We start from the raw sequence: 115343 nt of genomic DNA on the forward strand, positions 1-115343 counted from the left end.
GCGGCACCGAGCGGCTGCGCATTACGCCGACGCCGTTCCATACCGATGCACTGATTGCGGGACTGCAAGACGCGCTGGTCGAGACATGGGATGCGCTCGGCATCCCCTACGGCTCCGCCGGACGGCCCACTGTCGCCAAGAGCGACCGGATTGTGCCCCTGCTGGTGCCGAAGTCCGGCGGCTGAAGCCGTTTGAAACTCGCTCTGACGGCCATCTGACGCAGGTTTCTCCGCTTCCGGTGCTCACGGACCCAAATGTCCGCTGCGCTCCGGTTCTCGAAACCCACGCCAGCTGACTCGTCGGAACGACTTTCAATCCGGCTTCAGACGGCTCAGAAGCTTTTCATCCACCTCGCCAGGCGATGCGCTGCTTCCTCGAGCTGATCGAGGCGGCGGTGGAAGCACAGCCGCAAAAACGCTTCGCCGCCCGGGCCGAAGGCGGTGCCGGGGGCCAGGCCGACATTGGCCTTGTCGACGATGTCGAAGGCGGCCCGGTGCGGATCGGTGATGCCGTCGACCGTGAAAAACAGGTAGAACGCGCCTTGCGGCACGGCGAAGCGCGCCTTGCCGGTGGCGCCGATTATGTCGCAGACCAGGTCGCGTGCCGCGTGTGCGCGCTCCACCTGCTCGACAATAAAGGAATCGCCGTGGTCGAGGGCAGCGATGGCGCCGCGCTGCATGAACTGGGCGACACCTGAGGTCGAATACTGGATCAGGTTCTCGAACACCTGCTGCAGGTCGGGATGGGTTTTGATCCAGCCGATGCGCCAGCCGGTCATCGCCCAGTTCTTGGAAAAGGAGTTGACGAACAGGATGCGGTCTTCCGCGGTCGAAATGTCGAGGAAGGACGGCGCGCGGCCATGGCCGTAGTGGAACAGCGAATAGATTTCGTCGGCGATGATCCACAGGCCTCTTTCACGGGCGAGACCGAGGATCGCCTGCAGCGTTTCCTTGTCGGCGGTCCAGCCGGTCGGGTTGGAGGGCGTGTTGACGAACAGCGCCTTGGTGCGGGGCGTGACCGCGGCTGCAATCTTGTCGACATCGCAGGACCAGCCATTGCCGGACTGGTCGAGCGTGACCGCCACAGGAGTAGCACCGGAGACACCGGCGGCGGCGGCAAAATTCGGCCAGGCCGGGGAGAGATAGACGACCTCGTCGCCACTGCCAGCGACGGCGGCAAGCGCCAGTTGGATGGCGTGCATGCCGGAACCGGTGGCGATGAATTCCTCCTCGGCGAAATTCTTGCCGAAATGCCTGAGATAGTAGCGGGAAAGCGCTTGCCGCAGCTCCGGAATGCCCTTCTGCCAGGTGTAGAAGGTCTCGCCATTGGCGAGCCCCTTGGCGGCAGCTTCGGAGATGAAGGCAGGCGTCGGCAAATCGCCTTCACCGGCCCAGAGCGGGATCATCCCCTCGCGCGTGCGCCCGTAATTGACCACGGCAACAATGCCGCTTTCAGGGGCGGCAACGGCTTCGGCGCGCAAGCTATCGATCAAAGTCATGGACAGGTCCGTTTTGATGTCAGGTGAGTGCTTTTAACAGAAGCAACAACAGAAAACCCCGGCCGCGAACGACCGGGGTTTTGGTCCAAGGATCTTGGCCGGAGAGCTATTTCCTGGCGAGGAGATCGCGGATCTCGGTGAGCAGTGCGACGTCAGCCGGCGGCGGAGCCGCTGGTGCAGCGGGCTTCTCGCGCTCAAGCCGCTTGCGCAGATTGTTCACGGCCTTGACCATCAGGAAGATGATGAATGCGAGGATGATGAAGTTCAACGCCACGGTAATGAAGCTGCCATAGGCAAAAACAGCGCCCTGTTTCTTGGCTTCGGCCAGCGAGGTAGCGTTGACGGCCGAGGAAAGGCCGAAGAAATAGTTGTTGAAGTCCAGTCCGCCTAAGATGGCCCCGACGATCGGCATGATGATGTCGTTGACAAGAGAATCGACGATCTTGCCGAAGGCGGCACCGATGATGACGCCGACGGCCAAGTCCATCACATTGCCCTTGGAAATGAATTCCTGGAACTCTTTCAGCATTCGACCCTCCTTGTCATGGCAGGCCGCGCTGCCGCCGTCCTTCGGCGCCGGCCCGCGCATACCATAACAAAAACCTGAGGTTGCAACAGAAGCAAAAGCGGGAAAACACCGCATTCTCTTTACCTTAGGTCACGGGCTCGACAGGCGGCGCGTCGTCGCCATGCGCCGAAAGCCGCGATGGACTCGCCCCCAAAGCTGTGATTGCGTCTGGCCAGGCCGCATGAATACTGGCTGGAGGAGGACTTTCGAGCCGTGCAGGGCTGGTTCATTGTCATCATTGCCGTCGCCTATGTGACGCTGCTGTTCGTCATTGCCAGCCTCGGCGACCGGCGCTCGGCGGCTTCCGGGCCCGGTCGTGCCCGACCCTTCATCTACGCGCTCAGCCTCGCCATCTACTGCACATCCTGGACCTTCTTCGGCTCGGTCGGCCTGTCGTCCGAACGCGGCCTCGAATTCCTCGGGATCTATACCGGCCCGGTGCTGGTGTTCGTATTCGGCTTTCCGCTGCTCAACCGCATCGTGCGGCTGGCCAAGAGCGAGAAGATCACGTCGATCGCCGACTTCCTCGGCGCCCGGTACGGCAAGAGTTTTGCCGTCTCGGCGATCGCCACGCTGATCGCCACCATTGGCGCGGTGCCCTATATCGCGCTGCAGCTGAAGGCGATTTCCGGTTCAGTCGGCCTGATGGTCGAGCACTATACGGGATCGCCGCCCTCCTTCGATCCGTTCGTCAGCGACATCTCGCTCGTCGTGGCCATGCTCTTGGCGCTGTTTGCAGTGCTGTTCGGCACCCGCCACGCGGACGCCACCGAGCACCAGGACGGACTGGTGCTGGCGGTGGCTGTCGAAACCGTGGTCAAGCTCGCCGCCTTCCTGGCGATCGGCCTGATGGTGACCTTCCTGATCTTCGGCGGACCGGGCAACATGATCGACAAACTGGCCGAGAACAACCAGGTGCGGCAGGCGATGGGCTACAACACCTCGCTCGCCACCTGGCTGGTGCTGACCTGTCTGAGCGGCTTTGCCATCATCATGCTGCCGCGCCAGTTCTACGTCACCATCGTCGAGAACCGCGGCGAGGCCGAACTGCGCACCGCGACCTGGGTGTTTCCGCTCTATCTCGTGGCGATCAACCTATTCGTGCTGCCGATTGCCTTCGCCGGCCTGTCGCTGGTCGGCAGCAGGACCAGCAGCGACCTCTACGTGCTGTCGCTACCGCTGTTCAGCGGCCATGACGTGCTTGCCATGGCGGCCTTCATCGGCGGCCTGTCGGCGGCGACCGCCATGGTCATCGTCGAAAGCGTGGCGCTGTCGATCATGATCTCCAACGATCTCGTCATCCCGCTGTTCGTGCGCCGGCTGCTCAAGACCACGACGTCGGAGAATGAAGACTGGTCGACGCTGATCCTCAATGTGCGGCGCGGCGCGATCTTCATCCTTTTGTTCATCGCCTTCCTCTACTATCGCGAGAGCACCAACTCTGCGCGGCTGTCCTCCATCGGCCTGATGTCGTTTGCGGCCATCGCCCAGTTTGCGCCGGCGCTGATCGGCGGGCTGATCTGGCGCGGGGCCAATGGCCGGGGCGCGGCCTTGGGTATGGTTGCCGGCATCCTCGTCTGGGGCTACACGCTGCTTTTGCCTTCGCTCTCGGCAGCCGACGCCGACATTGTCGTGCATGGCCTGTTCGGTTTCGAAGCGCTGCGGCCGCGGGCCTTGTTCGGGACCGTCGCCGAACCGCTGAATCACGGCGTGCTCTGGAGCCTGTCCGTCAACACGTTGTTTTTTGTGCTGGGCTCACTGTCACGCGCGTCGGTGCCGCTGGAACGCATCCAGGCGTCGATCTTCGTGCCGCGCGAGGCCAGTCCGATGCCAAGCCTGCGCCGCTTCCGCACCGCCATCACCGTCAACGTGCTGAAGGACACCATTTCGCGCTATCTCGGCGTCGAGCGCACCGAGCGCTCCTTTCAGTCCTTCGAGAAAAGCACCGGCGTCTCGCTCTACGGCAATGAGCAGGCCAGCATGGACATCATCCGCTTTTCCGAGCAGCTGCTGGCGAGCGCGGTCGGCTCGTCGTCGGCGCGGCTGATCCTGTCGCTTTTGTTTCGCCGCAACGACCGCGAATCCAAGGATGCGTTCCGCCTGCTCGACGACGCCACCGAGGCGTTGCAACACAATCGCGACTTGCTTCAGATCGCGCTCGACCAGATGGAACAGGGCATTACCGTCTTCGACCGGGATTTCCGTCTGATCTGCTGGAACAGACAATATCGCGCGCTGTTCGACCTGCCCGACGAGATGGGCCAGGTCGGCGTCTCGCTCGACCGCATCCTGCGCCATCTCGCCGAGCGCGGCGACATTCCGGCCGACCAGCGTGTGGCGATGCTCAACCGTCTGACCAGTTTCGTCAGTCCATGGCAGATGGAGTTGAAGACCAGCGGCCGCATCCTCGAACTGCGTTCCAACCCGATGCCGGACGGCGGCATCGTCGCCACCTATGCCGACATTTCGGGCCGCGTTGAACAAGATCTGGCGCTGAAGCGGGCTAATGAATCGCTGGAGCAGCGGGTCAAGACGCGCACCATCGAACTGACGCGCGTCAATGAGGAACTGGCGCAGGCGCAGATGCTGGCCGAGGAGGCGAATCTCGGCAAGACGCGCTTCCTCGCCGCCGCCGGCCACGACATCCTGCAGCCGTTGAACGCCGCCCGGCTCTACTGCTCGTCGTTGATCGAAAAGGCCGGCAAGGGCCCGGCTGGCAAGGCCGCCGTCAACATCGAATCCTCGCTGGAATCGGTCGAGACGATCCTGGGCGCCGTGCTCGACATTTCCCGCCTCGACGCCGGCGCGATGAAGCCGGATGACAGCGCCTTCCGGCTGGACGGGCTGCTGCGCCAGATCGGCAATGATTTTCAGCCACTCGCCGCCGAAAAGAAACTCGACCTGACGATCATGGCCTCGTCGCTCAGCGTCATGACGGACCGCAATCTCCTACGCCGGCTGATCCAGAACCTGGTCTCCAACGCCATCAAATACACCAGGCATGGCCGCATCCTCGTCGGCGTGCGGCGGCGCGGCGAGCTCGCCGAGATCCAGGTGATCGACACCGGCATCGGCATTGCCGGCGACAAGCTGAACACGGTGTTCCGCGAATTCACCCGGCTCGATGAAGGCGTGCGCGAGGCCGAAGGCCTCGGCCTCGGCCTCTCCATCGTCGACCGCATCGCCCGTGTGCTCAGGCTCGAGATCCAGATCTTTTCCCACCCCGGCAAGGGCACGCGCTTTTCCGTCATCCTGCCGATTGCTGCCGTTGAGGCGCCGCGGCGCGAGGTTGAGCCCAGGGCGCCTGCTCGCACCGCGAACTCGCTGGCTGGGCTGCGCGTCATGTGCATCGACAATGACGCCCGCATTCTCGACGGCATGCGGCTTTTGCTCGAAGGCTGGGGCTGCAGCGTCGGCACGTTCTCCGGATCGGAGGATTTCACCAGGGTCGACATCCATCGTCCCGACATCGTGATTGCCGACTATCATCTCGACGGCGGGAGCGGCCTCGACGTGATTGTGCGACTGCGTGACATCCACGGCCGGGACCTGCCGGCCGTGCTGGTCACCGCCGACCGCTCCACGGAGGTTCGTGCCGCTGCCGCCGCCCTCGATGTGCCGGTGATCAACAAGCCGCTGAAGCCGGCCGTGCTGCGCTCGATGCTATCAAGGGTCAGGCCGCTGGCTTCGGCGGCGGAATAGCCACGCCGGCCCGTTCAGCGGTGTCCAAGGCTTACGAGATAGGCGCAGAACATGTCGGCCATGGCATCGGCATAGGCTTCGATCTCGGCGTCGGTGCGGGGGCTTCCTGAAAAGTCCTTTCCCACGGAGCTCAGCGTCGCGCCGATCACGCCACCGGCCAGCGTACGGACGGCTTCCGGGGCCTCAGGCAAGGCTTCATCCAGAAAGTTCTGAACGGTGCGCTCGCCAGCGTCCCTTGCCTCGTGCGCCTCGGGGGCGTCGCGATAAAGCGGAGCGGCGTCATTGAGCGCCCCGCGCACGGCAGCCTCATCGCACTCCGAGCGGATGAAGGCATGGACAAGCCTGCGCAACCGCTCCAGCGGTGGCCGCTGGTTGTCCTCGAGTATGGTGCGCAGCAGGCCGCCCGTCTGCTGCCACTCATCGCTTTGCAACCGGAACAGCAGGGCGGCCTTGTTGGGGAAATACTGGTAGAGCGAGCCGACGCTGACGCCGGCCCTTTCGGCCACGCGTGTGGTGGTGAAACGCTGCGCGCCTTCGCTCGCCAGAACCTGAACAGCAGCTTCCAAAATCGCCGAAATTAGCTCGACCGCGCGAGCTTGCTTAGGCTGCTTTCGCGAGGAAATAGAATGGCTTGGACGTTCCGTCATGGTGCTGTCCGGCAGTGCGAATTGGAAACCTGAAGGATTATTCGTATTTTCAGCACGACACAAGAACGCAATGAATTTTCGATTGGAGACTTCGATGACCACCCTCACCCCGCTCGCACCCTTGCTCGCCCGCCTGTTCAAGGAGGCGGAAGCAGCGACGAGCCCCGCAGTGGCCAGCTTCTCGCCCGACGAGCGGGAACGCCTGCTGCGCAGCAAGACCGAATATGTCGATTTCTACGGACGGCTGAAGGACCTGTGGCTCGCGGTTTCGCCGGAGACCGGCACGCTGCTTTACATGCTGGCGCGCAGTTCAGGTGCGCGCGTCATCATCGAATTCGGCACCTCGTTCGGCATCTCGACGCTCTATCTTGCCGCGGCACTCAGGGACAATGGCGGCGGCCGTCTGATCACCACCGAGTTCGAACCATCCAAGGTGATGCGGGCCAAGGCCAATCTGACCGAGGGTGGCCTCATCGATCTGGTGGAAGTCCGCGAGGGCGACGCGCTGCAGACGCTGAGCGCCGATCTTCCCGAAACGATCGATCTCTTGCTGCTCGATGGCGCCAAAGCGATCTACCCTGAAATATTGAGCCTGGTCGAAAGCCGGCTCAGGCCCGGCGCGCTGGTGATCGCCGACAACGCCGATTTCAGCGCCGAATACCTCGAGCGCGTACGCGCTCCTGCATCAGGCTACATGTCGACGCCTTTCGGCGACGACGTCGAGCTGTCGGTGAAGTTGCGCTAAGGCCGCCGGCGGACTGCTTGCCGGGACAGAACAGAGCTGAGCGCGTTCGGCGCTCAGCCCACCGGCTGCAGCGGGTCGTTGCCGATCTTGGACAGCTGGATCACCGCCTGGGTGCGGCTGTCGACGCCGAGTTTTTGCAGGATGGCCGAGACATGCGCCTTGATCGTCGCTTCGGAGACGCTGAGCTCATAGGCGATCTGCTTGTTGAGCAGGCCTTCGGCCAGCATGCCGAGCACGCGCGTCTGCTGCGGCGTCAGCGTCTGCAGCCGCTTTATCAGGTCTGATATTTCGGGATCGCGCTCGACACCGAGATCGATGCCGACGGGCGCGGCGATATCGCCGGCCAGCACCGTCTGCACGGCCGTGCGGATCTCCTCCATGCTGGCCGATTTGGAGATGAAGCCAGACGCGCCGAGATCGAGCGCACGCCTTATCGTCACCGGGTCGTCGTGGGCCGACACCACCACCAGCGGCACCGCCGGATGGATGCCGCGCAGCGAGATCAGGCCAGACAGGCCGCTGGCGCCCGGCATCGACAAATCGAGCAGCACCAGGTCGACATCCTCATGCGCCACGACCAGCGCCTTGGCGCTCTCGAAATCGCCGGCCTCGTGGATGGCGGCAACATCGCCAACGCCGGCAAGCGCCTCTTTCAACGCGCCGCGGAACAGCGGATGGTCGTCGGCGATGACGAAGGTGTAGCCCGACGGCAAATATTCCTCCCAAATCCCGTTATCATTGTCGGCTTTTGCGGGACCGGACGATTATGCGGCGAAGTGTTGCGTTTTCAAGCGGCAATGGCCGGCCGCTGAATTTTCCCCAGCCCGGCCGACGCCAGCTCAGGTCTTTTGCCCGTCAAGCTTGGCGCCGTCGTCATTGTCCATTTCCTTGACGATGCCCATGAAGCCACGCATGAAGCGCTCCATGTAGTTCATTGTCTTGTCGAAATCCTCCTCGCTCGGCAGTTTCGATTCGAGGCGGGCGGACAGCGAATTCTCCAGCTTGGTGACGCGTTCGTCCATGGCCTTCATCGAGGCCTGCAAACGGTCGACCTCGTCTTGGAAGGCGGCGCGCTCGTCGGCCGCCATCTTGCAGACGAGCTGGCCAGAGCGTTCCTCGCAGATCGACATGGCGCCGGTCTGCGTGTCCATGCGGACATAGCCATTAGCCGATTTTTCGAGCCGGTAGCGATCGGTCTCCTCGGACCAAGCCGATGCCGCGACCAGCGAGACCAGTGCGGCGGGGATCAGTATGTGCTGAAGACGCATGTTCATCCTCCATGAGCCAGTGTGCGGGAGCCTATCACAGCTTTGCGCCGTAAATGCGGAAGGGTTGCCCTTCCCCGCATGATCGGTTCGGACTATAGCGCAGCTATGTCTCAGATTATCTACAAGATCGCGCCCGAGGCGCTTTGGCGCGAGGCCGAGAAAAGCGGCCGCTTCACCGGCGCTCCGATCGACATCGCCGATGGCTTCATCCATTTCTCCACCAGGCCCCAGGCCAGGGAAACGGCGGCAAAGCATTTCGCCGGCCAGACGAATCTGGTGCTGGTCGCCATCGATGGGGCCTGGCTGGGCGAAGCGCTGAAATACGAGGTTTCGCGGGGCGGCGCGCTGTTCCCGCATCTCTATGGTGTGCTCGAAATGGGCGCCGTGCTGTGGGTAAAACCATTGCCGCTTGGCGCCGATGGCGCGCACCAGTTTCCGGTGCTGGAGGGCGAATGAGCGTGCTCGACCGCATCAGCCAAAAACTGCTGTTCACCTTCGATCCCGAAACGGCGCACGGCATGTCGATCGCGGCGCTGCGATGCGGTCTGCCGGTCGGCGCGCGGCCGGTGCGCGACGACCGGCTGAAGGTCAGCCTCTGTGGCCTCGATCTTCCGAACCCGCTCGGCATGGCCGCCGGCTATGACAAGAACGCCGAAGTGCCGGATGCACTGCTTGGTCTCGGCTTCGGCTTTGCCGAGGCCGGCACGGTGACGCCGCTGCGGCAGTCGGGCAATCCGAAGCCGCGCATCTTCCGGCTGACCGAGGACGATGCGGTGATCAACCGGCTGGGCTTCAACAATGAGGGCCACGAGGCGGCCGAGAAGCGCCTTGCTGCGCGTAAGGGACGCGGCGGCATTGTCGGCGTCAACATCGGCGCCAACAAGGACAGCGCCGACCGTGTCGGTGACTATGAGTTGGGCGTTTCCCGCTTTGCGAAATACGCCAGCTATCTCACCGTCAACATCTCGTCGCCCAACACGCCCGGCCTGCGCACCATGCAGGCGCGCGAGCAGCTGGGCGAGCTTTTGGCCCGGGTCATTGCTGCGCGCGCTTCCGCCTCGGCACAGCCGCCCGTCTTCCTCAAGATCGCGCCGGACCTGGTCGAGGCCGAGCTTGAGGATATCGCCGCCGAAGTGAGCGAAAAGCAGATCGATGGCGTCATCGTTTCCAACACGACGCTGGCGCGGACCGGACTGCGCAGCACGACCGGCGCCGGCGAAGCTGGCGGGCTCTCCGGCAAGCCGCTGTTCGAACGCTCGACCATCGTGCTGGCCAAGATGCGCAAGCTGCTCGGGCCGAAGCGCGCCATCATCGGTGTCGGCGGCGTCGATTCCGCCGACACGGCGTTGGAGAAAATCCGCGCCGGCGCTGATCTCGTCCAGCTCTACACCGGCATGATCTATGCCGGGCCGGCGTTGCCGGGCCGCATTCTGACCGGGATGATGCGCTTCATCGACGAGGAGGGGCTGAAGTCGTTGCGCACGCTGCGCGATGTCAGCCTCGACCAGTGGGTTGCCAAGCCGCTCTAGAACGCCGTGCGCATTCTCAGCCGCAAAATCGTCAGCAGGCTGATGCCGCGCACCAGCAGGAAGACATGCAGCGCCGCCCACAGGCCGTGATTGCCCAGGGCCGGCGCCAGAGTGAGCAAGGCGGCGCTGAAGGCCAGGAACGACAACAGCATCATGTTGCGCATGTCGCGTGACCACGTTGCGCCGATGAAGACGCCGTCCATCTGGAAGGCCAGCACGCCGCTGAGCGGGGTCAGCGCGGCCCATGCCAGATAGACATCGGCAACATCGCGGACATCCTGCGATGTCGTGATCAGCGCGACCAGGCCGGGGCCGCCCAGCCAGAAGATCAGCGTAGCGACACCCGCCAGCCCGAAACCCCAGAACAGGGTGAGCCTTACCGCCTGCCGGAACGATGCTTCGGCGCGCGCGCCGACCGCACGGCCGGCAAGCTGTTCGGCGGCGGTGGCGAAGCCATCGAGGAAATAGCCGGCGACGAGGAAGAAGTTCATCAGCACGGCGTTGGCGGCCAGCGTCAGTGTGCCGAACTGCGCGCCCTGGCGGGTGAACAGCGCGAAGGCGGCCAGCAGCGAGAACGAGCGGATCATGATGTCGCGGTTGAGCGAGAGCATGCGCAGGAAGGCGGCTATGTCGAGCAGGCGATGGCGCGGCAGAACGGGCGCGGCCCTGAAGCGCCAGACGACGATGGCGAGGCCAAGCAGCATGGCCAGGAACTCGCCGGTGACGGTCGCCCAGGCGACTCCGGCGACGCCCCAGCCGAGCTTCAGGCCGAGCAGGATGCAGAGCAAGATGTTGATGCCGTTGAGCACCGCCTGCAGCATCAGCCCAAGCCCGCCCTCGCCGCGCCCCAGCACATAGCCGAGGATGGCGTAGTTGATCAGCGCGAAGGGGGCAGCGAGCATCCTGATCCTGATATAGACGCCCATCGCCTCGCTGACGCGCGGTTCGGCGCCGATGAATTTCTGGCCGGCGATGGCTATCAGCGGCGCAAGGGCGACAAGCGCGATGCCGGCGGCGACCGCGATCAGCACGGCGCGCCAGAACACCGCCTGCTCCTCCAACTGGTCGTCGCGGCCGAAAGCCTGGGCGACGAGGCCGGTGGTGCCGGAGCGCAGGAAATTGAAGGTGTTGAAGACGACGTCGAAGACCAGCGCGCCGGCCGCCAGGCCGCCGAGCAGGGCCGCGTCGCCAAACTGCCCGACCACCGCCGTATCGACGATGCCGAGCAGAGGCGTCGTCAGATAGGCGAGCGTCATCGGCACGGCGATGGCAAGCACCGAACGGTTGGTGACGGCGAAGGGCTTCGCGTCGGCTGGGATTGCGCCCTGGTCCAGGAGATTGCTGCCTTGCTGCTTGATCGAACAGCCGATGTGCCCCATTTTCCGGCGACCGCGCAATCACTCACGCCGCGATGGCCAACCGAATTACCGACCTTGGCGCGAGCCCTGATGCCCCTGCAGATCGTCCACCATCCCGACTACGATGCCGGCTTTGCCGTCAATCATCGTTTTCCGATGAGCAAATACCCACTCTTGATGCAGGCCTTGCATACGCGGGGCCTGATCGGGTCCAGCACGCTGTCGATGCCGGAGCCGGCGCCGGCCTCCTGGCTGAAACTTGCGCACGCGGCCGACTACGTCGACCAGGTCATCGCTTGTGCGGTGCCCGAAAGGATCGAGCGCGAGATCGGCTTTCCCGTTGGCCCGCGGGTTTCGCTCAGGGCACAACTCGCCGCCGGCGGCACGGTGCTGGCGGCGCGGCTGGCGCTCACCCACGGCATTGCCTGCAACAGCGCCGGCGGCAGCCACCATGCGCGGCGCGCGCAGGGCGCCGGCTTCTGCACTTTCAACGACGTCGCCGTCGCTTCGCTGGTGCTGCTCGGCGAAGGTGCCGTGCAGAACATCCTGGTCGTCGATCTTGACGTGCACCAGGGCGACGGCACTGCGGACATCCTGAAAGACGAACCACGCGCCGTCACCTTCTCCATGCATGGCGAGCGCAATTATCCCGTGCGCAAGATCGCCTCCGACGTCGACATCGCGCTGCCGGACGGCACCGGCGATGCGGCCTATCTCGAGCGGCTGGGCGTCCTCCTGCCGGAGCTCTCGGCCAAGGCGCCCTGGGACATCGTCTTCTACAATGCCGGTGTCGACGTCCATGCCGAGGACCGGCTTGGCCGGCTCTCGCTTAGCGATGATGGCTTGCGCACCCGCGACGAAATGGTGATCGGCCATTTCCGCGCGCTGGATATTCCGGTCTGCGGCGTCATCGGCGGCGGCTATTCGACCGATGTTGCGGCACTGGCGGCACGCCACGCCATCCTGTTCGAGGTAGCGTCAGCCTACGCCTGAGGAACCTCAGATTTGAGCATGATCTTTTCCGAAAACCGGCTTCCAAGTTTCGCTGACGCGGACCTGCGGTTCGGGATCATGCTCCGACTCACTTCCGGTAATTTGCAACCCTAAGCAGGATGAAGAGCGGCACCACGATCGCGGCGCCGAGCAGGATATAGCCGAAGAAGCGATAGACGGCGTTGAAGCCCAGGTTCCAGAGGTCAATGAAGAAATTCTGGATGCGGTAGAAGACGTCCATCGGCGTCCAGCCGAAGGCGTTCATCACCAGTCCGACGAGGAACGACACGACCAACAGCTTGACGATCACCCTGACGGGCGAGTCGCCGAGAAAGCGCGTCAATGCGGACAAGGGCCTGCCTCCAGATTCGGGTGCCCGGATTCGGGCACAGGCCCAGAAATACGCACTTGGCCGCCCGGCATCAAGCCGCGGCGGCTCAAGCATGGGTGTAGCAGGTGTCCGACATTCGCGGGGGGTTGCGAGCCTGGCCGCTGCCGTTCGATCTGCGCAATGGCGCTTAGTTCGCGCCGACCAATGGCAAGATGAAGTTGGACCGATAGGTGTCCATTGTCGCGCCATTGCGATCCTCGTCGAACAGCGTGCTGCTGCCAAAGCTGGCGCGCAGGCCAATCATATATTTGTTGCTTGTGCTGAACGTCTCGGATTCGACCGAGAGCGGTTCATATTGATGACGGCCGAACACGGACCATGGCGTGCCCTCGAACCTGTACGTGGCCTGGGCCGCAAGGCTGACCGTGTCGAAATCGGCAAAATCCGGGCCGACCCTGTTGAAGGCGATTTCGCCATCGAGCCGCAGGTTCGGCTGCACAAAATAGCGTGCAACACCGCGAACGCCCTACTCAGTCGGAATGTCGAAATCCAGATCGATCTTGCCGTAGTAGGCTTACCCATAGAGCGTCAGGTTGCCGAAATAGACCTGCGCCTCGGGCCCGACCGTATAGTCGTCCTGCAGCCGCAATCGCGCGGCGCCGGCCTCGGCCTCAACCTCGCCCGCCAGATCGCCGGGCTGCATGACGGGACGATCCGGATTCTGGATGGTTCATGGCGCCGCGCGCGCGTGCGCATGGAACTTCCCGTGCGAAAGTGATGCTCCCGCCGGCGGGGTTTCCAACAGCCGTTTCCGAACAGCTGTCCAAGGGCGATTGCCCGATACGGGCCCATCATGATATCGAGAGGCCGACGCGGGTATGATGTAATGGTAGCTTGTCAGCTTCCCAAGCTGAACGCGAGGGTTCGATTCCCTCTACCCGCTCCAGCAGAATCAAACGATTGGGTGGACCCTTCCGGCGCCCTGCCGCAGGCCGGGCGCCGTCTGGTCAAGCGGCGCCGGCAACCTGTCCGGCGCCGCCGCGGCCCGTTCATGCAAGCACGCCGCACAAAGGAAGGTGCTTTGCCACCTCGTCGGCTTCCATGCGCACTATGGTATGCGTCAGGCCGCCATGCTCATCGATCCATTGCCGGACCCAGTCCGGGTATTGCGAGATCAGGTAGTTGGCGGCGATCGCGTTCTGCCGCGCGCCGACACCGAAAGGAAGGTGAAAGCCGAAGGAGGCGTGCGGGGTCACGCAAAGCTGCTCGACGGGCAGCGACAGGTAGAGCGTGCAGGCGCTGTCGCACGCGCCCTCGAAGCTCACCGGCTCGTCGGCGGCGCGCAGTTTGGCGATGTGCAGGGCGAAGTTCACGATCTGGCCACCGGGATTGTCGCCGACCGTTTCGGCATTCGCGGGCGGCGTCGTCAGAATGGCGGCGAAGAGTCCAATCGCCAAGGTCTTCAACGTCCATTCAAGCTTTGCAGGCAGCAGATCGATTTTCATTCCGGGGTCTCGCGTTTGTCTCGCGGGGCCTAGGCTAGCATCAAGATGGTTAACATTAGGCAACGCTCATCAATCTTCCGATCAGGCTGTTACACGAGCGCGAGCGCATCCTCCGAGCGGCCCTCGCGCGCAAGCACGGCGCCGCTCGGCCTTCGCTTCCGGCCGCAGCTCCGGCCCTACCCCACCTCGCGCAAAATGAAATCGTGCAGCATCTTGGCTGCCGGCGACAGCGCGCGGTTCTTGACTGTGATCAGGCTGTAGGGCCGGACCTCGATGTCGAACTCGGTCTGGACGACGTCGATGGCGCCGGCGAGACCGTCGGGGTTCTGGATGAATTTTGCCACCTGGATCGACACCGGGGCTATGGCGTCGGACTGCGCCACCATGACCAGGGTGAGCAGTAGCGAGGAGGTGTTGAGGATGCGGTCCGGCAGCGCGATGTTGCGGTTCAAAAAATTGCTTTCCATCGCCTGGCGCAGCGGCGAGCCGCCCGACTGGAAGACCCAGTCATAGGCGGCCGTATCCTCCAGCCGCACCGCCTTGCCATTGCTCAGCGGATGGCCGCGGCGCACGATCAGGCAGGCCTTCTCGACACCGATGACGCGCGATTCGAACAGGCGCGGATTGAGGTCGTCGGGGATCCGCGCGATGATGAAATCATGGCGCGTGGCAATCAGTTCGCGGGCCAGCACATTGGAGGTTTCGACCTGCATGGTGATCTCGATGCGCGGATAGAGGCGGCGGATCTCGCGAATCGCCGGCACCGCCAGTTCGATCGCCGGCGCAGTCACCGCGCCGAGGAACACCGAACCACCCTTGCCGGCCTTGAGTTCGGATATTTCGCGGTCAGCCTCGCGCATTTCGAGCAGGATCGAACGCGCGCGCCTTGCCAGTGCCTTGCCGTAAGGGGTGAGCGTGATGCCGCGCGGCAGCCTTTCGCAGAGCTTCACCTCAAGCACTGCTTCCATCTCGGAAATCATGCGCGAGGCCGCCGGTTGCGAGATGTTCATCACCTGCGCCGCCGCGCTCACCCGACCGTGATCGTCGAGCGCCGCGATCATACGCATGTGGCGCAGGCTGAGCCCACTGCGCAGAAGTGTTTCGCCATCGCCTGGCAATTCATCGTAACTGTCTGCAATTCCACGATAATTTCCCAACGTCGCCATGCTCTTACCCGCTCCCGCCACTGTTCCGATCCGCGTCAGTCATATACCGGTTTCGGTATAGCAACCACCGAAGATCGCATTTGACAGTTATGGCAAAGGGACACACCCTTCGCGCGTCCTCAAGACTTGACGGTCGATGACGAGCAGAATCGTATCGGTTGAAATCAGGTACTGAGGGCCGATTGGGAGGATACCGGAGATCGATATGACGGCGGCGGCGCTTTGGCGCATCCGCCCGACTGCGCGGCCCGCGAAGCCCCGAGGTGTCGCGTCCATCAACCAGGGAGAGTTTTACGTGAAAATCATCAAGACACTGGCCGCCGTCGCGGCCCTTGGCATTGCTGCCATGAGCTATCAGGCGCACGCCGCCGACAAGGGTCTTGTCGGCGTGCTGATGCCGACCAAGACCTCGCAGCGCTGGATCAATGACGGCGATGCCGTCAAGTCCCAGCTCGAGGCTCTCGGCTACACGGTCGACCTGCAATACGCGCAGGACGACATCCCCAACCAGCTCAGCCAGCTGGAAAACGAAATCACCAAGGGTCCGAAGGCGCTGATCATCGCCTCGATCGACGGCACCACGCTGTCGGACGCGCTGCAGAAGGCCGCTGACGCCGGCGTCGTCGTCGTCGCCTATGACCGCCTGATCAAGAAGACCGCCAATGTCGACTACTACACCACCTTCGACAATTTCGGCGTCGGCGTGATCCAGGCGAATTCGCTGGTCAAGGGTCTCAAGGAGCGTTTCCCGAACACCAAGCCGTGGAACGTCGAACTGTTCGGCGGCTCGCCGGACGACAACAACGCCTTTTTCTTCTACAACGGCGCCATCTCCGTCCTGCAGCCGCTCATCGATGACGGTTCGATCAAGATCAAGTCCGGCCAGACCGGCATGGACAAGGTCGGCACGCTGCGTTGGCTCGCCGCTACCGCCCAGGCGCGCATGGACAACCTGCTCTCCGCCAACTACTCGGATGGCAGCCGCGTCGATGGCGTTCTGTCGCCCTATGACGGCCTGTCGCGCGGCATCACCGCCTCGCTGCGCGCCGTCGGCTACGGCACCGACGCTCAGCCTTGGCCGATCGTGACCGGCCAGGATGCCGAGACCGCCTCGGTCAAGCTGATCATCTCGGGCGAGCAGTACTCGACCGTGTTCAAGGACACCCGCGAACTGGCCAAGGCCACCGTCGAACTCGTCGACAAGGTGCTCTCGGGCGGCAAGCCGGACGGCCTCGACGAAAAGACCTACAACAACGACGTCAAGGTCGTTCCCTCGATCCTGCTGACGCCGCATGATGTCGACAAGTCGAACTACCAGGCCCTGGTCGTCGACTCCGGCTACATCAAGGCCGACGAACTGAAGTAATCCGGTTGTAAAATCAGGGGTCCTGCGCAACGCAGGGCCCCTTTTCGTTCACCAGCGAGCCCGGTATTGTTTTCTACCGGCCTCGGAGGAGCTTGCCCTGATGACCTCGACGATTTTGGAGATGCGCGACATCACCAAGACGTTCCCCGGCGTGAAGGCGCTGTCGAACGTCAACCTCAGAGTCGAGGAAGGCGAGATCCATGCGGTGGTCGGCGAGAACGGCGCCGGCAAATCGACGCTGATGAAGGTTCTGTCGGGCGTCTATCCCGCAGGCACCTATGACGGCCAGATTATCTTTCAGGGTCAGGAATGCCAGTTCAAAGGCATCCATGACAGCGAACGCAAGGGCATCGTCATCATCCACCAGGAGCTTGCGCTGGTGCCGATGCTGTCGATTGCCGAAAACATTTTCCTCGGCAACGAGCACGCGAATTACGGCGTCATCGACTGGGACGCCAACGAGCAGCGCACCAGCGCGCTGTTGAAGAAGGTGGGCCTCAAGGAGGACCCCAAGACGCTGATCACCAATATCGGCGTCGGCAAACAGCAGCTGGTCGAAATCGCCAAGGCGCTGAGCAAGGAGGTCAAGCTGCTGATCCTCGACGAGCCGACGGCGTCACTCAGCGAAAAGGACAGCCAGGCGCTGCTCGACCTGCTGCTCGAATTCAAGCGCCAGGGCATGACCTCGATCCTGATCTCGCACAAGCTCAACGAGGTCAACCGGGTCGCCGACAAGGTCACCGTCATCCGTGACGGGCGCACCATCGAGACGCTGGCCAAGAAGGACATCTCGGAAGACCGCATCATCACCTCGATGGTCGGCCGCTCCCTCGACGACCGCTATCCGCCGCGAGAGCCGAAGATCGGCGAAGTCGTGTTCGAGGTGAAGAACTGGTCGGTCTATCATCCGCTCCATGCCGAGCGGCAGATGATCAAGGGCATCGACATCAATGTGCGCAAGGGCGAGGTGGTCGGTATTGCCGGGCTGATGGGCGCCGGCCGCACCGAATTCGCCATGAGCCTGTTCGGCCGCTCCTATGGCCGCCGCATCACCGGCGAGGTGCTGCTCAAGGGCAAGCCGGTCGATGTCTCCACGGTGAGCAAGGCGGTCCAGCACGGCATTGCCTACGTGACCGAGGATCGCAAGACCTACGGTCTCAACCTCATCGACCACATCAAACACAACATTACGCTCGCCAATCTCGGCGGCGTGTCGCGCCACAGCGTGATCGACGATCTGCGCGAGCTCGCGGTTGCCAACGATTACCGCAAGAAGACCAACATCCGGGCCTCCAGCGTCTATCAGATGACCGGCAATCTTTCCGGCGGCAACCAGCAGAAGGTGGTGCTGTCGAAATGGCTGTTCGCCGACCCGGAGGTGCTGATCCTCGACGAGCCGACGCGCGGCATCGACGTCGGCGCCAAGTACGAAATCTACACGATCATCGCCCGCCTTGCCTCGGAGGGTAAGGCGATCGTGGTCATCTCGTCGGAAATGCCGGAGCTTCTAGGCATCACCGACCGCATCTACGTCATGAACGAAGGCCGCATCGTCGGCGAAATGCCCGCGGCGGACGCAAGCCAAGAAAAAATAATGCGCGCCATCGTTCGGGGAGAAGGAAAAGCAGCATGAGCACCGAAACCGCCCCCGCCCCGCAGGGCAACGTCGCTGAAGAACAGCGTCCGCGCATCGCCGTTTCGGCGCTGACGACGAATTTGCGCGAATACGGTCTGATCATCGCGCTGATCGTCATCATGCTGTTCTTCCAGTTCACCACGTCGGGAACGCTGTTCAAGCCGGTCAACCTCAGCAATCTGGTGCAGCAGAACTCCTTCATCATCGTGATGGCGCTTGGCATGCTGCTGGTGATCGTATCGGGCTATATCGACCTCAGCGTCGGATCGGTCGCCGGTTTCATCGGCGCGCTGGCGGCAAACATGATGGTCATCTGGCAGCTCGGCCCGCTCAGCAATCCGCTGGTGGTTTCAATCGTCTGCCTGATCGTGGGCGGCCTGATCGGCGCCGCGCAAGGCTACTGGATCGCCTATCACCGGATACCAAGCTTCATCGTGACGCTGGCCGGAATGCTGATCTTCCGCGGCATCTGCCAGGCGCTGCTCGGCGGCGGATCCTCGGTCGGTCCGCTTCCGGGCGACTTCAAGGCGCTCAGCTCCGGCTTCATCCCAGATGTGATCGGCCCGCTGACGCTGATCCCGCCAACGGTGAACGCCGCCGGCAAGACCATCCTGGGCAGCGGCCTGACGCTGCACATGACGACGGTCGTGCTCGGCCTGATCGCCGTGCTGGCCTATGCCTATTTCGGGGTTCGCACCCGGCGCAAGCGCGAACGCCATGGCTATGAGGCGGAGCCCTTCCCCCTTTTCATCGTCAAGACGCTGGTCGCCAGCGCGCTGGCGCTGTTCCTGGTCTATGAATTCGCCAGCTACAGGGGCCTGCCGGTCGTGCTGCTGGTCATGGGTGTGCTGATCACACTGTTCGTCTTCGTCACCAAGCGCATGACCATCGGCCGCCGCATCTATGCCATGGGCGGCAACGCCAAGGCGGCGCAGCTGTCGGGCATCAACACAGAGCGGCTGACCCTGATGGTGTTCATCAATATGGGCGTGCTGTCAGCGCTCGGCGGCCTGATCATCGCGGCTCGTCTTGGCCAGGCGGTGCCGGCAGCGGGTCTCGGTTCAGAGCTCGACGTCATTGCCGCCGTCTTCATCGGCGGCGCCTCGGCGATGGGCGGCGTCGGCCAGGTCATCGGTGCCGTCGTCGGCGGCTTCATCATGGGTGTCATGAACAACGGCATGTCGATCATGGGCGTCAATGTCGACTGGCAGCAGGTGGTCAAAGGCCTGGTGCTGCTCGGCGCCGTGATCTTCGACGTCTACAACAAGAACAAGGCTTGAACAGGCTTAGGCGAGGCAACGAAGAAGGCATACGGGTCAAGATCGCGATGTTGCCGGCAACCTGCCGACATCAGCAAGTCCCCTGAGGGACCGAGCCCGCGAGCGCAATCCGGACGAAGAGTTCAACCCGTGGCGCGGCGTGGTCCGAGCCGCGCAGGTCAAGGTTTGCCAAGAGGCAACCGGGCCAAGGCACATGAGAGAGGGTTTCATCATGCTGATCTCCCAGATCCTCGACGACGCCGAGACGATCCGCGTCGTCGCCCGCAATGGCGGCGGCAAGACCAGGATCATCAATGGCGCCCGCAGCGTCTATTCGCTGGCGATGGAAGCCGCGCGCACCGGCACCGGTCTCGCCGCGCTGATCGAGCGCAAGGGATACGGTGAGGCCGTGGACCTCGACGCCGCCTACAAGAAGGGCCGGCTGGTGTCGCCGATCAACCATCCCGATCCCGCGCATCTGCATCTGACCGGCACCGGGCTGACCCATCTCGGCTCGGCGGCTACGCGCGATTCCATGCACAAGAAGCTCAGCGATGGCGGTGAGGAACAACTCACCGATTCCATGAAGATGTTTCGCATGGGACTGGAAGGCGGCAAGCCGGCCAAGGGCCAGACCGGCGTGCAGCCGGAATGGTTCTACAAGGGCAACGGCACCATGGCGGTGGCGCCGGGTGCGGCGCTGATGTCGCCGGCCTTCGCGCAGGACGCCGGCGAGGAGCCGGAAATCGCCGGCATCTATGTCATCGGCGACGACGGTGCACCGTTCCGCGTCGGCTTCACGCTGTCGAACGAGTTTTCCGACCACGTCACCGAGCGGGTGAACTATCTGTTCCTGGCGCATTCCAAGCTGCGCAACGCCTCGTTCGGACCGGAGATCCTGATCGGCGACCTGCCGGCCGACATCAGAGGCGCCTCACGCATCCTGCGCGACGGCAATCTGCTGTGGGAAAAGCCGTTCCTGTCGGGCGAGGCGAACATGTCGCACACCATCGCGAATCTCGAGCATCACCACTTCAAATATTCAGCCTTCCGCCAGCCTGGCGACGTGCATGTCCACATGTTCGGCACGGCGACGCTGTCCTTCGCCGACGGCATCAGAACTGAAGCCGGCGACGTCTTCGAGATCGAAGCCGGGGATTTCGGCCTGCCGCTGCGCAACCCGCTGGAAATCGAGCAACCGGTGAAGGTGGCGGTGAAGGCGTTGTGACGTAGCGCCCTTCCCTTCTCCCCCTGTGGGAGAAGGAAGAAGGTGCCTCCCTCAATAAATATCAAAATCGAAATACTTGGCCTGGATCTTCTTGTAGGTGCCGTCGGCGACGATCGCGTCGATGGCCGCGTTGAGCTTGTCGCGGAGAGCGGTGTCTTCCAGGCGGACGGCGATGCCGGCTTGCGTCTCGGTGCCCTTGACGTCGCCGACCAGCTTGCAGCAGCCGTCGCTCGCCTTCTTCAGCCAGTCCATCAGCACGAACTTGTCCGAAATCACCGCATCGAGGCGGCCATTCTGCAGGTCGGTGATCGCCTCCTCCTGGGTCGGGTAAAGTTTTGCCTCCGCACCGGCCTTGCCGTAGGCGTTCTGGGCGTAGTCGGCTTGGGTGGTCGAGGCCTGCGCGCCCACCGTCTTGCCGGCTAGGGCGGCCGGTTCGGTGGAGGTGAGGTCGCTGTCCTTCGGCGCCACAAGCGCCAGCGGCGTGGTGTAGTATTTGTTGGTGAAGGCCACCTGCTTCTTGCGCTCCTCGGTGATGCTCATCGAGGCGATGATGGCGTCGAATTTTTTCGCCTGCAGCGCCGGAATGATGCCGTCCCAGTCCTGGGTGACAATCTCGCATTCAACCTTCATCTGCGCACAAAGCGCATTGGCGATGTCGATGTCGAAGCCTTCGACCTTGCCGTCCGCGGTGATGGTATTGAAGGGCGGATAGGCGCCCTCAGTGCCGATCTTCAATTTTTCCTGCGCCTGCGCCAGCGAGCCGGCCGCCATCACCAGCATGGCAGCGCCGGCTGCCGATATGATCCATCTTGATATCTGCATTTTTGGTTCCCCTTACGCGCCGGTCTCTTGCCGGCCACCGAAAGGCAGCCAAGCATGGCGGGGCAACGCAGGCAAGTATTTTGCCTGACGGTGATCGAGGTTCACCCGGCGGTGCGGAAATGCTTGGAGAGTTTCAGGCCTTGCGCCTGGTAGTTGGAACCGAGATCGGTGCCGTACAGCGCCTGCGGCCGCTTCAGCATGTGCTCGTAGACCAGCCGGCCAACGATCTGGCCATGGTCGAGGATGAACGGCACTTCGTGGCTGCGCACTTCGAGCACTGCCCGGCTGCCGGTGCCGCCGGACGCCGAATGGCCGAAGCCGGGATCGAAGAAGCCGGCATAGTGGACGCGGAATTCACCGACCAGCGGATCGAAGGGCGTCATCTCGGCGGCGTAAAGTGGCGGCACGTGCACCGCCTCACGGCTGACCAGGATGTAGAATTCGTCGGGATCGAGCACCAGTTCGCCGGCGCCGCTCTTGTAGAGCGGCTCCCAGAAATCGACGACGTCCTGCGCGGCGCGCTTGTCGACGTCGACCAGTCCGGTGTGATGCTTGCCGCGATAGCCAACCAGGCCGTTCTGATCGCCGTCGAGGTCAATGGACAGCGCAATCCCGCCGCCGGAAATGTTGGGCGGCTCGGTCGCCACCAGCATTTCCGCGTGGTGCAATTCCTTGAGTTCGCTCTCCGACAGGAGTGCATTGCCGGTGCGGAATCTGATCTGCGACAGCCGCGAGCCGGCACGCACGACGATCGGGAAGGTGCGCGGGCTGACCTCGAGATAGAGCGGCCCATGATAGCCGGCGGCGATCTTGTCGAACTCGTGGCCGCGATCGGTCATCACCCGGGTAAAGATGTCGAGCCGCCCAGTCGAACTCTTCGGATTGGCCGAGGCCGACACGTTTGCAGGCAGCGCCAGGCTTTCGAGCAGCGGCACGATGTAGACGCAGCCGGTTTCCAGCACCGCGCCCTCGGCGAGACTGAACTCATGCAGTTTCAGCCGATCGAGCTTGTCGGTCACCAGATGGTCGGGACCCGGCAGGAAGGAGGCGCGTACGCGAAAAGCCTTGTCGCCGAGCCTGAGATCAAGGCTGGCCGGCTGGACCTGGTCGGCGTCGAGCGCGCGCGGCGACTTCAGCGCGCCGGACTGAAACAGCGCGGAAATGTCCTGATCGGGAAGAATGCCTGTCTGCCGCAAAAGGCTGGCTCCGTTCCAACTGGTACAAACCTCTTAATGAAGCCGGCAATTGACGCAAGCATGACTGAGGTCTAAAGGGTCGTTATCCCGTGGTGATTTGGCCGGTCGGCTTGCAGCCACGTTAAACAAGTCGCTAAAGGACCGTCGGGCCGCAAGGCCGTATGGACCGGTTGCGACTTTCGCGGCCGGTTTTTTTGTGTCTGGAACAAAAACGATGAGCACCAAGAAGCGTAACTGGAAGCCTCAGACCGCACTCGTGCACGGGGGAACGCTGCGTTCCCAGTTCGGCGAAACGTCAGAAGCGATGTACCTGACCCAGGGCTATGTCTATGAGACGGCACAGGCCGCCGAAGCCCGTTTCAAGGGCGAGGAACCGGGCTTCATCTATTCGCGCTACGCCAATCCGACCGTCGACATGTTCGAAAAGCGCATGTGCGCGCTGGAAGGCGCCGAGGATGCGCGCGCCACGGCATCGGGCATGGCGGCGGTGACGGCGGCGCTTCTTTGCAGCGCCAGGGCCGGCGATCACATTGTCGCGGCGCGCGCGCTGTTCGGCTCCTGCCGCTGGGTGGTCGAGACGCTGGCACCGAAATACGGCATCGAGGCGACGCTTGTCGACGGCACCGACATCGCCAACTGGGAAAAGGCGGTGCGGCCGAACACCAAACTGTTCTTCCTGGAAAGCCCCACCAATCCGACCTTGGAAGTAGTCGACATTGCCGCCGTCGCGTCGCTGGCGACCTCGATCGGCGCCAGGCTGATCGTCGACAATGTCTTTGCCACGCCCTTGCAGCAGAAGCCCTTGCTGCTCGGCGCCCACATCGTCGTCTATTCCGCCACCAAGCACATTGACGGCCAGGGTCGCTGCCTGGGTGGCATCATCCTGTCGGACAAGAAGTGGATCGACGAGAATTTGCACGACTATTTCCGCCACACCGGTCCGAGCCTGTCGCCGTTCAACGCCTGGACGCTGCTGAAGGGCCTGGAAACATTGCCGGTGCGCGTGCGCCAGCAGACGGAAAGTGCGGCCAGGATCGCCGATTTCCTGGCCGGGCAGCCGCAGATCGCCCGCGTCATCTATCCCGGCCGCGCCGACCACCCGCAGGCCGATATCGTCAAGAAGCAGATGATCGGCGGCTCGACGCTGATCTGCCTCGACGTCAAGGGCGGCAAGCAGGCGGCTTTCGCCTTGCAGAACGCGCTCGACATCGTGCTGATCTCCAACAATCTCGGCGACGCCAAGAGCCTGATCACCCACCCGGCGACGACGACGCACAAGAACCTCAGCGACGAGGCGCGCGCCGAGCTCGGCATCGGGCCGGGAACGCTGAGGCTGTCGGTTGGTCTCGAGGATACGGATGATCTGCTCGATGACGTCGAGCAGGCGCTGAAGGCGGCCAAGTAGCGGCCTGGTCCGAAAAGCAAGGCAAAAGCCCGGCGTCGATCAGGCGCCCGACGAGGCCTCTTCCAGTTCCGTCATCGCCTTGGTGCGGATGGTCATGGCATTGCCGCGCCATTCGACCGCGCCGCCGAGCCAACCGCGCGCCCAGATGGCGGGAAGCATCACATCGCGCACGATCATGGCGGTGACGATGCGCGGCGACAAATACCAGCCTTTGGCCCAGGCGAGCAGGCATTCCGGCACGTAGGCAAAGGCCAGGACAGCCAAGGCCGTGGTGGGCAGGCTGACGCCGGCGCTTGCCGCTGCGACCAGCGCCAGCAGCAACGGCACCGCCGCGCCGGTCAGGATTTCGGGCGTGTAGAACAGCGGGAAGGTGACGCGGCGCAGCCGCGCCCAGCGCGTCTGGCGCGACCAGATCTCGGCAAAGGTGCGCTGGCCGAGCGGCTGTTCGAACGGCGAGGCAACGAGATTGACGTGCAGGCCGAGCCCATTGACCAGCTTGGTCGCGGCAGCATCTTCGGCGATCTCGGCGGCAAGCGCCTCGATGCCGCCATTGGCGTCAAGCATCGGCTTGTTCCACAGCATGCTCTTGCCCTGGGCAAAGCCGAGGCCAAGGGCTTCGCCGGCATATTGCCAGCGCGCCTGCAGCGTGTTGAGGAAGGCGCATTCGACCTCGGCCCAGAACCCATCCGGCCGCGAGCCGATCGGGGTCGAGCAGACAAGCCCGGTGTCCGGCCGCCAGGCCGCCAACAGATGCTGTACGTAGTCGACAGGCATCAGCACGTTGGAATCGGCCAGGATGACCCAATTGTGCTGCGCCGCCTGCCAGCCCTTGACGCAGTTGTTGAGTTTCGGATTGGCGCTGACCCGGTCATCGCCGACGAGGAGCTGTGCCGGAATCTCGGGATGGTGGGCGATTGCGGCGTTGATGAGCTCGACCACGGGGTCTTCGGCATGGGCGACGCAGAAGATCAGCTCGTAACGCGGCCAGTCGAGCGAGAAGGCGCGCTGAAGCGTCTCCCGCGTGAAAGCCTCCACGCCGCGCGACGGCACGACGATCGAGACCGGTGCCGCCTTTGCAGCGGGCGGCGTGATGAGGCGCGGCCGCTTCAGGCTAAGCGAGGCCAACACAATGCTGGCGAGGTTGGAGAGGAGCAGGAGTATCGAAAGCAGCGCTGCTATGACTGTCAGTTCCATCGAGATCTGGTCACTCCGGGAAAAAGCGGCCACGAGGGACCGTTTTCAACAGTTCGACAGAGCGCTGAGTCGCCCGACACGGTTCGTACACACCATCATTGTCATGTGTCACTCAAATGACATTGTTGTTCGGCACCTGCCCATGATGCCCCCACCAGGGGTCTGGCCAAGAATACGACGCGCACGGTTGACTGTGCGGGGGAGAGCGTCGACGATTTCGTCCGTATCGTTTGGAGCAGCCCATGTACCGCGCAGTCACGCGCAACATCGAAGTGCAGGTCAGACCGTTCTATCTGGAGGATCGCTCGGATCCGTCGGAGAATCGCTATGTCTGGGGCTACCAGGTGACGATCGACAACCAGTCGGACGAGTTCGTGCAGCTTATGTCGCGCTACTGGCACATCACCGACGGCAGCGGCCGGGTCGAAGAGGTGCGCGGCGCCGGCGTGGTCGGCGACCAGCCCGAACTCAATCCGGGCGACAGCTACCAATATACGTCAGGCTGCCCGCTCTCGACGCCGTCCGGCTTCATGGTCGGGCACTACACGATGCGCAACAAAAGGGGCGAGACGTTCGATATCGCTATCCCGGCTTTCTCGCTTGACCTGCCGGGGACCAGAAGGACGGTGAATTGAGCACTGGTTCCTCGCCCCCGCGCAGCGGGGGAGAGGTGGCCCGGCGAAGCCGGGACGGAGAGGGGGACCACCGTCGCGAAGCCAGAACCCGGTGATGATCCTGCGCAAGACCTGCAACGTCAGCGAATTTCCCATCTGCCGCAAAGGCCCCTCATCCGCCCTTCGGGCACCCTTCTCCCCGTGAAACGGGGAGAAGGAAGAAGCCTCACTGCGCAGCAAACTCCGCCGGGTCGAAGTCGTACTGGGTCGAGCAGAACTCGCAGGCGACATGGATGCCGCCATCCTGCGTGCTCTCCCTGATCTCTTCGGCCGAAAAGCCTTCGAGGATGCCTCGGATCTTGTCGCGCGAGCAGGAGCACTGGTCGGCGACAGGCACGCCGCCGAAGACGCGCACGCCATGTTCGTGGAACAGCCGGTAGAGCAGACGCTCGGCGCCGATGGTCGGGTCGATCAGTTCGGTCGGCTCGATGGTGCCGAGCAGGGCCAGCAACTCCTGCCAGGAATTGTCGGCCGGCTCGTTCGTCACGTCGCGCGGATCGCCGTCGCCGCCCGAAATGTCGGGCACGCGCATGCGCTCGGGCGACTGCGGCAGGAACTGCGCCAGGATGCCGCCGGCGCGCCACTGCTCGCGCGCCCCGCCAGGCCCCGGCGTCAGAAGCTTGGCGACCGAAAGTCTGATATCGGTCGGGATCTGCTCCGACTGGCGGAAGTACGTGCGCGCGGCGTCTTCCAGCGTCTCGCCGTCGAGCTGGACGATGCCCTGATAGCGCTGCGTGTGTGCGCCCTGGTCGATGGTCAACGCCAGCACGCCGCTGCCCAGCAGCGTCTGCTGCGAGGTTTCGCCGGCGGCGACCAGCGCCTCCAGCCGGTCGGCATCGAAGCGCGCATAGGCGCGCAATGCCGAGGGCGTGGAGAAATCCGCAACCAGCATGTCAACCGGCCCGTCGGTGCGGGTCTGCAGGATGAACTTGCCCTCGAATTTGAGCGAGGTGCCAAGCAGCACCGTCAGCACGCAGGCTTCCGCCAGAAGCCGGGCGACCGGCTCGGGATAGTCGTGGCGGCCAAGGATGGCGTCGAGCATCGGCCCGAGCTGCACGGTTCGGCCGCGCACGTCGAGCGGCCCGACCTCGAACGGCACGACGTGATCGTCGCCGGCGTAGCCGAACTCGCCGAGTTTGGGGTGGTGTTCAGTCACTTGATGCGTTTCCAACATGACAATACTCCAGGGCGCGGCCATGCGGCCCGGAGGGGTGCATGCGTCCAAACGCGCTTGATTTGCGTGATGCGGCGCAAATAGGCATCGCGCCCCCGCAGATCAAGCGCCCAGACACTTCACGCGCCCAAGCACCAGGCCAAAACCGCCTTCTGGGCGTGGAGCCGGTTCTCGGCTTCGTCGAAGACCACCGAATGCGGCCCGTCGATGACCTCGTCGGTAACTTCCTCGCCGCGATGCGCCGGCAGGCAGTGCATGAACAGGGCGTCGGGCTTGGCCCTCGCCATCAGTGCCGCATTGACCTGATAGGGCGAGAAGACATTGTGGCCGCGCGCGCGGTGTTCCTGGCCCATTGAGACCCAGCAATCGGTAACGATGCAATCGGCCTGGTCGACGGCTTCCTCCGGCGAGCGGGTGAAATGCAGCTTGCCGCCATTGGTCTTCGACCAGTCGATATGCTTCTGCGCCGGTTCGCTGCCTTCCGGCACGGCGACATTGAGGTTGAAGCGGAACCGCGCCGAGGCTTCGAGCAGCGAATGCAGCACATTGTTGCCGTCGCCGGTCCAGGCGATGGTCTTGCCGGCAACCGGACCGCGATGCTCCTCGAAGGTCATGATGTCGGCCATCAGCTGGCAGGGATGGGTGTCGTCGGTCAGCCCGTTGATGACGGGGATGGTGGCATTCTCGGTCAGCTCGAGCAGCCGCTCATGCGACGTCGTGCGGATCATGATGGCGTCGACATAGCGCGACAGCACCTTGGCGGTGTCGGCAATGGTCTCGGAGCGGCCGAGCTGCATTTCGGTGCCGGTCAGCATGATGGTCTCGCCGCCGAGCTGGCGCATTCCGACATCGAAGGAGACACGTGTACGCGTCGACGGCTTGTCGAAGATCATGGCCAGCACCTTGCCTTCGAGCGGCCTGGTGCGCTCGCCGGCCTTGAGGCGCGCCTTGCGCACCACCGCGTCGTCCAGCATGAACCGCAGATCGCCCTCGGAAACGGCGGAAAGATCGGTGAAATGGCGAAGTGACATCAGGAATGGTTCCGGGGTTACTTCGCGGCGGCCGCGGTGATGGCGTCGGCCAGGCCCTTGGCGCCGGCGCGGATGCGGTCGAGCGCCTCTTTGATCTCGGCATCGGTGACGGTGAGCGGCGGCAGCAGGCGAATGACGTTGTCGCCGGCCGGCACTGCCAGCAGATGCTGGTCGCGCAACGCCATGTTGACCTTGGTGTTGGGCATGGCACATTTCAGGCCGAGCATCAGGCCGGTGCCCCTGATGCCTTCGATGACATCGGGAAATTCGTCGGCGACTGCCGCCAGGCCCTGCTTCATCAGCAATGCCTTGCGCTGGACGTCTTCGAGGAAACCGTCTTCCAGCACCACGTCGAGCACGGCATTGCCGACCGCCATCGCCAGCGGATTGCCGCCGAAGGTGGTGCCATGCACGCCTGCCGTCATGCCGACGACAGCCTCGTCTGTGGCGAGGCACGCGCCCATCGGGAAGCCGCCGCCAATGCCCTTGGCGATCGCCATGATGTCGGGCGTCACGCCGGTCCATTCATGCGCGAACAGCTTGCCGGTACGGCCGATGCCGCACTGGACCTCGTCGAAGATCAACAGCAGGCCGTGCTGGTCGCAGAGCTGGCGCAGCCGCTTCAGCGATTGCGTCGGCACCGGGCGGATGCCGCCCTCGCCCTGCACCGGTTCGATCAGGATCGCCGCGGTCTCCGGCGTGATCGCCTTCTCGGCGGCATCGATGTCGTCGAATCCGACCTGGTCGAAACCTTCGACCTTGGGGCCGAAGCCTTCGAGATATTTGTACTGACCGCCCGCGGCGATGGTCGCCAGCGTACGGCCATGGAAGGCGCCTTCGAAGGTGATGACGCGGAAGCGCTCGGGATGGCCCTTGACGAACTGGTAGCGCCGCGCCGTCTTGATCGCGCATTCCAGCGCCTCGGCGCCGGAATTGGTGAAGAACACCTTGTCGGCGAAGGTGGCCTCAGCCAACCGCTCGCCGAGCCGGGTCTGCCCAGGGATCTCGTAGAGATTGGAGACGTGCCAGAGCTTGGCCGCCTGCTCGGTCAGCGCCGAGACCAGATGCGGATGGCCGTGGCCCAACGAATTGACCGCGATGCCGCCAGCAAAATCGAGATATCGCTCGCCCTTGTCGGTAACCAGCCAGGTGCCTTCGCCATGGTCGAATGCCAGGGGTGCGCGAGTAAAAGTCTCGTAAAGCGCCGAACCGCTCATTATATGCGTCTCCGGTACCGGAAAATCAAAAAAGCCGCCAAAGCGGCGGCCTTGTGCGGCTTATCGTGTTTTTCGGCCATGAAGTCAACGAAAACGTCGTGCAAAGGCGCGCGGCAAGCTCCCGACGGGACGCCGGCTCATAAGCGACCGGGCAAGTTGGGGAAAACCGAAAAAACCGATTCGTGTTGCACCTGGGACTCTTGTCACCGAGTCAACACATGAGGTAATTGTAGTCGGGAAATAACTAGATTTCGTGCGGCGGACCTAATCACCTAATATATGTGGTGTCTGCCCCGGCAAAGGTTGCCGGGTCGGGAATAGATTCCGGCTGCCGCACGCTTAGCAGGAGCGCGGTCTCATGAACTGGACTGACGAGCGGGTCGAACTTCTCAGAAAACTGTGGTCGGAGGGCTTGAGCGCAAGCCAGATCGCCGCACAACTTGGCGGGGTCAGCCGCAACGCCGTCATCGGCAAGGTGCATCGGCTGAAGCTGTCGGGCCGCGGACGCTCGACCGCAACGCCGGCGCGCCAGAAGAAGACGGCGCAGGGATCGTCCATCCAGAAGTCTGTGTCGCGCGCCGCAACCACGCAACGCCACGTCACCACCTCGATCGGTGCGACAGCGCTGCAGGCGCAGTTCGACGCCGAGCCGGTGGCTCGCCACTACATCCGCCCGGTCGAAAACGTCGTCGTGCCGATCTCGCGGCATCTGCAGCTTACCGACCTCACCGAGCGCACCTGCAAATGGCCGAATGGCGATCCGCTGTCGGAAGACTTCAACTTCTGCGGCAACGAGGCGGCCGAAACCGGTCCCTATTGCAAATATCACGCAAGGGTTGCGTTTCAGCCGGCTTCGGAGCGGCGGCGGGCGAGATAGTGATTAGGGAATAGGCAGTAGGCAATAGGGGCTTTCGGCTGGACTCATTAGCCTACTGCCTTGCCTTCACAGCCAGCCATTTTTGCGAAACCGCCAGTACAAGAACACGCAGATGCAGGCGATCGCAGTCAGCACTACCGGGTAGCCGTATTCCATCTTCAGTTCCGGCATGTCATCGAAATTCATGCCGTATATGCCGGCGAACGCCGTCGGCACCGCCAGTATGGCGGCCCATGACGCCAGCTTCTTGGTATTCGCCGTTTCCTGGCTCTGGCCGACCAGCAGACTGGCTTCGAAGGCGAAGGCCAGAACCTCGCGCAGACTGTCGATTTTTTCCTGGACGGTGCGGATGTGGTCGGTCACATCGCGAAACAGCGGGTGCATGGCGCTATGGATCTGCGGCAGTTCGGCGCTGGTCAGCCGGCGGCAGACCTCGACCAAGGGAAGTGCGGCATTGCGCAGGCGCAACAGATCGCGGCGCAGCATGTAGAGCCGCTCTATGTCGGGACCGGTCATCGGCTTCAGCAGGATCTTGTCTTCGATCGCCTCGACCTCGTCCTCGATCTGCTCCAGCACCGGCATGTAATTGTCGACAATGAAGTCGAGAATGGCATAGAGGACGAAGTCCTCGCCCTTGGCCAGCGAGTGCGGGCAGCTTTCCCAGTGCTGGCGCACGGCGGCATAGGAGGTCGACGGACCATGCCTGACGCTGACGATATAGCCTGAGCCGACAAACAGATGGGTTTCGCCGAAGGTGACGCGGCCGTCGATCAACTGGGCGGTGCGGGCGACGATGAACAGGGCATCGCCATATTGCTCGATCTTTGGCCGCTGATGCGGATGCTCGGCGTCTTCGATCGCCAGCTCATGCAAATGGAATTGCGCCTTGACGCGCAGCAACAGCTCGCGGTCGGGTTCGAGCAACCCGATCCAGACGACATGGCCGGATTTCTTCGCCCAGGCGCCGGCCTCTTCGATCGGGATGTCGGCGATGCGCTTGCCGGCGGTGTAGACGCTCGACGCGATGATGCCGGACGATGCCGGCGCCGGCTTGAACTCTCGGACATATTCCATCGCAGCCTCCGGAAGCAGAACCTGAGAAGCTTAACGCTACGATAGCTTAGCGCAATATGATTAAGCGTTCGAGAGGCGGCCGTTCACTTGACCGGCACCGTCTGCGGAAGCGCAACCTTGTCGGTCTTGTCGCCTTTCGGCCGCTCGGTCGGTAACTGGTCGCCAGTGACGATGTAATAGATGGTCTCGGCGATGTTGGTGGCGTGGTCGCCGATACGCTCGATGTTCTTGGCGCAGAACAGCAGATGTGTGCACGGCGTGATGTTGCGCGGATCTTCCATCATGTAGGTCAAAAGCTCGCGAAACAGCGAGGTGTACATGGCGTCGATCTGGTCGTCGCGATCGCGAACGAAGCCTATTCTGTCGACCGAGCGCGAGGCATAGACGTCGAGCACTTCCTTGAGCTGGGTCAATGCGAGCTCGGCAAGCGCCTCGAGACCGCGAAACAGGCTGGTCGGCTGGCGGCCGTCAATGACACTCACCACCCGCTTGGCGACATTCTTGCCGAGGTCGCCGACCCGTTCGAGGTCGGCGGAAATACGGATCGCGCCGACAATCTCACGCAGATCCGTCGCCATCGGCTGGCGCTTGGCGATGATGACGATGGCCTTATCGTCAATTTCGCGCTGGCCCTCGTCGAGGACAATGTCGTCGCGGATGACCTTCTGGGCGAGGCCGGGATCGGCATTGACCAGGGCCTGGATTGCTTGCTCAACCATACGCTCGGCGTGCCCGCCCATCGCAGCGATGCGTTTCGACAGGTATTTCAGCTCTTCGTCATAGGCGCTGACGATGTGTACGGACTGCATGGATCAAATGCCTTCCTGGAATCCTTGGCCTTTTGAGTCGTTTCCTCGAATCCTGTGCTGATACGCTTGCCTGATGACAGAAAGAAGAAACAGGCAGTTAGCAAATAGTACTGCCTCAGCGCGCCGGCAAATGGACCGTGAACGCCGCGCCCTTGCCGACTTCCGACTTGATCGAAAGTCTGGCGTTGTGACGCGTCAGTATGTGCTTGACGATGGACAGGCCAAGGCCGGTGCCTTTCTGAGTGCGGCTGCTCTCGACATCGATGCGGTAGAAGCGCTCGGTAATGCGCGGGATGTGCTCTTCGGGGATGCCTGGACCGTAGTCCCTGATGGTGACGTCGATGCCTGGTTCGGGACCGGCCTCACTGCTGCCGATCGACACCGTGACACGTCCGCCCGGCTGACCGTATTTGCAGGCGTTCTCCAACAGGTTCTCGAACACCTGGAACAGCTCGTCGCGGTCTCCAGGCACGTCGAGCGGCCCCTCGGCATAGTCGCGCTCGATGACGACGCTGTTTTCCCTGGCGAGCGGGCCGAGCGAGTCGATGACGCTGTCGATGGTCTGGCGCAGATCGACCTCGGTGCCCGGCTTCAGATAGGGCTTCATTTCCAGTCGCGACAGCGACAGCAGGTCGTCGATCAGGCGTGCCATGCGGCCGGTCTGGTTCTGCATGATCTGCAGGAACTGCTCGCGCGCCGCCGGGTCGTTGCGGGCCGGACCGCGCAACGTTTCGATGAAGCCTGAGATCGAGGCCAGCGGGGTGCGCAACTCATGGCTGGCATTAGCGATGAAGTCGGCGCGCATGCGGTCGATTCGGCGCGTCTCGCTCTGGTCCTTGAACACCAGCACAAAGAGATCGGTGGCGTGGCCAACCGAGGACGCGCTGACCCGGTAGGCCCGTTCGACCGGCAGTTTCTCGGTGTAGTCGACGGCATCCGAAGCGACCGTTCCCGACAGCACGCTGTCCAGCAGTGCCTGCATCTCGGGGGCGCGGAATTTCAACGACAGTGACAGGCCGGGCGCGATCCCGCCAAAGGCGGCGAAGGCTGCGGCGTTGGCATGGACGATGGTGGCGGTGCGGTCGAAGATGATCAACGGATCGGCAACGGCTGCCGCGAGATATTCGCCGGAAAGCCGCTGCAGCCCGCTCGACTCGATCGCGGCATCGCTCTGGATGGACTGGCTGGCGCCGCCGGTCGGCAGCATCGCGGCGGCGAGCAGCACCGCACAGGCGAGCAGAACGACATAGACGGACATGCCGGCGAAACCATAGACGGCCGCGACAGCAACGATGCCCGCGGCGAGCAGCCAGCGGCCGTTCCACACCCTGGCCCTTAGCGCCTGCGCCGTGGTTATCCGCTCTGCGCCGGTGTCAGCCATTCGCCCGTCCTGCACCTTGCGCCGGCCGAATGAAACATCCGCTGGACCGGCTTCCCGCATGACCCCGAAAATCGGAATCGATTTTCGGAAAGGATCATGCGCAAATCAAAAATGCTACAGCGTCCTTTGCGCGTCCGCGCGGCGCTGTAGTGGCCCCCATAGCATGAGTCCGCAAGCTGGAAAGGTTCGTCTCGATGAAAAAACCCAAGGAAAGTCCCGCGGCAGAGCCGGCAAAAGGTCCGCTGAAGATCAGCATCGACGGCAAGGAGCGGGAGTTCGATATCGAGAACCCCGAGCTTCCGAGCTGGATCGAGGACAACAAGCTGACCGCCGGCGACTATCCCTACGACAAGAAAATGAAGGGCGAGGAATATGACGAGACGTTGGAGCGGCTGCAGATCGAGCTGGTCAAGGCGCAGGCCTGGCTGCAGGCGACCGGCAAGCGGGTGATGGCGCTGTTCGAGGGGCGCGATGCCGCCGGCAAGGGCGGCACCATCTTCGTGTTGCGCCAGTATCTCAACCCTCGCACCGCGCGCAACGTGGCGCTGACCAAGCCGACACCGACGGAAGTCGGGCAGTGGTACTTCCAGCGCTATGTCGACCATTTCCCGGCATCGGGGGAATTCGTCACCTTCGACCGCTCCTGGTACAATCGCGGCGGCGTCGAGCCGGTGATGGGCTTCTGTACGCCGGAGCAGCATGAGAAATTTCTCGACGAGACGCCGCATTTCGAACGGATGATCTCCAATGAAGGCATTTATTTCTTCAAATTCTGGCTGAACATCGGCCGCGAAACCCAGCTCGAACGGTTCCACGACCGCCGCTGGTCTCCGCTGAAGAACTGGAAGTTCTCGCCGATCGACATTGCCGGCATCACCAAATGGGACGATTACACCAAGGCCCGCGACCAGATGGTCGAGCGCACGCACAAGCAGTTCGCGCCATGGATCATCCTGCGGGCCAACGACAAACGACGCTCGCGGCTGGCCGCCATGCGGCGCATCCTGTTGTCGTTGCCCTATGATGGGCGCGATCTCGACGCCATCGGCAAGGAAGACAAGAAGATCATCGGCGAAGGGCCGTCATTCCTGGAGAAGTAGAGGCTGAAGGCACAGAGCCCATCCCTGATACGGGATGGGCTCTGTTGTCTGGCTTTACTGCAAACGTGCTGGCGTCATGCAGCCAGACGGGCGATCCGCTGCAGCCGCTTCAGCGTGGTGTCGTCCTGTAGAGCCGCATTGGAACGGGATGGTGCCGCCGACGCCGACGGCATCGCCGTCAACACAGGCCAGCACCGGCTTGGGGAACGTCGCCAGGGTGCGGAACATGTCGGTGACGGCGGCTTCATGGAAGGTCCTGGCCAGGCTTGCATAGGCGCGCCTGTCCAGAACGGCCGGCCGTCATGCGACGACACGGTGACGACCAGCGTGTGGGGCCGCGCAGTTCGAGTTGGGGCGTCAAAGCTCATCTCGTCGTCTCCGATCTCACGACGCCTGCCGCATGCCGATCATGTCGGGCGTGCCTCTGGCCAACACGGGGGCGTGATGGTTGCGGCGTGAGCGCACGACATCGAGCGTGTGATCGTTGAAGGTCAGCAAGGTGGCGACGACCTGCTGGTTGCCATAGGTGCGCTGGTAGCCGAGCGGCGTCGCCAGGAAATGCAGTTGCAGTGTCCGCAGCACCCACACCGGCTCGACCTCGATAATGACCTGATTGATATTGCGACCAAGGCCCCATTCGACGAAGCCGGCGATCAGCTCGGTGCCGACCGTAGACACGCCGCGCTTGCCATCGCGAAAGCCTGGCGCCACCGCGTAGCGGGTGAGCTCCCAGACATTCGGTCCCGATGGGCGCCTTCCCTCGCAGAGTTCTGGCATCACGTCGCTCAGGAGATGCGGCCGCGTGGTCGGCAGCATGCGCTGATAGCCGGCAAGCTCGCCATTGCGGATGACAAGGTGGTGTTCGGCTGCATCATGGTCGAACTGATCGATCTCGAGGCCGTCCGGGCGATCGAGATCGGTCCACCGCATCTCATCGACGAAGACCTTGTAACGCAGGCGATGGACCGCCTCCCAAAGGTCGGGACGCTCCATCAATTGTTGAGTGTTGAGGGAAAATAGCATTGGCCGTCTCCTGGGCTTAAGAGGAAGATACGGTCGGGTTTCCCGAAAAAATTGCGCGAAGGTGTTGGCAAGAATTTCTGGGCTGCCACAGCCGCCATGGCTAATATAGCCGTGCCTAATCGCCTCCGCGACGGCTTGCCCGTTTGGCGGCGCCCAGTCTGCATTTGGCGTTAAGAAAGCATTAGCCGTCTCAAGAGGACGACAGGGTCGGTCTTTCCTGAAGATAATTAGGCCAACGGGGCGGCCAATAATTTCGGGGCCGCCAGAACCGGCCTAGCTGATATAGCCGTGTCTGATTGCCTCGGCGACTGCCTGCACGCGATTGGCGGCGCCCAGTTTGCTCTTGGCGTTGAGAAGGTGTTTCTCCGAGGTATGCTCCGAGATGCCGAGGATCTGCGAAATTTCCCACTCGGATTTGCCAACCGCCGCCCATTGCAGGCATTCGCGCTCGCGCGGCGTCAATTCAATGTGATCGATAACCTTGCCGGCCGTCGTTTGAAGCTGCATGGCGCGGCCGATGGCATAGGTGGAGGCCAGCGAGACCATTGCGAATTCGGCGTAGGACAGTTCGACCGCCTCACCGCCCAGCGAAACCAGCGCGATCTGGCCTTCGAGCGTGATCAGCGGGAAGGCGAGGCCGTCACGCAGCTTGAATTCGCGAGCGTCGCGCATCACCTCGTCGCTGCTCTTGTCGGCGGGCATCCTCTGAACGGCCTCGCGCCATTGGAATGGCGCCCGCAACTGTTTCAAGTGGCTGACGACCGGATCGTGGTCGACATAGTTGCGCGTCAGGTAACGCTCCAGCCATTCATTAGGCCAATCGCAGAGCAGCACATGGTCCTTCTGCTGGCTGCTTGACATGCCGGGCTGCGGCACTGTCGCGGCTATCAGGGCCGTCAATCCGAAATTCGAGGTGACACTGAGTAGCCGCTCGCACACCTCAGCCGCCGTGCCGGCACGCTGCACCTGGTCAATATATTCCAGTGTCCGGTCAAAATGACCCATCGCAACATCAACCCCATGTTGCCTACTGCTCTTGAGACTGATGTTACGTGCCTGATCCGCACTTCGCCATCAACCCCGGATTGCAAGTCGCATATTTGGTTTTTCTAGCGCAGCGACCGCTTGCCCTCGGACCGAATCTGCGCAGCTATTTGCAACCTCACTAAAGCATAACCCGAAAGTTGCCCCTTGAAATCAAAAACAATTGTGCCTGCACCGTTTTCGTATCAAAAGCCAATGGCAGAACGGTCGGAGTTTCTTTCGTGACATTTCGCTGGATAGCCGTTGCCTTGCTGTCGCTGCTGGCCGGAGCGCAGCCGTTTGCCGGCGTTGCGCGCGCGGCGGGACCGCAGGTGCCGGTGCTTTGGGACGCCAAGGAACGGCTGCCGAAACCGGATCTCTCGGCGCTACCCAGGCTCCGATTCCTGACCACAACCGATTTCCCGCCCTTCAACTTTCTCGACGGCGCTGGCCGGCTGTCCGGCTTCCACATCGACCTGGCGCGGGCGATTTGCGCTGAACTCGACATCGCCGACAAATGCCAGATCCAGGCGCTGCCCTGGGCCGAACTCGACGAGGCGCTGCAGAAGGGCGAAGGCGAAGCGATCATCGCCGGAATCGCCGCGACGCCGGAATCACGGGCGAAATACAGTTTTTCGCGCTCCTATCTGCAGTTTCCGGCGCGCTTCATCATGCCGAAGACCAAGGCCTTCGCCGAGCCTATCCTCGACAAATTGCGCAGCAAGCGGGTCGGCGTGCTGGCCGGCGCGGCGCATGAAAAGATGCTGCGCGATTATTTCGGCACGGTGCAGATCGTCCCCTTCAACAGCCCTGAAGACCTCTACAGCGATTTGAAAAGCGGCAAGATCGACGCCGCCTTCGGCGACGGCATGCGGTTTTCCTTCTGGCTTGGCGGCAAGGACGCGGCCGGCTGCTGCCGTTTCGCCGGCGGCCCCTATCTCGCGCCGGAATATCTGGGTTCCGGCATGACCATCGCCACAAGGGCCGGCGATCCGGCGCTGGCCGCGGCGATGGACTACGCGCTGCAGGAAATCTCGGTGAAGGGCACCTTTGCCGAATTCTATCTACGCTATTTCCCGGTCAGCTTTTTCTAGGGGCTGCCGATATTCAGAAGATGCCGGCCTGCGAACGGGCTGACACCTGCGCTTCAGGCGCTCACATACTTCAAGTACGCTCCGCTCCGGTTCTCGGCATCAGCCATTCTCGACCCGGCCTGACCTGAATTTCAACAGCCCCTACCAGCGAGACTTTCAAGTCAGCGTGCGCAGCCGCGCCTTGGCCCCGCGCGCGATGGCTGCGACGGTCAGCGTGTCGAGATCGAGTTGGCGCCGGATGAGTTGCAACACCCGCAATTCCTCCATGCGCATTTCGAGATCGACGGCGGCGACCTCGAAGGCGGCGGCATAGGCGGTGTCGTGCAGCCGCTCGGGCAAAGCTTTGCCAACACGCTCGAGAACGCCTTCCAACCCGTCCTTTTCATTCAGCATCTTCTGGCAGTCCTGCGCGATGGCAATCAGCCTGTCCTGATTGAAATCCTCGAACACCGGCCAGCTGCGGACGACGTCGCCAATGCGTGCCAGTTCGACATCGGTCATGTCGCGGTCGGAAGCCGAGGTGATGACCATCAGGTAGATCAGGGCTTCATGCGTGGACGGCAACGGCATTCAAAACTCCTTGATATTGGGTTTCGAAGGTAGGAACGCGGTCGTCGCGCCGCAAGGAAAAACCGCCGCGCGCGTTGACGCCCAAGGCGTGCACGCCTAGAGACCGGTTGAAACTCCGATCCGGCGAAGCCGGTGCATAATTTGGAAGACAGCGACATGACGGGATCAAACATCGCCGATCTCAACCCCGAAATGCTTGCGGCGGCAGCCGAAAGCAAGGCCTGGCCGTTCGAGGAAGCCAAAAAGATCATCGACCGCTACAAAGGCGCCGACTTTCCCGAGACCGTCCTGTTCGAGACCGGCTACGGTCCGTCAGGCCTACCGCATATCGGCACGTTCGGCGAGGTGGCGCGCACCTCGATGGTGCGCCATGCCTTCCACGTGCTGACTGGAAACAAGGTCAAGACCAAGCTCCTGTGCTTCTCAGACGACATGGATGGTATGCGCAAGATCCCGGACAATGTGCCGGATCGCGCTGCGCTCGAGCCATACCTGCACATGCCGCTGTCCTCGGTGCCCAATCCGTTCGGCGGCGACTATGCAAGCTTTGCCGACCACAACAATGTGATGCTGTGCCGCTTCCTCGATACGTTCGGCTTCGACTACGAGTTCGCCAGCGCGACGCAGTACTACAAGGCCGGCCGCTTCGACGCGATGCTGGTGCGCGCCGCCGAGCGCTATGACCAGATCATGGCGGTGATGCTGCCGACGCTCGGGCCGGAGCGCCAGGCGACCTACAGCCCATTCCTGCCGATTTCGCCGAAGAGCGGCCGGGTGCTCTACGTGCCGATGAAGCATGTCGACGCCAAGGCGGGCACCATCACCTTCGACGATGAGGGCACCGAGACCACGCTTCCGGTGACCGGCGGCAGGGTCAAGCTGCAGTGGAAGCCGGATTTCGGCATGCGCTGGGCCGCACTCGGCGTCGATTTCGAAATGTTCGGCAAGGACCACCAGACCAACGCGGTGGTCTACGACCGCATCTGCAACATCCTCGGCGGACGCGCGCCGGAGCATTTCGTCTACGAGCTGTTCCTCGACGAGAACGGCCAGAAGATCTCGAAGTCGAAGGGCAACGGGCTGACCATCGACGAATGGCTGCGCTATGCGCCGACCGAAAGCCTCGGCCTTTACATGTACCAGCGACCCAGGCAGGCGAAAAAACTCTATTTCGACGTCATCCCGCGCGCCGTCGATGAATACTACACCTTCCTCGGCGCCTATCCGCGCCAAGACTGGAAGGAGCGGCTGGGCAATCCGGTCTGGCACATGCATGGCGGCGAGCCGCCGGCGATAGACCTGCCGGTGCCGTTTTCGCTGCTGCTCAACCTGGTCAGCGCCTCCAATGCGCAGAACAAGGACGTGCTGTGGGGGTTCATCTTGCGCCACACATCCGGCGTGACGCCGTCAACGCATCCCGAGCTCGACCAGCTGGTCGGCTTCGCCATCCGCTACTTCGACGATTTCGTGCGGCCGGCCAAGGTCTATCGAGCCGCCGACGCGGTCGAGCGCGAGGCACTGACGAAGCTGTCGGAGGCGCTGGCCGCCCTGCCGGCCGGTGCTGACGGCGAGGCTATCCAGAACGCTTCGCTGAACGTCGCGCGCAAAATCGAGCGCTACCAGGACCATTCCAAGCAGAGCCCGGACGGCGGTCCCGGCGTTTCCGGCGCCTTCTTCCAGATGATCTACCAGGTGCTGATCGGCCAGGAACGCGGCCCGCGCTTCGGCTCGTTCGCAGCGCTTTACGGCATTGCCGAGACGCGCGCCCTCATTGAGCGGGCGCTGGCTGGTCAGCTGGCGGCATGATTTCCGTCCCGACCGGCGGCGTGTCTGTCGCCGGGGCATCGAGGATCGGTTGCGACGCCGTCGGTGCGGCAACCGGCGTTGGCGCCGGCGGCAGGCCGCCAAGATCGGGCGCGGCGCCGAAGATGCCCTTTTTGGCGTCGCGCGCCTTGTCGCCCGCTTCGACATAGGGGCCGCCCGCGACCGCACGCGCCCAGCCGTTTTCGACCAGCCACTGGCCGACATCCTGCTTGCCGATGCGGCATTCGGCGGCGATCAGCGCGCTGTCAGCCTCCGGTGGCACCTTGCACGCCACGGCCCGGCCGCGCAGGAAAGACCGGAATGCGGTGCGCGCGCGAACACCGCAAGCCCAGGACTTGCCGTCATCGGTGCAGGTCTCGTCCTCCTTGACGATGTCGAGGCCGGAGACGGCCACGGAATAACCATTGGCTTCGATCAGGCCGGCGGCGGATGCGACCGGCTGGAACAGTTTTGTCCCGCCCCAGTCGTCGACTGCTTTCGGCCGGCGCGGCCTGGGCGGTCCGGCCAGCGCGAGATCGCTCAGCGGTGCCCGCGGTTCGACCCGTTCGAGCTCCTCTGGCGGCAGCGGCGGCGGCGCGATTGCCTCGGGATCGATCGCCCTCGAATGCACCGGAGGCGAAGGCAACGCAGGCTTGGCGGGCCGGGTTTCGGGAAGGGCCGACGTTGCCGGCTCCTCGGGCACGGCGTCAATGCCCGGGTCGATCTGGTCGATGACGACGCTTCTCTGCTCGGGCTGCAGGACGCGGCCGCCAGCGACAACCAGGGCCACCATCGCCGGGATCGCCAGCACGGCCAGGGCCAGTTGCAGCAGCCGCACTACTGGCTTGCCCAGACGATCCGCGCCACCCATTCGACATCGCGCATCGCGATATCGCGGTCCGGGTGATCGGGATTGAGCGAGATCAGCACGATCGACTTCGTCGTCTGACGGTCAAGCACCTTGGCCATGACCTCGCCGGCATTGGTCTTGACGACGACGCGGTCGCCCTTGCGGGTGGCGGCGCCCGGCTCGACGATCAGCACATCGCCATTGCGGTAGAGCGGCAGCATGGAATCGCCCTGCACCTTCAGCGCATAGGAGGTTTCCGTCGCCCGCGCCGGAAGCTCGACCAGATCCCAGCCCTGGCCGGAGGGATAGCCGGCATCGTCGAAGAAGCCGCCAGCGCCGGCCTGGGCAAAGCCGAGCAGCGGCACCGCTGAACGCTGCGCGGCTGCCTGGCCTGAAGCGGTCTTGGCACGGCCTTCGACCAGCCCGGTGAATTCGTCGAGCGAGGCACCGGTCGCCTCGATGATCTTGGCCAGCGATTCGGTCGAGGGCCAGCGCGGCCGCCCATCCGAGGACAGCCGCTTCGACTTGTTGAACGCGGTCGAATCAAGCCCGGCACGCCGGGCCAGACCCGAGGCCGACAGCGAATAACGCTCGGCGAGAGCGTCGATGGCGGCCCAAACACGATCATGCGAGAGCAATTCGCTCTCCCTCGAAACAGGAAAAAATACCTTTTCCTTCTAGCGCTCGGCCAGGGCTTTGTCCACCGGCGGTCCCGATCACAAACGGTTCAGTCGCCCGACTTGGCCAGGCTGCGCAAATTTTGGTGAGAGGTCATGAAAATCCGCGCCACCTCCGTCGGCGGGCGCGGTGCTGTCGAAAGGCCAAGTGCCGCCACGACTTCGTCGATGTCGACAAAGCGACGGCCGCCACGGTCATAGACGCCGCCGGTGGTCATGATCAGCGCGGCCGTCTCGTCATTGTCGAGGACAAACCGGTGCTTGCCGATGACCTGTGTGCCCTCCCAGGCCTCGATCGAGGACACCACCTCAAAGCGACGCCACAGCCTGATCTCGCGCACATAGACCGACTGCAACCCGCCGATCATCGGCGCCCAGCCTTTCTTGCGCGCCAGCGCGATGAGGCCAATGCGCAGGAAGATGTCGATGCGGCCAAGATCGGCCAGCATCATGTAGCGGGCGTTGTTGAGATGGCTGTTGAAGTCGATGTCGGTTGGCAGGCAGCGGAAAGCCAGCCGGCTTTCGCTACCGACCACATAGGGGCCACGGCGCCTTGCCGTGGCCATCGTGCGCGCCAGACGCCCCCAGACGTACATGGGGCGCTAGATCAAGCGGCCTTCTTCACCTCACCCTTCGCATAGGGGTCGAAGCGCTGGTAGAAGGTCTCGCCTTTCTCGGCCAGGTCGAGCAGCAGCTTGGGCGCCTTGAACTCGGCGCCGTATTTCTTCTGCAGTGCCTTGGCGATCCTGACGAACTCCTTGGCGCCGATGCCGTCGATATAGGACAGCGCGCCACCGGTGAACGGCGCGAAGCCGAAGGCCAAGATCGAGCCGACATCGGCCTCGCGCGGGTCGGTGACGATGCCTTCTTCCATCACCCTTGCTGCTTCCAGCGCGATGGTGACCAGCAGGCGCTGCTGCAGCTCCTTATAGTCGATCTTCTCGGCCTTCAGCTGCGGATAAAGGTCTTTCAGGCCCGGCCACAGCTTCTTCTTGGCGGGCTTCGCCGGATAGTCATAGAAGCCCTTGCCGTTCTTGCGGCCGAAGCGGCCATGGGTATCGACCATCGTGTTGATCAGCGCCATCTGCATCGGATCGACGGCCTTGTCGCCGAGGTCCCTGATGGTCTGTTTCATGATCTTCTGAGCCAGGTCGATCGCCGTCTCATCGGTCAGCGCCAGCGGACCGACCGGCATGCCTGCGGCCTTGGCGGCATTCTCGATCATCGGCGCCGGAACGCCCTCGATCAGCATCTTGTAGGCTTCCGACATGTAACGCAGCACGCAGCGGTTGACGTAGAAGCCGCGCGTGTCGTTGACGACGATCGGCGTCTTCTTGATGGCGCGCACGAAGTCGATGGCGGTGGCAAGCGCCTTGTCGCCGGTCTTCTTGCCCAGAATGATCTCGACCAGCATCATCTTGTCGACCGGCGAGAAGAAGTGGATGCCGACAAAATTCTTCGGCCGCGCCGAATTCTTGGCCAGCGCTGTGATCGGGATTGTCGAGGTGTTGGAGGCAAAGATCGCCGACGATTTGAGCACCGCTTCGGCCTGTTCGGTGGCTGCCTTCTTGACGGCTGAATCCTCGAACACCGCCTCGACCACCAGATCGCAGCCGGCGAGGTCAGCATAGTCCGCCGTCGGCGTGATCAGCGACAGGAGCTTGTCCTTATCCTCGGGCTTGGCGCGGCCCTTCTTGACCTGATCCGAGATCAGGCTGTCGGAATGCGCCTTGCCCTTTTCGGCCGACGCCATGTCTCGGTCGAGCAGCACGACCGGGATACCGGCCTTGGCGGTGACAAAGGCAATGCCGGCGCCCATGAAGCCGGCGCCGAGAATGCCTATCTTCTTGAACTTCGTCTCGGGCACTCCGGCCGGACGGCGGGCGCCCTTGTTCAGCTCCTGCAGCGAGACGAACAGCGAGCGGATCATCGCCGCCGCTTCCTTCGACTGCATGATTTCGGTGAAATAGCGCTGTTCGATCCTCAAGCCGGTGTCGAACGGCACCAACAGGCCTTCATAGACGCATTTCAGGATGGCAGCGGCGGCCGGATAATTGCCATAGGTTTCGCGGCGCAGGATGGCGATGGCCGGTGGCCACAGGTTGAAGCCGGCGGGGGAATAGATCTGGCCGCCGGGCAGCTTGAAGCCCTTCTCGTCCCAGGGCTGGACGGCTTTCAGGCCGTTCTTGATCAATGCCTTGGCGGTCTCGATCAGCTTCGCCGGTTCGGCGATTTCGTGGATCAGGCCCATCGCCTTGGCTTTCTGCGGCGACAGGTTCTGGCCGGTGGTCAGCATCTGCAAGGCCTGCTGCTGGTCGGTCAGGCGCGGCACGCGCTGGGTGCCGCCGGCGCCCGGGAAAATGCCGACCTTGACTTCCGGCAGGGCCATCTTGACCTTTTCGGAGTCGGCGGCCACGCGGCCATGGCAGGCCAGCGACAGCTCAAAAGCGCCGCCCATGCAAGTGCCATTGATCGCCGAAACCCAAGGCTTGCCCGAGGTTTCGAGCTTGCGCCAAAGGGCACCCATGCGGCCGGCGTTGTCGAACAGCAACTTTGCCGCTTTCTCCGGATCCTTGGTCTTCTCCTTCGCAAAGACCGTCAGCATCCTCTGCAGCATGGTGAGATCCGCGCCGCCGGAGAAGCTGTCCTTGCCCGAGGTGATCACTGCACCCTTGATGCCGGCATCGGCCACCACCTGATCGATGATCTTGTCGAGTTCGTTCATCACCTCTTCGGTGAAGACGTTCATCGAGCGGTCCGGCATGTTCCAGGTGACCAGCGCAATGCCGTCGGCGTCGGTCTCGACCGTGAAGTTTGTGTAGGTCATGTCTTTCTCCTTCGGGCCGAAAATCAGACGCGTTCGATGATCGTTGCGGTGCCCATGCCGGCGCCGATGCAGAGCGTCACCAAGGCGGTGTTGAGGTCGCGCCGCTCCAACTCGTCCAGCACCGTGCCCAGGATCATCGCGCCGGTGGCGCCGAGCGGATGGCCCATGGCAATGGCGCCGCCATTGACGTTGATCTTGTCGTGCGGGATGTCGAAGGCCTGCATGTAGCGCAGCACCACCGAGGCGAAGGCTTCGTTGAGTTCGAACAGATCGATATCCGACAGCTTCATCTTGGCGCGCTTCAACAGCTTTTCGGTGACGTCGACCGGACCGGTCAGCATCAGCACCGGCTCGGAGCCGATATTGGCGAAGGCGCGGATGCGGGCGCGTGGCTTCAGGCCCATGGTCTTGCCGGCCTTCTTCGAGCCGAGCAGCACGGCGGCAGCGCCATCGACGATGCCGGACGAATTGCCGGCATGGTGGACGTGGTTCACTTCTTCCACTTCCGGATGCTTCTGCACGGCAACCGCGTCGAAGCCGCCCATTTCGCCCGGCATGACGAATGACGGGTTGAGCGAAGCCAGCGACTGCATGTCGGTCGTGGGCCGCATATGCTCGTCATGGTCGAGAATGGTGAGGCCGTTCTGGTCCTTGATCGGGATCACCGAATTCTTGAAACGGCCGTCGGCCCAGGCCTTGCCGGCGCGCTTCTGGCTCTCGACCGCATAGGCGTCGACGTCGTCGCGCGAAAAACCGTATTTGGTGGCGATCAGGTCGGCCGAAATGCCCTGCGGCACGAACCAACCGGGCAGACCGACCGACGGGTCCATGAACCAAGCGCCGCCGGAGGCGCCCATGCCGACGCGAGACATCGATTCGACGCCGCCGGCAATGACGATCTCGTCGGCGCCCTGCGCGATCTTGGCGGCGCCGAAGTTGATGGCGTCGAGACCCGATGCGCAGAAGCGCGAGATCTGCATGCCCGGCGCCTTGTTGTCGTAGCCGGCCTCGAAGGCGGCGGCGCGCGGAATGACGGAGCCGGCCTCGCCGACCGGATCGACGCAGCCGAAGATGATGTCGTCGACATTGCCGGTGTCGAGCCCGTTGCGGTCGCGCAGTGCCTCGAGCGTCCTGGCGGCGAGCCGCACCGCCGGCACTTCGTGCAGCGAGCCATCCTTCTTGCCCTTGCCGCGCGGCGTGCGCACGGCGTCGTAGACATAAGCTTCGGCCATTTTCTTGCTCCTTGGGTTTGCCGGTCGTGGCTCTCAGAGAGAGCGGCCGATCAGCAATTTCATGATCTCGTTGGTGCCGCCGTAGATGCGCTGAACGCGGGCGTCGCGGAACATGCGGGCGATCGGATATTCATTCATGTAGCCATAGCCGCCATGCAATTGAAGGCATTCGTCGACGACTTTTCCCTGCAGGTCCGAGAGCCAGTACTTGGCCATCGAGGCGGTGACCGGGTCGAGACCGCCATTGATATGGCGGGTGACGCAGTCATTGTAGAAGACGCGGCCTATGGTGGCCTCGGTCTTCAATTCGGCGAGCTTGAACTGGGTGTTCTGGAACTCGATGATCGCCTTGCCGAAGGCCTTGCGATCCTTGACGTAGTCGATGGTCAGCGCAAGCGCGCGTTCGATCATCGCGATGGCGCCGGTGCCGATCTGCAGCCGCTCCTGCGGCAATTGCTGCATCAGTTGGATAAAGCCCTGCCCCTCTTCATGACCGAGCAGGTTGGAGGTCGGCACCCGCACATCGTTGAAGAACAATTCCGACGTGTCGTTGGCCTTCAGCCCGATCTTGTCGAGGTTGCGGCCGCGCTCAAAGCCATCGACCGCGTCGGTCTCGATGACGATCAGCGAGGTGCCCTTGGCGCCCTTGGCCGGATCGGTCTTGGTGACGACGATGATGAAATTAGCCAGCTGGCCGTTGGTTATGAAGGTCTTGGAGCCGTTGATCTTGTACTGGTTGCCGTCCTTCTCGGCCCGCGTCTTGACGCCTTGCAGGTCGGAGCCGGCGCCCGGCTCGGTCATGGCGATGGCGCCGATCAGCTCGCCGGTCGCCAGTTTCGGCAGCCATTTCTTCTTCTGCTCTTCGGAGCCGTAGTGAAGGATGTAAGGGGCGACGATGGCATTGTGCAGGCCGATGCCGAACCCGTCGACGCCGACATGGCCGATCGCCTCGATGATGGCGCTCTCATGCGCGAACGTGCCGCCGGAGCCGCCATATTCCTCCGGCATCGAGGCACAGAGCAGGCCGGCGGCACCGGCCTTGCGCCAGCTCTCGCGGTCGACCATTTCGTTCTTCTCAAACTCGTCGTAGCGCGGCGCGATCTCTTCCAACATGAAGCGATGCGCCATGTCGTAAAGCATGCCGACCTCTTCCGCCGCCCAGGCAGGCTTCGGCAAAGAGAGCACTTCGGCTGGATTTGTCGCCACGATTTCCTCCGCGTTCCGACAATGTGGGCCGGCGGCGCCGGCCCGACAAACCTAGAACGCTTCCGCAGGCAGCGCCATTAGCGTGTCCGCACCACTGGAAATGCGGGCGAGATGTGCCGACGTCTCGGGCATGATCCGCTCCATGAAGAAGCGCGCCGTCACCACCTTGTTGTCGTAGAAGGACTGGGTGCCATTGGCGCCGGTTTTGCCGAGAGCCGCCTTGGCCATCTGCGCCCACATGTAGCCCAGCGCCACAAGGCCGAAGAGATGCATGTAGTCGGTAGAGGCGGCGCCGGCATTGTCGGGCTTGGCCATGCCGTTCTGCAGCAGCCACATGGTGGCCGCCTGCAGATCGTTGAGGCCCTTCTTCAGGGCCTTGGTGAACGGCACCAGCCTCTCGTCGGCACGGTTCTCCTCGCAGAACTCGCCTACATCCTTGAAGAAGGCCTGGATGGCACGGCCGCCGTTGAGGCCGAGCTTGCGGCCGACGAGATCGAGCGCCTGGATACCGTTGGCGCCTTCATAGATCATGGCGATGCGGGCATCGCGCACGAACTGGCTCATGCCGTGCTCTTCAATATAGCCGTGGCCGCCGAACACCTGCTGCGCCATGACGGCGTGGTCGAAACCCTTGTCTGTCAGCACGCCCTTGACCACCGGCGTCAGCAGGCCGGTGTAATCGTCGGCGGCCTGGCGGTCCTTGTCGTCGGCGGAGCGGTGGGCGATGTCGGACTTGATCGCCGTCCACAGAGCCAGCGCGCGGCCGGCCTCGTTGAAGGCCTTCATGGTCATCAACGAGCGTCTGATATCGGGATGGACGATGATCGGGTCAGCCTTCTTGTCCGGCGCCTTGGCGCCCGACAGCGAACGGCCCTGCAGCCGGTCCTTGGCGTAGGAGACCGCGTTCTGGTAGGCGATTTCGGACAGCGACAGTCCCTGGAGACCTACGCCGAGGCGGGCTTCGTTCATCATCGTGAACATCGCCTTCAGGCCGCCATTGGCCTCGCCGAGCAGCGTGCCCTCGGCCTCGTCATAGTTCATGACACAGGTCGAATTGCCGTGGATGCCCATCTTCTCCTCGATCGAGCCGCAGGAGAGCGTGTTCTTGTCGGCTGGATTGCCCGAATCATCGAGCTTGAGCTTCGGCACGATGAACAGCGAAATGCCCTTGACGCCTTCCGGCGCACCTTCGATGCGGGCCAGCACGAGGTGGACGATGTTGTCCGACATGTCGTGCTCGCCGGCCGAGATGAAGATCTTCTGGCCCGAAATCTTGTAGGTGCCATCGCCGTTCGGCACCGCCTTGGTGCGCAGCAGACCGAGATCGGTGCCACAATGCGGCTCGGTCAGGTTCATGGTGCCGGTCCAGGAACCCGCGACCAGCTTCGGCAGCCAAGTCGCCTTCTGCTCGTCGGTGCCATGGGTGATGATCGCCGCGATCGCGCCTTGAGTCAGGCCAGGATACATCATCAGCGCCATGTTGGCCGACACCATGTATTCGGCAACCGCGGTGTGCACCGCATAGGGCAGGCCCTGGCCACCGAATTCCACGGGCGCCGCCAGTCCCATCCAGCCGCCTTCGCGATACTGGTCGTAGGCCTCCTTGAAACCTTTCGGTGTTGTCACCGAGCCGTCGTCGTGGCGCACGCAGCCTTCCATGTCACCGACACGGTTCAAGGGATGCATCACGTTTTCGGCGAGCTTGGCGCCCTCGGCGAGGATCGCCTCGACCACATCGGGCGTCGCGTCGGCAAATCCTGGAAGATTGGAATAGCGCTGGTAGCCCAGCACCTCATTGAGCACGAACAGCGTGTCCTGGACGGGAGCCCTGTAGATCGGCATGTGTTTCCTCCACCATGCGGGTCTTGGTCGCGGGATCAGGCCCCGAAAATGAGCTCTGGGCAGCATGCGGACCAATGTTGAAAGCGGGATAGCAAAAATTGACGTTTGCGTAAACGTCAATTTTATTGCCGCGACAAAATTTCCTTTGCCAGCCTATCGGCACGAGGTGACGGACACCAGCGACGCATGGGTTGCGCAAGCGAGTATGATGGCAAACGAAAAGAGCCGCGCGGCTGACCGCACGGCTCTTGTTCATCGAAGCTTGCGCCGTAAATGGCGCAGCGAGTTCAGCTCGCGGCGCTGGCTGGAGCTGAACGCTCGGACAGCATCTGGCGGACGGCCGACATCGAGCCGCTCAGCTCGTTGATCGCGTCGTCGATCAGCGCGCGCTGCTTCTGCAGGCGGGCAAGCTGCTTCTCCGACTTGTCGAGAGCCAGCCGCAGTTGCTTGGTGTTGGATCCGGTCGGATCGTAAAGATCCATCATCTGCTTGACGTCACGCAGCGAGAACCCGACCTTGCGGCCGAGCAGGATCAGCTTCAGCCGCGCCTTGTCGCGACGCGTGTAGAGGCGCGTTGCCCCGTCGCGCTTCGGATTGAGCAGGCCCTTGTCTTCATAGAAACGCAGCGTGCGCAGGGTCACGCCGTATTTCTTGGCCATCTCGCCGATGCGCACGAGTTCCTCACCGGCTTCGACAGAGATATTGTTGGTGTTGGCCGCGGCTTCGCCGGGCGAAACAAGTTTCATGGTCACTGGCTTTCCCCTGTAGTGGCGTCGCGGTCTCGGACCTTGCTACGCCTGAGTGGAAGCGGGGGCATGCTTCCAGTCGTGGGTTTCAACTAATTCATCGCAAAAGGCACGAAAAGCGCCCCTCTTACGTTTACGTCAATTCTATATCGATAGCCGCCTCATGACGCAAGGGCGTTCTGGAATTGCGAAACCTTATGCCGCACCCCCCGGTGCAGGTCCGAACGGGCGCTGCCTGTATTTCAGCAATGCGGTAACTTCTTAAGCTTGGTTAACGCCTTGTTTACCATGATGGGTGAAATGTGCGCATGTCGGTCATCCGTGTTTATCCTGTAGCGAATTTTTCACGGTTTTTCGGAGCGCGGGCCTGGCCCGGGAAGCTCGTCTTCCGCCGCAGCACAGCCGCGCGGCCGCCTTCGTTCCCGACAGGCACTTTGGGGAAAACTGGCAGCAAGCCGGCCATTCTGAAAAACGAGCGCATCGATGAACAGCAAGCGGTCCTATCTCGATACACTCAACACCGGCAGGCCACGCAGGCCGAACACCACGCTTGATGAATTGAACCGCTCGCTGGAAACGCTGGAACAGCGGCTGGAGCGCAAGCGCGAGGACACGGGAGAGCGCTTCGATCCGCGCCGGCCACCGGTCGAGCCGCGCTACGCCAGCGCGCAGCCCTACGCCCCGCCGCGCTGGTATGAGGATCCGCAACCCGCGCCACGGCCGAAAAGCCCGGCGCCGGCCGGCTTCGACCAGAACTATCAGGCGATCGCGCGCGACATCGACCGTGTGCGCGGCCAGGAGGACAGTGTCGCCGTGGTCGGCAAGATCGCCGGCGAATTGCGCGGCTTGCGCGAAGAACTGCGCCATCAGATGACTGCCGGCCTGCAGCGCGAATTTGCCGCTCTGCGCAAGGATATCGAGCGGGCATTCCAGGCGGGCAACCAGTCAGGCGGCTTGCCCGGCAAGGGCAGCGCGGAACTCGGCCTCGAATTCGAGCGGCTGTCCGGCGCCATCCAGACGCTGGCCGAGAAGAGCGACGACAGAAGCGTCAACATGCTGCGGCTCGAACTCGAGCAGGTGAAGACCGCGCTCGACACGCTGGCGCGCGAGGAAAGCGTGCTGAAGGTCGACCGCCGCTGGGACGATTTCGACCGCCGCTGGAGCGCATTTGAGGACCGCGTCGACGCCGATCAGCGCAACCGCGCGGACGGCCCCGGGTTTTCGGCCCTGACCGACCGGCTCGAGCAGATCAGCAATGCCGTCAACAATCTGCCGGAATCGCTGTCGCTGCGCTCGATGGAGGAAAAGGTCCGCACGCTTGCCGGCGCCGTCGATCACTTCGTCAGCCAGCAGAACAACCGCGGCGGCGACACGCTCGGCCTGATCGACGAACGGCTTGACGAGATTACGCGCGCCATCGTCGCCTCGACTGTCGCCGCCCAGGCCAATTCCTTCGACCCCGAGCCGTTCGAGCGCATCGAGAAGCGGATCGCCTCGCTGGCGCAGCAGATCGAGGAGGTCGTGCAGGTTCGTCCGAGCGGCGAGGTTCTCGACCGTCTCAGCATGCTGTCGAACCGGGTCGACGACCTCGCCGGCCGCGCCAATCTGCCGGAACAGGCGATGGAGCGCCTCGGCAAGCAGATCGCGATGATTGCCGACAAGATCGACCGCGCCCCGGCCATGCCCGACGCCGAGTATATCTTCCAGGGTCTGGAACAGCGCTTCGACGTGCTGTCGGGCATGATGGAACGCCGGCAGGGCGACGCCATCGAGCAGGGCAACATGCTGTTTCGCGACCTCGAGCGGCGGCTGGACGAGGTCGCCGACCGGCTGGACCAGCGTCAGCCGCAAGCCGACAACACCGAAATCATGGACGCCATCGACGCCCGCTTCACCGCGCTTGCCAAACGCATGGAGACGCGTGTTCCCGATCCTGCCAACGAGGCGGCGATCCGCGGCCTGGAAAGCCGGCTCGAAGACATTTCAAGCCGGCTGGACTCGTCGGCCGCGCAGGTCGCCGGCATCGATCCGGCGCTGATCCGCAGCCTCGAGGCTCAGGTCTCGGGCCTGTCGGCGCATCTGTCGAAGCCCGGCACGCCGCTGCCGGAATTCGAGGACATCAGCCCGCGACTCAACGAAATCGAGAAATCGCTGGCCGGAACCCGCGAGTCCATCATGGGCGCGGCGCGCGAAGCGGCCGAGAGCGCGGTGCGCTCGCTGGCCGATTCCAATGCCAACACTGCGGCCGTCACCGGCCTCGCCCAGGATCTGAAGACGCTGGAAGCGCTGACGCGCCGTTCGGACGAGCGCAATTCGCGGACATTCGAGGCCATTCACGACACGCTGCTCAAGATCGTCGATCGCCTGGGTTCGCTGGAGACCAGCGAGCCGGTCGAGGCGGTGAGCGAACTCCTGGATACGCCGGCGGAACCGGCGCGGCGGGCCCGCGCGGCCCGCGCCTCCAAGATCGCGGTGCAGGATGCGCCGTCGATGGACATCGACCAGCCGCTGCCGTTGACCGGAGACATGGCCGACCTCGACGGCCGCGCCGCCGCCATCATGCGCAGCGAGCCCGATATGCGCGCCGAACCAGACATGCGCAGCGAGCCGGTGCGGCGCTCGCCGGCCGAGGCTGCCGCGGCCGCTGCCCAGGCGGCGCTCGGTTCCGATACGATTACCGAGCAGGGCGAAGGCAAGGCCAAGAAATCGCTGTTCGGCGAACTGGCGCGCGCTTTCAGGGGCAAGAAGCAGGCCGACATGCCGCCGCTTGCCGGCTCTGCGCCCAATGTCGACATGCCGAGCGTCGATCTCGACGAGCCGCTCGACCCGAAGCTCGCCAACCGGCCGCTGGAGCCAGGTTCAGGCGCGCCCGACCTCAACGCCATCATGAAGCGCGTGCGCGATGAGCGCGGGCCGCCGGCGCGCCAAAGCACCGGCGATGCATCGAAATCCGACTTCATCGCCGCCGCCCGGCGCGCGGCGCAGGCCGCTGCCGCCGAGGCCGACGCGCTGAAACGCCAGTCCACCATGAAGGGCCCGGTGAAAGCGCTGCGGATCGGCGACCTGCTCAAGGCGCGTCGCAAGCCGATCCTGATGGGAGCGATCGCGATCATGCTGGCGCTTGCCGGCCTGCAGTTGGGCAAGGCCTTCTTCGCCGACCCGGTCGAGGTCGCAAGCAACGATACAGCGCCGATTGTCGCATCGCAGCCGGTCGAGATCGCCTCGGTCAATGCCGCCAGCCAACCCAAGGCAGACGCGCAGCCAGCCGTGCAGGACACGCCGGCTCGCATCGTCAGGCAGGCGGAGCCCTCGCAGCCGGCAGTTGGCAACGATGCACCGATGGATGCAGCCTCGGTCACCGCTCCCGAAGTACCGCCCTTCGAACCCGCGTCCGCGCCGATGGCTTTGGCCGATCCGGCCCCGACGCCAGACGCAATGCTGCCGACGACCGCCACTGCGGAACCGGCGGCGGCTGACGCGCAGCCTGCGGCTGCCGTCACGGCGCCCTCGGCATCGGATACGACCGGCGCCGTTCCACCCGCTGACATCGCGGCAACGCCGGTCGTTGCCAAGATCGACATTCCGACCGATGCCGGCCCACAGGCTTTGCGCGACGCGGCCGCCGGCGGCGACGCCAAGGCGCTGTTCGAGCTCGGCTCGCGCTATGCCGAATCGCGCGGCGTGAAAGAAGACATGTCGGCGGCCGCCAAATGGTACGAAAAATCGGCCGAACTGGGCTTCGCGCCGGCCGAATACCGCATCGGCAATTTCTACGAGAAGGGCATCGGCGTCACGCGCGACATCAAGAAGGCAAAGACTTTCTACCAGCTTGCCGCCGCGCAAGGTAACGCCAGCGCCATGCACAATCTGGCCGTGCTCTTCGCCATGGCCGCGGACGGGGTGACCGACAATGAATCGGCCGCGCACTGGTTCCAGGCCGCGGCCGATGTCGGCGTCAAGGACAGCCAGTTCAATCTCGGCATCCTGGCGGCCAAGGGCGTCGGCATGAAGCAGAGCCTGGAGGAATCCTACAAATGGTTCGCGCTTGTCGCCAAGACCGGCGACAAGGATGCCGCGGCCAAGCGTGACGAGGTCGCCAGTGCGCTGAGGCCCGAACAGCTCGAGCGGGCGCGCGCCGCCACCGAACTGTGGAAGCCGAAGCCACTCGACCCGGCGTCCAACTCGGCCGACATCCCTGAATCCTGGCAGGAAGGTACGCCGCAGACGACCGCCAGCGTCGACATGAAGAAGGCGGTCAAGAACATCCAGCTCATCCTCAATAAAAACGGCTACGATGCCGGCGGCGCCGATGGCGTGATGGGCGGCAAGACCAAGACCGCGATCATGGCTTTCCAGACCGACAACAAGATGCAGGCGACTGGCGAAATCGACGAAAAGCTGGTGAAGGCGCTGCTGGCGCACAAATAACGGCAGATGCGTCGCTAACGCGACGCCCTTGCCACACATTTGCCTGTTAACTGATTGAGATGTTTTTTGTTTCGGCAGGGCGGCGGGGTTTGACCCGGCCGCCCCGGCGGCGCAAGAAAAAATTGGCTTTTCGGTGCGACAATGCCCGCGAATGGCTGCAATCGCCGACAGGCAAACTGATCGAGACTGACGGGTGGGCATCTATCTCCCGATCGCGGAAATCTCCGTCAACGTCTTCGTCCTGCTGGCGATGGGCGCGGCGGTGGGTTTCCTGTCGGGTATGTTCGGGGTCGGTGGCGGCTTCCTGATCACGCCACTCCTGATCTTCTACAACATCCCGCCGGCGATCGCGGTCGCCACCGGCGCCAATCAGGTCATCGCCTCATCCTTCTCCGGCGCGCTGTCGCACATGAAGCGGGGCACGCTCGACTTCAAACTTGGCGGGGTGTTGCTGGCCGGCGGCATTGTCGGCTCGACCGGCGGCGTCTTCGTCTTTGCCTTGCTGCGCCGGCTTGGCCAGCTCGATCTGTTCATCTCGCTGCTCTACGTCGTGCTGCTCGGCACCGTCGGCGGACTGATGCTGATCGAAAGCGTCAATGCGCTGCGCGCCACGCGCAGCGGTGCCGCCCCGGTGTTGAAGAAATCCGGCCAGCACAACTGGATCCACCGGCTGCCGCTGAAGATGCGGTTCAGGGCCTCGAAGCTGTTCGTCAGCGTCATCCCGGTGCTTGGGCTTGGCGCCGGCATCGGGTTCCTGTCGTCGATCATGGGTGTCGGCGGCGGCTTCATCATGGTGCCGGCGCTGATCTACCTGCTGAAAGTGCCTACCAACGTCGTCATCGGCACCTCGCTGTTCCAGATCATTTTCACCTCGGCCTACACGACGCTGGTGCACGCCACCACCAACCAGACGGTCGACGTCATGCTTGCCTTCCTGTTGATGGCGGGCGGTGTGGCCGGTGCGCAATATGGCGCCAAGGCGGGCCAGAAGCTGCGCGGCGAACAGCTGAGGGCGCTGCTGGCGCTGCTGGTGCTGGCGGTTGCCATCCGGCTGGCCATCGATCTCTTCGTCACGCCGCCTAACCTCTATTCGCTGACCGCCGCAGGCCTGAACTGATGCGGCGGTGGAGCACGTTCGCGACCGCCGCTTTGCTGTTCGCCCTCGCCCTGCCGGCGGCAGCACAGTCGCCGAACCCACTGCCGGAAGGCATCCAGATCGGTCTTTCCACGGACGCCGTGTCGATCACCGCCGGCTTTTCCGGCGCCGACCTGACCATTTTCGGGTCGCTGGAAAACCCCGACCCGCTGGTCGCGCGGCAGGGGCGCTATGACGTCATCGTCGTGCTCGAAGGGCCGCCGCGGCCGGTGGTGGTGCGTCGCAAGGACCGGGTGCTCGGCGTCTGGGTCAATCTGGAATCCGAGACCTTCGAGAATGTGCCGGTGTCCTATTCCGTCGCCACGACGAGGCCGCTGCAGGACATCACCGAACCCAACAGCTACAAGCAGCTTTCTCTCGGAGCCTCCAACCTTTACATGAAGCCCGCGGACGCCACCGACAGCCCGGCGACGATCGAGGAATTTACCGTAGCGCTGCGCGAGCGCAAGGCGGCGACCGGCCTCTACAGCGAGAATGTCGGCGGCGTGCAGTTCCTGTCGCAAAATCTGTTCCGCGCCACCGTACGGCTGGCGCCGAACGTACCAGTTGGAACGCATAAAGCCCGCGCCTTCCTGTTCAAGAGCGGCCTGTTCCTCAAGGAAAGCTCGGCCCAGCTTGAAATCCGCAAATCGGGTTTCGAACAGTCGATCTTTCGCGTCGCGCACGATTATTCCTTTCTCTACGGCGTCTTCGCCGTGTCGCTGGCCATGATCACCGGCTGGCTGGGCAGGCTGATCTTCCGCAAGGACTGACGCCCCCGGGGGAAATGGAAAGCCCATTTCCCGGAAAAACAGGGTTCCCCTTTCCCCGTTTATGGGATAGATCGCCGCCTCCCAACCCTCGGGCAAATACGCACAATCAATTCGGCAAGCGGTCCGGACAGCCGGATGACAGTGCTTTTCGGCGCTGGCCACCGCGACCCAATGACAGGAGGCTGCAATGCATCAGGCATTTGGCGGCATCGATTTCGGCACGTCCAATTCCACGGTGGGCGTGATCCGCAACGGCCAGGCACGGCTGGTGGCGCTGGAAGGGGAACAGCCGACATTGCCGAGTGCTGTTTTCTTCAACTTCGAGGACGGCCACACCTATTTCGGCCGCCGCGCGATTGCCGACTACACCGACGCCATAGAAGGCCGGCTGATGCGGTCGCTGAAGAGCGTGCTCGGCAGTTCGCTGGCGCATGAGAAGACGCGCATCAAGGCACGCCAGATCGGTTTCATCGACATTGTCGGCATGTTCGTCAGCCATTTGAAGAGGCGGCTTGAAGAAGATGCCGGCGCTCCGGTGGAGAGCATCGTGCTCGGCCGTCCGGTGCAGTTCGTCGACGACGATGCGGAAGCCGATGCCAAGGCCCAGGGCGAGCTTGAAAAGGCGGCGCGCGCGCAAGGCTTCAAGCACATCGCCTTCCAGTTCGAACCGATCGCGGCGGCGCTCGACTATGAGCAGAACGTGAAGCGCGAGGAGCTGGCGCTGATCGTCGACATGGGCGGCGGCACGTCCGACTTCTCGATCGTACGGGTTTCGCCGCAGCGCGCCCGCTCAAGTGATCGCAAGGACGACATCCTTGCCAATCGCGGCATCCACATCGGCGGCACTGATTTCGACCGCCTGCTCAGCATTGCCCATGTCATGCCGCAGCTCGGCTATCTGACGCCGACCAAGGACGGCAAACGCAATCTGCCGGCGAGCTATTTCATCGACCTGGCGACTTGGCAGCGCATCAATCTCGTCTACACCGCCAAGGCGATGACGCATCTCAAGCAAATCCGCTTCGAGGCCGTCCGCGCCGACCTGGTCGACCGCTTCATCCACATCGTCGAGCATCGCTACGGCCATGCCCTGGCCGGCCTGGTCGAACGGGCCAAGATCGCGCTGACGGAGCAGGCCTCGGCCGAAGTGGCGGTGGCCCTGCCCGGCGCGCGTTTTGCGGCCGAGCTCAGCCGACGCGACCTGGAGGAAACGATTGCCGCCGACATCGAGCGGGTGTCCGCGACCGTGCGGCGCACGATTGCCGATGCCGGCGTGACGGCGTCTGAGATCACAGCCGTGTTCCTCACTGGCGGTTCGACCGCCATCCCGCTGGCAAGACGCGAAATCCTGTCGCTGGTACCGGAGGCCGCTGTCATCGAGGGCGATATGTTCGGCTCGGTCGGCCTTGGCCTGGCGCTGGATGCCCGGCGGAAGTTCAGCTAATCCTCAACCGTGATCTGTGGAGGCGCCGAGATGCGCCTTGAGCGCCATCTGCGCCAGGCTGGCCTGGCGGTCGCGGTGGGTGATCATGGCGAAGTCGCGCTTCGGCAGCTCGAGCGGCACCGACCGGAGACTGCCCTCAGCCACGGCGCGTCCGACAACGAGGTCGGAAATAATGGTGGCGCCGGCGCCCGCCTCGACCGCCTGGCGAACCGCTTCGTTGCTCGGCAGCACCAGGAATATCTGCAGGTCGGCAAGTGAAATCCCCTCGCGGCGCGCCAGATCCTCCAGCACTTCGCGCGTGCCCGAACCGCCCTCGCGGATTATCCAGCGCAGCCCTCTGATGTCGGGGCGGCCCGGCGCGATTTCGGTGATCTCGGGATGCGAGGCGGCGACAACCAGCATCAATCTGTCGACGTCGACCTTGGTGCGGCGAAGGATATCGGATTCGGTGCGCCCCTCGACCAGGCCGAGATCGGCAGTACCGTCCAGCACATTGGCCTCCACCTGCCTGGTGTTGCCGATGGTGACGCTCAATCGCACCGCCGGGTAGGCCTCGTGAAAGGACGCGAGACGGCGCGGCAGCCAGTAGCTGGCAATGGTCAGGCTGGCGGCGATCGACAGGCTGCCGGCGACCGTCTGCGAGACATGCTCCAGCACATTGCGGGCGGCGGCGGCGCGCTCGAGCACGGCCTTGGCCTCCGGCAGGAAGCGATGGCCGGTCTGGGCCAGCTCGATGTTGCGGCCGACCCGGTTGAACAGATGGACGCCATGCTGCTCTTCAAGCGCGCGAATGGCGGCCGAGGCAGCCGACTGGGAAATGCCCAGAAGCTCGGCCGCCTTGGTCATATGGCCACGCTCGGCGACGGCGACGAAAATGCGCAACTGGTCCAGGGTCATGCGGTCATTAAGAACCAATTTCGATCGAATTTACAAGAACAACTGATTAGACAGATCGATAGCTTTATTCTACTTTTTCAGGTGAAGTTAGAAAAAATTCGCCAACAGATCGCAGCCAGCAAAATGATCGGGCGGTTCAGATCCCTGCTTGCGCATTGGACCCGTGGCCTCAGGCGGCGGCTGGCCGGCGACCGCTATCACCCTGAAGAGCATTATATGCGCGGCCCCGGACCGAAGACGCGGGCCAAATTCGCGGACCGCAAAAGCACGCCTGGCCTATGAACCACACAGCGCCGCGCCGGGCCAATTCCGCACCGTCGCAACAGCCGTTGGCCAACACCCGCGCGCCGGATGAAGGTGACGGCGTCGACACCTCGCCCACCGTTTCCGACAGCATCGCCAAGACCACCTGCTATATGTGCGCCTGCCGCTGCGGCATCGACGTCCACATCAAGGACGGCAAGGTGCGCTACATCAACGGCAACAAGGACCATCCGGTCAATCGCGGCGTGATCTGCGGCAAGGGCAGTTCCGGCATCATGCAGCATTACAGCCCGGCGCGGCTGAAGAAGCCGCTGTTGCGCAGCGGCCCACGCGGCTCCGGCAAATTCCGCGAGATCGAATGGGAGGAAGCCTTCTCGATCGCGACGGAGCGGCTTTCCAACATACGCCGCACCGATCCCAGGAAACTTGCCTTCTTCACCGGGCGCGACCAGTCGCAGTCGCTGACCGGCTGGTGGGCGAGCCAGTTCGGCACGCCGAACTTCGCCGCCCATGGCGGCTTCTGCTCGGTCAACATGGCGGCCGGAGGGCTCTATACAATCGGCGGCTCGTTCTGGGAGTTCGGCGAGCCCGACTGGGACAACACCAAATACTTCATGCTGTTCGGCGTCGCCGAGGACCATGATTCCAACCCGATCAAGATCGGGCTCGGCAAACTCAAGGCGTGCGGCGCCAAGGTGGTGTCGATCAACCCGTGCCGCACCGGCTACAATGCGATTGCCGATGACTGGATCGGCATCCGGCCCGGTACCGACGGGCTGTTCGTCTTTGCCCTGATCCACGAACTGCTGAAGGCAGGCCGCGTCGATCTCGATTATCTCATCCGCTACACCAACGCGCATGCGCTGGTCATCCAGGAGCCGGGCGCGGCCGATGACGGGCTTTTCCTGCGTGACAGCGACAACAATCGTCTCGCCTGGGACAGAGTGGCAAAGACCCCCGCCAAGGCGGAGGATGCCGATGCGAAACCGGCGCTGACCGGCAGCTATATGATCGATGGCCGCCGCTGCGTGCCGGTGTTCCAGCTCATCGCCGACCGTTACATGGATGACAGCTACTCACCCGACGCGGTCGCGGCAAGATGCGGAATTTCGGCCGACACCATCCGCCGCATCGCCGCCGAACTCGCGCATGTCGCTTTCGAACAGACAATCGAACTGCCGGTGGCGTGGACCGACTGGGCCGGCAGACAGCACGAGACGATCAAGGGGCGGCCGGTGTCGATGCACGCCATGCGCGGCATTTCGGCTCACTCCAACGGTTTTCACTCCTGCCGCGCTATCCACCTGCTGCAGGTGTTGCTCGGCACGGTGGATGTTCCCGGCGGCTTTCGTTTCAAACCGCCCTACCCGCGTTCGGCGCCGCCAGGACCGAAGCCGGCGGGCAAGGTGGTCAAGCCGATGACGCCGCTCGACGCCATGCCGCTCGGCTTCGTCTGCGGGCCGGATGATCTGCTGGTCGATGAGGCCGGCACGCCCTTGCGCATCGACAAGGCCTATTCCTGGGACGCGCCCCTCGCCGCCCACGGGCTGATGCACACGGTGATCCGCAACGCGTGGGCGGGCGATCCGTACAAGATCGACACGCTGATGATGTACATGTCGAACATGGCGTGGAATTCCTCGATGAACACCATCGAGACCATCGCAATGCTGACCGACCATGACGAGGCGGGCAACTACAAGATCCCCTTCATCATCTATTCCGACGCCTATTACTCGGAGACGGTGCCGTTCGCCGATCTGGTGTTGCCCGACACCACCTATCTCGAACGGCACGACTGCATCAGCCTGCTCGACCGGCCGATCAGCCATGCCGACGGACCGGGCGACGCCATCCGCCATCCGGTGGTCGAGCCGGACCGCGACGTCAGGCCGTTCCAGTCGGTGCTGATCGAACTCGGCGCGCGGCTCGGCCTGCCCTGCTTCGTCAGCGATGACGGATCCGCGAAATATCGCGACTATGCCGACTACATCGTCAATCACGAGCGCACGCCGGGCATCGGCCCGCTCGCCGGCTGGCGCGGCAAGGACGGAACGTCTGTCGGCAAGGGCGAAGTCAATCCCGACCAGCTGCAGCGCTACATCGACAATGGCGGCTTCTGGCATCAGGATTTTGCCGCCGACCAGCGCTACTACAAGATGGCCAACCGCTCCTATCTCGACTTCGCGGAGCAGATGGGGTTCATCCCCAAGGCCGAGCCCATCGTCTTCCAGCTCTACTCCGAACCGATGCAGCGCTTTCGCCTAGCCGCGCGCGGCCATGGTCGCGTCCAGCCGCCCGACGGCGAGCGCCACCGCATCGAGACCTATATGGACCCACTGCCGTTCTGGTTTACGCCCTTCGAAGAGGCCGCCGTCGATCTCGAAAAATATCCGCTGCATGCGCTGACGCAGCGGCCGATGCACATGTATCATTCCTGGGGCTCGCAGAATGCGTGGCTGCGGCAGATCACCAGCCAGAACCGACTATTCGTGCACCACGAGACCGCAGCCGGCCTCGGCCTTGGCGACGACGACTGGGTGTGGATCGAAAGCATCAATGGCCGCGTGAAGGGGCAGATCAAGCTGGTCGACGGCGTCAATGCGGATACGGTGTGGACCTGGAACGCCATTGGCAAGAGGCGCGGCAGCTGGGGGTTGAAGGACGACGCCGCCGAGAGCAATCGCGGCTTTCTGCTCAACCACATTATCGGCGACCAGACTTCGGCCGACGCCAACGGCAAACGCTATTCGAATTCCGATCCGGTCACGGGGCAGGCGGCATGGTTCGATCTGCGCGTGCGCATCGTCAAATGCGCTGATGAAGAAGCCGGCTTCACCGAGCCGCAATTCGAGCGCTTCAGTCAGCCGCCGCGCTTCCAGCCCTCGCCCGACATTCTTCGCTTCGGCGCGGAATTCCGCGCAGCAAGGGAGCCGGCCGAATGACCTGCCTTCCCGCCCATACCGACAAGAGACTGGGTCTGGTCATCGATCTCGACACCTGCGTCGGCTGCCAGGCCTGCGTCACCGCCTGCAAGGAATGGAACACGGGCGGCCACATGGCACCGCTGACCGACATCGACCCCTATGGCGGCGATGTCGACGGCGTCTGGTTCAACCGCGTGCACAGCTACGAACACACGACCGAGGCGGGCGGGCGCACAGTCAACTTCCCGCGCTCCTGCCTGCATTGTGAGGCGCCGGCCTGCGTCACCGTCTGTCCGACCGGCGCGTCCTACAAGCGGGCATCGGACGGCATCGTGCTGATCGACGAAAGCAAATGCATCGGCTGCAAACTGTGTAGCTGGGCCTGTCCCTATGGCGCGCGCGAATTCGATACCGACGTCGGCGTGATGAAGAAATGCACGCTCTGCGTCGACCGCATCTACAACGACAATCTGGCGGAAGAGGACCGCGTGCCGGCCTGCGTTGCCGCCTGCCCGACCAGCGCTCGGCATTTCGGCGATCTCGGCGATCCCGCCTCGGCGGTGTCGCAACTGGTCGCCAGCCGCGGCGGTGTCGACCTGATGCCGGAGATGGGCTACAGACCGACCAACAAATATCTGCCGCCACGCGCCCACACCGAGCGTGCCGCATCGGTGCCGGCGCCAAGGCTCGAGCCGGTCAAGGCCGAAGGCGGCTTCCTCGGTTGGGTCGACCGCATGCTTTCGAACTGACCAATGCATCCAGCCTTCTCCGTCGTCTTCTTCACAACTGCCACAGGAGCGGGCTACGGCCTGCTGACGCTGCTTGGCGTGCTTGCCGGGCTAGGGTTCATCCCGGCCGATTTCTGGCTCGGCCTCATTGGCATGGGCCTGGCGCTCGGGCTGATTGCCGCCGGCCTGTTGTCCTCGACCGGCCATCTCGGCCGCCCCGAACGCGCCTGGCGCGCCTTCTCGCAATGGCGCAGTTCCTGGCTGTCGCGCGAGGGCGTGGCCTCGGTGGCGACCTTCATTCCGGCCGGGCTGTTCGGCATCGGCTGGGTGTTTTTTGGCCGCACCGGCGGTTGGGTGGCCATCGCCGGGTTTCTCGCAACGATCGGCGCAATCGTCACCGTCTGCACCACTGGTATGATCTATGCCTCGCTGAAGCCGATCGCGCAGTGGCACAGCCCCTATACGCTGCCCGGCTATCTCATCTTTTCCGCGATGACGGGCAGCCTGCTGCTCAACGCGCTGCTGCAGGCCTTCGCTATCGGCTCGACCGCCATTGCCACCACCGCCCTGCTGTTCACCTTGCTGGGCTGGGGTTGGAAGCTGGCGACCTGGCGCTACAATGATGCGCTGGAGATCGCCACCACTGCCAACACCGCCACCGGGCTCACTGGCGGCACAGTGCGCTCGCTGGAGTGGCCGCACACCGAAGAGAACTACCTGCTCAAGGAAATGGGCTTTCGCATCGCCCGCAAGCACGGCGCCAAGCTACGGCACATTACGCAGGTGCTGGCCTTCGTCTTGCCTGCTCTGCTGCTCGTTGTTGCGTTTGCCTTGCCCTGGCCGCTCGCGGCGGGGCTGTCGGTGCTCGCCGCCATCGCCCAGTTCGGCGGTATGCTGGTGGAGCGCTGGCTTTTCTTCGCCGAGGCCAAGCACACCGTGACCCTGTACTACGGCCGGTAGAGAATCGTCACGCGGCTCGTGCCCGTGGCGCCGCCGGCAGATCCTTCAGCAGGATTTCGATCGCGGCATCGACTACGGCAGTCCTGCGGTCGTGCGCGTAGAGACCGTATTGGACGGTGAGCGGTTCGGGCAGGCCGGCTGGCGTCTTCAGCACCCGCATTGAGCCGGTGCGAACGGATTCCGGCGGAAGCAGCCCGACGCCCAGCCCGTTCTCGATCGCCGCCTGCAGGCCAGTGACACTCTGGCACGACAGAACGATCCTGTGTTGCCGGCCGGCGGCGACCAGCGCCTCTATCATGCGCCTGCGCCAAGGGCAGGTTGCGCCGAAGGCGACGAGATCGAGCGGCCGTTCCTGATCCAGCGCATAGTCCTGGGCGCAGACCCACTGTAGTTCGACGTTCCACGTCGTCAGGGCATCGGCTGCGACGACAGATGTCGGGGCAATCATGACATCCAGTGCATCCTCGCTCCAGAGCCGTCCCAGCGCGACGCTGTGCTCGACGGCCGCGTCGAGGCTGATGTCGGGATAAGTGCGATGAAGCCGCCCGAGCGCTGCCGACAGCGCGGCGGTGGTGACCTCCTCGGCGAGGCCGATGCGCACGCCGCCGCCAATGCCAGCCTGCTGCAGACGGGCCACCGCTTCATCGCCGAGAGCGAGGATGCGGGTCGCATAGCCCAGAAACAGTTCCCCCTCCGCGGTCGGCACGACACCACGGCCGGTGCGCTGGAACAAATGCCGTTGCAGCAGACCCTCCAACCGGCGCATCTGCATGCTCAGCGACGACTGGGTTCTGCCGGTCTGTGCCGCCACCCTGCTCAGGCTGCCTTGCCGGCAGACCGCGACATAGGTGCGAAGAAGGTCGAGGCCGATCTGTTCAGATATCATCTTTCTTGTACTCTGATGTCATCGATATCAATCTACAATGATATCACACCGCGCGCTATCTCCCACTCAAGAGAACAACGCGAGGAAGAAAACCATGAAAGCGATCCGTGTTCACCGCCATGGCGGGCCAGAGGTACTCGCCTATGAGGATGTCGACATCGGCCAGCCCGGACCGGGCGAGGTCCGCGTGTGCAACCGGGCGGTTGGCCTCAACTTCGTCGACATCTATTTCCGCACCGGCGAATATACACCACCCGCTTTGCCGTTCACGCCAGGCAATGAGGGAGCGGGCGAAATCATCGCGATCGGCGAAGGCGTCAGCGACTTCAAGCCTGGCGATCGCGTCGCCTATGTCGAGACGCTCGGCGCCTATGCGCAGGAACGCATCGTGCCGGCGCATTTCGTCGTGCACCTGCCCGACGCCATCGATTTCGAGACCGGTGCCGCGATGATGCTGAAAGGGCTGACGGCACAATATCTGCTGCGCCGCACGTTTCGCGTCGAGGCGGGGCACACTATCCTGGTGCATGCCGCGGCGGGTGGTGTCGGCCTCATCCTGACGCAATGGGCAAAGCACCTCGGCGCCACCGTCATCGGCACGGTCGGCTCGCCCGAAAAGGCCGAGCTCGCCCTGGCCAATGGCTGCGACCATGTCATCGACTACAGCAGGCAAGATTTTGCCGCGCGGGTGAAAGAGATCACCAATGGCGAGGGCTGCCACGTCGTCTATGACGGCGTCGGCAAGGCGACCTTCCCCGCCTCGCTCGATTGCCTGCGGCGCTTCGGCACTTTCGTCAGCTTCGGCACGGCGTCGGGATCGATCCCTCCATTCGACATCATGCTTTTGATGCAGAAAGGCTCGCTGTTCGCCACCTGGCAGTTGTTGTTTCATCATCTTGCCAAACGCGAGGACGTAGTCGCCATGAGCGAGGAACTGTTCGATGTCGTCCTGAGCGGCGCGGTGAAAATCCCCGTGCATACCCGTATGCCGCTCGCGCAAGTGGCCGAGGCGCATCGCCGTCTCGAAGCACGGCAGACGACCGGCGCAACAGTTCTGCTGCCTTAAGGCAGATCCGTTCAGCCCGGCCGCAGCATGGCGTGGGAAATGGCGAAGATGCGCTCGGCGCCGAGCATATAGGCCATCAGCGTCTCGCGCCGGAACAGGCCGGCATAGGCGCGGTCGAGCACGTTGAGCGAACCGGTATAGGCGCCGAAGGCCGGCATGATCATGCGGCCGCCATCGCCGGCAAAGCAGCGCCGCCGCACCGAGCGGCCGCGCTGGACGATGCGCGCGCAAGGGTGAAGATGGCCCGCGACTTCGCCCTCGGTTCTCACCTTCGACGGCTCGTGCCGGAACAGCAGCGAGCCGATAGCGAGTTCGCGCACCGTCTCTCCGGGCAGGTCGGACGGCGCTTCCGGGTCATGATTGCCGGCGACCCAGAACCAGTCGCGGCCGGCCATCAGCGCTTCCAGGCGCTCGCGGAAGGACTGATGCATGCGCTCGGCGCCACCGCCATCATGAAAGGAATCGCCCAGGCTGATGACGATCGAAGGCTGATAGTCCCCGATCACCGCCTGCAGCCGCAGCAAAGTGGCCCCAGTATCATAAGGCGGGATCAGGGCGCCGCGCCGGGCGAAGGACGAGCCTTTTTCCAGATGCAGGTCGGAGACCGCAAGCAGTCTGAGATCGGGGAAGTAGAGCACGCCGCGGGGATCGCAAACCGCGCGCTCGCCGGCGATGCCGACCATGCCGGCCTCGGCGTTCAGTGTTGCGCGCGCCGGCGAAAAATTCATTCCTCGATCATCCCGGGGCCCATGGCTTCCTCGACCAAAGTCGCCGCATCCATCAGCAGCGTTTCGTCGGCCTCGCCATTCACCGGCATCTTGCCGATCTCGAGCATGATCGGCACGGCAAGCGGCGATATCTGTTCGAGCGCCTTATGCACGATTCGACCCTGGATGCGCGAGAGCATGTCCGCAAGTCTGCTGACATCGAGCAGGCCAGCCGCCGCATCGGCGCGCGTCGCCTGCAGCAATATGTGGTCGGGTTCATGGCTGCGCAGCACGTCGTAGATCAGGTCGGTCGAGACGGTGACCTGGCGACCGCTTTTCTCCTGGCCGGGGTGGCGCTTCTCGATCAGGCCCGAAATCAGCGCGCAATTGCGGAAGGTGCGCTTGAGCAGCCAGCTGTCGGCCAGCCATGCTTCGAGGTCGTCGCCCAGCATGTCCTGGTCGAACAGCGCTGCGAGCGACGGCTTCCTCGCCTTGAACATCGCCCCCATATCGCCCAGCGACCATATGGCCAGCGCATAATCGGTGGCGACGAAACCGAGCGGCCTGGCGCCGGCCCTGTCCAGGCGGCGGGTGAGCAACATGCCGAGCGTCTGGTGCGCCAACCTGCCCTCGAACGGATAGGCCACGAGATAGTGACGATTGCCACGCGGGAAGGTCTCGATCAGCAGGTCGCCGCGTTTGGGCAATACGGATTTGTCGGCCTGGAACCGCAGCCAGTCCGACACCTGCTCGGGCAGTTTTTTCCAGCGTTGCGGATCGTCCAGCATGATGCGGACCTGTTCGGCCAGATATGTCGAAAGCGGAAATTTGCCGCCGCCATAATAGGGCACCTTGGCGTCACTTCCCGGGGCGTTCGAGACGAAGCATTCGTTCTCGCGAATGCCTTCGAAACGCAGCACTTTGCCGGCAAACATGAATGTGTCGCCATGCGTCAGTGTCTCGAGGAAGGCCTCCTCGATCTTGCCAAGAACCGCACCGCCACGCGAGGCCGAGCCTTTGCTGCCGGCCTTGACGTAGCGCACATTGAGCGCCGGCACTTCGATGATCGTGCCGACATTCAGCCGGTATTGCTGCGCGACGCGCGGATTGGAGACCCGCCACATCCCGTCCTTGTTCAGGCGGATACGGGCGTAGCGCTCATAGTTCTTGAGCGCATAGCCGCCGGTGGCGACGAAATCGATGACGCGGTCGAATGTCGGCCGATCGAGGCTGGCATAGGGCGCCGCTGTCAGCACTTCTTCGTAGAGATCATCGGCGCGGAACGGACTACCGCAGGCGCAGCCCAGCATATGCTGCGCCAGCACGTCGAGCCCGCCATCGACCAATGGCGGGGTGTCCTGCGCGCCGAGATAGTTGGCGTCGAGGGCTGCCCGGCATTCCAGCACTTCGAAGCGGTTGGCCGGAATGAGGATCGCCTTCGACGGTTCGTCCATGCGGTGGTTGGCTCGGCCGATGCGCTGCGCCAGGCGGCTGGCGCCCTTGGGCGCGCCGACATGGACGACGAGATCGACATCGCCCCAGTCGATGCCGAGGTCGAGCGTCGAGGTGGCGACGATGGCGCGCAAAGCGTTTTCGCCCATCGCCTTCTCGACGCGCCGGCGCTGGCCGACATCGAGCGAGCCGTGATGCAGCGCGATCGGCAGAGTGTCCTCGTTGACCCGCCACAATTCCTGGAACAACAGCTCGGCCTGGCTGCGGGTGTTGACGAACAGCAGGGTCGTCTTGTGGCGCTTGATCTCGCGGTAGATCTCCGGCGTGGCATAGCGCGCCGAATGTCCGGCCCATGGCACGTGCTCCTCTGAATCGAGGATGGAGATTTCCGGCTTGGCGCCGCCCGTGACGACGATCAGCTCAGACATGTCGGGGCTTGTCTGACCTTTGGGTGGATTCTGGCTGACCAGCCATCGCCGCAATTCGTCGGGCTCGGCCACTGTCGCCGACAGGCCGATCGTTTGCAGGCCGGGCACAATGCTGCGCAACCGCGCCAAGCCGAGCGCCAGCAGATGGCCGCGCTTCGAAGTCACCAGCGAATGCAGTTCGTCGAGCACGACATAGCGCAGATCCTCGAAGAAGCGCCTGGCATCGCGCGCAGCGATCAAGAGCGCCAGCTGCTCTGGGGTGGTTAGCAGGATATCGGGAGGCACCAGCTTTTGCCGCTGGCGCTTATGCGAGGGTGTGTCGCCGGTGCGCGTCTCAATGGTGACTGGAAGCCCTATCTCTTCCACCGGCTTGCCGAGATTGCGTTCGATGTCGACGGCCAGCGCCTTCAGCGGCGAGATGTAGAGCGTATGGATGCCGCGATGCGCCTGGCCGGGCTTTCGCCTGGGCCGGTTGGCCAATTCAGTCAACGAAGGCATGAACCCGGCCAGTGTCTTGCCGGCCCCGGTCGGTGCAATCAGCAGCACCGATTGTCCGGCCTGCGCCTTGGCCAGCAGCTCAAGCTGATGGGCACGCGGCGACCAGCCTTTTTCGCCGAACCATCTGATGAACGGCTCGGGCAAGGCGACGGCGGCATTCTGTTCTGCAAGGCGCGGCTGCTCGGTCACGCGCCAGAGGTAGCGCGACGACGCGCGAACGCCAAGGAAAATCGGAACAAAAGGTGATCGAGGTGAGCTTCCCTCGCCCCCTTGTGGGGGAAGGTGGATCGGCGCGATAGCGTCGAGACGGATGAGGGGTGTTCCAGCGGAGTGACGCGTTGGCGTTCCCTGGAACACCCCTCATCCGACCTCGCTTCGCGAGGCCACCTTCTCCCACAGGGGGAGAAGGACAGGCGCTTCCGCTACGGCCGCCGAAACCCAGTCGGCCCGCCATACAGATATCCAATCCGATCAACCGCCTCCTTGAGCCCTTCGCGCGAGACCAGCATGGTGTGGCCGTTGGCGTGGATCATGTCATTGATGTCGGTCATGATCGCGACGTGGCCCTTCCAGAACACCAGGTCGCCGCGCTCCAGCCCGGTGAAATCCGGACCCGGATCGAGCGGCGCGCCGAGGCCTGCCGCCTGCATGTCGGAATCGCGCAGCACGTTGCGGCCAGCCATGCGCATGGCGAGTTGCACCAAGCCCGAACAGTCGATGCCGAAGCCAGAGGTGCCGCCCCAGAGATAGGGCGTGCCGAGAAACATCTCGGCCACTGAGACATAGTCGGCGGCGACGTCGCCGAGCGGCCGCAGATGGCCGGCGATCAGCGCCTCACCGGAGGGGAGCAGCGCATATTGGGTGCCGCGTGTTTCGGCAGCACCGGTCACCGTCACCGTCGAGCCCATAGACAATTGGCCGGCGATGGGAAAGCGCAGATCCGCGCCGGGATAGAGGAAGGTGCGCGGCGCCGAGACGATGTGGGTCGGCGCATGCTCGCGTGCGCCCAGCATGGTGGCGCCTACATAGCCGACATAGCCGTCGCGTTCGGCCTGGACCCAGGCCCAGCCCTCGGTCTCCTCGAAGACCAGCACATCGTCGCCGAACAGCACCTGCGTGTTGACGCCGGCATCCGGGCGCGGCGCCTTGCGGATATCGGCCACGGAGGCAGTGATGCGCGCCGGGCGGCCGGTGACGAAGCGATCGGCCGACACCTCGCCTTTCAGCCTGGCATCGGCGAGGTCGGAACGGAAGGCGTGAAGGCGTGCATCCCTTGCGGTCAAATCATCAATCCAGCTAAATGGTAATTGGTCAGATAGGCAGTTCGTGAGCCTTGGCAACGATACCATCGCCGAAGCGCTCGACAAAGAGCGCGCCTTCGACAGTGCGCCGGATCAGCACATTGCGCTTGTCGAGCTCGTCGCGGTGGCGCGACACCAGCTTCAGCGCACCCATCGTGTCGAGCGCGCGGGTGATGACCGGCTTGGTGACATTGAGGCGGGCAGCCAGGCCGCGGACGGTGTGCGGCGGCGGATCGAGATAGATGGTGAACAGGATCGCCGTCTGGCGCATGGTGAGATCGGGCGCATCATCGCGCACCTGTGACAGCATCACCTGCTGCCACAGCCGCATCGCCTGGCTCGGACGCATCGAAATCGACATCGCCCAAGCATGACGGCAAATTGTTTCGGTTCCGTTTCAGTTTTGGCAGCCGGCGCAATGCCCGGACAACCCTAGCCAAAGCGTTTCGAAATGACCTGTTCCAGCGCGCGGATGCCTTGCGCCTCGCCGCCCGCAGGGCCGTAGGGGCGGTCGGACGGGTTCCAGGCAAAGATGTCGAAATGCGCCCAGCCCGCCGTCCGCTCGACAAAGCGCTTGAGGAACAGCGCCGCCGTGACCGATCCGGCGAAGCCGTCCGTGGTGACGTTGTTGATGTCGGCGATCTTCGACGCCAGCTTGGCGTCATAGGGCCGCCACAGCGGCATGCGCCACAGTGGATCCTCTGCGGCCACCGAGGCCGCCGCCATTTCGGATGCCAGCGTCTCGTCGCCGGTGTAGAAAGGCGGCAGGTCTGGCCCGAGCGCGACACGCGCGGCGCCGGTCAGTGTCGCCATGTCGATCAAAAGGTCAGGTTCTTCATCATCGGCCAGCGCCAGCGCATCGGCCAGCACCAGCCGTCCTTCGGCGTCGGTGTTGCCGATCTCGACGGTGATGCCCTTGCGGCTCACCAGCACGTCGCCGGGTCGGAAGGCATTGCCGGCAATCGAATTCTCGACCGCCGGGATCAGGACGCGCAGCCGCACTTTCAGCCCGGCGGCCATGATCATCGAGGCAAGGCCCAGCACATTGGCGGCGCCGCCCATGTCCTTCTTCATCAACAGCATGCCCGACGACGGTTTGATGTCGAGGCCGCCAGTGTCGAAACAGACGCCCTTGCCGACCAGCGTCACCTTCGGCGCGTCGTCCGGCCCCCAAATCATGTCGATCAGGCGCGGCGCGCCGACCGAGGCGCGGCCGACCGCATGGATCATCGGGAAATTCTGCTTCAACAGATCATCGCCCTTGATCACCGATATTTCGGCGTTGTGTGTGGCCGCCAGCGTCCGCACCGCCTTCTCCAGATCGTCCGGTCCCATGTCGCTGGTCGGCGTGTTGACCAGATCGCGTGTCAAGAAGACGCCGTCTGCGATACGGCGGACACGTCCTGGATCCACGCCGGGCGGCAGCGCAAAGCGCAGCGCCTTGCCAGGTTTCTTGCCGTAACGGGTGAAGACATAACCGCCGAGAACCAGGGCTATGGCCGCGAGCTCCGGCTCAGCGTGCGCTGAGGCAAACTGCCAGTCGCCTTCCGGCAGGGCTCTCGCGAGCGCACCGATCGCCAGCGCGCCCTCGCCTTCGCCGATGCCGAACAGGGCGCCGGCAAGCGCGCCGTTTTCGCCGGGCAGGGCGAGCGTCCTGCCGGCTTCGCCGGAAAAGCCGTTGGCGCCCGCCCATGCGATCGTGGAAGGCGAAAGCCCCAAGGCTTGCAGTCCATCCCTCGCGACCAGATGGACCGGCAAGGCTCTGTTTAGTGTCTCGACGAGTTCGACGGGCATTCGATGGTCTCCGGCGCAGGCTTTCAAGTCGTCCCCAGTCACCTGACAGGGACGTCGAATGATTTCAACATCTATGCACAGAGGCCAGGCATAGGAAAATGCCAAGCCAATGGCTTCCGGCGGGCCGCGTAACGATCTCAACGGGACGCTTTTTAACTATCCGTTAGGGTTAACAGAATATTTCTGGGGGAATGAAGATGGCCTCGCAATGGCCACGCAGGAATGGAGAGCCCCGTGCCGATGCCGACCAACCGCAGGATGAACGTTACGGGCAAACGGTTGGTCACCACGGCGTTGCTGATGGCGCTCGCCGCCGGTGTTGCCGGGTGCGGAACCAGCAAGCTCACCACCGGTTCGATCGGGCGCACCAGCGGCAAACCGCTGGAAACCATGTCGGCCAGCGAGTTGCACAGTGCGACCACGCGGCTCGGCGAATCCTACGCAAGGAACCCCAACGACAAGCGGCTGGCGACAAATTTTGCGGCGGCACTGCAGATGGACGGCGATGCCGACCAGTCGCTTGCCGTGATGCGCAAGCTGGCGATCGCCTACCCCAAGGATCGCGACGTGCTTGCCGCCTATGGCAAGGCGCTCGCAGCCAATGGTCAGTTCGAGCCCGCGCTCGACGCCGTGCGCCGGGCGCAGACGCCGGAATATCCGGACTGGAAGCTCATGTCGGCCGAAGCCGCCATCCTCGACCAGATCGGCCAGAAGGATGAAGCACGCCAGAACTACCGCAAGGCGCTCGACCTCAAACCGAACGAACCCTCGATCCTTTCAAATCTCGGCATGTCCTATGTGCTGGAAGGCGACCTGCGCACCGCCGAGACCTATATGCGCTCGGCCGCCCAGCAACCGAATGCCGACAGCCGGGTGCGCCAGAACCTGGCGCTGGTCGTGGGACTTCAGGGCCGTTTCGACGAGGCCGAGAAGATCGCCTCGCAGGAGCTTTCGCCCGATCAGGCGCAGGCCAATGTGGCCTACCTTCGCCAGATGCTTGCCCAGCAGAACGCCTGGAGCCAGCTCAAGGATCAGGACAAGGGCAAGCCGGCGACCAACTGAGCGCCGCATAGGCGCCGAACGCATCCTCAGCGCTGGGCAAGATCCATCCACACACCAAAGCTGAAAAGCAAGGAGCCGCATTGCCTTAGCAGTGCGGCTCTTTTGTCTGGCTGCAACAAGCCCGTTACTGGCTTGAGGAATTGTGCTGGTCGCCGAAGATGCCGCGCTGGCTGACCTGCATGCCGGCCGGTCCAAGAATGATGGCGAACAAGACCGGCAGGAAAAACAGGATCATCGGCACGGTGAGCTTCGGCGGCAAGGCGGCGGCCTTCTTCTCGGCGGCATTCATGCGCATGTCGCGACTTTCCGAGGCCAGCACGCGCAATGCGTGCGCCACGGGCGTGCCGTAGCGCTCGGCCTGGACCAGCGCCTGGGACACCGACTTCACCGATTCCAGGCCGGTACGAGCCGAGAGGTTTTCATAAGCCTGCTTGCGCTCCTGCAGATAAGAGAGTTCGGCATTGGTCAGCACGAACTCCTCCGCCAACGCCACCGACTGCGAACCGATCTCATCGGCGACCCTGCGCATTGCAGCCTCCACCGACATGCCCGACTCAACGCAGATCAGCATCAGGTCGAGCGCATCCGGCCACGCATGCTGGATCGACTGCTTGCGCTTGGCGGCACGGTTGTTGACGTAGAGGATCGGCGCGTAGAAACCGGCATAGGCCACAAGGATGCAGACGAACAGTTTCACGAAAGCCGGCCGGTCCGGCAGCCCGCCGAGCACGAACAGATAGATCGCCGCCAGTGCGAAACCGACAAAAGGCAGGACCAGGCGGAAAAACAGGAAGCGTGTCAGCGGATTCTGGCCACGAAAGCCAGCCACTTTGAGCTTCTGCAGCGTGCCTTCATCGGCCAGCGCACGCCGCAGGTCCAGCCTGTCGACGATATTGCGCATGCCGATCGACTGTTCCTCGCGCAGGCCCTTGCGGCGGCGATCGGCTTCGTTGGCCAGCCGTGCGCGCTGCTTGGCGCGCAGTTCGTCACGTTCGAGCGCCACCGATTTCATGCGTGCCTTGAGCTGGTTGCCCCCCAGGGCCGGCAGCAGCGTGAAGACGGTTGCGAACACCGCGATGCCGACCAGCAATGCGATCAGAAAGGCAGGATCGGTCAGCGATTTGACGACTTGGTCGGTCATTCGTTTTCAGTCTTTTCGTTCGAGCTTTCCGAGGTCGGGCCTAAACCTCAAAGTTCATCATCTTGCGCATCACCAGAATGCCGATCGACATCCAGACACCGGCACAGCCCAGGATCAGATTGCCGGTGCTCGTGGTGAACAACGGCATGATGTAATTCGGGCTCGACAGGTAGACGAGAAGGGCGACGACAAAAGGCAGCGCGCCGATGATGACGGCCGACGCCTTTGCTTCCATGGACAGCGCCTGGACCTTGGCCTTCATCTTCTTGCGATCGCGAAGCACGCGCGAAAGGTTGCCCAGCGCCTCGGAGAGGTTGCCGCCGGCCTGCGACTGGATCTGGATGACGATGCCGAAGAAGCTTGCCTCGCTGCACGGCATGGTTTCAGCCATGCGCAAGGTGGCATCGGGGATGGACATGCCAACCTGCTGTGAATCGACGATGCGGCGGAACTCGGTCTTGACCGGCTCCGGCGATTCATTGGCGATCAGGCGAATGGCGTCGTTGAGCGGCAGGCCGGATTTGACGGCGCGTACGATGATGTCGAGGGCGTTGGGAAACTCGTTGAGGAACGCCTTGACCCGGCGCGCACGGCGAAACGAGACGAACCAGCGCGGCAGGCCGAGCGCGCCGGCCAGCAGGGCGCCTGGCAGGACCAGCATCGGCGCCCCGGCGAAATAGGCAAGCGCCGTCAGCGCGATGCCACAAAAGGCGGAGTAGAGATAGAAACGCTCCATCGAGACCTGCATGCCGGCCTGACGAATCTGGGCCTTCAGCGGTGGCTTCTTGACAACGCGTTCGTTGGTCTTCTGCTTTTCATCGAGCTGTTTCAGCGAATCCTGAACGGATTTGCGCCGCTTGACCGCCTCAGCGGCACGGTCGCGTGAAGCCCTGACGACCGAACGATCGGTCTCGGCGGCCTTGATCGTCTCGAGCCGCTTGCCGGCCTGCTTCTCGTTGCTGATCCGGGTGAACAGGAACGCATAGGCGACCGCGCCGGCGCTGAAGCCGGCGAGCGCGATGAACGCCAATACAGTGGTGTCAATTCCGAACATCAACCTCGGTCCCCACGCCTCCAGATGCGTCAGTCAGCGCGTTTCTCCATCGATTCCAGCGCATTGGCGAGGCGCTGTTCCTCGCCATAGTAGCGGGCGCGATCCCAGAAATGCGGTCGGCCGATGCCGGTCGACACATGCTCGCCAAGCAGCCTTCCGTTCGAGTCCTCGCCCTTGATGTTGTAGAGCACGATATCCTGCGTGATGATGACGTCGCCTTCCATACCGATCACCTCGGTGATGTGGGTGATGCGGCGCGACCCGTCGCGAAGGCGCGCCGCCTGGATGATGACATCGATCGAACCGACGACGATTTCGCGCACGGTCTTCTGCGGCAGCGAATAGCCGCCCATGGCGATCATCGATTCGATACGGTTCAGGCATTCGCGCGGGCTGTTGGAGTGGATCGTTCCCATTGAACCGTCATGGCCGGTGTTCATCGCCTGCAGCAGGTCGAAAACCTCCGGTCCGCGCACTTCGCCGACGATGATGCGTTCGGGCCGCATGCGCAGGCAGTTCTTGACCAGGTCGCGCATGGTCACCTCGCCTTCGCCCTCCAGATTGGGCGGGCGGGTTTCGAGACGCACCACATGCGGCTGCTGCAGTTGCAGCTCGGCCGAATCCTCGCAAGTGATGACGCGTTCCTCGCGGTCGATATAGTTGGTCAGGCAGTTGAGCAGCGTCGTCTTGCCGGAGCCGGTACCGCCGGAGATGACGATGTTGCAGCGGACGCGCCCGATGATCTTGAGGATCTCGGCGCCCTGCGGCGAGATCGCGCCGAACCTGACCAGCTGGTCGAGCGTCAGCTTGTCCTTCTTGAACTTGCGGATGGTGAGCGCGGTGCCGTCGATGGACAGCGGCGGAGCGATGACGTTGACGCGGGAGCCGTCGGGCAGGCGGGCGTCGCAGATAGGGCTCGATTCGTCGACCCGGCGGCCGACCTGGCTGACGATGCGCTGGCAGATATTGAGCAGCTGCTGATTGTCGCGGAAGCGGATGCCGGTCTGTTCGACCTTGCCGTTGACTTCGATGTAGACGTTCTTGGAGCCGTTGACCATGATGTCGGCGATATCGTCGCGGGCGAGCAAGGGCTCCAGCGGGCCGTAGCCCAGCACGTCGTTGCAGATGTCTTCGAGCAGCTCTTCCTGCTCGGCTATCGACATTGCGAAATTTTTGATGGCGATGATGTCGTTGACGATATCGCGGATTTCTTCCCGGGCGCTCTCGGGATCGAGCTTGGCGAGCTGCGACAGGTCGATGGTGTCGATCAGCGCGGAGAAGACCTGGCTCTTGGTGTCGTAATAGGTCTCGCTGCGCTCGCGCTGAACCTTTCTTGCCGGCTCCGGCGCCATCGGCGGCGCCTCAACGGCACGGCGAGCGGGCGGCATCGCCGGCGCAGCAGGCGGCGGCGCTGCGGCGGGCCGGGCAAGAACCGCCGTGTCCGCAGGCTTCGCACCCGCCGGGGCCGCAGGCGGCGGTGCTGGCTGACGGAATTCCGGGGTGGACCGGCCGCCGTCGTCGGAGCCTCTTTTACCAAACATGATCGACTACCAATTCCGCTTGAGAAGCGTCATTTCTTGTTGCGCGAGAGCTTGCCGAGCAGACCGCCAAGGCCTGCCTTCTTCTTGGCCTTGATTTCGCTGCGGCCGGTCAGCACATGCGCGATTTCATTGATCATGCCGACGACCGGGCTCTTGGCATCCATCTCGCCCAGCATGCGGCCGTTGTTGGCGGCGTTTCCAAACAGCAACGGGTCGAAGGCGATAACCGACATCGGCGTGATGCCGAGCGGTTCGGCGAAGTCGGAAGCGGAGATCTCGGGGCGTTTCGGCACGCCGGCCTGGTTGATGATGAGCTTCGGCGGCGGATCGTTCGGGCGAAGCCGGTGCAGCATATCGACCATGTTCTTGGTGTTGCGCAGATTGGCCAGTTCCGGTGTCGCCGTGATGACGATCTCGTCGGCCTTCATCAGTGTGTTTTTGGTCCAGCCGGTCCAGACATGGGGGACGTCGAGCACCAGCAGCGGTACGCTGCGCTGCGCGGTGTCGATGAGTTGCGTGAAGGCATCGGGATCAAAGTCGTAGACCCGTTCGAGAGTGGAGGGCGCAGCAAGCAACGATAGGTGATCGGCGCACTGGGCAAGCAGCCGGTCGAGATAGACCTCGTCGACCCGTTCGGGCGAAAACACGGCCTCGGCGATGCCTTGCGCCGGGTCCTGGTCGAAATTTATGTTGGCCGTCCCAAAAGCCAGGTCGAGATCGGCGACGACCACTTCCGATTTGAACAGCGATGACATCGCCCACGCCACATTATGGGCGATGGTCGACGAGCCGACGCCGCCCTTGGCGCCGACGAAGGCGATCGAGCGGCCGATCGGCTCGGATTCCGGATCGACGAAGATCGACGACACCACGGAGACGACATCGGCCATCGACACCGGCGCGATGACATATTCGGAAATACCGAAGCGGATGAGTTCGCGGTAAAGCCCGACATCGTTGTAATGGCCGATCACCACGACTTTCGAGGAGGGATCGCAATATTCGGAAAGCTGGGCAAGCTGCTCCAGCAGCTGCTTCGGTTCGCTGCGCGATTCCAGCAGGATCAGGTTCGGCGTCGGCGCCGACTGGTAGAATTCGATCGCCGTGGCGATGCCGCCCATATGCACTTTCAGATGCGCCTTCGCCATGCGGCGATCCTCGGCGGCCCGCTCGACCGGATGCGCGACACCTTCCGTCTCGCAAAATGCCTGTATCGAAATACGCGGGACCGGCCGCAGCGCCTGCATCGCGGCAATATCCGTTTGCGAGCTGTCGCCGCCGTCTACGGGCGTGTCGTAGGCAAGATTGCTCATCGTCATGCTTCTTTCCGTGACTTCTCTTTCCAGTCTCTACGCGGTACTGGCACTCCTAGTACGTCACTTCCGAATTGCCGAGGAATTCGTCCGAAATACCTCTGCCGCGATAGACGTCGATCACCGCGCCGCGGTTCTCGGCGTCGATATCCGTCGACTTTCTTGGCCCGAGCAGATCAGCCGGATTGGCGAGCTGCGCGGCGAGGTTGTTTTGGGACGAGCAGCCGTAATCGGCGTAGTGCTTGTTTTCCGAGGTCTCGAACAGGTCCTCGGGCCAGCGCCCGCATTTGTCGGTCTGGGCTCTGACCGAAATATAGGAGACGCGAATAGGCGCCGAGGCTTCCGGGGAAACCGACTGATAGGAGGTCACGACGATCCGGTTTCGCTTGATGCCGCTGGCAATTGCCAGCCTGGCGAAATCGCGCGCCGCGGCAGTCGCTGCCACCTCGTTGGCCGAGCCGATCGGGGTTGCGATCGTCAGCGCCGGAGCGGCGCTCTTGTCGTAGCCGTCGAGGAAGCCCAGAAGCGTGTCGCGCTGCGAGCCGGTCATGCCGCGATCACCGGCGCCGACCGGAAGGTCGATCTTCTGGTTCTTCTCGGCAATCACGATCGGATGCGTGGTGCGATAATCGTCGGGGATTGCCCCAACCGTGATGCTGTCGCGCTTGGCGCAACCGGCGAGCGAGGCCGCGATCGCGATCGCCAGGATCGGCATTGCCGATCGGCGGATCCGGGCACCACCGGACCGCACTGTTGCGGCGACCGCCATTGCCTTCGATGCTGACTGAGACATGTCCGCTCCCCGCTTACTTGTAGATGAAGCCGACAACGCCGTGGTAGCGGCCGTTGGGCTTGTCGGTCTGCATGGTGCCGTAGACGCGGTTGACGCGGCCAAGGAACATGGCCGGGCCATCGCCGGCGGCATTGAAATTGTCGTCCGGCTTGGCCAGATCGTTGCGCGCCACCGGCCGTGCCAGATAGGGCGTGATGATGACTACCAGCTCGCTTTCGTTGCGGACGAAATCGCGGCTGCGAAAGAGCGTGCCGAGCACTGGGATCTTGGCCAGGCCGGGCAGACCCGATACGGCCTGGCGGACGTCGTCGCGAACCAGGCCGGCGATCATCATCGAGCCGCCTGACGGCAATTCGACGGTGGTGTCGGCAAGCCTCTTGCGGATCGACAGGAGCGTCGTGCCGGGCAAGTTGGCGATGCCTTCCAGGGTGGCCGCACCTTCCATGGTCGGCTCCGACACGGAGGTCCTGACCTTGAGGCTGATCCGGCCCGCCGACAGCACAACGGGCTGGAACTCGAGGCCTATGCCGTATTCGAGCTTTTCGTTGGTGTAGGTTACCTGGCCGGTCTGGTTATCGGTCGAAACATTGTTCGTACGTGCGGTGATAAGATTGAATTCGCCGCCGGCCCTGAACGTTGCCTTCTCGCCCGAAACCGCGGTGAGGGTCGGTTCGGCAAGCGTCTTCATGACGCCGCTTTGCTCCATGGCGTTGATGTAGGCTTGAAGGCCATTGCCTTGCCCGTCACCCAGCAGATTCAGCGCCGAATTCTGCGAAAGCGGTTTGCCCAGCCCGTAGTTGGGCGAACTCAGCGCACCGTAGGAAATGCCGTCGATGCTGCCGTTGCCGACCATATTGACGCCGAGCTGCTTCATCACCGAGCGGCTGACTTCGGCCACGGTCACCTTCAGCGTCACCTGGTCGTCGCCGATGATCTGCAGCAGGTTGACGATCTTCGAGACCCGGCGCTCGGCGTCCGGATTGTTGATGTCGACGCCGCCATTGGCATTGCCACCGGCCGCGGTCTGCGAATACTGGCCGGTCGTCGCTTCACCGCCGGACACGAAGATGGTTGCCAGATCGACGGCGCGCTTGGCATCGAGCGGCGTATCCACCGTGCCGGTCAGGACGACGTTGTCGTTCAGCAACTCGACCTTGATGTCGGCCGTCGGCAGAAAGCGCTTGAGATAGTCGTCCAACCCGGCGACGTCGCGTTCGACGGCCAGATCCAGACTGACGATCTGCTCACCATTGGGACCGAAGACGAAGATGTTGGTTTCGCCCACGGCCTTGCCGAACAGATAGATGCGCCTTGCCGTGCGGGTCACCGCATCGGCGACCGCGGGGTTGGCGACAAGAATGTCGTAGGCGTCGCTTGGCAGGTCGATGACCACCGATTTGTTGAGGCCGAGCTTGACGCGTTGCGTGGCAGTTGAAGCCGTGACTCCGGCCCTCTTGCCGGCGGCCTTGGCCTCGAGGAGGCCACTTGCATTGGCTCCGAGGAAAAGCAGGCCGATTGCCGCAGCCATGGTGATCGGCAGTTTAGCGATTAACCTCATTTCCTTGCCCCTACTTCGGAAACTTCGCCCGATTTGATCAACCGCACCGTTCCGCGCCGCCCATTGCCGGAAACGAGGTAGTCGGCTTCATCGGTCCCTTTTTCCTTGTTGTCGGTGATCGAGCGCAGCGCCAGCGTCAGGCGATCGGCCATCTGCTGTGCGACAGTGATGATCTCGGCCTGCTGCGGCGTCAGCTCCAGCGTCGCCGTCTGTCCTACCCTGGTCTTCTTGCCTTCCTCGTCCTCCTGGATGGTCTGGTCGATCGCCAGGACGCGGATGTTCTTGAGGATGGTTTCTGTGGTGAATCCGCTGCCGGCATTACCCGTGTCGGATCTGCGGGTCATGATGACGTCGACGAAATCGTTTGGCAGGATAAAGCCGCCTGCCGACGTATCGGCCGAGATCGCGGTGGCGACGGCACGCATGCCGGTGGGCAGGATGGACGACATGAAGCTCTGCCCTTCGCCGATCAGCTTGGAGCGCCGCAACGGCTCGCCGGTGTACATCGCAACGCGGGCGACGGAGCCTTTCAGCTTGTCCAGCGCGTCGGGTTCGGCGGCGCGAGTGATGAAATTCGCGTTGATCCCTTCGGCCGGCCAGGACTCCCAGCTGATGTTGTTCTCAAGCGGGCTGCCCATGGCGACGTCGCCGGAAAGCACGAGCACGTCCTGCAAGGCGATGGCCGGCGCCTGAGGCGCGTCGACGACGACCTGCTGGCGCGGGGAGACCGCCACCATGTTCTTCGCAACGTAACCTGCACCACCCGCCGCAGCCACCGCTACGCCCAGAATGATCAGTCGGGATGCTGGCATCTGTCCGAACCCTCGCCTTTAGGCAAAACCACCTAGCCAGGCCGGACTTTGCAGCCGCAATCGTCAAAACAAGGTTAATGTAATGCTTACGATCGTGATTAATTTAAGGTTTACATAAATTAGACGCATTCAACGCTGCGACAAACAAAAAGGCGGCCAAGCCGCCTCTTTGTCATTGATGCCGGAGCGGCAAAGAGGTTTGCAGTATCACGTCGCCAGCCTTGCCAATGCCCATACCATCAAGGGTGAATCCGGATAGGTCAGCAACCCGCCAATGCCGAGCGCAATGCCGTAGGGAACGCCAGTCGTGTCGTCGGCGAAATGGCGCAGGAACGGATTGTGGCTGGTGTAAGTCGCCAGCGGCGATTTCCGATAGACGAGAATGGCGAGCGTCAGCAGGCCACCGATGAATGTCGAGATCACGAGATACTCGACAAGGTGATTGTTGAACCCCATCCAGACGGCGGTACCGGCGAGCAGCTTGGCGTCGCCGCCGCCCATGCCGCCAAGCGCGAACAGACCGAACGTCACGGCCAGCACCAGGGCGCCAGCAGCGAAATGCCAGCCATAGGTTGCCCAGTCCATGCCCGTCAGCGGCGCAACCAGGGCAAACACCGCCAGCAACAACACCGGCACGCGGTTGGCGATCGTCATCGACAGCATGTCGGAGATCGCGGCAAAGAGCATACAAAAGGGAAAGACGACGAAGATCAGGGCTTCAAGCATCGGCGCGGCGCCTTGGTCAGATGTATCGGGCTTCAGCCTAGACAGGTTCGATTAACGATTGATGAGGCAGCGATCTCAAATTTACTGGTGTCGCCTGCGAAATGCGGGTTCAGTTCCCGCGCATCGCACAAATGAAACAAGGGCCGCAAAGAGCGGCCCTTGTTCCCAAACAATCGCTGATCCGTAATGTATTACGGAGCGTTGCCGGTCGAAACGGCAGTGGCGATGTCGTTGAATTTCACGCCCAGGGCGTTGCCGAGCGAACCAGCACCGACCATGATGGCAAGTGCGATGAGAGCGGCGATCAGACCGTATTCGATAGCGGTCGCGCCGGACTCGTCCTTCACGAAACGTGCGATGAGATTAGACATTCGAGAGCTCCTACTCCACGTGTTACAGCACTTCCGTCAACTTCTGTGGTGGTTGATCGGATGCTGCCAATCTAGGGAGAAGCTCTTTCAATCGGCTTAATAAACAGCCTTACCGATTCCTTTCGCGCCCCGAACAGCTTGCGTGGTTAACCGTAAACTAAACGCCAGACAGCGGCTCGCCTGCCCATGAAAAGGCCGCGAAAGCTAGAACCTCGCGGCTATCGGCGGGACGCTCTTTATATTAGCCATGGACAAAATGCGCACGGATAACCCAGGCCCGGTCATCGGTTTAACCGTTGGTTCACCAATCTCGTTCATGTTCCGTTGAACAAGTTGCCGCCATGGAGCGCTTCGATGACCGCCATGAAATCGTCATTCCTGCTTGCCGCGCTCCTCGCTGTCCCGGCGTTTGTGCTGCCGGCCAAGGCCGGGGCCGGCATCGAAGTGACGATGAATCAGGCCAAGATCGTCAAATTGACACGCCCGGCCGACACCATCGTCGTCGGCAATCCGGCGATTGCCGACGCCTCCGTCCAGGATGCATCGACGATCGTGCTGACGGGCAAGGGGTTCGGCGTCACCAATCTGGTTGTCCTCGACCAGGAGGGCAGCCCGATCATCGACGAGCAGGTGACGGTGGTGCGCCAGGACGCATCGTCGGTGCGTATCTACAGGCGCGCTTCGGTACAGACGATGTCCTGCACGCCCTATTGCGAGAGCTCGTTCAAGAGCGAGTCGGAGAAGACCTCCGAAGCCGAAATGAGCGCCGGCCAGTAAGCGTCTGGGCTGCTCGCTGTTTCCTCGAAACGTCGCATCGGTTAGCGGCGGGTTAATGTCTTCCCGCCAAATTTAACGGTCATCCAAACCGGACCTCAATGGGTTCTCGCTAATGTTGACGGTACCGCATCGGGATCGGCAGGGACGAGACATGGGCGACGTTTTGGACGGGCGTGTGGACGAGGATTCAGGACGCGAGATCGCGCCGGCCAAGGCGGGACTCGTGACTTTTACCCGCCGCTTTCTTGGTGATCGTCGTGGCAGCACGGCGATGGAATTCGCCATGCTGGCCATCCCGTTTGCGCTTCTCGTCTTCGCCATCCTCGAGAGCTGCATTTCATTTGCCGGGCAGGAGGTGATGGCCAACATCACCGACGACGTCGCGCGCCAGGTGCGCACCGGCCAGTTGAAGCCGGCCGACCTGACCGGGACCAAGCTCCGGGATCTCATCTGCACCAGACTGGAGATCATGGTCGCCAAGACCTGCCCCGGACTGCTGGTGGATCTGCGCGAATATCCGACCTTTGCCGATGCCGCCACGGCTGGCTTCAAGATCGTCAATGGCGAGATCGTGCTGACGCAAGGCACGAATTCGATGAGCTTCGCCGTGACGCCGGGCCTGGCGGAATCGAAGAACATGCTGAGGGTCTTCTACAAATGGCCGGTCATGACCGATTTCATGGCCAAATCGATGGCCAATCTGAAAGACGGCAATACGCTGCATTTCGCATCGGTGACCTGGCAGAACGAACCGTTCGACGACTGAGAACTCAGCGTTATTTTGGCTTAAAAGGGAAACAGGCATGTATCGTGCGGGGGCACATCAGGGATTTTCGGGTATCTGGGCAAGAGCGACGCGATTCTGCTCGGATCGCCGCGGCGTCGCGGCCATCGAGTTCGCCTTTATCGTGCCTGTGCTCCTGGTTATGTATTTCGTAACCATGGAGGCCTCGCAGGCCATCGAGACCAGCAAGAAGGTCAGCCGCATCGGTTCTATGGTCGCGGACCTGGTCACGCAGCAGACAACCGTCACAGCTGCCGATATCGATGCGATCATGAAGATCGGCACCTCGACCCTGCAGCCCTACAATCGCTCAACGCCGAACATCATCGTCACGGCGATACAGGTCACGACCGAGACGCCGCCGAAGGTGAAGGTCGTATGGTCGCGCAAGCTGGTCGAGGGCACCTATACCGTCGACGCCGCGAAGGACACCATCACGACAGTTCCCGCCACGCTCAAGATCGCTGACACTTTCCTCATCCGCGTCGAAAGCCAGCTCGCCTACAAGCCCATCGTCACCTGGTCTGCCGACAGCGAAAAGCGACTTGGTCTGACCTCGGCCTTCGACAAGATAACGATGGGCGAGACCTATTACCTCAGGCCGCGCCGGAGCACGACGATCCCCTGCAGCAACTGCTGAAGCGCCGGATCTACTGGCCGCTGCCGTCCGACAGCAGGCGCACGATTGCCGTTGCCATCGCATAGTCGTCAGAGGCGGCTGATATGAAGCCGCCGGAATGTTTCGATTCCACGAGATCGTAGACTTCCGGCGACTGCGATCTGAGATTGGTGAGGAACACGGTCAACCGGCGCTTGGCCTCGGGGTCGAGATCGCTGCGGACGGCATGGGGACCGTATCGCAGCAGGCCGGAGGTCCAGATGACCTGGAGCGCGGCTTCTGGAATCCCCGCCGCCTCCAGCCGCGCCGCCGTGCCGTCCGGGCCAGCCGCCTGATCGCCAGCAATCGCTGTCCGGTTTCCCGCCGCGGCCCGCTCCCAGCCGAACACGGCATCGGCCTGGCCATCGACCAGCATCGCTTCGGCAGCGGCGGCCGAGCCGGCATGAGTGAGGAATTGCGCATCCTGGCTGATCTTGATGCCATCAGCGGCCAGCCCGGCGAACGGCAGAAGAGAACCGCCGACATTATCGGAAGGCGCCATCGCTATGCGGTGCGTTTGCATGGCTGCGAGATCGGGAAGCTTGCTGTCGCGCGTCAAAAGCACGGAACGGATGCCGGTGGCACCGTCGGCATCGGCCGGCGCCACCAGAGGTTCGACGCAGCCGCAACGCTCCGAGGCGGTGGCGTAGGCGGTCGCCGAATAGACCGCATACTGGATCCTGGCATTGGCCTGGGCCTCGATCAGCGCCGCATAGTCATGCGCGACGACGAATTCCACCTTCATGCCGAGCGCCTTGCCGTAGGCGTCTGTCAGCAGAGCCAGACCCGGAACCGTGTTGCCGGCGCCCGGCTCGGCAACGATGCCGATCCGAAACGTCCCGATCTGGTCGCGCCAGTCGGCGTGCGCGGCGTGCGGCAAGGCCAGCAACGCCACGGTGGTCGCCAATGCCCTCCAACCCGGCCCTATCGCGAGATGCGCCCGTCTCATCGATCCATGCCTCGTACCGCCGTTCCTCGAAGCACGTCGCACCCGCAAGGATGCGTACAGTGCACCAAGCCACTGCCGCCTGGTTTGCGATTTGCCAATGCCGCGACGGGACCTTATGTCTGGTCACCCAGACTGGCAATGACGGCACCTATGGCGCGCGCTTTCCTCTTCGTTCTTGATTCTTTCGGCATTGGCGGCGCCGCCGATGCCGAACGCTATGGCGACGCCGGCTCGAACACATTCGGACATATCGCTGAAGGCTGCGCGGACGGCCGCGGCGATCGCGACGGCCTGCGCAAGGGACCGCTTCTGGTGCCCAACATGGTTTCGCTCGGTCTCAGCCGTGCCGCGGAAACCGCAACCGGCTTCCGGTTCGACAACAAGGCCGGGGCTGTTTCAGCCTCCGCCTTCCATGGCGCCGCGCAGGAGATTTCGAGCGGAAAAGATACACCGTCGGGTCACTGGGAAATCGCCGGCCTGCCGGTGCGCTTCGACTGGGGCTATTTCCCCGATACGGTACCCGCCTTCCCTGCCGAACTGACCGAAGCGATGATCCGCGAGGGCAAGGTGCCGGGCATTCTCGGCAACTGCCATGCGCCGGGTACGGAGATCATCGAGCGCTTCGGCGAGGAGCACATCCGTACCGGCAAGCCGATCTGCTACACCTCGGTCGATTCTGTCCTGCAGATAGCAGCGCACGAGGTTCATTTCGGCCTGGAGCGGCTCTACGAGTTCTGCAGGACGGTGCGCCGGCTGGTCGACCCGCTGAAAATCGGACGGGTGATCGCACGGCCTTTCCTTGGCGAAACAACGGCCACCTTCGAGCGCACCTACAACCGCCATGACTACGCCGTGCCGCCGCCCGAGCCGACGCTGCTCGACCGGCTGACAGCGCGCGGAAGCCGGGTGATCGCGGTCGGCAAGATCGGCGACATCTTCGCCCACCGCGGTATCTCGGAAGTGCGCAAGGCGCCCGGTAACATGGCAATGTTCGACAAGGCGTTGGGCGCGATGGACGATGCCGGCGACGGCGACCTGGTGTTCGCCAATTTCGTCGACTTCGACACCGAGTTCGGCCATCGCCGCGACGTCGCCGGCTATGCGGCGGCGCTCGAAGCCTTCGACCGCCGGCTGCCCGAGGCGCTGGTGAAACTGAAGCCAGGCGATCTGCTCATTCTCACCGCTGATCATGGCAACGATCCGACATGGAGAGGCACCGACCACACGCGTGAACGCATCCCGGTTATTGGCATCGCACCGGGTCTGACCGGCGGTGACATCGGGCTCAGAACCACCTTCGCCGATATCGGTGAGACCGTGGCCGAACATCTCAAGCTGGCGCGCGGCCGACACGGTACCTCCTTCCATGCGACGATAGGCAATCATGCCTGAGCTGCCTGAGGTCGAAACGGTCCGGCGTGGCCTTCAGCCGGTTCTGGAAGGCACGCGCATCGTGCGTGTCGAGGTGCGCCGGCCTGATCTCAGATTTCCATTTCCGGCGAAGTTTGCGCAGCGGCTGACCGGCAAGACCATTACCGCGCTTGGCCGCCGCGCCAAATATCTGACCATGCATCTGGACGGCGGTCCGGTGCTGATCTGCCATCTCGGCATGTCGGGCTCGTTTCGTATCGAAACCGCTGGTGACAGTGCGACGCCGGGCGCGTTCCATCACGAGCGCTCGAAGGATGCCAAGCACGACCATGTCGTGTTCCAAGTCGTGTCGCCAGCCGGCGTCCAGTCCCGCGTGATCTTCAACGATCCGCGCCGCTTCGGCTTCATGCTGTTTGCGGAAGGACTGGCCGACGCGCATCCAATGCTGGCGGGACTGGGTGTCGAACCGACCGGCAATGCGCTGGACGGCGTCCTGCTCGCCTCGCTGCTGAAGGGCCGCAGATCGCCGTTGAAGGCGGCTCTGCTCGACCAGAAGCTGATTGCCGGGCTCGGCAATATTTATGTGTCGGAGGCGCTGTGGCGTGCCGGCCTGTCGCCATTGCGCGAGGCGGGCACTATCGCCGGTACCGGCAAGAAGGCCAGGGAACAGAGTGAACGACTGGCCGAGGCAATCCGTTCGGTCATCGCCGATGCGATCGCCGCCGGTGGATCGTCGTTGCGCGACTATGTACAGACAGACGGGTCGCTGGGCTACTTCCAGCATTCTTTCGCGGTCTACGATCGCGAGGGTGAGCCCTGTCCGACGGCTGGCTGCCGCGGCCACATCGAGCGCATCGTGCAAAGCGGCCGCTCGACCTTCTATTGCCGGACCTGTCAGCGGTGAGCTAGACCGGTCTCTTCAATGCGGAACGTGGAGGCCAGCCCATGAGCTATGAAACCATCATTGTGGAGACGCGCGGCAAGGTCGGCCTGATCACGCTGAACCGGCCCAAGGCGCTCAACGCGCTGAATGCCCAGGTGCTGGCGGACATATTGGCGGCGGCAAAGGGCTTCGATGCCGATCCCGGCATCGGCGCCATTGTCATCACCGGTTCCGAGAAGGCTTTTGCGGCGGGCGCCGACATCAAGGAAATGCAGACCATCGCCTACGCCGACGCCTATGTGCAGGATCTTTTCGTCGGCTGGGAGGAATTCGCACGCACGCGCAAGCCGATGATCGCGGCTGTCGCCGGCTATGCTCTGGGCGGCGGCTGTGAGCTGGCGATGATGTGCGATTTCATCATTGCCGCCGACACGGCCAAGTTCGGTCAGCCCGAAATCACGCTCGGCGTCATTCCCGGCATGGGCGGGTCGCAACGGCTCACCCGCTTTGTCGGCAAGTCGAAGGCGATGGACATGTGCCTGACCGGGCGGATGATGGATGCCGCCGAGGCCGAGCGGAGCGGCTTGGCGTCGCGCGTCGTGCCGGCCGCCGAGTTGGTCGAGGAAGCATTGAAGGCCGCGGCGCGGATATCAGAATTTTCCCTGCCCTCGGTGATGATGGCCAAGGAGGCCATCAACCGCGCCTATGAGACGACGCTGGCCGAGGGTCTGCGCTTCGAGCGCCGGCTGTTCCACTCGCTGTTTGCGCTCGACGACCAGAAGGAAGGCATGGCGGCCTTTGCCGAGAAGCGGAAGCCGAATTTCACCAACCGCTAACGTCAATCCGTTGGAGCGTGATGCCTGGACAAAACGGTTCCCGTTTGTCCGAGAAAGCCGCTTCACAGTTTTCGGCATCATGCTCCGGCGGCAGAGGCCAAAAAGAAGCCAAAGCGGCGTTGACGTGCCGGGAAAGCTGAACTATAAGCCGCTCCAACTGAGGCGGCCGTTGGCTGCCCGTTTGTTTTTTGCGCCCTGCGGCATCCCGCATGCGCTCACCAGATCAGAAGAGAGGCATCATGGCCAATACCTCCTCGGCCAAAAAGGCAACGCGCAAGATCGCCCGCCGCGCAGCGATCAACAAGAACCGCCGCTCGCGCGTGCGCACCTATGTCCGCCAGGTCGAAGAGGCACTGGCTGCCGGCGACAAGGCAGCCGCGCTGGAAGCCTTCAAGACCGCAGAGCCGGAATTGATGCGCGCCGCGACCAAGGGCGTGATCCACAAGAATACGGCATCGCGCAAAGTGTCGCGCCTGGCTCACCGCCTCAAGGTACTGTCGGCCTGATCGACTGTTCCTGAACTGTCGTTCTTTCAAACCCGGCCAATCGCGCCGGGTTTTTTCGTTTGCCGGCAAGCACTTAAAAAAGAACGCCCGCAAATCGCGCCCGGCCTGTATTCCAGAGTTCGGAATGGTTTGCCGGCACATACACTGCCAGTGATCTTCCAATCCGCTGAAACGGCCCACGCCAATAAATTTGGCTGTCACAAATTACTGATATTTTTCAATGACTTGCTGGAAGTGATCCACAGCTTGTTCACATCGCCTGTGGGCGACAGGCGGCAAGTTGGTGTCAAGCGAATTATTTCAGAAAATTTCAAACCGCACAGCCATTTTCATATTCGCGGCAAAAGGGTTTGAATCACAATGGCTTTGTCAAAATCTGCGGTTCCAGGACGGGACCCGAACCCTTCATCAGTAACCAGATTCCTTAAAAATCCGTTAGACGTGGCCTTGCCCTATCCACAGCGATTTCGGTAAGGTCTGTCCATCGAAAGGGACGGGCCATTAGCCCATAACCCAGCCTGAATCGGCCAGCTCACAGTGGCGGAATTCATGACGCGGATCAATTCCGCGAACGGGTATGGTTTGTCTTTTCGATGCGGTAGGGGACTGGCGTAATTTGTACATGGCAGATCGATGGCGCACCGGCGTTTTCGCCGGGTGGTGTCGCTTTGCCCGAACATGTCAGACGGACTGGCTTTAAGCAGCCGGGATCGATCCCTTGCTGACGAGGCAACGTCATCGCCGGCGGCGGCGGTGGTGTTGTAACGAAGATACGGTCGTCGGAAACATGGGTGCAGGAGGCGCACTCCCGGCGGAAAAGGTACAAAAGAACAAGGGACGCACAATCATGCAGAGCGGCATCGAGCGGGATCTTACGGGCGACCTGCCATTTCCTGGAACATTGGTCGGAGCGCACGACATGGCGGCTTCCAGCGACGCGGACCAGAAGTTCGACCGGGTCAAGGCCCAGTTGAAAGCGCGTCTGGGAACCGAGGTCTATTCGAGCTGGTTCGGGCGGATGAAGGTGGCGGAGGCTTCCCGGGGCATTGTACGCATCTCGGTGCCCACGGCCTTCCTGCGCTCGTGGATCAATGGCCACTATCTCGATCTCATCGCCGATCTGTGGAAGCACGAGGATCCAGAGGTCCTGAAGATCGAGATCGTGGTGCGCACCGCGACCCGTCCGGCACGCAATGGCGTCGAGCCCGAAGCCGTGCCTGCGCGCAAGATGACCAAGCAGACGCAGACCGCACTGGCGGCCGGAACGGCGGGTCCGGGCCGGGTGGAGCGGGCGCCCGCCCCTCGCCCCGGTACGCCGATCGAGGCCGAGTTCCGGCACAATGTGCTGGGGTCCCCGCTTGATCCTCGCTACACGTTCGGTTCCTTTATTGAAGGCCCGTCGAACCGGGTGGCCTTCGCTGCCGCCAAAGCGGTGGCGGAATCGCAGTCGAGCGCGGTGCGCTTCAATCCGCTGTTCCTCCATGCCACCGTCGGGCTCGGCAAGACGCACCTTTTGCAGGCGATCGCAGCGGAGTCGCTCAAACAGAACCCGAAATCGCGCGTCGTCTACCTGACGGCCGAATATTTCATGTGGCGCTTCGCCACTGCGATCCGCGACAACAATGCGCTGACGCTGAAGGAACAGCTGCGCGACATCGACCTGTTGATCATCGACGACATGCAGTTCCTGCAGGGCAAGTCGATCCAGCATGAATTCTGCCATCTCATCAACATGTTGCTCGATAGCGCCAAGCAGGTGGTGGTCGCCGCCGACCGGCCGCCGTCGGAACTGGAATCGCTGGAGCCGCGCGTGCGTTCGCGCCTCAACGGCGGTGTCGCGCTCGAAATGTCGGCGCCGGACTTCGCCATGCGCATCGGCATGCTCCAGCTGCGGCTTGCGACAGCCAAGGTCGACGATGCGTCGCTCGATATTTCGGAGGAGATCCTCAACCATGTCGCCCGCACCGTGACCGGCAGCGGGCGTGAACTGGAAGGCGCGTTCAACCAGCTTCTGTTCCGTCAGTCGTTCGAGCCGGCAATCACCATCGACCGCATCGATGAAATCCTCGGCCACATCTATCGCTCCGGCGAGCCGAAGCGGGTGCGCATCGAGGACATCCAGCGCATCGTGGCGCGCCATTACAATGTGTCGAAAACAGAGCTTCTGTCGAACAGGCGCACGCGCACCATCGTCAAGCCGCGGCAGGTCGCCATGTATCTGTCGAAGGTGATGACGCCGCGTTCGCTGCCGGAGATCGGCAGGCGTTTCGGCGGTCGCGATCACACCACGGTGCTGCATGCCGTGCGCAAGATCGAGGACCTTTCCGGCGTCGACAACACGCTGGCGCAGGAGCTGGAACTGTTGCGCAGGCTGATCAACGACCAGGCCTGAGCGGCGCGATAGTAGCCGGTTGGCAGGGTTCGCCAGCTTTATCCCCAGAAAGCCTGCGTAACCGGCGCGAACCGGTGGCGCAGGCTTGCGTTTATTGGCTTTTTCCTGTCAGTTTGCGTAGATTCTGAGCCTGTTCAGACCTTTCGCGGGGCGCCGCCCACTGGTGACCCGTTCATTCATTCAAGCGAGCCTGTTTCGTCATGCGTGTTATCCTGGAACGGTCAAATCTTCTGAAGTCGCTCAACCACGTTCATCGCGTGGTCGAACGGCGCAACACCATACCGATCCTGTCCAACGTGCTGCTCAGCGCCGAGGGCGCCAGCCTTGAAATGAAAGCCACCGACCTCGACCTCGAAGTAACCGAAGCGACACCAGCAAAGGTCGAGCGCGGCGGGGCGACGACGGTTCCGGCGCACCTGCTCTACGACATCGTGCGCAAGCTCGCCGACGGCGCCGAGGTGATGCTGAAGACCGACGAGGACGGCAACGCCATGACGGTGACGTCGGGCCGCTCGAGCTTTCGTCTGCAATGCCTGCCGCAGTCCGATTTCCCCGAGCTTTCGGCCGGATCCTTCTCGCATATCTTCCGGCTCGATTCCGTCGCCTTGAGAGGCCTGATCGAGAAGACGCAGTTCGCCATCTCCACCGAGGAGACGCGCTATTATCTGAACGGCATCTACCTGCACACGCATGAGACGGGCGGCAAGCTGAAGCTGCGCTCCGTGGCGACCGACGGCCACCGCCTGGCGCGCGCCGAAATCGATGCCCCGGCTGGGTCCGAGGGCATGCCGGGCATCATCATTCCGCGCAAGACCGTCAGCGAGTTGCAGAAGCTGGTCGACGATCCCGATGTCGCGGTGACCACCGAATTGTCCGACACCAAGATCCGCTTCACTATCGGCAGCGTGGTTTTGACCTCGAAGCTGATCGACGGCACCTTCCCAGACTATCAGCGCGTCATCCCGACCGGCAACGACAAGAAGCTGATCATTGACCGGCAAAGCTTCGCCGCCGCCGTCGATCGCGTCTCGACCATTTCCTCCGAACGCGGCCGCGCGGTGAAGCTTTCGATCACCGAAGGCCAGATCACGCTTGCGGTGAACAATCCGGATTCGGGCAGCGCCACCGAGGAACTGGCGGCCGATTATTCGTCCGACCCGATCGAGATCGGCTTCAACGCCAAATATCTGCTCGACGTCGCCGCGCAATTGACCGGTACGGAAGCGAAGTTCATGCTGGCCGATGCCGGCTCGCCGACGCTGATCCACGACATGGCCGACGAGACCGCACTTTACGTGCTGATGCCGATGCGGGTGTAGCCGCTGCGGCGCACTGGCTACATCACGATTGCGGCGACTTCTACAGGCGGATAGCGGTTGCCTCAGCCCAGCCATATAAATAAGCTAATACTTACTAATTTCCGCAACTATGCGGCGCTGTCGATCGACCTTTCCCCGGGCGCCGTGGTGTTTTCCGGCGACAATGGCGCCGGCAAGACCAATCTCCTGGAGGCCATTTCCCTGCTGACGCCAGGCCGCGGCCTGCGCCGTGCGCCCTATGCCGACGTTGCGCGCGAAGGTGGCGATGGCGGTTTTGCATTGCATGCAAGGCTAGACGGGCCGGAGGGTCAGGTCGAGATCGGCACCGGCATCACCGGTGGGGATACCGCCGGTGAAGGCGGCCGCAAGGTGCGCATCAATGGCGCGCCTGCGCGCTCGGCCGACGCCATGCTGGAGTGGTTGCGCGTCGTCTGGCTGACACCAGCCATGGACGGCCTGTTTCCGGGACCCGCCGCCGACCGGCGGCGCTTTCTCGACCGGCTGGTGCTGGCGATCAATCCCGGCCACGGCCAGCGGGCGCTCGACTATGAAAAGGCGATGCGCGGCCGTAACCGTTTGCTTACAGAAGGATCGCGTGACGGCGCCTGGTTCGAGGCTATCGAGACGCAGATGGCAGAAACCGGCGTAGCGATCGCCGCCGCGCGTGCCGAACTTGTGCGCCTGCTCGCCGCCATGATCGACAGGCTGCCTTCCAGCGGGCCGTTTCCGCAAGCCGATATCAGTCTGTTCGGCGACCTGGAAAGCGATGTGGCCACTTCGCCAGCCGTCGACGTCGAGGAACGCTATCGCGCCGCCCTCGCCGATGGCCGCGAGCGCGACCGCGCCGCCGGACGCACGCTGGACGGTCCGCACCGTTCGGATCTTCTCGTGCGCCACCGCCCCAAGGCGATGCCGGCCGAACTCTGCTCGACCGGCGAGCAGAAGGCGTTGCTGGTGGGTATGGTGCTGTCGCATGCGAGGCTGACCGGCGAGATGTCGGGGATGACGCCGATCCTGCTGCTCGACGAGATCGCCGCGCATCTCGACGCGGGCCGGCGCGCCGCGCTGTTCTCGATCCTGGAAGACTTGAATTGCCAGGCCTTCATGACCGGAACCGATGCGGCGCTGTTTTCCAGCCTGAGGGGACGCGCGCAGTTCCTCACGGTCGACCACGGCACGGTTGGACCAACAGTCTAAACCTTTGTTTATGCATATCGTTGTCCCAAAACCGCTACACACATTTGGGCGACATGCATTAGGGCCTGACAAGGTTTTTTACCCGCTATATGGTTCGGCAATGACCCCTGCCGCCCTCACCGACGAAGAGCTTGAGCGCTATGCGCGCCACATAGTGCTGCCGGAGATCGGCGGCGCCGGCCAGCAGAGGCTGAAGCGGGCCAGAGTGCTGGTCATCGGCGCCGGCGGGCTCGGCGCGCCGGTGCTGGAATATCTTGCAGCCGCCGGTGTCGGCACGCTCGGCATCGTCGACGACGACACCGTCTCGCTTTCCAATCTGCAACGGCAAGTAATCCACGCCACCGACACGATCGGCACGGCCAAGACCGAAAGCGCCAAAGCGGCCATAGCCCGCATCAATCCCCATGTAGCGGTGGAACTGCACGATTTCAGGCTGACGGCCGACAATGCCGCTGCCCTCATTGCGCGCTACGACATCGTTGTCGACGGCTCCGACAATTTCGAGACGCGCTACGTCGTGGCCGATGCCTGCGCGGCGGAAAGGCGGCCGCTGGTGCATGCCGCCGTCGGCCGCTTCGACGGCTCGGTGACGGTGCTGATGCCGTTCGAGACCGGCGCCGACGGCAGACCGAACCCGGGATATCGCGACCTCTTTCCCGAAGCGCCGCCGGAAGGGCTGGTACCCTCCTGCGCCGTTGCCGGCGTCGTCGGCGCGCTGACCGGCGTCATCGGCACGCTGCAGGCGATGGAAGCGATCAAGCTGATCACGGGCATCGGCGAACCGCTGGTCGGCCGGCTGCTGCTCTACGATGCGCTGTCGGCGCATTTCGATACGATCCGCTATAAGAGAACCTGAGCGCATGGATCAGTCCGCCGGTGTTTTGGTCACGCGGCTTGCCCCCGGCTTCGATCGCTGGGACGAACTGCTTGGCCTGATCATGCGGGCTTTCGCGCCGATGGACGGTGTCATCGACCCGCCCTCCTCGGCGCATCTGCTGAACGTAGAAAATCTAAGCGACAGGGCTGGACGCGAGACGGTGTTCCTGGCTCTGCGGGACGGCCGGATCGCCGGCTGCGTTTTCGCTCTCGAGAGGACCGCCGATGTCTATGTCGGCAAGCTCGCCGTCGAGCCTGATTTTCAGGGGCAAGGCATCGGGGGGCAACTTATGCAGGCTGTCGAGGAATTTGCCCGCGGCCGCAACAAGTCCGCGATCGAACTCCAGACAAGGATCGAACTCACGGCAAATCACGCAACCTTTGACCGTCTCGGCTTTCGCGAAACCGCGCGCACCGCGCATCAGGGCTATGACCGGCCGACTTCGATCACCATGCGCAAGGAGCTCAAGTGAGCCTCGCTCTCAGCGCGCAGGAGCAGGCCGTCGCCTCCGGCCATGACGGGGCGGCGATGGCCATGCGCATCGTTGCCGAAAGTGCTGCGCTGCTCGGCGCGCCGCGGCTTATCCCGATCGCCTCGGCGCACATAGACGGCGCGCTCTATCACGGCGATTCCGGCACGCTGTTTGCCGAAAGGCTGGTCGAGGGCGGCGCGCGCGTCGCCGTGCGTTCGACGCTCAATGTCGGCGCACTCGATTTAATGGGCTGCTCGCGCGTGCGCCTCGAAGAGCCGGCGCGCGGCATGGCGCGGCGGATGATGGAGGCCTACCGCAAACTGGGCTGCGAGCAGAGCTGGACCTGCGCGCCCTATCAGGCTGGCCATAGGCCAGCCCAGGGAACTGACGTCGCCTGGGGCGAATCCAACGCCGTTGTCTTCTGCAATTCGGTGCTGGGCGCGCGCACCAACCGTTACGGCGATTTCCTCGACATTGCCAGCGCCATATCCGGCCGCGCGCCGGATTGCGGCCTGCACCGCGTCGAGAACCGGCAGGCGCGGCTGGTGTTCGACGTCTCCGGCCTCTCCGTCTCTTTCCTTGGTTCGGAGATCGCATGGCCTGTGCTGGGCAGCCTCTATGGCCGCGAAGCCGGAAATGCGGTCGGCGTCGTCACCGGCGTATCCTGTCATCCCGGCGAGGATGCGCTGAAAGCTTTTGGCGCGGCGGCGGCATCGTCTGGCGCCGTCGGCCTGTTTCACATTGCCGGAGTGACACCCGAGGCGCCCAACGCCGCGACCATCCTGGCCGGCGACAGGCCGGAAGCGATGATCCGCGTCACGCCGGAAATGGCCACGAGGGCCCGTGCCAGCCTGTCCACAGCAGCCACGCAGACCGCCATCGATGCGGTGGCGATCGGCAGTCCGCACCTGTCTTCGGCCGAATTCGAAGCGCTGGAGCGGTTGATCGGTGGGCGGCGGCTTAGCGTGCCGATTTATGCCTGCACCGGACGCCATGTGCTCGCCACACTGGAACAGAACGGCCGGCGCAAGACGCTCGAGGCAAGCGGCGTCCTCATCGTTGCCGACACCTGCGTGGTGGTGACGCCGATCCTGCCGGACCTAGCCGGCGGCGTGCTGATGACCAATTCGGGAAAATTCGCGCAATACGCGCCGGGCAATACTGGCTACGCCGTGCTTTATGGCTCGCTGGCCGACTGCGTCGAAAGCGCGGTTGCCGGCAAGCCACGATTTACGGATATCGCCGCATGAGCACCGTCGCCGAAATCCTGGTGCCGGGCAGCGGTGGCGAAGGCGCGGCGCTGGTGCTGACCGCGCCGATCAGCTTCTGGGGCGGCGTGGACCCGAGGAGCGGTCACATCGCCGATGTCCGCCACCCGCAGCATGGCGAGACCGTTTCGGGCCGCGTGCTGTTCCTGCCGGGCACGATCGGCTCGTCCTCGGCCTCCGCCGTGCTGCTGGAGCTCGTCCACAATGGCCATGCGCCGGCAGCACTCGTGCTGCATGAGCCGGACGCGATTCTGCTGCTGGGGCTGATTGTTGCCCGGGAAATGGGCTGGCAGACACCGGTGGCACTCAGGCTCGAGCGCGATGCTTTCGGGGCCTATCGCGGCAGGCATATACGTGTGGCCGAGGACGGCGCCCTGACAAGCGCTGCCTGATCGCTTATCTCACGTCCGTAGCGGCAACACGCGGTCCGGCGGGCGGTGGCCGTCGACGAAGGCGCGGATGTTGATGATGACCTTCTCGCCCATGTCGATTCGGCCTTCGAGCGTCGCCGAGCCCATATGTGGCAACAGCACCACTTTGTTCTTGGCCGCCAGCTTCAGCAGTTTTGAGTTCAGCGCCGGTTCGTGCTCGTAGACGTCGAGCCCCGCGCCGGCGATCTTGCCGTCCTGGATCAGCTTGACCAGAAACTCCTCGTCGATGATGTCGCCGCGCGCGGTGTTGACGATGTAAGCGGTGGGCTGAAGCAGCGCCAGCCGGCGCGCCGACAGGAGATGAAAGGTCGCCGGGGTGGACGGGCAATTGACCGAGATGATGTCCATGCGGGCAAGCATCTGGTCGAGGCTTTCCCAATAGGTCGCCTCCAGCTCTTCCTCGACCGCCGGCAGCACGCGATGGCGGTTATGGTAGTGGATCGACAGGCCGAACGCCTTGGCACGCCTGGCGACGGCGGTGCCGATGCGACCCATGCCGACAATGCCAAGCCGCTTGCCCCAGATGCGTCGGCCGAGCATCCATGTCGGCGACCAACCGGCCCATTTCTTGTCGCTGGTCAGCACGGCGGCGCCTTCGGCCAGCCGGCGCGGCACCGCCAGCATCAGCGCCATGGTCATGTCGGCGGTGTCTTCGGTCAGCACGTTCGGCGTGTTGGTGACGGTGATGCCTTTCCTGGCCGCCGCCGCCACGTCGATCTTGTCGACGCCATTGCCGAAATTGGCGATCAGCTTGAGATTGTCACCGGCCTGGGCAATCAGCGCCGCGTCGATCTGGTCGGTGATGGTCGGCACCAGCACGTCGGCTTCCTTGATCGCCGCGACCAGTTCCGGCTGCGTCATCGGCCGGTCCTCGACATTCAGCCTGGCGTCGAAGAGTTCGCGCATGCGGGTCTCGACCGGATCGGGGAGCTTGCGTGTGATGACGACGAGAGGCCGTTTTTTGCCTGCCATTGTTTCCTCGAACCCGATCTCGTTGAGACCTCTTTAACCAAGACAGGCGAAACTGAATACCGGTCGCGCTGCCTGCCACTCCTGTAACAAGCGGTGCCGCCGAAGACAAAGAAAAAGGGGCGCCGAGGCCAAAGGGCACGCGCCGAAAGGAACGAAAGTGTCTGGTTTCGCGTCGCTTCGCCTGGTCCTCAGCGCAGCGCTTCTCGGCGCTCTCCTGCATTCCCCGCAAGCCGCGGCGCAAGGTGTCGCGGCACCTGCGCAGACGGTGACGCTTGGGCCGAGCGGCCTGCCGCTGCCGCGTTTCGTCAGCCTGAAGTCGGCCCGCGTCAACTCGCGCGTCGGCCCGGGCGCCAACTATTCCGTCGACTGGATGTACACCAAGGCCGGCCTGCCGATGGAAATCATCCAGGAATTCGACACCTGGCGGCGCGTGCGCGATGCCGACGGTTCAGAAGGCTGGATCAACCAGTCGCTGCTGTCAGGCCGCCGCACAGCGATCGTGGCGCCCTGGCAGCGCAGCAAGGGTGGCCGAATCAATTTGCTCGACGATGCGGACAAAGACGCGAGCGTCGTCGCCATCATCGAGCCCGGTGTGACGGGCACGATCAAAACCTGCGACGGTCAGTGGTGCGAAATGACCTTCGACGGCCACACCGGCTGGATCGCCCAGTCGCAAGTGTGGGGCGCCTATCCCGGCGAGCACGTCAAGAACTGAGATTTCTGGAAAGGTCGCCTAACGGCCAATGCGGCCGAGATGGGTGTCCTGGAAGCCGCTCGCCAACTTCAAGCCGTAGCCGAGCGCGCGGTCGACGGCGATGTGAATGATCCAGATCAGACCAATCGCGATCGCCGTCGAGTTGGCAAGGATGTATCCGGCGACCGCCAGCAGCAGCGGGACAATCAGGATGTGCAAGGCGTTGTAGGCGATGGCGCCGACGCGCGGCCCGGCAAAGTAGCCGAGCATCGACAGGTCAGGCGCCAAGATGAGCAGGGCAAACAGCCACCAGGAAACACCTGAGACGGCGTAAAGGACAACAGTTACTGCGGCGATCGTTATCCATTCCAGCCGGACCGCCAGATCTAGTGCTTTCATTGAGGTGCTGCTCAGATGCTGCGTTTCGAGCGCAGCCGCACCACGATGTCGACATTGGCAATTTCCATGCCTGCGGGTGGCTCCGGCAGGTTGGAAACGGTCACCGGACCGCTTTCAATGTCGAAAATCCGGTTTTCACCTTCGATGTAGAAATGATGGTGATCGGAGGTGTTGGTGTCGAAATAGGTCTTCGACCCCTCCACCGCGAGGATGCGCAGCAGGCCTGCCTGGGTGAACTGGTGAAGCGCGTTGTAGACGGTGGCGAGCGAGACCGGCACGCCGGCGGCGATCGCCTCCTCATGCAGTTCCTCGGCCGAAAGGTGGCGGTCGCCCTTGGCAAAAAGCAGATCGGCCAGCGCAATGCGCTGGCGTGTCGGCCTTAGGCCGGCTTCGCGAACCCGCTTGTCCACAACGACATTTTCCTTCCGGCAGCCCAGATCCATCTATCCGTCCAAGCCCACAGTTCTGCCTCAAGACACGCCCACAGTGGCAAAAAAACGTCAACCACCGAAACTGGATACCTCTCGACATATATTCTGTTGGCCGAATGCGATCAATAGCGCGCATTGACCCGGGCAGACGGGCGGGTTAAGCGCAAACGCCGGTTTCCGGCTCGAAATGGATTGTGTTAGGAAACCAACGAAAAGGGCGCCCACTGCCCGGGACTATCATGGGGACGAGATTGATGGCGGGTTCGAAATCCAGCTACGGTTATGAGGAATTGCTGGCCTGTGCCCGCGGCGAGCTGTTCGGACCCGGCAACGCCCAACTGCCCTACCCGCCGATGCTGATGTTCGACCGCATCACTGAAATCAGCGAGACCGGCGGCGCCCACGACAAGGGCTTCATCCGCGCCGAATTCGACATCAAGCCGGACCTGTGGTTCTTCGCCTGCCATTTCATCGGCAATCCGATCATGCCGGGGTGCCTGGGCCTCGACGCGATGTGGCAGTTGACGGGGTTCTACCTCGGCTGGCTCGGCGAACCAGGCAAGGGCATGGCGCTGTCGACCGGCGAAGTGAAGTTCAAGGGCATGGTGACGCCGTCGGTCAAGAAGGTCGAATACGGCATCGATTTCAAGCGCGTCATGCGCGGGCGCCTGGTGCTCGGCATCGCCGATGGTTGGCTTAAGGCCGACGGCGAACCCATATACGCGGCGACGGACCTCAAGGTGGGGCTGTCCAAGCAATCGGCCGCCTGACCGGCGCCACTGCAGCAGGGCGTTTCCCGAAACGCGCAATGACGCTGCAGCACTTTGATTTTGCGTATGATCGCCGACGAAAACCGACTACGGTTTCGGGATCATCCGCTGGAAGGAGTTGCGAATGAGAAGGGTCGTCGTCACAGGCCTCGGCATCGTATCGTCGATCGGCAACAATGCCAACGAGGTGCAATCCTCGCTCTACGATGCCAAATCCGGCATCAGCTTCTCCGATTCCTTCGCCGAACACGGCTTCCGCTGCCAGGTCTGGGGCGCGCCGACGCTCGACCCGTCGGCCATGATCGACCGCCGCGCCATGCGCTTCCTGAGCCAGGGCGCTGCCTGGAATCATGTCGCAATGGACCAGGCGATCGCCGATGCGGGGCTTGACGAAAGCGACGTCACCAATGAGCGCACCGGCATCGTCATGGGCTCGGGCGGCCCCTCGACCCGCACCATCGTCGAGGCGGCCGAGATCACGCTCAAGAACAACAGTCCGAAACGCATCGGTCCGTTCGCGGTGCCGAAGGCGATGTCGTCGACTGCTTCGGCGACGCTCGCCACCTGGTTCAAGATCCACGGCGTCAATTATTCGATCTCGTCGGCCTGTTCGACTTCCGCGCATTGCATCGGCAATGCCTACGAACTGATCCAGTGGGGCAAGCAGGACGTGATGTTTGCCGGCGGCCATGAAGACCTCGACTGGACGATGTCGGATCTGTTCGATGCCATGGGCGCGATGTCGTCCAAATTCAATGACAAGGCGTCAACCGCGTCTCGCGCCTATGACGCCAATCGCGATGGCTTCGTCATCGCCGGCGGCGCGGGCGTCCTCATCCTGGAGGAACTCGAACACGCCAAGGCGCGTGGCGCCAAGATCTATGCCGAGATCGTCGGCTACGGCGCGACGTCGGACGGCTACGACATGGTGGCGCCGTCGGGGGAAGGCGCGGTGCGCTGCATGCGCCAGGCGCTGGCGACCGTATCGACGCCGGTCGACTACATCAACACGCACGGCACCTCGACGCCGGTCGGCGATTCCCGAGAGATGGGCGCCATCCGCGAGGTGTTCGGCGACAAGATGCCGTTCATTACCTCGACCAAGTCGCTGACCGGCCATTCGCTGGGTGCGGCCGGCGTGCAGGAATCGATCTACTCGATCCTGATGATGCAGGGCGGCTTCATCGGCGAGAGCGCCCATATCGAAACCCTCGATCCGGAATTCGAGGGCATGCCGATTGTGCGCAAGCGTATCGACGACGCCAGGATCGACACGGTTTTGTCCAATTCTTTCGGTTTCGGTGGCACCAACGCAACGCTGGTTTTCCAGCGCTATTCCGCATAAGGATTTGCCGGGCATGGACGGACTGATGAAGGGCAAGCGTGGGCTTGTCATGGGCGTCGCCAATGATCATTCGATCGCCTGGGGCATCGCCAAGAAGCTGTCCGAGCATGGGGCAGACCTCGCCTTCACCTATCAGGGCGACGCCTTCGGGCGCCGCGTCAAGCCGCTCGCCGAGAAGCTCGGGGCGTCACTGGTCGTGCCATGCGACGTCGAGGACAGCGCATCGGTCGCGGCCACCTTCGAGACACTCGGCAAGGAATGGGGCGGGCTCGACTTCGTCGTGCACGCCATCGGCTTTTCCGACAAGAACGAGCTCAAGGGGCTCTACGCCGATACCAGCCGCGACAACTTCGTCCGCACCATGGTCATCTCCTGCTATTCCTTCACCGAGATCGCCCGCCATGCTGCCCCGCTGATGAGCGACGGCGGCGCGATGATCACGCTGACCTATGCCGGCTCCGTCCGCGTCATGCCGAACTACAACGTCATGGGAGTCGCCAAGGCCGGGCTGGAAGCCAGCGTGCGCTATCTCGCCAATGATTACGGCCCGCGCGGCATCAGGGTGAACGGCATATCGGCGGGGCCGGTGCGCACGCTGGCCGGCGCCGGGATTTCGGATGCGCGGCACATGTACTCCTACCAGCAGCGAAACTCGCCGCTGCGCCGCACCGTGACCATCGACGAGGTTGGCGGCTCGGCGCTCTATCTTTTGTCCGACCTCTCGTCAGGCGTCACCGGCGAGATCCATTATGTCGATTCCGGTTATCACATCGTGTCGATGCCGACACTCGATGAGTTGAAGCAGACCGACAGCGGACGCGATTAGAGCTGTTCCATCCCGATGGGATCGGGGTGGGCTCTATCTCTTTGGTTAAGCATGATCTCCGGACAAACGGTTCCCGCTTGCCCGGGGAAAAGCTGAGACCACCTTTGGCGATAAAGCTCTGGTTTCTTCCGGTAAAATTGGATGCATTGGCGGAAACTCATTTTAAGGAGATATCCGCTATAAGTCCTGTGGCTAGGGCACTGCGCGTTCTTGCTGGGCGCAAAGGATGCTTTAGGATTTATGAATTTGCGTGTGATCTTTCCGGAAAAGTCGAGTTGATTTTTGGGATCATGCAACAGGGACTGAGTGATGCCTGCTGTCAGCAACCCGAAGCGAACACCTGTGTTCCGACTGCTCACCGTCGCCGCCTCGGGCCTTGGCAGTTTCATTCTCGGGCTCTGGGGTCTCAAGTTCGGTTTCGGTGACGGCTTTGCCGGCCTGCAGGCGGGAACCATGGTCGGCATTGCCTCGGCCCTGTGCGCGCTGGCCGCCGCCGGTGCGGCCCTGTCCTTCTTCGCCGGCGTTGATGAATCGGTGGATTACGTCTTCAACGAAACCCATTTCGACAAGCTGACCGGGCTTTTGTCGCGGCCGGCCATGGTTGGCAAGATCGCCGACGCGGCGTCGGCGACGATCAAGACCGGCGAGCCGGTGTTCCTCATCGATATCGACATCGACCGCTTCAAGCAGATCAACGACGCTATCGGCTACAGCCATGGCGACGAACTGATAAGTGCCTTCACCAAGCGGCTGAGGGCTTCCATGCCTGAAGGCACGGTGATGGGGCGCATCGGCGCCGGCGAATTCGCCGTCCTCTTGTCGGAACATGAGATCCAGGGATCGATGGAAGCCACTGTCGAAACCCTGATCGAGGAGATGCTCAAGCCCTATCAGCTCGATTCCCACCTGCAATCGATCGGCCTGTCAGTGGGTATCGTGGCGATGCCGAAGGACGGCATCGATCCGGTCCTTATCCTGCGTCGCTCCAACCTGGCACTGCAGAATGCCCGCGCCGGCGGAGCGGGCAACTGGTCGGTCTTCCATTCCGACATGGGCCAGGTCGCCGACTACCGCCACTGGGTCGAATCCGAGCTGCACATTGCTTTCGACCGCGGCGATTTCGACCTTCACTACCAGCCGCAGCTCGACCTGCCGAGCGGCCGCATCGTCGGCTACGAGGCGCTGATCCGCTGGAAGCATCCTGAACGCGGCATGATCCCGCCGATGGAGTTCATCCCGATCGCCGAAGAGACCGGCATGATCCACCCGATCGGCAATTGGGTGCTGCACAAGGCTTGCAGCGACGCCCGCCATTTGCCCGAGGACTGTTTCGTTGCCGTCAACATCTCGCCGGTCCAGTTCATGACCAAGGATTTCGTCGGTATCGTGCGTGACACTATGGCCAGCACCGGCATCAAGCCGTCACGGCTGGAGCTCGAACTGACCGAGACGGCGATGATGCAGGACCGCGACCGCGCCGCCATCATCCTGCAACAGCTTGCCGACATGGGCATTTCAGTGGCCGTCGACGATTTCGGCACCGGCTATTCCAACCTGAGCTATCTGATCGACTTCGCCTTCGGCAAGTTGAAGATCGATCGCTCCTTCATCAGCCGCATGGACACTGATTCCAATTCGGGTGCCGTCGTCTCGACCATCGTCGGTCTGTCACGGGCGCTTGGTGTCGGCATCATCGCCGAAGGCGTCGAGACCGAGAACCAGGCGACGCTCCTGCGGGCGGCCGGCTGCGAGATGGTGCAAGGCTATCTGTTCGGCAGGCCGGCGCCACTCAGGATCAAGCCCGGCGAGATCAGAGCGACCATTCCCGTGCACGAGCCGGCGCGCATCGTCAGCATGCATTGAGGCAGGCTGGCGTCTCAACGGCGCGCGGCAAAGACCTTGAACACGCCATCGCGGGCGAGTTCGGCATGGCTGGAGAAGACGGCCTTCAGAACCGGTTCGTAAGGCAGCTGACGGTTTGCCACCATGAACAGCCGCCCGCCCGGCTTCAGCGCCTTTCCCGCCGCCTGGATCATGCCGGCGCCGATTTCCGGCTCGGCCGCGCGGCTGCGATGAAAGGGCGGGTTCATGACGATGGCATCATAGCGCCGCTCGACCGGCTCGTTCAGCAGATCTATCCAGAAGAAGCCTGGCTCGAAGCCGGTCCGGCCGACATTGCCTTTCGCCGCCTCCAGCGCGTCGAAATCCGCTTCGTAGAGGTCGAGCCCCGTGACACCAGGTGAGCGGGCTGCAACTTCGGCTGTGACATAGCCCCAGCCGGCGCAAAAATCGGCGATGTGGCCGCGCAGGTCTTTGGGCAGGTTATCGACCAGAAGTTTCGAACCGGCGTCGATGCGGTCGAAGGAAAACATTCCGGGCGCAGTGCGGAAGCGGCCCTCGATCAGCGCGGCAGGGTTGGCGGTCCGGAGTTTTTCCGCAGCGGCCACATCGACAGGACGGCGAAGCCAGAAGGCAACGCCGTGATGCTTCGGCATATGCCCTTCGAGCGGGACAAGCTCGTCGATGCGCTTGCGCAGGCTGTCGATGCCGTCCTCCTTTCCACCGGCGACGACGATGAGCCTCCCGGGTGCGACGCGTGCGATTGCCTCGGCAAGGCGCATCTCGTTCTGGCCGCGATGGCGGCCGGCAAGCACGAGGGCAGCATCGAATGCGTCGCCTCCAGGCTGCGGCGTCACCGTGTAGCCCGCACGCTCCAAGGCGCGGAAATGCGGCCGGAAACCTTGCACGAGATGGAGCGCCGCCTCGAAACCTTCAGGCAGCCGAAAGCCCGGCTCGGCACCGAGAAACAGCACACGCTCGCCCTTTTGCGGCAAAGGCAGCGTCTCGGCTTCGAAGGGATGGAACAGTGTCTTCAGCGGCTCAGCGGCCATTCTTGCTCTCTTGTTTTGACGCAATTCCCAAGGGAAAGCGCTACGTGCTTTTCCCGGGAAAACCGCTCACACTTTTCCTGGAATTGCTCCAAACGAAAACGGGCGCGACATGTGCCGCGCCCGTTTCAACTCTATTCCCAGACCGCTCAGGCGGCGTTTTCTTCGCCTTCGGCTTTCTTGTCGCGGGCGATTTCCTTGCCGGTGGCCTGGTCGACGACCTTCATCGACAGGCGGACCTTGCCGCGCTCGTCGAAGCCCATCAGCTTGACCCAGACCTTGTCGCCTTCCTTGACGACGTCGGAGGTCTTGGCGACCCGGTCGTTGGCAAGCTGCGAGATGTGGACGAGACCGTCACGCGGGCCGAAGAAGTTGACGAAAGCGCCGAAGTCGGCGGTCTTGACGACCGTGCCTTCGTAGATTTCGCCGACTTCCGGCTCGGCGACGATGGTGTGGATCCACTTCTTGGCCGCCTCGATCTCCTTGGCGTTTGCCGAAGCGATCTTGACCGTGCCGTCATCCTCGATGTTGATCTTGGCGCCGGTCTTCTCGACGATCTCGCGGATGACCTTGCCGCCGGAGCCGATAACGTCGCGGATCTTGTCGGTCGGGATATGCATGACCTCGATGCGCGGCGCGAACTCGCCGAGTTCGGGGCGGGCACCGGTCAGAGCATGCGCCATCTCGCCGAGGATATGCTGGCGGCCATCCTTGGCCTGGTCCAGCGCGATCTTCATGATCTCCTCGGTGATGCCCTCGATCTTGATATCCATCTGCAGCGAGGTGATGCCGTTGGCAGTGCCGGCGACCTTGAAGTCCATGTCGCCGAGGTGATCTTCGTCACCCAGGATGTCGGAGAGGACCGCGAAGCGCTCGCCTTCCTTGATCAGGCCCATGGCGATACCGGCGACGGGCTTGGCCAGCGGAACGCCGGCATCCATCAGCGCCAGGGAGGTGCCGCAAACGGTCGCCATCGACGACGAGCCGTTGGACTCGGTGATCTCCGAGACGACGCGCAGCGTATAGGGGAACTGGTCAGCGCTCGGCAGCATCGGACGGATGGCGCGCCAGGCAAGCTTGCCGTGGCCAATTTCGCGGCGGCCCGGCGAACCCATGCGGCCGGTCTCACCGACGGAGTAGGGAGGGAAGTTGTAGTGAAGGAGGAACTTCTCCTTGTACATGCCAGTCAGCGAATCGACATACTGCTCGTCCTCGCCGGTGCCGAGCGTGGCAACGACCAGCGCCTGGGTCTCGCCGCGGGTAAACAGCGCCGAACCGTGGGTGCGCGGCAAAACGCCGACTTCGGAGACGATCTTGCGGACCGTCTTGAGGTCACGGCCGTCGATGCGCGACCCGGTGTCGATGATATTCCAGCGCACGACCTTGGCCTGCAGTTCCTTGAACACCGAGCCGATCTGCTCGGACGTGTACTTGACGTCTTCGCCTTCGGCCGGGGCAAACGCTGCCTTGACCTTGGCCTTGACGGCGTCGACGGCGGCGTAGCGCTTCTGCTTGTCGACGTTCTTGTAGGCATTGCTGAGTTCGTCGCCGACGATCTTCAGCATCTCGGCTTCAAGCGCGGAATAATCCGGCGCAGTGAAATCGCGCGGCTCCTTGGCGGCAACTTCGGCCAGCTTGATGATGGCGTCGATAACCGGCTGGAAGCCCTTGTGGCCGAACATGACGGCGCCGAGCATCAGCTCTTCGCCGAGTTCCTTGGCTTCGGACTCGACCATCAGAACGGCGTCGGCGGTGCCGGCGACAACGAGGTCGAGCTTGGATTCCTGCATCTCGTCGACATGCGGGTTGAGCACATATTCGCCGTTGATGTAGCCGACGCGAGCGCCGCCGACCGGGCCCATGAAGGGGACGCCCGAGAGCGTCAGCGCGGCAGAGGTGGCGACGATCGACAGGATGTCCGGATCGTTTTCGAGGTCATGCTGGACGACGGTGACGACGATCTGGGTGTCGTTCTTGTAGCCGTCGGCGAAGAGCGGGCGGATCGGGCGGTCGATCAGGCGGGAAACGAGCGTTTCCTTTTCGCTCGGACGGCCTTCGCGCTTGAAGTAGCCACCCGGGATCTTGCCGGCGGCGTAGGTCTTTTCCTGGTAGTTGACGGTCAGCGGGAAGAAATCGAGGCCTGGCTTCGGCTCCTTCATCGAGACGACAGTGGCGAGAACCTTGGTTTCGCCGTAGGTCGCGAGCACCGCGCCGTCAGCCTGACGCGCGATCTTGCCGGTTTCCAGGATGAGCGGACGGCCGCCCCATTCGATTTCCACTTTGTGGTGATTGAACATGTCTTGTCCTTAATAAGCGGAAAGGACCGCGCCGTTTCACGGTGCGCGGATGCCCTTTCCCTGGCTTCCTTTCTCGGGCAGCCACGGGCAAGACAACGGGAAGCTCGGGTAAATTTCGGCGCTGGGCAGCGCACGAGCGTCCTGCAATCCTGCCCCATGACCGTCCATGGGCGGTTTCGAGTGGCCCTCTGCACGCTCGAAACCGGGTCTGGCCAATCGATACGACTGGCAGAATGCGCGACCGGCGGGCTCTCCTTCGAAAGCCCGCCGGTCAATTCGTCAACGGCGCAGACCGAGCTTCTCGATCAGCGTCTGATAGCGCGCGTCGTCCTTGCGCTTGAGATAGTCAAGCAGGCTGCGGCGCTGGGAGACGAGAGCGAGCAGACCACGGCGGGAATGGTTATCCTTCTTGTGGTCCTTGAAGTGGTCGGTCAGGTTCTTGATGCGCTCGGAAAGGATGGCCACCTGGACTTCCGGAGACCCGGTATCGCCCTTGGCGGTTGCGAATTCACCCATCAATTCCTTTTTGCGCTCGGCAGTAATCGACATCGTGTTTTTCCTTATCTGTTTGAGGAAACGGGTCGCCCTCAGCCGGGATGTCGTCCAGCAGGGGCCGGTTAAAAGCAAAGCGTCAATGCGCTAAGCTGCGGCGCATATAGGGCAATTCCCCGGAAAACACCAGCCCAATTCATAAAGCCGGCTTGTCGCAGGCTTTTGCTGGGGAATCCAAGATTTCCCTGATGCTGGACGCCTATAACCACTTCTTGCGTTTGAAGAAGACGATCAGGCCGGCAGCAACGGCCAGCATGAACAGCAGCGAAGCCGGGTAGCCATAATAGGCTTTCAGTTCCGGCATATTCCATGGCGAGCTTTCGGGGTCGAAATTCATCCCCCAGATACCAACCAGGAAGGTGAGCGGCATGAAGATCACCGAGACGATGGTGAGATAAGAAATGACATCGTTGGTGCGCGCCTGGCTCAGCGACAGATGCATTTCGATCAGGCCGGTCAGCATGTCGCGCTGGTTCTCGACCAGCTCGATCAGCCGCAATGCGTGGTCGAGCGTGTCGTTGAAGAAGATCTTCGTCTCGGCCTTCACGTAGGGCACATCATTGCGGATCAGCGTCGCCAGCGCATCGCGCATCGGCCACAGCACGCCCTTGAGCACATTGGCATCGCGCCGCAATTCGTGCAGCTGGCGCATCTGATGCTTGTGCGGCGTGTTGAGCATCTCATCCTCGATGCCATCGACTTCCTCGCTAGCGGCCTCGATCGGCGGGAAATAGCTGTCGACGATGGAGTCGATGAGCGCATAGGCCAGATAGTCGGCGCCGCGCGACCGCAAGCGGTTGGGCAGCGCCGCAGCGATGCGCTTGCGCACGGGGTCGAACGGATCGCCTTCGCGCTCCTGGAAGGTGACGACGAAATTCTTGCCGAAGAACACCGCGATCTGCTCGTAGCGATGCACCTTGACGTCGTCGATCATGCGCATGACGACGAAGGCGTGGTCTTCGAAGAAGTCGACCTTCGGCCGCTGGCCGGTGTTGACCACGTCTTCCAGAGCCAGCGGATGCAGGTTGAAAATCCGGCCGATCTCCTCGATCAGCTGGATGTTGGCGAGCCCGGTGCAGTCCAGCCAGACGACCGGCCAGTTGTCGCAATGGGTGTTGAGATCATCGACGCTGGCTTGTTCGATGGTCTTGTATTTTTCCGGCGAGATCAGTGTAAGCCGGAGCTCGGAGCGGCGCGCCGCCGGATCGGCAATCAGTGTGCCCGGCGAGGCGCCGACCGGCGGCCGCCGCGTTTTCACCGGCGCCCGCTTCTCCACCGCCTCAGCCTTTGCCATCTGCCCCTCGGATGTAAGCTCGAAGTAAAACTAGACGAGAGTGGTCAGCCGGCAAAGACCCGCTTCGGCTTGAACATGCCTTGCTCGATGGCGCCGATGGCGACTAGCTTGCCTCGCGCGGTGGCGCAGGCTTCCTCGGCTTCCACGGGCGCGTCGCGGCCGCGGATGATGACTGGATTGCCAAGGCGGATCTTGGTCGCCGCTTCGTCGCTGATGGCGATCTGCGGCAGGCAGTCGAGCGCCGCCGCCGTGTCGACAAGCAGCGCATCGATGGCTCTGAAGTCGATCGGCGCATCGGCAGCGCCATCGCCGTCAGCTTCGCTTTGTTCGCCGAAACGGGCGGCTTCCAGTTCGGCGACGGTGACGAAATCTTCCCGGGTGAAAGGCTCGACCTCGACCCGGCGCAACTCGGCGATATGGCCGAAGCAGCCGAGGTCGCGGCCCATGTCGCGGGCCAGCGAGCGCACATAGGTGCCCTTGCCGCATTCGACTTCGAAAAGCGTACGATCGGCGGCGTGCTCGACAATATCGAGGCGGCCGATCTCGATTTCCCGCGCGGGTATGTCGACCGTCTCGCCCTCGCGGGCAAGGTCATAGGCACGCTCGCCAGCGATCTTGATGGCCGAGAATTGCGGCGGTGTCTGCATGATGACGCCGGTGTAGTTCGGCAGCAGCGCTCTGACGTCGGCCTCGGCCGGGCGCCGGTCGGAATTTCGTGTCACCGGGCCTTCGAGGTCGTCGGTCGAGCGCTCCTCGCCCCACGCGACGGTGAAACGATAGATCTTGGCGCCGTCCTGGACATAAGGCACGGTCTTGGTGGCCTCGCCGAGGGCGATCGGCAGCATGCCGGAGGCCAGCGGATCGAGCGTGCCGGCATGGCCGGCCTTTTCGGCCTGGAACAGCCATTTGATCTTGGAGACGGCTTCGGTCGAACCCATGCCGACCGGCTTGTCCAGCACCACCCAGCCGGAAATCGGCCGGCCCTTCTTCTTGCCGCGGCGCCCCACTATTTCTCGTCCTTGTCGTTTTGATTGTCTTCAGGTCCGAGATCACGCGCGACTTCAGGCGACTTCAACAGATCGTTGATCCTGGCGAAATTGTCGAACGACGTGTCGAGCTTGAAGCGGAACTCCGGCATGAATTTCATCTGCCGCAACGCGCCGGAAACGCGGCCGCGCACGAACTTCGCATGCTTGTTCAGCGCATCGATCACCGCGCCGGTATCCTTGGCGCCGAGCGGCGATACGAAAGCGGTGGCGACCCTCAGGTCAGGCGACATGCGCACTTCGGAGACCGATACCACAGTATTCTCGATCAGCGGATCGATGATCTCGCCGCGCTGCAAGGTTTCGGAGAGTGCATGGCGCACCTGTTCGGCGACGCGCAACATGCGCTGGGATGGGCTGGAGACAGTTGGACGGGGCATTTTTCTCAATCCTGAAAGCGTGAGGCGCGGGATGGGACCGTGCCGCATGTCTCATAAAGTTTGGGCGGCGGCCTTTCGACCACCGCCCGGTCGTATCGACAGTATACGAACTCAGAGCGTCCTGGTCACCATCTCGACGCGGAAGCACTCGATGATATCGCCGACGCGCATGTCCTCGTAGTTCTGGAAGGCCATGCCGCATTCCTGGCCACCCGGGACTTCCGCAACTTCGTCCTTGAAGCGCTTGAGCGTCTTCAGCGTGCCTTCGTGGATGACGACGTTGTCGCGGATCAGGCGCACGCCCGCACCACGCTCGACCTTGCCTTCGGTGACACGGCAGCCGGCGATCTTGCCGACCTTGGTGATGTCGAAGATCTCGAGGATCTCGGCATTGCCGATGAAGGTCTCGCGACGTTCCGGCGAAAGCAGGCCCGAGAGCGCCGCCTTCACGTCATCGACGAGGTTGTAGATGATCGAGTAGTAGCGGATCTCGATGCCCGCGGCCGCCGCGGCCGCGCGTGCTTGCACGTTGGCGCGGACGTTGAAGCCGATGATCGCGGCGCCGGAAGTTTCCGCCAGCGACACGTCGCTTTCGGTGATGGCGCCGGCGCCGGCATGAACGATGCGCGCACGCACCTCGTCGGTGCCAAGCTTGTCGAGAGCGGCGTTGATCGCCTCGATCGAGCCCTGCACGTCGCCCTTGATGACCAGTGGGAATTCCTTCAACCCGCTCGTCTGCAACTGCGACATCATCTGTTCAAGCGAGCCGCGCTGGCCGGCATGGCGAGCAACCGCCTTCTCGCGCGCCAGACGCTGGCGATACTCGGTGATTTCGCGGGCGCGAGCTTCGTTGTTGACCACGGCGAAGCGGTCACCGGCTTGCGGCGTGCCCTGCAGGCCAAGCACCTCGACCGGCATGGCCGGAGGCGCTTCCTTGATCTGCTCGCCGCGGTCGTTGACCAGCGCGCGCACCCGGCCCCATTCGTTGCCGGCGACGAGAATATCGCCCGGCATCAACGTGCCGGTCTGCACCAGCACTGTGGCGACGGGGCCGCGGCCCTTGTCGAGCTGGGCTTCGATGACGACGCCCTCGGCGGTGCGGTCCGGATTGGCCTTGAGGTCGAGGATTTCGGCCTGCAGCAGGATAGCTTCCAAGAGCTTGTCGAGATTGGTGCCCTTGGTCGCCGACACTTCGACGTCCAGCACTTCACCGCCCATGGATTCGACGAACACCTCATGGCGCAGCAGCTCCGAGCGCACCTTCTGCGGATCGGCATCGTGCTTGTCGATCTTGTTGATCGCCACGATGATCGGAACGCCGGCCGCCTTGGCATGGCTGATCGATTCGATGGTCTGCGGCATGACGCTGTCGTCGGCCGCCACCACCAGGATGGCGATATCGGTGGCCTGGGCGCCGCGGGCGCGCATCGCCGTGAAGGCGGCGTGGCCGGGCGTGTCGATGAAGGTGATCTTCTGACCGTTCTTCTCGACCTGATAGGCGCCGATATGCTGGGTGATGCCGCCGGCCTCGCCGGAAACGACATTGGCGTTGCGGATGGCGTCGAGCAGCGAAGTCTTGCCGTGGTCGACGTGGCCCATGATGGTCACGACCGGCGGCCGCGACACCAGGTCCTCGGCATTGTCGGCGATGTTGAACAGGCCTTCCTCGATGTCGGACTCGGCGACGCGGCGAACCGTGTGGCCGAATTCGGTGGCGACCAGCTCGGCCGTGTCGGCGTCGATGATGTCGCCCGGCTTCAGGATCTGGCCCTGCTTCATGAAGTACTTGACCACATCGACGGCGCGCTCGGACATGCGCTGCGCCAGTTCCTGGATGGTGATGGTTTCGGGCAGGATCACTTCGCGCATAACCTTCTCGCGCGGCTCATTGTGCATCGCGCGCTTGAATTTTTCCTGGCGGCGGCGCATCGACGACAGCGAGCGGGCGCGCGCATCCTCGTCGGAAAGCGCCGTGTTGAGGGTCAGCTTGCCGCGACGACGGTCTTCCTCTGCCTTGGTCGGCTTGGCCGGACGCGCCACTTCGGGCGTGACCGGACGGCGAACCGGGACGCCGACGCCGGTGCGCTTCGGCTTGACCTCTTCCTCGTCGTCCGATGCCACCAGCTCGGCAGCCAGCGGCGCGCGGCGGCGCGCCTCTTCTTCGGCACGGCGGCGGGACTCGGCCTCGGTCTGCAGGCGGGCTTCTTCCTCTGCCTGACGGCGCGCGGAGTCCTCGCGCTCGCGCTTGCGGCGCTCCTCGTCCTCAGCGCGGCGCTTGGCGTCTTCGGCGGCGCGCTGACGATCCTCGACTTCGCGAACCTTGGAGCCTTCGAGCGCCCTGCGCCGGGCTTCCATTTCGCCGCGCGACAATTCGTTCAGCACCATGCCGCTGCGTTCGACCGGCGGCGGCGGGGGCGGCGCCTTGGGCGCTTCCTGCACCACGGGGGCCGCCACAACCGCGGGCTTGGGCGTCAAAACGGGTGCAGCCACCGGCTCCGGCTTGTCGCCGGGCATGGAGAACTTGCGCTTCTTGATCTCGACCTGGACCTGCTTGGTGCGGCCATGCGAGAAGTTCTGGCGCACGACGCTCTGCTCGGTACCGGGGCGCTTCAGCGTCAAGGTCTTCTTCGGTGTAACACTCAACGTCTTGTCGTCGCCCGATTTCGTATCGTTCATTCCATATCCTCTGCAGCATCATCTTCGTCAGCAACGGCCGCAAGCATTGCCAGATCGTCGGGGGTTCCGCCCCGATATCGGTCGAGCGCAACCATGCGCTTCTCAACCGCCTTGCCCGCGTCTCCCGCGAGAACGGCAGCATGTATCACATTTGTGCCCCCCAATGCCAAGCTCAACTCGGCCTCGGAGAAAAGTTTGTAGGCAAGAACCGCGGGCCCGCCGAGGTGGACAGTTGCCCGCCGTGCCTGGCTGATCTTGCGCACGCCGTCGTCGGACGCTTCGGTCGCGTGGAGCACGAAAAGCGCCAGCCCGCTACGCACCGCGCTCTCGACCTTGGTGGCGCCGAGAGCGATCGCGCCGGCCTTGCGGGCAAGGCCGAGCATGCCAAGAGCGGATCGTGCGAGCAGCCCGTCGACCATGCCACCGAGATCGGGCGGCACGGTCACTTGCGCCTTGAAGGCGCGGGCAAACAGGTTCTTCGCCGCCGCCTTGTCGATATGTAGGCGGTCGGCGCTCACCCAACAACCACGGCCGGGCAGGTTTCTCTTGATGTCCGGAACGACGGCCGAATCCGGGCCGACGACGAAACGGATCAGCTCATCCGGCTCGGCTTGCCTGCGGGTAACGATGCAGGTGCGATCGTTCATCTCGTCCTGGGGCGGGTTGTGGGCGATGCGGTTTCACCTCACGCACCAACGGCTTCGTCAGCCGGGACCTGTTCGGCTGCAAGCTCGTCTTCGGTGATCCAGCCGGCCTTAAGGCGGGCTGCCAGAACCATCTGCTCGGCATCGGCGCGCGACACGCCGTGATTGGCGAGAACGCCCGGATAAACCTTGGTCTCGCCGTCCTTGCGTTCCTTCCAGCCGGTCAGGTCGTCGGCGGCATAGCCGGCGAAATCCTCGATCGTCTTCACGCCGTCCTCGCCGAGCGTCACCATCATGGCAGTGGTAACGCCGGGGATTTCGCGCAGCTCGTCGGTGACGCCCAGCGCCTTGCGCTTCTCGTCATGCTCGGCTTCGATCTTCTCCAGATATTCGCGGGCGCGGGTCTGGATTTCCGAAGCGGTGTCTTCGTCGAAGCCGTCGATCGAAGCGATCTCGCCCGAATCGACATAGGCGACTTCCTCGACACTGGTGAAGCCTTCGGAGGCCAGCACTTGGCCGACCATCTCGTCGACATCGAGCGCCTCCATGAACAGCGACGAACGTTCTACGAATTCCTTCTGGCGGCGCTCGGATTCCTCGGCCTCGGTCAGGATGTCGATGTCCCAGCCGGTGAGCTGCGAGGCAAGACGCACGTTCTGGCCGCGGCGGCCGATGGCAAGCGACAGCTGGTCGTCGGGAACCACCACCTCGATGCGCTCGGCATCCTCGTCGAGCACGACCTTGGCGACTTCCGCCGGCTGCAGCGCATTGACGATGAAGGAGGCGGCCGAAGGCGACCACGGAATGATGTCGATCTTTTCGCCCTGCAATTCGCCGACCACCGCCTGGACGCGGCTGCCGCGCATACCGACGCAGGCGCCGACCGGATCGATCGAGCTATCGCGCGAAATGACGGCGATCTTGGCGCGCGAGCCGGGATCGCGGGCGACCGACTTGATCTCGATGATGCCGTCGTAGATTTCCGGCACTTCCATGGTGAAGAGCTTGGCCATGAACTGCGGATGGGTACGCGACAGGAAGATCTGCGGGCCGCGCTGTTCGCGGCGCACGTCGTAGACATAGGCGCGGACGCGGTCGCCATATTTGTAGTTTTCGCGCGGGATCAGCTCGTCGCGGCGGATAATCGCCTCGCCACGGCCGAGATCGACGATGACGTTGCCATACTCGACGCGCTTGACGGTGCCGTTCACGATTTCGCCGATGCGGTCCTTGTATTCGTCATACTGGCGGTCACGTTCGGCCTCGCGCACCTTCTGCACAATGACCTGCTTGGCCGACTGGGCCGCAATGCGGCCGAAATCCATCGGCGGCAGCTGTTCGGCGATAAAGTCGCCGAGCTGGGCGTCGGGATTGCGCTCGCGGGCCGAGGAAATGGCGATCTGGGTGGCGTAGTCATCGACCTTCTCGACAACTTCCATCAGCCGCTGCAGCTTCATCTCGCCGGTGGTGGCGTTGATATCAGCGCGGATGTTGGTTTCCTGGCCGTAGCGCGAGCGTGCGGCCTTCTGGATCGCATCGGCCATGGCGGCGATGACGATCGACTTGTCGATCGACTTTTCACGCGCGACCGCGTCGGCGATCTGCAGCAGTTCAAGTCTGTTGGCGCTTACAACCATGTCTTTATCTCCCGAACTCAAGTGCCGGACCTTCGGCCCGGCAGCTCAATCGTTATTCCTGTTCGTG

104 protein-coding genes, 1 tRNA gene, 1 pseudogene and 1 riboswitch (1 of these 107 running past the window's edge) are annotated in these 115343 nt (G+C 63.2%); of the genes and pseudogenes, 47 read left to right on the top strand and 59 right to left on the bottom strand.

Annotation, left to right across the window (positions count from 1 at the left end; translation table 11 throughout):
• Positions 1-185, top strand: a pseudogene (locus tag ACWGTO_RS19830) (5-aminolevulinate synthase); the annotation flags it as partial.
• Between the two features lie 146 nt (positions 186-331).
• Here the strand turns inward: ACWGTO_RS19830 and ACWGTO_RS19835 are convergent.
• Both ACWGTO_RS19835 and mscL read right to left on the bottom strand, forming a co-directional pair.
• Entirely contained in the window at positions 332-1498 is a 1167-nt protein-coding gene (locus ACWGTO_RS19835) for a pyridoxal phosphate-dependent aminotransferase (protein WP_454576502.1), read from the bottom strand.
• A gap of 106 nt (positions 1499-1604) precedes the next feature.
• Positions 1605-2027, bottom strand: coding sequence for a large conductance mechanosensitive channel protein MscL (gene mscL, locus ACWGTO_RS19840; protein ID WP_454576503.1), 423 nt, complete (start codon positions 2025-2027; stop codon positions 1605-1607).
• A gap of 252 nt (positions 2028-2279) precedes the next feature.
• Between mscL and ACWGTO_RS19845 the strand changes: the two genes are divergently transcribed.
• Entirely contained in the window at positions 2280-5768 is a 3489-nt protein-coding gene (locus ACWGTO_RS19845) for a PAS domain-containing hybrid sensor histidine kinase/response regulator (RefSeq protein WP_454576504.1), read from the top strand.
• Positions 5769-5782: 14 nt separating this feature from the next.
• Here ACWGTO_RS19845 and ACWGTO_RS19850 read toward each other — a convergent pair whose 3' ends face one another.
• Positions 5783-6415, bottom strand: a complete 633-nt coding sequence (locus tag ACWGTO_RS19850) for a TetR family transcriptional regulator (protein ID WP_454576690.1) — start codon at positions 6413-6415, stop codon at positions 5783-5785.
• A 94-nt stretch (positions 6416-6509) separates the two neighbouring features.
• Here ACWGTO_RS19850 and ACWGTO_RS19855 point away from each other — a divergent pair, with 94 nt between their 5' ends.
• Complete coding sequence (locus ACWGTO_RS19855) at positions 6510-7160, top strand: O-methyltransferase (protein WP_454576505.1); 651 nt, start codon at positions 6510-6512, stop codon at positions 7158-7160.
• 53 nt (positions 7161-7213) lie between these two features.
• On the opposite strand, the gene ACWGTO_RS19860 is transcribed toward ACWGTO_RS19855, so the two are convergent.
• Together ACWGTO_RS19860 and ACWGTO_RS19865 are read right to left on the bottom strand one after the other, a co-directional pair.
• Entirely contained in the window at positions 7214-7873 is a 660-nt protein-coding gene (locus ACWGTO_RS19860) for a response regulator (protein WP_454576506.1), read from the bottom strand.
• A 126-nt stretch (positions 7874-7999) separates the two neighbouring features.
• Positions 8000-8428 (bottom strand): hypothetical protein, encoded by a 429-nt coding sequence (locus tag ACWGTO_RS19865; protein ID WP_454576507.1) that lies wholly within the window; start codon positions 8426-8428, stop codon positions 8000-8002.
• 105 nt (positions 8429-8533) lie between these two features.
• Between ACWGTO_RS19865 and ACWGTO_RS19870 the strand changes: the two genes are divergently transcribed.
• Positions 8534-8884 carry a DUF952 domain-containing protein gene (locus ACWGTO_RS19870; RefSeq protein WP_454576508.1) on the top strand — a complete coding sequence of 117 codons (351 nt, stop codon included), beginning with the start codon at positions 8534-8536 and terminating at the stop codon, positions 8882-8884.
• Positions 8881-9957: a quinone-dependent dihydroorotate dehydrogenase gene (locus ACWGTO_RS19875; protein ID WP_454576509.1), complete on the top strand. Its 1077-nt coding sequence runs from the start codon at positions 8881-8883 to the stop codon at positions 9955-9957. The genes ACWGTO_RS19870 and ACWGTO_RS19875 overlap by 4 nt, the downstream gene beginning before the upstream one ends.
• Here ACWGTO_RS19875 and ACWGTO_RS19880 read toward each other — a convergent pair.
• Entirely contained in the window at positions 9954-11291 is a 1338-nt protein-coding gene (locus tag ACWGTO_RS19880; RefSeq protein WP_454576691.1) for an MATE family efflux transporter, read from the bottom strand. The genes ACWGTO_RS19875 and ACWGTO_RS19880 overlap by 4 nt on opposite strands.
• A 114-nt stretch (positions 11292-11405) precedes the next feature.
• Here ACWGTO_RS19880 and ACWGTO_RS19885 point away from each other — a divergent pair, with 114 nt between their 5' ends.
• Positions 11406-12308, top strand: a complete 903-nt coding sequence (locus ACWGTO_RS19885) for a histone deacetylase family protein (protein WP_454576510.1) — start codon at positions 11406-11408, stop codon at positions 12306-12308.
• Between the two features lie 88 nt (positions 12309-12396).
• Here ACWGTO_RS19885 and ACWGTO_RS19890 read toward each other — a convergent pair whose 3' ends face one another.
• Positions 12397-12660 (bottom strand): DUF6460 domain-containing protein, encoded by a 264-nt coding sequence (locus ACWGTO_RS19890; protein WP_454576511.1) that lies wholly within the window; start codon positions 12658-12660, stop codon positions 12397-12399.
• Positions 12661-12997: 337 nt separating this feature from the next.
• Between ACWGTO_RS19890 and ACWGTO_RS19895 the strand changes: the two genes are divergently transcribed.
• Both ACWGTO_RS19895 and ACWGTO_RS19900 read left to right on the top strand, forming a co-directional pair.
• Positions 12998-13417, top strand: coding sequence for a hypothetical protein (locus ACWGTO_RS19895; protein WP_454576512.1), 420 nt, complete (start codon positions 12998-13000; stop codon positions 13415-13417).
• Positions 13418-13511: 94 nt separating this feature from the next.
• Positions 13512-13585 (top strand) — tRNA-Gly (locus tag ACWGTO_RS19900).
• Between the two features lie 103 nt (positions 13586-13688).
• Here ACWGTO_RS19900 and ACWGTO_RS19905 read toward each other — a convergent pair.
• Both ACWGTO_RS19905 and ACWGTO_RS19910 read right to left on the bottom strand, forming a co-directional pair.
• Positions 13689-14105 (bottom strand): hypothetical protein, encoded by a 417-nt coding sequence (locus ACWGTO_RS19905; RefSeq protein WP_454576513.1) that lies wholly within the window; start codon positions 14103-14105, stop codon positions 13689-13691.
• A 215-nt stretch (positions 14106-14320) separates the two neighbouring features.
• A complete protein-coding gene (locus ACWGTO_RS19910; RefSeq protein WP_454576514.1) occupies positions 14321-15310 on the bottom strand; it encodes a LysR family transcriptional regulator in 990 nt (329 codons plus the stop codon).
• 295 nt (positions 15311-15605) lie between these two features.
• Between ACWGTO_RS19910 and chvE the strand changes: the two genes are divergently transcribed.
• The 4 genes from chvE (at position 15606) to araD1 (ending at position 20799) form a co-directional block, all read left to right on the top strand.
• Positions 15606-16676, top strand: a complete 1071-nt coding sequence (gene chvE, locus ACWGTO_RS19915; RefSeq protein ID WP_454576515.1) for a multiple monosaccharide ABC transporter substrate-binding protein — start codon at positions 15606-15608, stop codon at positions 16674-16676.
• A gap of 100 nt (positions 16677-16776) precedes the next feature.
• Positions 16777-18309, top strand: a complete 1533-nt coding sequence (gene mmsA / locus ACWGTO_RS19920) for a multiple monosaccharide ABC transporter ATP-binding protein (RefSeq protein ID WP_454576516.1) — start codon at positions 16777-16779, stop codon at positions 18307-18309.
• On the top strand, positions 18306-19592 hold the full coding sequence (gene mmsB, locus ACWGTO_RS19925) for a multiple monosaccharide ABC transporter permease (RefSeq protein ID WP_454576517.1): 1287 nt from the start codon (positions 18306-18308) through the stop codon (positions 19590-19592). Before mmsA ends, mmsB begins: the two co-directional genes overlap by 4 nt.
• Positions 19593-19803: 211 nt before the next feature.
• Positions 19804-20799, top strand: a complete 996-nt coding sequence (gene araD1, locus ACWGTO_RS19930) for an AraD1 family protein (protein WP_454576518.1) — start codon at positions 19804-19806, stop codon at positions 20797-20799.
• 51 nt (positions 20800-20850) lie between these two features.
• Here the strand turns inward: araD1 and ACWGTO_RS19935 are convergent, their stop codons facing one another.
• Together ACWGTO_RS19935 and ACWGTO_RS19940 are read right to left on the bottom strand one after the other, a co-directional pair.
• The gene (locus ACWGTO_RS19935) at positions 20851-21621 is read right to left on the bottom strand and encodes an ABC transporter substrate-binding protein (protein WP_454576519.1); all 771 of its coding nucleotides are present in this window, start codon (positions 21619-21621) and stop codon (positions 20851-20853) included.
• Positions 21622-21722: 101 nt separating this feature from the next.
• A complete protein-coding gene (locus tag ACWGTO_RS19940; protein ID WP_454576520.1) occupies positions 21723-22817 on the bottom strand; it encodes a 2'-deoxycytidine 5'-triphosphate deaminase in 1095 nt (364 codons plus the stop codon).
• A gap of 79 nt (positions 22818-22896) precedes the next feature.
• A riboswitch (SAM riboswitch) is annotated at positions 22897-22974 on the top strand.
• Positions 22975-23031: 57 nt separating this feature from the next.
• Here ACWGTO_RS19940 and ACWGTO_RS19945 point away from each other — a divergent pair.
• Entirely contained in the window at positions 23032-24222 is a 1191-nt protein-coding gene (locus ACWGTO_RS19945; protein WP_454576521.1) for an O-succinylhomoserine sulfhydrylase, read from the top strand.
• A gap of 39 nt (positions 24223-24261) precedes the next feature.
• Here ACWGTO_RS19945 and ACWGTO_RS19950 read toward each other — a convergent pair whose 3' ends face one another.
• Positions 24262-25416, bottom strand: a complete 1155-nt coding sequence (locus ACWGTO_RS19950; protein WP_454576522.1) for a glycosyltransferase — start codon at positions 25414-25416, stop codon at positions 24262-24264.
• 242 nt (positions 25417-25658) lie between these two features.
• On the opposite strand from ACWGTO_RS19950, the gene apaG reads away from it, so the two are divergent.
• Positions 25659-26051: a Co2+/Mg2+ efflux protein ApaG gene (gene apaG / locus ACWGTO_RS19955; protein ID WP_112565540.1), complete on the top strand. Its 393-nt coding sequence runs from the start codon at positions 25659-25661 to the stop codon at positions 26049-26051.
• A gap of 205 nt (positions 26052-26256) precedes the next feature.
• Here apaG and ACWGTO_RS19960 read toward each other — a convergent pair whose 3' ends face one another.
• The 3 genes from ACWGTO_RS19960 to ACWGTO_RS19970 all read right to left on the bottom strand — a co-directional run bounded on the left by ACWGTO_RS19960 (position 26257) and on the right by ACWGTO_RS19970 (position 29512).
• On the bottom strand, positions 26257-27288 hold the full coding sequence (locus tag ACWGTO_RS19960) for an Hsp33 family molecular chaperone (protein WP_454576523.1): 1032 nt from the start codon (positions 27286-27288) through the stop codon (positions 26257-26259).
• Positions 27289-27383: 95 nt separating this feature from the next.
• Positions 27384-28295, bottom strand: a complete 912-nt coding sequence (gene argF / locus ACWGTO_RS19965; RefSeq protein ID WP_454576524.1) for an ornithine carbamoyltransferase — start codon at positions 28293-28295, stop codon at positions 27384-27386.
• Between the two features lie 17 nt (positions 28296-28312).
• Complete coding sequence (locus ACWGTO_RS19970; protein ID WP_454576525.1) at positions 28313-29512, bottom strand: acetylornithine transaminase; 1200 nt, start codon at positions 29510-29512, stop codon at positions 28313-28315.
• A gap of 358 nt (positions 29513-29870) precedes the next feature.
• Here ACWGTO_RS19970 and ACWGTO_RS19975 point away from each other — a divergent pair, with 358 nt between their 5' ends.
• Positions 29871-30389 carry a GcrA family cell cycle regulator gene (locus ACWGTO_RS19975; RefSeq protein ID WP_454576526.1) on the top strand — a complete coding sequence of 173 codons (519 nt, stop codon included), beginning with the start codon at positions 29871-29873 and terminating at the stop codon, positions 30387-30389.
• A 66-nt stretch (positions 30390-30455) separates the two neighbouring features.
• On the opposite strand, the gene ACWGTO_RS19980 is transcribed toward ACWGTO_RS19975, so the two are convergent.
• The 3 genes from ACWGTO_RS19980 to ACWGTO_RS19990 all read right to left on the bottom strand — a co-directional run bounded on the left by ACWGTO_RS19980 (position 30456) and on the right by ACWGTO_RS19990 (position 33653).
• Positions 30456-31463, bottom strand: coding sequence for a magnesium and cobalt transport protein CorA (locus ACWGTO_RS19980; protein ID WP_454576527.1), 1008 nt, complete (start codon positions 31461-31463; stop codon positions 30456-30458).
• 83 nt (positions 31464-31546) lie between these two features.
• Entirely contained in the window at positions 31547-32272 is a 726-nt protein-coding gene (phoU, locus tag ACWGTO_RS19985) for a phosphate signaling complex protein PhoU (protein WP_454576528.1), read from the bottom strand.
• A gap of 115 nt (positions 32273-32387) precedes the next feature.
• The gene (locus ACWGTO_RS19990; protein ID WP_454576529.1) at positions 32388-33653 is read right to left on the bottom strand and encodes an ATP-binding protein; all 1266 of its coding nucleotides are present in this window, start codon (positions 33651-33653) and stop codon (positions 32388-32390) included.
• A gap of 194 nt (positions 33654-33847) precedes the next feature.
• On the opposite strand from ACWGTO_RS19990, the gene ppk2 reads away from it, so the two are divergent.
• Positions 33848-34753, top strand: coding sequence for a polyphosphate kinase 2 (gene ppk2 / locus ACWGTO_RS19995; protein ID WP_454576530.1), 906 nt, complete (start codon positions 33848-33850; stop codon positions 34751-34753).
• 384 nt (positions 34754-35137) lie between these two features.
• On the opposite strand, the gene ACWGTO_RS20000 is transcribed toward ppk2, so the two are convergent.
• Entirely contained in the window at positions 35138-35776 is a 639-nt protein-coding gene (locus ACWGTO_RS20000) for an acyl-homoserine-lactone synthase (protein WP_454576531.1), read from the bottom strand.
• Positions 35777-36049: 273 nt separating this feature from the next.
• Positions 36050-36781 (bottom strand): helix-turn-helix transcriptional regulator, encoded by a 732-nt coding sequence (locus tag ACWGTO_RS20005; RefSeq protein WP_454576532.1) that lies wholly within the window; start codon positions 36779-36781, stop codon positions 36050-36052.
• A 260-nt stretch (positions 36782-37041) separates the two neighbouring features.
• Between ACWGTO_RS20005 and ACWGTO_RS20010 the strand changes: the two genes are divergently transcribed.
• Complete coding sequence (locus ACWGTO_RS20010) at positions 37042-37893, top strand: transporter substrate-binding domain-containing protein (RefSeq protein ID WP_454576533.1); 852 nt, start codon at positions 37042-37044, stop codon at positions 37891-37893.
• Between the two features lie 156 nt (positions 37894-38049).
• Here ACWGTO_RS20010 and ACWGTO_RS20015 read toward each other — a convergent pair whose 3' ends face one another.
• On the bottom strand, positions 38050-38463 hold the full coding sequence (locus ACWGTO_RS20015; RefSeq protein ID WP_454576534.1) for a tellurite resistance TerB family protein: 414 nt from the start codon (positions 38461-38463) through the stop codon (positions 38050-38052).
• A gap of 156 nt (positions 38464-38619) precedes the next feature.
• Here ACWGTO_RS20015 and ACWGTO_RS20020 point away from each other — a divergent pair, with 156 nt between their 5' ends.
• Positions 38620-40269, top strand: coding sequence for a lysine--tRNA ligase (locus ACWGTO_RS20020; RefSeq protein WP_454576535.1), 1650 nt, complete (start codon positions 38620-38622; stop codon positions 40267-40269).
• Here ACWGTO_RS20020 and ACWGTO_RS20025 read toward each other — a convergent pair.
• The 8 genes from ACWGTO_RS20025 to ACWGTO_RS20060 form a co-directional block, all read right to left on the bottom strand.
• The gene (locus tag ACWGTO_RS20025; RefSeq protein WP_454576692.1) at positions 40232-41104 is read right to left on the bottom strand and encodes a thermonuclease family protein; all 873 of its coding nucleotides are present in this window, start codon (positions 41102-41104) and stop codon (positions 40232-40234) included. The two genes, ACWGTO_RS20020 and ACWGTO_RS20025, sit on opposite strands and share 38 nt — an antisense overlap.
• Positions 41104-41754: a S24 family peptidase gene (locus ACWGTO_RS20030; RefSeq protein ID WP_454576536.1), complete on the bottom strand. Its 651-nt coding sequence runs from the start codon at positions 41752-41754 to the stop codon at positions 41104-41106. The genes ACWGTO_RS20025 and ACWGTO_RS20030 overlap by 1 nt, the downstream gene beginning before the upstream one ends.
• Positions 41755-41843: 89 nt before the next feature.
• On the bottom strand, positions 41844-42389 hold the full coding sequence (locus tag ACWGTO_RS20035) for a thioesterase family protein (protein WP_454576537.1): 546 nt from the start codon (positions 42387-42389) through the stop codon (positions 41844-41846).
• Positions 42390-42400: 11 nt separating this feature from the next.
• Entirely contained in the window at positions 42401-44620 is a 2220-nt protein-coding gene (locus ACWGTO_RS20040; RefSeq protein ID WP_454576538.1) for a 3-hydroxyacyl-CoA dehydrogenase NAD-binding domain-containing protein, read from the bottom strand.
• Positions 44621-44643: 23 nt separating this feature from the next.
• On the bottom strand, positions 44644-45852 hold the full coding sequence (locus tag ACWGTO_RS20045; RefSeq protein ID WP_454576539.1) for an acetyl-CoA C-acetyltransferase: 1209 nt from the start codon (positions 45850-45852) through the stop codon (positions 44644-44646).
• 33 nt (positions 45853-45885) lie between these two features.
• Positions 45886-47058, bottom strand: coding sequence for an acyl-CoA dehydrogenase family protein (locus tag ACWGTO_RS20050; RefSeq protein ID WP_454576540.1), 1173 nt, complete (start codon positions 47056-47058; stop codon positions 45886-45888).
• Positions 47059-47109: 51 nt separating this feature from the next.
• On the bottom strand, positions 47110-48900 hold the full coding sequence (locus ACWGTO_RS20055; RefSeq protein ID WP_454576541.1) for an acyl-CoA dehydrogenase: 1791 nt from the start codon (positions 48898-48900) through the stop codon (positions 47110-47112).
• A 287-nt stretch (positions 48901-49187) separates the two neighbouring features.
• Positions 49188-49646, bottom strand: a complete 459-nt coding sequence (locus tag ACWGTO_RS20060; RefSeq protein ID WP_454576542.1) for a MerR family transcriptional regulator — start codon at positions 49644-49646, stop codon at positions 49188-49190.
• A 483-nt stretch (positions 49647-50129) separates the two neighbouring features.
• Between ACWGTO_RS20060 and ACWGTO_RS20065 the strand changes: the two genes are divergently transcribed.
• From ACWGTO_RS20065 to ACWGTO_RS20080, 4 genes are all read left to right on the top strand, one after another.
• Positions 50130-54074 carry a peptidoglycan-binding protein gene (locus ACWGTO_RS20065; protein ID WP_454576543.1) on the top strand — a complete coding sequence of 1315 codons (3945 nt, stop codon included), beginning with the start codon at positions 50130-50132 and terminating at the stop codon, positions 54072-54074.
• Positions 54075-54267: 193 nt separating this feature from the next.
• Complete coding sequence (locus ACWGTO_RS20070; RefSeq protein ID WP_454576544.1) at positions 54268-55191, top strand: sulfite exporter TauE/SafE family protein; 924 nt, start codon at positions 54268-54270, stop codon at positions 55189-55191.
• Positions 55191-55982, top strand: a complete 792-nt coding sequence (locus tag ACWGTO_RS20075; protein ID WP_454576545.1) for a TIGR02186 family protein — start codon at positions 55191-55193, stop codon at positions 55980-55982. The genes ACWGTO_RS20070 and ACWGTO_RS20075 overlap by 1 nt, the downstream gene beginning before the upstream one ends.
• Positions 55983-56169: 187 nt before the next feature.
• Positions 56170-57426, top strand: coding sequence for an Hsp70 family protein (locus tag ACWGTO_RS20080; protein ID WP_454576546.1), 1257 nt, complete (start codon positions 56170-56172; stop codon positions 57424-57426).
• Positions 57427-57429: 3 nt separating this feature from the next.
• Here the strand turns inward: ACWGTO_RS20080 and ACWGTO_RS20085 are convergent, their stop codons facing one another.
• Positions 57430-58323 (bottom strand): LysR substrate-binding domain-containing protein, encoded by an 894-nt coding sequence (locus tag ACWGTO_RS20085; protein ID WP_454576547.1) that lies wholly within the window; start codon positions 58321-58323, stop codon positions 57430-57432.
• Here ACWGTO_RS20085 and ACWGTO_RS20090 point away from each other — a divergent pair.
• The 4 genes from ACWGTO_RS20090 to ACWGTO_RS20105 are packed head-to-tail and all read left to right on the top strand — an operon-like array spanning position 58273 to position 63202.
• Complete coding sequence (locus ACWGTO_RS20090) at positions 58273-58605, top strand: hypothetical protein (RefSeq protein WP_454576702.1); 333 nt, start codon at positions 58273-58275, stop codon at positions 58603-58605. The two genes, ACWGTO_RS20085 and ACWGTO_RS20090, sit on opposite strands and share 51 nt — an antisense overlap.
• The gene (locus ACWGTO_RS20095; protein WP_454576548.1) at positions 58602-61532 is read left to right on the top strand and encodes a molybdopterin oxidoreductase family protein; all 2931 of its coding nucleotides are present in this window, start codon (positions 58602-58604) and stop codon (positions 61530-61532) included. Before ACWGTO_RS20090 ends, ACWGTO_RS20095 begins: the two co-directional genes overlap by 4 nt.
• Positions 61529-62263 (top strand): 4Fe-4S dicluster domain-containing protein, encoded by a 735-nt coding sequence (locus ACWGTO_RS20100; protein ID WP_454576549.1) that lies wholly within the window; start codon positions 61529-61531, stop codon positions 62261-62263. Before ACWGTO_RS20095 ends, ACWGTO_RS20100 begins: the two co-directional genes overlap by 4 nt.
• 3 nt (positions 62264-62266) lie before the next feature.
• Positions 62267-63202 (top strand): dimethyl sulfoxide reductase anchor subunit family protein, encoded by a 936-nt coding sequence (locus tag ACWGTO_RS20105; RefSeq protein WP_454576550.1) that lies wholly within the window; start codon positions 62267-62269, stop codon positions 63200-63202.
• Between the two features lie 7 nt (positions 63203-63209).
• On the opposite strand, the gene ACWGTO_RS20110 is transcribed toward ACWGTO_RS20105, so the two are convergent.
• Entirely contained in the window at positions 63210-64088 is an 879-nt protein-coding gene (locus ACWGTO_RS20110; protein ID WP_454576551.1) for a LysR substrate-binding domain-containing protein, read from the bottom strand.
• Positions 64089-64182: 94 nt separating this feature from the next.
• Between ACWGTO_RS20110 and ACWGTO_RS20115 the strand changes: the two genes are divergently transcribed.
• Positions 64183-65154 carry a quinone oxidoreductase family protein gene (locus tag ACWGTO_RS20115; protein WP_454576552.1) on the top strand — a complete coding sequence of 324 codons (972 nt, stop codon included), beginning with the start codon at positions 64183-64185 and terminating at the stop codon, positions 65152-65154.
• 11 nt (positions 65155-65165) lie between these two features.
• Here ACWGTO_RS20115 and pdeM read toward each other — a convergent pair whose 3' ends face one another.
• From pdeM to ACWGTO_RS20140, 5 genes are all read right to left on the bottom strand, one after another.
• A complete protein-coding gene (gene pdeM / locus ACWGTO_RS20120) occupies positions 65166-65882 on the bottom strand; it encodes a ligase-associated DNA damage response endonuclease PdeM (protein WP_454576553.1) in 717 nt (238 codons plus the stop codon).
• The gene (locus ACWGTO_RS20125) at positions 65879-68428 is read right to left on the bottom strand and encodes a ligase-associated DNA damage response DEXH box helicase (protein ID WP_454576554.1); all 2550 of its coding nucleotides are present in this window, start codon (positions 68426-68428) and stop codon (positions 65879-65881) included. The genes pdeM and ACWGTO_RS20125 overlap by 4 nt, the downstream gene beginning before the upstream one ends.
• Positions 68429-68661: 233 nt before the next feature.
• Positions 68662-69522 (bottom strand): C40 family peptidase, encoded by an 861-nt coding sequence (locus ACWGTO_RS20130; RefSeq protein ID WP_454576555.1) that lies wholly within the window; start codon positions 69520-69522, stop codon positions 68662-68664.
• Positions 69523-69550: 28 nt separating this feature from the next.
• Positions 69551-69901, bottom strand: coding sequence for a MarR family winged helix-turn-helix transcriptional regulator (locus ACWGTO_RS20135; protein WP_181056278.1), 351 nt, complete (start codon positions 69899-69901; stop codon positions 69551-69553).
• A gap of 71 nt (positions 69902-69972) precedes the next feature.
• A complete protein-coding gene (locus ACWGTO_RS20140) occupies positions 69973-71334 on the bottom strand; it encodes a leucyl aminopeptidase family protein (RefSeq protein WP_454576556.1) in 1362 nt (453 codons plus the stop codon).
• A 240-nt stretch (positions 71335-71574) separates the two neighbouring features.
• Between ACWGTO_RS20140 and ACWGTO_RS20145 the strand changes: the two genes are divergently transcribed.
• On the top strand, positions 71575-72396 hold the full coding sequence (locus ACWGTO_RS20145) for a tetratricopeptide repeat protein (protein ID WP_454576693.1): 822 nt from the start codon (positions 71575-71577) through the stop codon (positions 72394-72396).
• Between the two features lie 124 nt (positions 72397-72520).
• Here the strand turns inward: ACWGTO_RS20145 and ACWGTO_RS20150 are convergent, their stop codons facing one another.
• The 9 genes from ACWGTO_RS20150 to ACWGTO_RS20190 all read right to left on the bottom strand — a co-directional run bounded on the left by ACWGTO_RS20150 (position 72521) and on the right by ACWGTO_RS20190 (position 81705).
• Positions 72521-73537, bottom strand: a complete 1017-nt coding sequence (locus tag ACWGTO_RS20150) for a type II secretion system F family protein (protein ID WP_454576557.1) — start codon at positions 73535-73537, stop codon at positions 72521-72523.
• A 40-nt stretch (positions 73538-73577) separates the two neighbouring features.
• Positions 73578-74591 carry a type II secretion system F family protein gene (locus tag ACWGTO_RS20155; RefSeq protein ID WP_454576558.1) on the bottom strand — a complete coding sequence of 338 codons (1014 nt, stop codon included), beginning with the start codon at positions 74589-74591 and terminating at the stop codon, positions 73578-73580.
• 29 nt (positions 74592-74620) lie between these two features.
• A complete protein-coding gene (locus ACWGTO_RS20160) occupies positions 74621-76132 on the bottom strand; it encodes a CpaF family protein (RefSeq protein ID WP_454576559.1) in 1512 nt (503 codons plus the stop codon).
• 29 nt (positions 76133-76161) lie between these two features.
• Positions 76162-77445, bottom strand: a complete 1284-nt coding sequence (locus tag ACWGTO_RS20165; protein ID WP_454576694.1) for an AAA family ATPase — start codon at positions 77443-77445, stop codon at positions 76162-76164.
• Between the two features lie 55 nt (positions 77446-77500).
• Positions 77501-78238, bottom strand: a complete 738-nt coding sequence (locus ACWGTO_RS20170) for a CpaD family pilus assembly protein (RefSeq protein ID WP_454576560.1) — start codon at positions 78236-78238, stop codon at positions 77501-77503.
• Positions 78239-78251: 13 nt separating this feature from the next.
• Positions 78252-79796, bottom strand: a complete 1545-nt coding sequence (locus ACWGTO_RS20175; protein ID WP_454576561.1) for a type II and III secretion system protein family protein — start codon at positions 79794-79796, stop codon at positions 78252-78254.
• Positions 79793-80608, bottom strand: coding sequence for a Flp pilus assembly protein CpaB (gene cpaB / locus ACWGTO_RS20180; protein WP_454576562.1), 816 nt, complete (start codon positions 80606-80608; stop codon positions 79793-79795). Before cpaB ends, ACWGTO_RS20175 begins: the two co-directional genes overlap by 4 nt.
• A 207-nt stretch (positions 80609-80815) precedes the next feature.
• Complete coding sequence (locus ACWGTO_RS20185; RefSeq protein WP_454576563.1) at positions 80816-81334, bottom strand: A24 family peptidase; 519 nt, start codon at positions 81332-81334, stop codon at positions 80816-80818.
• 191 nt (positions 81335-81525) lie between these two features.
• Positions 81526-81705, bottom strand: a complete 180-nt coding sequence (locus ACWGTO_RS20190) for a Flp family type IVb pilin (protein ID WP_454576564.1) — start codon at positions 81703-81705, stop codon at positions 81526-81528.
• 354 nt (positions 81706-82059) lie between these two features.
• On the opposite strand from ACWGTO_RS20190, the gene ACWGTO_RS20195 reads away from it, so the two are divergent.
• The 3 genes from ACWGTO_RS20195 (at position 82060) to ACWGTO_RS20205 (ending at position 83906) form a co-directional block, all read left to right on the top strand.
• Positions 82060-82482: a pilus assembly protein N-terminal domain-containing protein gene (locus ACWGTO_RS20195; protein WP_352587230.1), complete on the top strand. Its 423-nt coding sequence runs from the start codon at positions 82060-82062 to the stop codon at positions 82480-82482.
• A gap of 151 nt (positions 82483-82633) precedes the next feature.
• Positions 82634-83248 (top strand): TadE/TadG family type IV pilus assembly protein, encoded by a 615-nt coding sequence (locus tag ACWGTO_RS20200; RefSeq protein WP_454576565.1) that lies wholly within the window; start codon positions 82634-82636, stop codon positions 83246-83248.
• 37 nt (positions 83249-83285) lie between these two features.
• Positions 83286-83906 carry a TadE/TadG family type IV pilus assembly protein gene (locus ACWGTO_RS20205; RefSeq protein WP_454576566.1) on the top strand — a complete coding sequence of 207 codons (621 nt, stop codon included), beginning with the start codon at positions 83286-83288 and terminating at the stop codon, positions 83904-83906.
• Between the two features lie 10 nt (positions 83907-83916).
• Here ACWGTO_RS20205 and ACWGTO_RS20210 read toward each other — a convergent pair whose 3' ends face one another.
• Positions 83917-84873 (bottom strand): phosphate/phosphite/phosphonate ABC transporter substrate-binding protein, encoded by a 957-nt coding sequence (locus ACWGTO_RS20210; RefSeq protein WP_454576567.1) that lies wholly within the window; start codon positions 84871-84873, stop codon positions 83917-83919.
• A gap of 150 nt (positions 84874-85023) precedes the next feature.
• Between ACWGTO_RS20210 and ACWGTO_RS20215 the strand changes: the two genes are divergently transcribed.
• From ACWGTO_RS20215 to ACWGTO_RS20265, 11 genes are all read left to right on the top strand, one after another.
• On the top strand, positions 85024-86265 hold the full coding sequence (locus ACWGTO_RS20215) for a phosphopentomutase (protein ID WP_454576568.1): 1242 nt from the start codon (positions 85024-85026) through the stop codon (positions 86263-86265).
• Positions 86258-87148, top strand: a complete 891-nt coding sequence (mutM, locus tag ACWGTO_RS20220; RefSeq protein WP_454576569.1) for a bifunctional DNA-formamidopyrimidine glycosylase/DNA-(apurinic or apyrimidinic site) lyase — start codon at positions 86258-86260, stop codon at positions 87146-87148. The genes ACWGTO_RS20215 and mutM overlap by 8 nt, the downstream gene beginning before the upstream one ends.
• Before the next feature lie 41 nt (positions 87149-87189).
• Complete coding sequence (locus ACWGTO_RS20225) at positions 87190-87963, top strand: enoyl-CoA hydratase (protein WP_454576570.1); 774 nt, start codon at positions 87190-87192, stop codon at positions 87961-87963.
• Positions 87964-88202: 239 nt separating this feature from the next.
• The gene (gene rpsT, locus ACWGTO_RS20230; RefSeq protein ID WP_023681995.1) at positions 88203-88469 is read left to right on the top strand and encodes a 30S ribosomal protein S20; all 267 of its coding nucleotides are present in this window, start codon (positions 88203-88205) and stop codon (positions 88467-88469) included.
• Positions 88470-89316: 847 nt separating this feature from the next.
• Positions 89317-90861: a chromosomal replication initiator protein DnaA gene (gene dnaA / locus ACWGTO_RS20235; RefSeq protein WP_454576571.1), complete on the top strand. Its 1545-nt coding sequence runs from the start codon at positions 89317-89319 to the stop codon at positions 90859-90861.
• Between the two features lie 200 nt (positions 90862-91061).
• A complete protein-coding gene (gene dnaN, locus ACWGTO_RS20240) occupies positions 91062-92180 on the top strand; it encodes a DNA polymerase III subunit beta (protein ID WP_454576572.1) in 1119 nt (372 codons plus the stop codon).
• Positions 92181-92237: 57 nt separating this feature from the next.
• The gene (gene recF / locus ACWGTO_RS20245) at positions 92238-93377 is read left to right on the top strand and encodes a DNA replication/repair protein RecF (protein WP_454576573.1); all 1140 of its coding nucleotides are present in this window, start codon (positions 92238-92240) and stop codon (positions 93375-93377) included.
• A 100-nt stretch (positions 93378-93477) separates the two neighbouring features.
• Complete coding sequence (locus ACWGTO_RS20250; RefSeq protein WP_454576574.1) at positions 93478-94233, top strand: molybdopterin-synthase adenylyltransferase MoeB; 756 nt, start codon at positions 93478-93480, stop codon at positions 94231-94233.
• 4 nt (positions 94234-94237) lie between these two features.
• Positions 94238-94726, top strand: coding sequence for a GNAT family N-acetyltransferase (locus ACWGTO_RS20255; RefSeq protein ID WP_454576575.1), 489 nt, complete (start codon positions 94238-94240; stop codon positions 94724-94726).
• Positions 94723-95976 (top strand): aconitase X, encoded by a 1254-nt coding sequence (locus tag ACWGTO_RS20260; protein ID WP_454576576.1) that lies wholly within the window; start codon positions 94723-94725, stop codon positions 95974-95976. The genes ACWGTO_RS20255 and ACWGTO_RS20260 overlap by 4 nt, the downstream gene beginning before the upstream one ends.
• Positions 95973-96386 (top strand): aconitase X swivel domain-containing protein, encoded by a 414-nt coding sequence (locus ACWGTO_RS20265; protein WP_454576577.1) that lies wholly within the window; start codon positions 95973-95975, stop codon positions 96384-96386. The genes ACWGTO_RS20260 and ACWGTO_RS20265 overlap by 4 nt, the downstream gene beginning before the upstream one ends.
• A gap of 9 nt (positions 96387-96395) precedes the next feature.
• Here the strand turns inward: ACWGTO_RS20265 and ACWGTO_RS20270 are convergent, their stop codons facing one another.
• Positions 96396-97397 (bottom strand): 2-hydroxyacid dehydrogenase, encoded by a 1002-nt coding sequence (locus tag ACWGTO_RS20270; protein ID WP_454576578.1) that lies wholly within the window; start codon positions 97395-97397, stop codon positions 96396-96398.
• Between the two features lie 157 nt (positions 97398-97554).
• Here ACWGTO_RS20270 and ACWGTO_RS20275 point away from each other — a divergent pair, with 157 nt between their 5' ends.
• Positions 97555-98112 carry an SH3 domain-containing protein gene (locus tag ACWGTO_RS20275; protein ID WP_454576579.1) on the top strand — a complete coding sequence of 186 codons (558 nt, stop codon included), beginning with the start codon at positions 97555-97557 and terminating at the stop codon, positions 98110-98112.
• An 18-nt stretch (positions 98113-98130) separates the two neighbouring features.
• Here ACWGTO_RS20275 and ACWGTO_RS20280 read toward each other — a convergent pair whose 3' ends face one another.
• Positions 98131-98490 carry a DUF4260 domain-containing protein gene (locus tag ACWGTO_RS20280; protein ID WP_454576580.1) on the bottom strand — a complete coding sequence of 120 codons (360 nt, stop codon included), beginning with the start codon at positions 98488-98490 and terminating at the stop codon, positions 98131-98133.
• A gap of 11 nt (positions 98491-98501) precedes the next feature.
• Positions 98502-98933 (bottom strand): iron response transcriptional regulator IrrA, encoded by a 432-nt coding sequence (gene irrA / locus ACWGTO_RS20285; protein ID WP_454576581.1) that lies wholly within the window; start codon positions 98931-98933, stop codon positions 98502-98504.
• A 242-nt stretch (positions 98934-99175) separates the two neighbouring features.
• Here irrA and fabA point away from each other — a divergent pair, with 242 nt between their 5' ends.
• From fabA to ACWGTO_RS20305, 4 genes are all read left to right on the top strand, one after another.
• Positions 99176-99691, top strand: coding sequence for a 3-hydroxyacyl-[acyl-carrier-protein] dehydratase FabA (gene fabA / locus ACWGTO_RS20290; protein ID WP_023669566.1), 516 nt, complete (start codon positions 99176-99178; stop codon positions 99689-99691).
• 124 nt (positions 99692-99815) lie between these two features.
• Complete coding sequence (fabB, locus tag ACWGTO_RS20295; protein WP_454576582.1) at positions 99816-101036, top strand: beta-ketoacyl-ACP synthase I; 1221 nt, start codon at positions 99816-99818, stop codon at positions 101034-101036.
• 13 nt (positions 101037-101049) lie between these two features.
• Complete coding sequence (gene fabI / locus ACWGTO_RS20300; protein ID WP_181056307.1) at positions 101050-101862, top strand: enoyl-ACP reductase FabI; 813 nt, start codon at positions 101050-101052, stop codon at positions 101860-101862.
• A 309-nt stretch (positions 101863-102171) separates the two neighbouring features.
• Entirely contained in the window at positions 102172-103725 is a 1554-nt protein-coding gene (locus tag ACWGTO_RS20305; RefSeq protein ID WP_454576583.1) for a putative bifunctional diguanylate cyclase/phosphodiesterase, read from the top strand.
• 14 nt (positions 103726-103739) lie between these two features.
• Here the strand turns inward: ACWGTO_RS20305 and ACWGTO_RS20310 are convergent, their stop codons facing one another.
• From ACWGTO_RS20310 to rimP, 10 genes are all read right to left on the bottom strand, one after another.
• Positions 103740-104753 (bottom strand): class I SAM-dependent methyltransferase, encoded by a 1014-nt coding sequence (locus ACWGTO_RS20310; RefSeq protein ID WP_454576584.1) that lies wholly within the window; start codon positions 104751-104753, stop codon positions 103740-103742.
• 146 nt (positions 104754-104899) lie between these two features.
• Positions 104900-107047 (bottom strand): polyribonucleotide nucleotidyltransferase, encoded by a 2148-nt coding sequence (gene pnp, locus ACWGTO_RS20315; protein ID WP_454576585.1) that lies wholly within the window; start codon positions 107045-107047, stop codon positions 104900-104902.
• 279 nt (positions 107048-107326) lie between these two features.
• Positions 107327-107596 (bottom strand): 30S ribosomal protein S15, encoded by a 270-nt coding sequence (gene rpsO, locus ACWGTO_RS20320; protein ID WP_006337962.1) that lies wholly within the window; start codon positions 107594-107596, stop codon positions 107327-107329.
• 202 nt (positions 107597-107798) lie between these two features.
• Positions 107799-108893: a magnesium/cobalt transporter CorA gene (corA, locus tag ACWGTO_RS20325; protein ID WP_454576586.1), complete on the bottom strand. Its 1095-nt coding sequence runs from the start codon at positions 108891-108893 to the stop codon at positions 107799-107801.
• A gap of 44 nt (positions 108894-108937) precedes the next feature.
• Positions 108938-109900: a tRNA pseudouridine(55) synthase TruB gene (gene truB / locus ACWGTO_RS20330; RefSeq protein ID WP_454576587.1), complete on the bottom strand. Its 963-nt coding sequence runs from the start codon at positions 109898-109900 to the stop codon at positions 108938-108940.
• Positions 109900-110319, bottom strand: a complete 420-nt coding sequence (gene rbfA / locus ACWGTO_RS20335) for a 30S ribosome-binding factor RbfA (protein ID WP_454576588.1) — start codon at positions 110317-110319, stop codon at positions 109900-109902. The genes truB and rbfA overlap by 1 nt, the downstream gene beginning before the upstream one ends.
• Positions 110320-110430: 111 nt before the next feature.
• Positions 110431-112995, bottom strand: coding sequence for a translation initiation factor IF-2 (gene infB, locus ACWGTO_RS20340; RefSeq protein ID WP_454576589.1), 2565 nt, complete (start codon positions 112993-112995; stop codon positions 110431-110433).
• On the bottom strand, positions 112992-113642 hold the full coding sequence (locus ACWGTO_RS20345) for an RNA-binding protein (protein ID WP_112566403.1): 651 nt from the start codon (positions 113640-113642) through the stop codon (positions 112992-112994). Before ACWGTO_RS20345 ends, infB begins: the two co-directional genes overlap by 4 nt.
• Positions 113643-113680: 38 nt before the next feature.
• Complete coding sequence (gene nusA / locus ACWGTO_RS20350) at positions 113681-115276, bottom strand: transcription termination factor NusA (RefSeq protein ID WP_112566406.1); 1596 nt, start codon at positions 115274-115276, stop codon at positions 113681-113683.
• Positions 115277-115328: 52 nt separating this feature from the next.
• Positions 115329-115343, bottom strand: partial view of a ribosome maturation factor RimP gene (rimP, locus tag ACWGTO_RS20355; RefSeq protein WP_454576590.1) — the final stretch only. The gene runs 618 nt beyond the window's last position; the window shows 15 of its 633 coding nt (coding positions 619-633); its start codon lies beyond the right edge, outside the window; it ends in the stop codon at positions 115329-115331.

The sequence above is a fragment of the Mesorhizobium sp. PL10 genome (assembly GCF_053714315.1).

Bases quoted from the DNA above. Each gene is read 5' to 3' on its own strand.
- ACWGTO_RS19835 (WP_454576502.1), bottom strand. From the start codon at position 1,498: ATGACTTTGATCGATAGCTTGCGCGCCGAAGCCGTTGCCGCCCCTGAA.
- mscL (WP_454576503.1), bottom strand. From the start codon at position 2,027: ATGCTGAAAGAGTTCCAGGAATTCATTTCCAAGGGCAATGTGATGGAC.
- ACWGTO_RS19850 (WP_454576690.1), bottom strand. From the start codon at position 6,415: ATGACGGAACGTCCAAGCCATTCTATTTCCTCGCGAAAGCAGCCTAAG.
- ACWGTO_RS19855 (WP_454576505.1), top strand. From the start codon at position 6,510: ATGACCACCCTCACCCCGCTCGCACCCTTGCTCGCCCGCCTGTTCAAG.
- ACWGTO_RS19865 (WP_454576507.1), bottom strand. From the start codon at position 8,428: ATGCGTCTTCAGCACATACTGATCCCCGCCGCACTGGTCTCGCTGGTC.
- ACWGTO_RS19870 (WP_454576508.1), top strand. From the start codon at position 8,534: ATGTCTCAGATTATCTACAAGATCGCGCCCGAGGCGCTTTGGCGCGAG.
- ACWGTO_RS19875 (WP_454576509.1), top strand. From the start codon at position 8,881: ATGAGCGTGCTCGACCGCATCAGCCAAAAACTGCTGTTCACCTTCGAT.
- ACWGTO_RS19885 (WP_454576510.1), top strand. From the start codon at position 11,406: ATGCCCCTGCAGATCGTCCACCATCCCGACTACGATGCCGGCTTTGCC.
- ACWGTO_RS19895 (WP_454576512.1), top strand. From the start codon at position 12,998: ATGACGGCCGAACACGGACCATGGCGTGCCCTCGAACCTGTACGTGGC.
- ACWGTO_RS19910 (WP_454576514.1), bottom strand. From the start codon at position 15,310: ATGGCGACGTTGGGAAATTATCGTGGAATTGCAGACAGTTACGATGAA.
- mmsA (WP_454576516.1), top strand. From the start codon at position 16,777: ATGACCTCGACGATTTTGGAGATGCGCGACATCACCAAGACGTTCCCC.
- mmsB (WP_454576517.1), top strand. From the start codon at position 18,306: ATGAGCACCGAAACCGCCCCCGCCCCGCAGGGCAACGTCGCTGAAGAA.
- araD1 (WP_454576518.1), top strand. From the start codon at position 19,804: ATGCTGATCTCCCAGATCCTCGACGACGCCGAGACGATCCGCGTCGTC.
- ACWGTO_RS19935 (WP_454576519.1), bottom strand. From the start codon at position 21,621: ATGCAGATATCAAGATGGATCATATCGGCAGCCGGCGCTGCCATGCTG.
- ACWGTO_RS19945 (WP_454576521.1), top strand. From the start codon at position 23,032: ATGAGCACCAAGAAGCGTAACTGGAAGCCTCAGACCGCACTCGTGCAC.
- ACWGTO_RS19950 (WP_454576522.1), bottom strand. From the start codon at position 25,416: ATGGAACTGACAGTCATAGCAGCGCTGCTTTCGATACTCCTGCTCCTC.
- apaG (WP_112565540.1), top strand. From the start codon at position 25,659: ATGTACCGCGCAGTCACGCGCAACATCGAAGTGCAGGTCAGACCGTTC.
- ACWGTO_RS19960 (WP_454576523.1), bottom strand. From the start codon at position 27,288: ATGGCCGCGCCCTGGAGTATTGTCATGTTGGAAACGCATCAAGTGACT.
- argF (WP_454576524.1), bottom strand. From the start codon at position 28,295: ATGTCACTTCGCCATTTCACCGATCTTTCCGCCGTTTCCGAGGGCGAT.
- ACWGTO_RS19970 (WP_454576525.1), bottom strand. From the start codon at position 29,512: ATGAGCGGTTCGGCGCTTTACGAGACTTTTACTCGCGCACCCCTGGCA.
- ACWGTO_RS19975 (WP_454576526.1), top strand. From the start codon at position 29,871: ATGAACTGGACTGACGAGCGGGTCGAACTTCTCAGAAAACTGTGGTCG.
- ACWGTO_RS19980 (WP_454576527.1), bottom strand. From the start codon at position 31,463: ATGGAATATGTCCGAGAGTTCAAGCCGGCGCCGGCATCGTCCGGCATC.
- phoU (WP_454576528.1), bottom strand. From the start codon at position 32,272: ATGCAGTCCGTACACATCGTCAGCGCCTATGACGAAGAGCTGAAATAC.
- ACWGTO_RS19990 (WP_454576529.1), bottom strand. From the start codon at position 33,653: ATGGCTGACACCGGCGCAGAGCGGATAACCACGGCGCAGGCGCTAAGG.
- ppk2 (WP_454576530.1), top strand. From the start codon at position 33,848: ATGAAAAAACCCAAGGAAAGTCCCGCGGCAGAGCCGGCAAAAGGTCCG.
- ACWGTO_RS20000 (WP_454576531.1), bottom strand. From the start codon at position 35,776: ATGCTATTTTCCCTCAACACTCAACAATTGATGGAGCGTCCCGACCTT.
- ACWGTO_RS20005 (WP_454576532.1), bottom strand. From the start codon at position 36,781: ATGGGTCATTTTGACCGGACACTGGAATATATTGACCAGGTGCAGCGT.
- ACWGTO_RS20015 (WP_454576534.1), bottom strand. From the start codon at position 38,463: ATGCCGTTGCCGTCCACGCATGAAGCCCTGATCTACCTGATGGTCATC.
- ACWGTO_RS20020 (WP_454576535.1), top strand. From the start codon at position 38,620: ATGACGGGATCAAACATCGCCGATCTCAACCCCGAAATGCTTGCGGCG.
- ACWGTO_RS20035 (WP_454576537.1), bottom strand. From the start codon at position 42,389: ATGTACGTCTGGGGGCGTCTGGCGCGCACGATGGCCACGGCAAGGCGC.
- ACWGTO_RS20040 (WP_454576538.1), bottom strand. From the start codon at position 44,620: ATGACCTACACAAACTTCACGGTCGAGACCGACGCCGACGGCATTGCG.
- ACWGTO_RS20045 (WP_454576539.1), bottom strand. From the start codon at position 45,852: ATGGCCGAAGCTTATGTCTACGACGCCGTGCGCACGCCGCGCGGCAAG.
- ACWGTO_RS20055 (WP_454576541.1), bottom strand. From the start codon at position 48,900: ATGCCGATCTACAGGGCTCCCGTCCAGGACACGCTGTTCGTGCTCAAT.
- ACWGTO_RS20060 (WP_454576542.1), bottom strand. From the start codon at position 49,646: ATGAAACTTGTTTCGCCCGGCGAAGCCGCGGCCAACACCAACAATATC.
- ACWGTO_RS20065 (WP_454576543.1), top strand. From the start codon at position 50,130: ATGAACAGCAAGCGGTCCTATCTCGATACACTCAACACCGGCAGGCCA.
- ACWGTO_RS20075 (WP_454576545.1), top strand. From the start codon at position 55,191: ATGCGGCGGTGGAGCACGTTCGCGACCGCCGCTTTGCTGTTCGCCCTC.
- ACWGTO_RS20080 (WP_454576546.1), top strand. From the start codon at position 56,170: ATGCATCAGGCATTTGGCGGCATCGATTTCGGCACGTCCAATTCCACG.
- ACWGTO_RS20090 (WP_454576702.1), top strand. From the start codon at position 58,273: ATGGCCACGCTCGGCGACGGCGACGAAAATGCGCAACTGGTCCAGGGT.
- ACWGTO_RS20085 (WP_454576547.1), bottom strand. From the start codon at position 58,323: ATGACCCTGGACCAGTTGCGCATTTTCGTCGCCGTCGCCGAGCGTGGC.
- ACWGTO_RS20095 (WP_454576548.1), top strand. From the start codon at position 58,602: ATGAACCACACAGCGCCGCGCCGGGCCAATTCCGCACCGTCGCAACAG.
- ACWGTO_RS20100 (WP_454576549.1), top strand. From the start codon at position 61,529: ATGACCTGCCTTCCCGCCCATACCGACAAGAGACTGGGTCTGGTCATC.
- ACWGTO_RS20105 (WP_454576550.1), top strand. From the start codon at position 62,267: ATGCATCCAGCCTTCTCCGTCGTCTTCTTCACAACTGCCACAGGAGCG.
- ACWGTO_RS20110 (WP_454576551.1), bottom strand. From the start codon at position 64,088: ATGATATCTGAACAGATCGGCCTCGACCTTCTTCGCACCTATGTCGCG.
- ACWGTO_RS20115 (WP_454576552.1), top strand. From the start codon at position 64,183: ATGAAAGCGATCCGTGTTCACCGCCATGGCGGGCCAGAGGTACTCGCC.
- pdeM (WP_454576553.1), bottom strand. From the start codon at position 65,882: ATGAATTTTTCGCCGGCGCGCGCAACACTGAACGCCGAGGCCGGCATG.
- ACWGTO_RS20135 (WP_181056278.1), bottom strand. From the start codon at position 69,901: ATGTCGATTTCGATGCGTCCGAGCCAGGCGATGCGGCTGTGGCAGCAG.
- ACWGTO_RS20140 (WP_454576556.1), bottom strand. From the start codon at position 71,334: ATGCCCGTCGAACTCGTCGAGACACTAAACAGAGCCTTGCCGGTCCAT.
- ACWGTO_RS20145 (WP_454576693.1), top strand. From the start codon at position 71,575: ATGCCGACCAACCGCAGGATGAACGTTACGGGCAAACGGTTGGTCACC.
- ACWGTO_RS20150 (WP_454576557.1), bottom strand. From the start codon at position 73,537: ATGACCGACCAAGTCGTCAAATCGCTGACCGATCCTGCCTTTCTGATC.
- ACWGTO_RS20155 (WP_454576558.1), bottom strand. From the start codon at position 74,591: ATGTTCGGAATTGACACCACTGTATTGGCGTTCATCGCGCTCGCCGGC.
- ACWGTO_RS20160 (WP_454576559.1), bottom strand. From the start codon at position 76,132: ATGTTTGGTAAAAGAGGCTCCGACGACGGCGGCCGGTCCACCCCGGAA.
- ACWGTO_RS20165 (WP_454576694.1), bottom strand. From the start codon at position 77,445: ATGAGCAATCTTGCCTACGACACGCCCGTAGACGGCGGCGACAGCTCG.
- ACWGTO_RS20170 (WP_454576560.1), bottom strand. From the start codon at position 78,238: ATGTCTCAGTCAGCATCGAAGGCAATGGCGGTCGCCGCAACAGTGCGG.
- ACWGTO_RS20175 (WP_454576561.1), bottom strand. From the start codon at position 79,796: ATGAGGTTAATCGCTAAACTGCCGATCACCATGGCTGCGGCAATCGGC.
- cpaB (WP_454576562.1), bottom strand. From the start codon at position 80,608: ATGCCAGCATCCCGACTGATCATTCTGGGCGTAGCGGTGGCTGCGGCG.
- ACWGTO_RS20185 (WP_454576563.1), bottom strand. From the start codon at position 81,334: ATGCTTGAAGCCCTGATCTTCGTCGTCTTTCCCTTTTGTATGCTCTTT.
- ACWGTO_RS20190 (WP_454576564.1), bottom strand. From the start codon at position 81,705: ATGTCTAATCTCATCGCACGTTTCGTGAAGGACGAGTCCGGCGCGACC.
- ACWGTO_RS20195 (WP_352587230.1), top strand. From the start codon at position 82,060: ATGACCGCCATGAAATCGTCATTCCTGCTTGCCGCGCTCCTCGCTGTC.
- ACWGTO_RS20200 (WP_454576565.1), top strand. From the start codon at position 82,634: ATGGGCGACGTTTTGGACGGGCGTGTGGACGAGGATTCAGGACGCGAG.
- ACWGTO_RS20205 (WP_454576566.1), top strand. From the start codon at position 83,286: ATGTATCGTGCGGGGGCACATCAGGGATTTTCGGGTATCTGGGCAAGA.
- ACWGTO_RS20210 (WP_454576567.1), bottom strand. From the start codon at position 84,873: ATGAGACGGGCGCATCTCGCGATAGGGCCGGGTTGGAGGGCATTGGCG.
- ACWGTO_RS20215 (WP_454576568.1), top strand. From the start codon at position 85,024: ATGGCGCGCGCTTTCCTCTTCGTTCTTGATTCTTTCGGCATTGGCGGC.
- mutM (WP_454576569.1), top strand. From the start codon at position 86,258: ATGCCTGAGCTGCCTGAGGTCGAAACGGTCCGGCGTGGCCTTCAGCCG.
- ACWGTO_RS20225 (WP_454576570.1), top strand. From the start codon at position 87,190: ATGAGCTATGAAACCATCATTGTGGAGACGCGCGGCAAGGTCGGCCTG.
- rpsT (WP_023681995.1), top strand. From the start codon at position 88,203: ATGGCCAATACCTCCTCGGCCAAAAAGGCAACGCGCAAGATCGCCCGC.
- dnaA (WP_454576571.1), top strand. From the start codon at position 89,317: ATGCAGAGCGGCATCGAGCGGGATCTTACGGGCGACCTGCCATTTCCT.
- dnaN (WP_454576572.1), top strand. From the start codon at position 91,062: ATGCGTGTTATCCTGGAACGGTCAAATCTTCTGAAGTCGCTCAACCAC.
- ACWGTO_RS20250 (WP_454576574.1), top strand. From the start codon at position 93,478: ATGACCCCTGCCGCCCTCACCGACGAAGAGCTTGAGCGCTATGCGCGC.
- ACWGTO_RS20255 (WP_454576575.1), top strand. From the start codon at position 94,238: ATGGATCAGTCCGCCGGTGTTTTGGTCACGCGGCTTGCCCCCGGCTTC.
- ACWGTO_RS20265 (WP_454576577.1), top strand. From the start codon at position 95,973: ATGAGCACCGTCGCCGAAATCCTGGTGCCGGGCAGCGGTGGCGAAGGC.
- ACWGTO_RS20270 (WP_454576578.1), bottom strand. From the start codon at position 97,397: ATGGCAGGCAAAAAACGGCCTCTCGTCGTCATCACACGCAAGCTCCCC.
- ACWGTO_RS20280 (WP_454576580.1), bottom strand. From the start codon at position 98,490: ATGAAAGCACTAGATCTGGCGGTCCGGCTGGAATGGATAACGATCGCC.
- irrA (WP_454576581.1), bottom strand. From the start codon at position 98,933: ATGGATCTGGGCTGCCGGAAGGAAAATGTCGTTGTGGACAAGCGGGTT.
- fabA (WP_023669566.1), top strand. From the start codon at position 99,176: ATGGCGGGTTCGAAATCCAGCTACGGTTATGAGGAATTGCTGGCCTGT.
- fabB (WP_454576582.1), top strand. From the start codon at position 99,816: ATGAGAAGGGTCGTCGTCACAGGCCTCGGCATCGTATCGTCGATCGGC.
- fabI (WP_181056307.1), top strand. From the start codon at position 101,050: ATGGACGGACTGATGAAGGGCAAGCGTGGGCTTGTCATGGGCGTCGCC.
- ACWGTO_RS20305 (WP_454576583.1), top strand. From the start codon at position 102,172: ATGCCTGCTGTCAGCAACCCGAAGCGAACACCTGTGTTCCGACTGCTC.
- ACWGTO_RS20310 (WP_454576584.1), bottom strand. From the start codon at position 104,753: ATGGCCGCTGAGCCGCTGAAGACACTGTTCCATCCCTTCGAAGCCGAG.
- pnp (WP_454576585.1), bottom strand. From the start codon at position 107,047: ATGTTCAATCACCACAAAGTGGAAATCGAATGGGGCGGCCGTCCGCTC.
- rpsO (WP_006337962.1), bottom strand. From the start codon at position 107,596: ATGTCGATTACTGCCGAGCGCAAAAAGGAATTGATGGGTGAATTCGCA.
- corA (WP_454576586.1), bottom strand. From the start codon at position 108,893: ATGGCAAAGGCTGAGGCGGTGGAGAAGCGGGCGCCGGTGAAAACGCGG.
- rbfA (WP_454576588.1), bottom strand. From the start codon at position 110,319: ATGCCCCGTCCAACTGTCTCCAGCCCATCCCAGCGCATGTTGCGCGTC.
- infB (WP_454576589.1), bottom strand. From the start codon at position 112,995: ATGAACGATACGAAATCGGGCGACGACAAGACGTTGAGTGTTACACCG.
- ACWGTO_RS20345 (WP_112566403.1), bottom strand. From the start codon at position 113,642: ATGAACGATCGCACCTGCATCGTTACCCGCAGGCAAGCCGAGCCGGAT.
- nusA (WP_112566406.1), bottom strand. From the start codon at position 115,276: ATGGTTGTAAGCGCCAACAGACTTGAACTGCTGCAGATCGCCGACGCG.